This window comes from Rhodanobacter terrae (assembly GCF_042657005.1).
Lineage (GTDB): Bacteria > Pseudomonadota > Gammaproteobacteria > Xanthomonadales > Rhodanobacteraceae > Rhodanobacter > Rhodanobacter terrae.
The window spans coordinates 57,672-171,262 of the sequence record NZ_JBHSNG010000001.1 but is presented as its reverse complement, the minus strand read 5'-3'; the positions used below and the strand labels follow the sequence as shown (position 1 = coordinate 171,262).

Here is a 113,591-nt window from a genome sequence, read left to right as displayed (position 1 = left end):
GGCGCGATCGTCGGACTGTGGCTGAAGCTCAGCGTGGCGCGCGAGCGCGCGGTGCAGGAGGCGCGGCGGCAATGCCAGCAGCACGGCCTGCAACTGCTGGACGAGACCGTCGGGCTGCGCGGCGTGCGCCTGCGCCGGGTGAACGGCCTGCGCATGATCGAGCGCTGCTACGGTTTCGAGGTGAGCATCGACGGCCATGACCGCGAGCCGGGGCGGCTATGGATGATCGGCAATGCGCTCACCAGCCTGAGCCTGCCCACGATCCAGCTGCTGCCGCACGAGGAAGCGGTCCCCGGCAAGGCATTGCCCGCACCGGGCAGCAACGTCGTGCCACTGCGTCCGCGGACGGACCATCGGCTGCATTGATGGATCGCAAGGCGCTGCCTGAGCCCGGCGAGGCGTCGCAAGGCGCTACTTGACCACCCGCAAGTGCGGCGCCCCGCGCTTCGGCTTGTCGCCATCGTCGGCCGCTGGCGAGGGCCGCGAGTCGTCGGGCTCCGGTGCCGGCGGCGGTGGCATGTCGCCGCCCTCCTCGTCTGCCGGAAACATCATGCCCTGCCCGTTTTCCTGCGCATACAGCGCCAGCACCGCCTGTACCGGGATCTGGATGCTGTGGCTGACTCCGGAGAAGCGCGCCTGGAAGCTGATCCACTCGTTGCCCAGATCCAGGTTCGCCACCGCGCGCATCGCCAGGTTGAGCACCACCTGGCCGTTCTTGATCACCTGCGGCGGCACCCGCACCCCGGCGAAGCCGGCGTCGACCAGCACGTACGGCGTCAGGTTGTTGTCGCTGATCCAGTCGTAGATCGCCCGCAGCAGGTACGGGCGATTGGAACTCATGGTCGCTGTTTCATTCGTGCTCATGGACTGGCCGCATTGCCTTTTCCTGATCGGTCATGCTGCGCGCAAAACCCTGACTGTGAAACAAACGCTCGCCGTAATCGACGATAGCCTTGCCTTCGCGCCCCAGATCCACGCCCAGCCACGGCAGTCGCCAGATCACCGGCGCCACCAGGCAGTCGGCCAGGCTCATTTCCGGGTTGAGAAAGAATTTCGAGGCCTTGAACAGCGGCAGCGCGGACAGCAGCTGCTCGCGCAACCGCTTGCGAGCCGCCTCGGCCGGCCGGCCGCCGGCGCGGATCGTCTCCACCTCGGGCAGCCAGTCTTTCTCGATTCGCACCGCCGCCACCCTCAGCCGCGCGCGCGACTGGGGATCGATCGGCATCAGCGGCGGATGCGGATAACGCTCGTCGAGGTATTCGCAGACCACCGTGGTATCGAACAAGGTCAGGTCGCGGTCGATCAGGGTCGGCGTGCTGGCGTACGGGTTGAGGTCGATCAGGTCCTCGGGAGGCTTGGCCGGATCCACCAGCACCCGTTCGTAGCTGACTCCCTTGGCGGCCAGCACCAGCCGTGCACGGTGACACTGGATGTCATCGGCCGTGGTGTAGAGCGTCAATACGGTACGCGAGCGAGCGCTTTGGACCATGCGCGATTCCCCATCGGTGAGGCGATTGCGGCGGCTCGTGGCCGCCGCATCGGGCTGACGACATCCGGCTCAGTGGACGTCCTTCCAGTATTCTTTCTTGAGCGTGGCGGCCAGCAAGGTGAAGAACGCCAGGAACAACAACACCCAGATGCCGTAGTGATGGCGCTCGAGGGCGACCGGTTCGGAAACGTATTCCAGGAAGCTGGTCAGATCGCGGGTAGCCTGCTGGTACTGCGCCGGAGTCAGCTTGCCCGGCTGCGACAACACCAGCTTCTCCACGGCCGGATCCTCGCCGGGCTTGGCCGGCTTCATCTCCGCCGTCTGCAGGCCTTGCAGCTCCCACAGCGGGAACGGCATCGCGGCATTCGGCAGCGTGGTGTTGTTCCAGCCGATCGGGCTGTGCGGATCCAGATAGAACGTGTTGAGGTAGGTATAGACCCAGTCCGCCGTCTTCGCGCTGACTTCCAGCGACAGATCCGGCGGAGCCTTGCCGAACCACTTGGCGGCCGAATCGGCCGGCATGTGCGAGATCACCGGATCGTCGAAGCGTGCGCCGGTGAAGTTGAGATTCTCCATGACCTCCTGTTCGGACAGGCCAAGATCGCTGGCGATGCGCGAATAGCGCATGTACTTCAGCGAGTGGCAGCCGACGCAGTAGTTGAAGAACAGCTTGGCGCCGCGTTGCAGCGAAGCCTGGTCCTGCACGTTGGTGCCGGCGGGCAGCAGCCCGCCCTCCTCCGCAGCCTGCGCCGACGTGCTGCCGACGATCAGACCGAACGCCAACGCCACCGGGAAGATGTATCGCTTCATTAGCAGCTGCCGCTTAGTCATGCGTCGTCACCCGTTCCGGAACCGGCTTGGTCTGTTCCCAGCCGAAGTGTGTATAGGCCCAAAGGAATGCAAAGAAACCGAAGTAGATCAGCGTCATCGAGCGACCGAACGCGTTTTCATAAGTCGTGAGGTCGACGTTGCCGAACCATTTCGGGATCACCTCGGCGGTGATGCCCGCACCGACCGCGCCGAGACCGAAGAACGACAGCACGAACAGGCCCAGCGCCACCTTGTAGCCGGTACCGCGGTAGCGGATCGACTTGACCTTGCCGCGATCGAACCAGGGCAGCAGGAACAGCACGGCGATCGCGCCGAACATCGCCAGCACGCCCCACACGGCCGTGCCCGCGAACGACGGAATCATTCGCACGATCGCGTAGAACGGGGTGAAGTACCACACCGGCTTGATCTCGGCCGGGGTGACCAGGTTGTTGGCCATGATCGAGTTGTCGTGCTCGAGGAACCAGCCGCCGAAGGTCGGTGCGAAGAAGATGATGAAGGCGGCGATCAGCAGGAAGAAGCCCACGCCGACCAGATCCTTCACCGTGTAGTACGGATGGAACGGAATGCCGTCGGCCGGCTTCAGCGCGTCCCAGCGATTGCCCTTGGGCCCCTTCTTGATCTCCACGCCGTCCGGGTTGTTCGAACCCACTTCATGCAGCGCGGCGATGTGCAGCACCACCAGCAGCAGCAAGACCAGCGGCAGCGCGATCACGTGCAGCGCGAAGAAGCGGTTCAGCGTGGCATCGGCCGGCAGGAAGTCGCCCATGATCCATTCCACCAGCGTGCTGCCGATGACCGGAATCGTGCCGAACAGCGACACGATCACCTTGGCGCCCCAGAACGACATGTTGCCCCACGGCAGCACGTAGCCCATGAACGCTTCGGCCATCAGCACCAGGAAGATCAGCATGCCGAGCAGCCACACCAGCTCGCGCGGCTTCTTGTACGAGCCGTACATCATGCCGCGGAACATGTGCAGGAACACCACCACGAAGAACAGCGAGGCGCCGGTGGAGTGCATGTAGCGGATCAGCCAGCCCCACTCCACGTCACGCATGATGTACTGCACCGAATCGAACGCGCCCGCCGCGCTCGGGTTGTAGTTCATGGTGAGGAAGATGCCGGTGACGATCTGGTTGACCAGCACCAGGATGGCCAGCGAACCGAAGTAGTACCAGAGATTGAAATTCTTCGGCGCGTAGTACTCGGTCATGTGCTTGCGGTATGCCGGCATCATGTTCGGCGCGCGCTCGGTGACCCAGTCACCGATGTTCGTGAATACGTTGGCCATCAGCCAGCCTCCTTCGGATCCACGCCAATCTGGATGGTGTTGTCGTCGATGAAATGATACGGCGGCACTTCCAGGTTCTTCGGTGCCGGCACGCCGCTGAATACGCGGCCGGCCAGGTCATAGCGCGAATGATGGCAGGGGCAGTAGAAGCCGCCCTTCCAGTTCGGATCGAACGGCTCGGGCCTGATCTCCGGCACGAAATTGGGGACGCAACCCAGGTGCGTGCAGATGCCGACGATCACCAGCCATTCCGGCTTGATCGAGCGCGTCTCGTTCTGTGCGTACTTCGGCTGCTGCGAGGCGGAAGCACCGTCGGACTTCGGATCGACCAGGCGCGAATCGACCTCCGGCAACGTGGCCAGCTGCGCCGCGGTGCGGTTGACCACGAACACAGGAAGGCTGCGCCACGACACGGCCAGCATCTGACCCGGCTCGATCTTGGCCAGCGACTGGGTAACCGGAGCGCCAGCGGCCTTGGCGCGCGCGCTGGGTTCCCACGACTTAATGAAGGGCACAGCTGCCGACACGATTCCTATGCCACCAACCACCGCGGTGGTTGCTGTCAGGAAACGGCGGCGGCCGTGATCGACGACTTCGTTCGCCATCAGGCTCTCCGGTACTTGCAATGTCATATCTGGGGTGGGGTTTGGGGCCCCGCAAAAATCGCGTTAGTGTAGCGTCAGGCCCCGCCCCGTACAATAAACGCCATCGCGGCGGACTCCGTCCACCGCGATCTTCGCCACGACCCGCCGGGACCTACTTCCTTATCGACATGAAACATGCCGCCGGCACGCTCCTCTTCATTGCGCGCTTCGCCATCCTCGGGTTGGCGATAGCTTTCGTCGTCGGCTTGTTCTGGCCCGGCAGCGGCGAGCATCTGCGCGCACGCTTCGGCCTGGCCGCGCCGCCCGCCCCGCCCGCCAGCCAGAGCCATCTCGGCAACGGCCCCGTCTCGTACGCCGACGCGGTGGCCGCCGCCGCGCCCTCGGTGGTCAACATCTACGCCAACAAGATCGTCACCGAGCAAGCCGTGCGCATGTACGAGAACCCGGTACTGCAGCAGCTGTTCGGCGGCCAGCCCACCACTTACCAGCATCGCGAGCAGACGCTCGGCTCCGGCGTCATCGTCAGCGCGCAAGGCCAGGGCTACGTGCTGACCAACAACCATGTGATCGCCCACGCCGCAGACATCCAGGTGCTGTTGTACGATGGCCGCATCGCCAAGGCCACCCTGGTCGGCGCGGACCAGGAGTCCGACCTGGCGGTATTGAAGATCGATGCCAGCAACCTGCCGGTGATCCAGATGGCCGACCGGCAAACGCTGCGGCCGGGCGACGTGGTGCTGGCCATCGGCAATCCGCTGGGCCTCAACCAGACCGTGACGATGGGCATCGTCAGCGCGATCGGGCGCCAGTTGAACAGCTCCAGTGCCGAGGATTTCATCCAGACCGACGCGGCCATCAACCTGGGTAACTCCGGTGGCGCGCTGATCAATACCGAGGGTCGGCTGGTCGGCATCAACACCTTGCTGATCGGCAAGGCGGCCGGCGCCGAAGGCATCGGCTTTGCGATTCCGGCCGCCACCGCCAGGAAAGTGCTGGATCAGATCATCAGCACGGGCCACGTAGTGCGTGGCTGGATCGGTGCCGACTACACGTTCGTGCCGGTGGCTGCCGACAGCGGGCTGCCGTCGGCAGCGCGCGGTGCGCAGGTCACCGCCGTGTACGTCGGCGGTCCCGCCGCGCAGGCCGGCATCCGGCCCCGCGACATCCTGTTGCGCATCGGCGACGACGACATTCGCGATCCGACCGACCTGCGCCGGCGCGAGGCCGCGTTGAAGCCCGGCAGCAAGGTGGAGATCTCCGGCCTGCGCAACGGCAGCCCGTTCCATCTCGAGGTCACCCTGGCACAACGGCCGCTGATGAGCGCCGGCCCCATGCCGGACCAGTGATTTAAGGCAACACTGATCAAGTATCGCCGTCGTCATGATGGCTGGAAGGCCCGCAGGTTGTGGTGCGCGGCGCCGGGAAGACTGGCCGTCTTGCCAAGCTGCGCGGCGCAGCCTGCGGGCCTTCCAGCCATCACCCCATCATTTGAAATTCAACAGGTGGGGCCCGTCCTGTCTGTCCGCATACCTTCGGTCCGCCGTCTCGTCAGACCGCCAGTCTGCCTTCGCCAACGGCCCTGTGGTCTGCGAACAGACAGGACGGGTGACGACGGCGATACTTGATCAGTGTTGCCTTAGCCCGGTCCGCGCGACGCCAGCGGCGGATGGATCGCCGCGCCATAGCGTTTGCGCAAGGTGTCCACGCGCTCCACATACACCTGCGTTTCGGCGTAAGGCGGCACGCCCTTGTAGCGCTGCACCGCGGCGGGCCCCGCGTTGTAGGCCGCGGCGGCCAGCCGCTCGTTGCCGTCGAAATCATGCAACAGCAGACCCAGGTAGCGCGCGCCGCCGCGGATGTTCTGGTCGGAGTCGAACGCATCCAGCACGCCCATGTCGCTGGCCGTGCCCGGCATCAGCTGCATCAGCCCTTGCGCACCCTTCAGCGACAATGCGCGCGGATTGAACGCGCTCTCGGCATGGATGACCGCGCGCAGGAATGCCTCGTCGACGCCGTACTCGATGCCGGCGGCGCGAATCGTGTCCGCATACGCGGTGAGGTTCAGCGCCACGCTGCCCCAGCGAATCGTCGAGTGCAGATCACAGGCGACGCAACTGGCGATATAGGTGAACAGCATCGTCACGGTATGGCCTTTCTGGCCGGCCGGCTGCAGGTTGGTGTATTCCACGCTGCCGTCCGCGCGCACGATGCGGTACACCGCCCCGCGCAGGACGCGCGTGTCCGGCGCATCCGCGACCGCCGCCAGCGGCGCTTCGGCACCGCGCGATTCGTGATAGCTCCATCGGCCCGGAGTGCCTGCGATGGCCGCCGCCAGCGGTGGTTTCGCGGTGGTCTCGACCGATCCCAGCACTGCCGCCAGCGAGGCTCGCTGCACCTTGGGCTCGCCGAGTGCGCGCGCGCCGGTTTCAGCCGAGCCCTGCACATTGACCAGCGAAGCCGGCTCCGCTCCATCCGCGGCGAGACTGTGTGCCGAGGTCGTCACCGAACCGCGGACTCCCGTCAAGGCGATCCGTGGCGAGGGCGGTGGCGGGGCCTGACGGCGGGGCGCGGGCGCCGTATAGCTGCTGATCGCCTCGCAGCCGCGATAACCGGCCTTGCTGCTGCTGAACGCCGTTTCGCCGCTGGAACCGGTGCAGCGATAAAGCGTGCCGGCCCGGGCCGCCGGCCCCCACAGCAGCGCGCAACCCAGCACGACCCCCAACAGGATCGAGCGTAATGGGAAGCCCCCGGCTAGCCGATCGACGCTTCCCCCTTGCCGTGCGACGTCGAACATGGGCCGCAGTGTGCCGCCATGCGCCGTCAACGCCAAGTGCGCGCCCGCGATTTCGTGCGCCACGACCGCTCTCCGTTTGTCGCAGGGAGTCTTCGAGGTCGAATGCATCCTGTCCCGAACGCCGCAAGTGCTTGATCCGTCATGCCGATCAGCTGGCGAGACCGTGGTCGTGCGGGTAAGCTATGCGGTTCGGCGAAATCGCACTTCCTGCTTCGCGAACCACGGTGTCCATGCCATGAGCGGCAAGCTTTTCATCAAGACCCACGGCTGCCAGATGAACGAGTACGACTCGGCCAAGATGGCCGACGTGCTCAAGGCGTCGCACGGCATGGAGCTGACCCAGTACGAAGCAGAGGCCGACGTGATCCTGATCAACACCTGCTCGATCCGCGAGAAGGCCCAGGAAAAAGTGTTCAGCCAGCTCGGCCGCTGGAAGCAGCACAAGAAGGACGGCAAGCCGGTGCTGATCGGCGTGGGCGGCTGCGTGGCCTCGCAGGAGGGCGCGGCGATCGTCAAGCGCGCGCCGTATGTCGACCTGGTATTCGGCCCGCAGACCCTGCATCGCCTGCCCCAGCTGATCGAGCAGCAGCGCGCCAGCGGCTTGCCGCAGGTCGACATCAGCTTCCCCGAGATCGAGAAGTTCGACCGGCTGCCCGAACCGCGCGCCGAGGGCCCGACCGCGTTCGTCTCGATCATGGAAGGCTGCTCGAAGTACTGCAGCTATTGCGTGGTGCCGTACACCCGCGGCGAGGAACTCAGTCGCCCGTTCGACGACGTGCTGGTCGAAGTCGCCAAGCTCGCCGCCCAGGGCGTACGCGAAGTCAACCTGCTCGGCCAGAACGTCAACGCCTACCGCGGCCCCACCCACGACGGCGGTATCGCGGATCTCGCCGTGCTGATCCACGCGATCGCGCAGATCGACGGCATCGGCCGCATCCGCTTCACCACCTCGCACCCGCTGGAGTTCTCCGACTCGCTGATCGAGGCCTACGCGAACGTGCCGCAGCTGGCCAACTACCTGCACCTGCCGGTGCAGGCCGGCTCCGACCGCATCCTCAGCGCGATGAAGCGCGGCTACACCGCGCTGGAATTCAAGCAGAAGATCCGCAAGCTGCGCGCGGTGCGCCCGGACATCTGCGTATCGTCCGATTTCATCGTGGGCTTTCCCGGCGAGACGGAGGAGGATTTCGGGAAGACCATGAAGCTGATCGACGACATCGGCTTCGACCAGAGCTTCTCCTTCATCTTCTCCTCGCGGCCCGGCACGCCGGCGGCGAATCTCGCCGACGACACCCCGGCGAGTGAGAAGCATGCCCGATTGACGCGGCTGCAGGCGGCCATCAACGCGAACGCGAAGAAGATCAGCCAGGCGATGATCGGCAGCGTGCAGCGCGTGCTGGTGGAAAAGCCCAGCACGCGCGATCCGAGCGAACTGACCGGCCGCACGGAGAACATGCGCTTCGTCAATTTCCCCGGCCACCCGCGCCTGATCGGCCAGTTCGTCGACGTGGAAATCACCGAGGCGATGAGCAACTCGCTGCGCGGCCGCATCCAGTTCGCGTAGGAGCGCACCCTGTGCGCGAAAGCTCCTGGCATCCTTTGCAAACTGGCCGAGAGCATTCGCGCACAGGGTGCGCTCCTACAGGTACGCGGCAGCACAAACGACGCTAGTCCAGCCGCTTGCGGAAGCGCAGGATGGCCAGGGTCATCATCACCAGCGTGAACACCGCCAGCACCAGCACGTCGGTCCACATCTCCCACAGGCCTGCGCCGCGCAACATCACGCCGCGGATCAGGCGCAGGAAATGCGTCAGCGGCAACACCTCGGCCATCCACTGCACCACCTTGGGCATGCCCGCGAACGGGAACATGAAACCCGACAGCAGGATCGACGGCAGGAACACGAAGAACGTCATCTGCATCGCCTGAAACTGCGACTGCGCCTGCGTCGATATCAGCAGGCCTAGCGAGAGGTTGCCCAGGATCAGCAGGCCTGCCGCCAGATACACGTCGAACACGTGGCCGCGGATCGGCACGTCGAACAGCCACATGCCCAGCGCCAGGATCACGCTGGTCTGCACCAGTCCGATCGCGATATAGGGCAGCACCTTGCCGACCATCAGTTCAGTGCTGGTCAGCGGTGTGGCGATCAGCAGCTCCATGTTGCCGCGCTCGCGTTCGCGCACGATCGCGATCGCGGTGAACAGCACCATGGTCATGGTCAGGATCACGCCGATCAGGCCAGGCACGATGTTGATCGCCGACTGCCGCTGCGGGTTGTAGAAGCTGACCACGCTGATGCGCCCGCCCGGGGGCGTGCTGGTCATCGGCGCGCGCGTGTCGGGAACCGCGCTGTCGATCGGCACCTGCGCGAGTTGCGCGGCCGCGCCCTGCACCGTCGTGTCGCTGCCGTCGACCAGCACCTGCGCCAGCTCGCGGCCGTCGATGCGGCGGCGCTCGAAGTCCGGCGGCACCGCGATGCCGATGCTGATCCGGCCGCGCCGTATCATCGCCATCAGTTGCTGCGGCGTGTCCGCCCTGGCCACCGGCGCGACCACGCCGGTCGCCAGCATGTCCATCACCAGCGCGCGCGAACCGGCGGTATTGGCCTGGTCCGCGATGCCGGCATCGAGTCCGCGCAGATTCAGATTGATCGCATAACCGAACAGCACCAGCTGGATCACCGGTATGCCGACGATCATCGCCAGCGTGATGCGGTCGCGGCGCATCTGGCGCAGCTCCTTGATCACGATCGCCCAGAGCCGGCGCCAGTTCATGCGGCGCGCTCCCTGCCGCCGTCTTTTGCATCGCCGTTGCGCGTCGCGGCGACGAACACGTCCTCGAGATTCGGCGGCGCCGGCGTGACGTCGCCCTTCTGGCCGGCGCCGGCGAGCGCCTTGTCCATGCGCCGGGTCGCCTCGCCGGAATCGTCGGCGGTGAGCACGCGCAAGGTGTTGCCGACCTGGGCCACGCCGAGCACTCCGGGCACGTCGACCAGCACGTGTTGCGCGCGGCGGGGATCGGCGGTGTCGACCAGGAACGTGCGTCCCTGCAACTTTGCCATCAGCTCGTCCGGCGTGCCGTCGGCGACCAGCGTGCCGCGATCGAGGATCGCCAGCCGATGGCATCGCTCCGCTTCGTCCATCAAATGGGTGGACACCAGCAACGTGGTGCCGATGTCGGCCAGCTCGAAAAGCTTTTCCCAGAAGTCGCGACGCGATTCCGGATCGACCGCGCTGGTCGGCTCGTCGAGAAACAGCAGTTCCGGCTCGTGGATCACCGCGCAGGCCAACCCCAGCCGCTGCTTCTGGCCGCCGCTCATGGTTCCGGCAAGCTGCGTCTGCAGGTCGCCGAAATGGTATTGCTCGACCAGCTCGTCGATGCGGCCTTTCGTCTTCGCCCTCGGCACGCCCTGGATCGCGGCGAGGAACTCCAGGTTCTCGCGCACCGTGAGGTCCTCGAACAACGAGAACTTCTGCGTCATGTAGCCGATGTGCGAACGCAACGCATCGGCTTGCGCGGGGATGCGCAGGCCGAGCACCTCGATCTCGCCTTCGGTCGGGGTCAGCAGGCCGCACAGCATGCGGATGGTGGTCGACTTGCCCGAACCGTTCGGGCCGAGGAAGCCGTAGACGTGCCGGGCCGGCACTTCGAGATCGACATGATTCACCGCGACCAGCTTGCCGAAATGTTTGGTCAGCCCGCTCGCGCGTATCGCGACGCCGTCGCCATCGGTCGTGGCGCCGGTGTGGGGCTGGTTGGTCACTTGGCGGATCCGGCGAACTCGACGCGCACCGGCAATCCGGCAGGCAGCTCCGCCGCCTGCGGGCCCAGCGCGATTTCCGCCAGATAGCTCAGCCGCGCCGCGTCGTCGCCGATCAAGGCGTAATACGGAGTGAACGTGGGTTCGCTGCGCAGCATGCGCACCTTGCCCGCATACGGTGTGTCGCGGCCGGCCACGAACACCTGCATCGCATCCCCCACATGCACGCCGGCACGCTGCTGCTCGGGCAGGTAGATGCGCGCATACGGCGCCGCGCCGGCCAGCATGATCACCACCGGCGCGCCGACCGGTGCCTGATCGCCGAGCTTGTACGGGATGTTGTCGATCCGCCCGGCGAGCGGCGCCACGATGCTCAGCTTGCCCAGCAAGACCTGCTGTGCGCTCGCTTGTGCCGTCGCCGCCGCCAGGGCCGCCTGTGCCTGCGCGATCTGCTCCGGACGCGTGCCGTGCAGCAGCTCGTCGAGCGCGGCCTGCGCCGCGGCCACCTGGCCATCGGCGTCGCCCGCCGCGGCGCGGGCGCGATCGAGATCGGCGGCGGCGACATAATCTTTTCCCTGCAGCGGAAGCAGGCGGTTGTAGTAGGCACGCGCGTCGCGCGCCTGAGCCTGGGCCGCCCGCAAGCTCGCCCGTGCCTTGTCGATGTCCTCGGCGCGCGGTCCGTTCCGGAGCTCGGCCAGCACCTCGCGTTGCTGCCGTGCCTGCGCCTCGGCGGCGGCCAGTTCGGACTGGGTATGCGTGGGATCCAGCTGCATCAGGGCCTGCCCCGCCCTGACCTGTTCGCCCTCGCGCACGTCGATCGCGACGATGCGTTCGGCCGCCGGCGCCGGCAAGGTGATCCGATCGTATTCGAGGGTACCCAGGGCCTGCGGCGGCTTCTTCGCACAGCCGCTCAGGCCGGCCAGCGTGAACAGAATCGTGGCCGACAAGTGGCGACCCTTGCGTGCAGTGCTCATGCGCCTTCTCCCGATCCTGCTGCCGACCCTGCTGCGCCCACGCCGCGGCCGAGCAGCGCGAGAGTGTGTTTGAGCATGACCTCGGCACCCAGACCCTCGGCCCCGAACGCGCGCTGCCAGATGGGTGCGCCGGCGGCGGGAAACAGGGTCAGTCCGACCAGCGAGACGACCAGCAGGCGCGGGTCCAGATCCGCATTCAGGCGTCCATCCGCCTGTGCCACGCTGAAGCGCTTGGCCAGCAACTGCGGCAGGTTCGGAATGCCCTGATTGAACAGCACTTCGCGCAACGCACCGCCTTCGCAGAGCACCTCGCGCACCCACAGCGGTGGCAGCCAGGGATGATTCGCCACGACCGCGCCGATCCCGCGCACGAAACTCTCGATCAGCAGCGCTGGATCGTCGCCGATGCGCTCCAGGTGCGCACGCATCGGCGTCACCGCCGGCAACAACCGCTCATCGATCAAGGCCTGCACAAGCCGGGCCTTGTCGCCAAAGTAGTAATGCAGCATGGCCGGGGTCACGTTGGCCTCGACCGCGATCGCCCGCAACGAGGTTGCCGCAATACCCACGCGCGAAAACTGCGCTATCGCGACATCCAGCAGGTGCGCGCGCAAGTCCTGGTCGTCGCCGCTCGGACGTCCGGCGCGACGCTTGCGCCTGGGTGCTGCACGTTTGGCGGGAGCGATCATGCGCACAAATTAATGCATAAATTAATTATGTGCAAATGCGTTGTGCATTGTTGTAGGAGCGCACCCTGTGCGCGAACCCCGTCACCTCATCGCACCATGCTTTCGCGCACAGGGTGCGCTCCTACAGTCACACACAACCGCGAGGGATTTTTTGGTGGCATCCATAAACTGAAAACACCTCGTCATGGCTCTTCCGCCAGCACCGCGCTACTCTGGCGCGTCTATGAGCAAACTCAACCAGCGCGACTTCACCCTGGACCCCGAAGACAACGCCCGCCTCGCCAACCTGTGCGGGGCGTTCGACGAGCACCTGCGCCAGATCGAACTGCGCCTCGGCGTGGAGATCAACCACCGCGGCGGCATTTTTCAGGTCATCGGCGAAGACGCGCCGGCGAGGGCCACCGAGAAAGTGCTGCGCTCGCTGTACGCCACCACCGAGGACGAGTCGCTGACCGGCGCGCGTATCAACCTGCACCTGGCCAAATCCGGCATCGACGCGATCACCGAGCCGTCGACCGAAGGCACCCAGGAGGTGGCGATCCGGGTCAAGCGCGGCGTGATCAAGGGCCGCGGCGCGAACCAGGCCCGCTACCTGCACGCGATCGCCAGCCACGACATCAATTTCGGTGTGGGCCCGGCCGGCACCGGCAAGACCTACCTGGCCGTGGCCAGCGCGGTCGAGGCGCTGGAAGCGAACCGCGTGCAACGCCTGCTGCTGGTGCGCCCGGCGGTGGAGGCCGGCGAAAAACTCGGCTTCCTGCCCGGCGACCTGTCGCAGAAAGTCGATCCCTATCTGCGCCCGCTGTACGATGCGCTGTACGAAATGCTGGGCTTCGAGAAAGTGGCCAAGCTGATCGAGCGCAACGTGATCGAGATAGCGCCGCTGGCCTATATGCGCGGCCGCACCCTCAACGACTCCTACGTGATCCTCGACGAAGCGCAGAACACCACGGTCGAGCAGATGAAGATGTTCCTGACCCGGATCGGCTTCGGCACGGTCGCGGTGATCACCGGCGACGTCACCCAGGTCGACCTCCCGCGCAACACCCGTTCCGGCCTGCGTCAGGCGGTGGAAGTGCTGCGCGACGTCAGCGGCATCAGCTTCACGTTTTTCACCTCGCGCGACGTGGTGCGCCACCCGCTGGTGGCGAAGATCGTGCGCGCCTACGAGGCATTCGAACAGAAGGAAGAAGGCGCTCCATGAGCCGGCACCACACCGTCCCTGTCCGCAAGGATCTTCCAGCGACTGTAGGAGCGGCTTCAGCCGCGATAGCTCTCCCAGATAAAGCCAGGGCATCGCGGCTGAAGCCGCTCCTACAGAAAAATGTGGCCCTTCACGTCGGTTACGCCGTTGCCAGAACCGGCCTGCCCTCGGCGGCCAGCTTCCGCCGCTGGGTCGAAGCGGCGCTGCATGGCGCCAGACGGCGCAAGCCCGCGGAGCTGGCGATCCGCATCGTCGACACCGACGAAGGCCGCGCGCTCAACCGCGACTATCGCGGCAAGGACTACGCCACCAACGTGCTGTCATTCCCCACCGAATGGCCGCCCGGCGTAACGCTGCCGCTGATCGGCGACCTGGCGATCTGCGCGCCGGTGGTGCTGCGCGAAGCCGCCGAGCAACACAAACTGCCCCGCGATCACTGGGCCCACCTGACCATTCACGGCGTACTGCACCTGCTCGGCTACGACCATACCGAAGACACCGAAGCCGAAGCGATGGAAGCCCTGGAAACCCGCATCCTCGCCAAACTCGGCATCGCCGACCCGTACGCCTGACGGCGCACCCTCTCCCAACGACACACCCCCTGGGTAGGAGCCCGCGCGCGGGCGATGCTCCTGCTCTGATTTCCCCTAACCGACCATCGAAACAAGAGCATCGCCCGCACGCGGGCTCCTACAGAGTCGTGCGGGGGAATCGGGCTTGTGCCCTGAACCGTCACAACTTTTCGGCTAGAATCGGCCTTCCGCCCGGTCATGGGCTGCATTCAAACGAGTGATGAACGACGACCCTGGCAGTACCAGCGGCCCGGCACACCGCACCTGGTGGGATCGGCTGGGCCACATGTTTTCCGGCGAGCCGCGCAACCGCAGCGAACTGATCGAGGAGCTGCGCTCCGCCCAGACCAACGGACTGCTGTCCGTCGACACCCTCACCATGGTCGAGGGTGCGATCAAGGTCACCGAACTGAGCGTGGACGACGTGATGGTGCCGCGCGCGCAGATCGTGATGATCGCGGCGGAGTCGCCGCTGCCCGACATTCTCGCCGCGACCGTCGAGTCGGGCCACTCGCGCTTTCCCGTCCATGGCGACGACAAGGACGAGATCCTCGGCATCCTGCTGGCCAAGGATCTGCTGAAGTTCTTCGGCGCCGCGGAGCATTTCGACATCCATGCGATCCTGCGCCCGGCCGTGCTGATTCCCGAATCGATGCGCCTGAACGTGCTGCTGGAGGAATTCCGGCGGTCGCGCAATCACATGGCGCTGGTGGTCAACGAATACGGCGGCGTCGCCGGCCTGATCACGATCGAGGACGTGCTCGAACAGATCGTCGGCGAGATCGACGACGAGCACGACGACGAAGAAGAGCCCAAGCTGATGCACGAACAGCCCGGCGGCGACTGGCTGGTCAGCGCGCTGACCCCGATCGAGGATTTCAACGAACAGGCCGGCGCCGCGTTCTCCGACGAGGAATACGACACCGTCGGCGGCATGGTCACTTCCGAATTCGGCCACCTGCCCGAGGTCGGCGAAGAGGTCGGCATCGGCGGCTATCTGTTCCATGTCACCGAAGCCGACGACCGCCGCGTGCAGCAGTTCCGCGTCGAAAGACGGTAGGAGCGCACCCTGTGCGCGATGCTCTTCATTCATCTCGCGAAAATCAATCGCGCACAGGGTGCGCTCCTACATATCTTGTCTACCGATGGGTCGCATGAACCTGATCAGCCGTAACCTCCTGCTACTCGCGCTGTTGATGCTGACCACGCTCTCGCCCGCCCATGCCAGCGTGGCCAACGCGCCAGGCGCCAACCTCGAGGTATCACTGATCACCTACGGCCCCGGCGAAACCTACTGGGAGCGCTTCGGCCACGACGCCATCGAACTGCGCGACAGCGCGTCGGGCGAGGCGATCAATTTCAACTACGGCGTGTTCGATTTCAACGAAGCGAATTTCTTTCTCAACTTCGCCCGCGGCCGCATGCACTATCTGATGGACGCGGGGCCCAGCGACCTCGACCAGAGCTATTACGTCGAAGCCGGCCGCTCGGTCACCCGCCAGCGATTGGCGATGACGGCCGAGCAGGCCGGCGCGCTGCGCGATTTCCTGCTGTGGAACCTGCGCCCGGAAAACGCCGGCTACAACTACGACTACTACGTCGACAACTGCACCACCCGCGTACGCGACGCGCTGGACAAGGCGCTGGGCGGCGTGCTGAAAACCCAGCTCGGCGCGCGTGCCGGCGGGATGACCTTCCGCCAGCAGACCGATCGCCTGATGAGCGCGCAGCCATGGTTGATGCTGGTGCTCGATCTGGGCCTTGGCCCGTACGCCGACCAGCCGCTCAACGCATGGCAGGAAAGTTTCCTGCCCGAAGTACTGCAGATGCAGTTGCGCGAGGTGCGCATCGACGACGGCCACGGCGGCCTGCAGCCGCTGCTGCGGAGCGAACAGCTCGTCTCGCCCAATCGGCTGGACGTGCCGCCCGCCGCCGCGCCGGACCTGCGCCTGCCGCTGGGGTTGGCCGGCCTGTCGCTTGGCGCACTGATCGTGCTGGCGCGGCGCTGGTGGCCCATCGGTCATGTGCTGCTTGGCACGCTGTACCTGCTCAGCGCCGGCATCGTCGGCCTGATCTTGCTGACGCTGTGGACGCTGACCACGCATCATTCGGCATGGAGCAACGCCAACCTGCTGCTGTTCAATCCGCTGGCGTTCCTGCTGCTGCCGACGTTGTGGCGATCGCGCCGCGGCCTCGCCGCCTCGCGCTTCATGGACGGCGTGATCGCGCTGCAGCTGCTGGCCGGCATGATCGCCGTACTGCTGCACCTGCTGCCGGGCACCGTGCAGCAGAACCAGCCGTGGCTGTTGTTCGCGCTGCCATGCTGGCTGGCGCTGGCCTGGAGCTTGCGCCGGCACCGGTAATCGCGCGGCGATGTGTAATTGCCCCGTCTTCCGCGCCGGGGCATGATGTGTGCATGAAGCTGATCACACCGCCGCCCCCGGTCGCACCGTCGCCCATCGAACAGCCGATGGTGGTCAACTGCATTGCCTATGGGCAGGACGGCCTGCGGATCGGCGACGTCACACTCGATGCGATCAGCGACGTGCTGGCCGAGCCTGGCACCTTCGTCTGGGTCGGCCTGCACGAACCGGACGAAGAGCTGCTGCTGAAGCTGCAGGAAGAGTTCGGCCTGCACGACCTGGCGATCGAGGATGCGCACGCCGCGCACCAGCGCACCAAGCTGGAGACTTATGGCGACTCGCTGTTCCTGGTGGTGCAGACCGCGCAGCTGATCGACGGTCACCTGGCCTTCGGCGAGACCCATATCTTTCTCGGCCCGCGCTACCTGGTCAGCATCCGCCACGGCGCTTCGCTGTCCTATGCGCCGGCACGGCGTACCTGCGAACACACCCCGGCGCTGCTGGCGCTCGGCCCCAGCTACGCGCTGTACGGCGTGCTCGACTTCATCGTCGACAACCTGCTGCCGATCGTGCGCGAATTCCGCGAGGAACTGCAGCAGCTGGAGCACGACATCTTCGCCGAAACGTTCAAGCGCAGCACGGTGCATCGCCTGTATGACATGCAGCGCGACCTGATGACGCTGCGCCTGGCGGTGGCGCCGCTGCAAGACATCATCAGCCAGCTGGTGCGCCTGCATCCGCAGCTGATCGCCGACGAACTGCGGCCGTATTTCCGCGACGTCTACGACCACGTGTTCCGCGTCAACGAATCCATCGGCGCCATGCGCGAAATGCTCGCCGCCGCCATCAACGTCAACCTCTCGCTGGTCACCTTCGGCCAGAACGAAGTGATGAAGAAACTCGCCGGCTGGGCCGCCATGCTCGCCGCACCCACCTTGCTCACCAGCTGGTACGGCATGAACTTCCAGCACATGCCGGAGCTCAGCCAGCCGTGGGCGTATCCGGTGATGATCACGGTGATGATTCTCGTGGTTGGCGGCATTTATCTGGGGCTGAAGCGGGCCAAGTGGTTTTGAGCTGGAGGCTCTGGGTGATCGGTCCCGCGTTGAAATAGCCGGGAGCGTCACGACTGAAGTCGCTCCCACAAATGCTGCGCGCTGCTGTCCATGTGGTTGTGGGAGCGACTTCAGTCGCGACGCTCCTACACACATGCCCGATGCCAACTACAAGCCAGCGAGCCACCAACCGCATGCCAGCCTAGCTCCGGCCACGCAAACTGCCCCCATGTCACACCTTCCCATCCTCGGCTATCGACGGCTACGCGCCGGCAGATGCTCCCTGCCGGGCCAGCTCTACCTGATCACCTGGACCACCTGGCAGCGCAGACCCCATTTCCTCGATCCGGAACTGGCAAGGGCAACCGCCCGCACCATCTCCTCCGCGGAACTCTGGTTTCCCAGTCGCTGCCTGTGCTGGGTATTAATGCCCGACCATTGGCATGGCCTGATCGAACTTGGCGAAGGTGCGAACCTCTCCACCGTGATTCAGCGCATCAAGGGCGTGACGGCTCGTCATGTGAACCAATATCGCTCATCTAACAAACCGCTCTGGGCCAAGGGATTTCATGACCATGCGCTGCGCCAAGACGAAGCGATCGAGCAGACCTCCCACTACATCATTGCCAACCCGGTGCGCGCGGGATTGGTGCAACATCCGTTGGACTATCCGTATTGGGATGCGTACTTCATCCATGATGGTTTGCGGCTTGATTGATCGCGACTGAAGTCGCTCCTACAAAAAATGCACGGCCCTTGTCCACGAGGAGCTCCCTCGGCAATTGTGGGAGCGGCTTCAGCCGCGATAGCTCCGGTGTCGAACCAGCAAGAGCATCGCGACTGAAGTCGCTCCTACAGAAAATGCACGGCCCTTGTCCACGAGGAGCTCCCTCGGCAATTGTGGGAGCGGCTTCAGCCGCGATAGCTCCGGTGTCGAACCAGCAAGAGCATCGCGACTGAAGTCGCTCCTACAGAAAATGCACGGCCCTTGTCCACGAGAAACTCCCCAGGCAATTGTGGGAGCGGCTTCAGCCGCGATAGCTCCGATGTCGAAACAGCAAGAGCATCGCGACTGAAGTCGCTCCCACAACGCTTTTATCGCAGGTGTGGCTCAATGCGACGCCGCCTTCGGCGCGTCCTTGGCCGTCCATTTCTTCAGCCAGGCGTTGACCGTGTCGTGCCATTGCACGCTGTTGTGCGGCTTCAGAACAAAGTGAGTCTCGTCCGGAAAGGTCAGGAACTCGCTGGGGATGCCGCGCCGCTGCAGCGCCGTGAACGCGCCCATGCCCTGCGTGATCGGAATGCGGAAATCGTCGGCGCTGTGCACCACCAGCATCGGCACGCGCCAGTCCTTGACGTGATTGACCGGATTGAATTTCTCGTAGTTCGCCGGATGCTCCCACGGCGTGCCGCCGTTCTCGTGCTCCTCGAACCACAGCTCCTCGGTGTCGTAGTACATCGCGCGCGTATCGAACACGCCGTCGTGATCGATCAGGCACTTCCACGGCTGGTTCCACACGCCGGCGATCCAGTAGGTCATGTAGCCGCCGTAGCTGGCGCCCAGCGCGCAGGCGCGGTCGCCGTCAAGGAAGCGGTACTTGTCCAGCGCCGCCTTCCAGCCGAGCTTCAGATCCTCCAGCGGCTTGCCGCCCCAGTCGCCTGAAATCGCGTCGGTGAAGGCCTGGCCATAACCGGTGGAGCCGTGGAAATTCACCGTCACCACGGCAAAGCCCTGACCGGCATAGGTCTGCGGATTCCAGCGATAGCTCCAGCCATTGCTCATCGCGCCCTGCGGACCGCCGTGGATGATGAACGCGACCGGGTAGGTCTTGCCCGGCTGGTAGTCGACCGGCTTGACCACATAACCTTGCGCGGTCTCGTTGTTCCAGCCCTTGAAGTTGAAGAACTCGAAATCGCCGACCTTCGCGTTCTTCAGACTCGCCGCGTTGAAATGAGTGACCTGCTTCAGCGCGCTGCCATCGGTGCTGGCCTGGCGCAGATCGAGCGTGTAGACATCGGCCGGGCGCTTCAGGTCGTCGCGGGTCAGCAACAGCTTGCCGGCGGCCATCGAATAACCGTCCACCGTGCCCTCCCCGCTCAGCCGGCTGACCTCACCGTTGGCCACGTCGATCGCGAACAGCGGATGCTGGCCTTCGTCATCGGCGGTGGCATACAAGGTCTTGCCGTCGGCGGAAATCGACAGGCTGCCCGGCGAGCGATCCCATTTCGGAGCCACTTCGTGTTTCGTGCCACTGGCCAGATCCAGCGCCATGATCGCGAAACGATCCGCCTCGAAACCCGGCGTCTTCATCGCCAGGTAGTACAGCGTCTTGCCGTCCGGCGAGGCCACCGGAAACGCATCCCACGCCTTGTTGCCGGCAGTGAGATTCTTCGGCAGCGCCGAGCCGTCGGCCGGCACGCTGTACACGTCGAAGTTGGTCGACCACGGCTCGGTGGTGCCGGCGATGCGCACGTCGAAATACACGCGCTTGCCATCCGGCGCAAAGCCGAACTCGCTCTCATCGCCGAACGGCTTGCTCGGCACATCGCCGTCGATGCCCCGAGTCAGCAGCGTCGGCTCGGCCGCAAGCTGCCCCTTGCCATCGAAGCTGGCCACGAACAACTGGTTGCGCCGGCCATTGGCCCAGGTATCCCAGTGCCGCACGAACAGCTTGGTATAAAGCGTGCCGCTGGCCTTGTCCTTCTCGCGCGCCGCGACGCGCTGCCGGGTGCACGCCAAGCTGGCGCAGTCGGTGAACACTTCATACGACAGCAACACCTGCTTGCCATCCGGCGACAGCTTGTAGCCGCCCAGATCCAGCACGGAATGGCTCACCTGCACGGCGGGCGCATGTTTGGCCAGACTCAAACCGCCCTTGCCGCCCAGATCCACCCGCCACAACTGCGCCACGCCCTTGGCCGGCGCCACGAAATACAAGCTGCGCCCATCCGCCGACCAGCGCGCCGAACTTCCGTCCACCACCTTCACCGGCTGACCGTCCTTGCCCAGATCCAGCACATAGACCGCGTTGACACCCTTGTTCGCCGCGTAATCCGTGCTGCGCACGCCAAACGCCGCATAGCGCCCATCCGGCGACAGCTGCGGATCGCTGACCCGATCCATCATCACCAGGTCGCGCACATTGAATGCATGCGGCCCCTCGGTCTTGACGAAGCTGGTGTCCACGACATCGCCCGCCATCGCGGGTACGGCCACCAGCGCAAGCAGCAGTGCGGCAATCAGGGGTTTCATGGGAGGTCCTTGGGTGGTCAAAGCGGTGACGGTAAGCGCCAAACCGGTCTCAGGCAAGCTTTGGCGTCACCGCACGCCGTGTAGGAGCGCACCCTGTGCGCGAAAGCTCTTGTGTAGGAGCGACCTCGGTCGCGATGCTCTTCGCTTCAAGATGGAAAAAGCATCGCGACTGAAGTCGCTCCCACAAAACCGCGCACAGGGTGCGCTCCTACAGCGGCGGCCAGGCTAGCTCCAACCTGATTGCCACAGAAAATCTGAGCATGCTCGCCCGATACCCGGCGCCGGCCGCCGCTCTGTGCGACGATGCGAACAAGAACCGGCGGGCCGTGCCCGCCCTACCCAAGAGGACGGCCGTGTCCATCCAGCAAGTACGATCTGCACTGGCAAAGCATCCAGAGATTGAGCTGGCGATCGTGTTTGGCTCGGTAGCCCGTGGCGAAGCGCGTCGCGACAGCGACGTCGACGTCGCCGTGCAATTGCCAACATCACTCGGCACCGACGAAAAAATGCAACTGATCGCCGACATCGCCGCCATGACCGGTCGACCAGTCGACCTGATCGATCTTCGCGCCGTCGGCGAGCCCCTGCTGGGGCAGATCCTCAAACATGGCCAACAGGTTCGCGGGGAAGCTGCCGATCTGGCTCCGCTCATGCAACGGCACGTCTACGCCATGGCAGACTTCATGCCCTATGTAGAACGCATGCTCGAAGAAAGGAGACAGGCATGGATCGGCTGATCGTTGCACGCAAACTCGATTCGTTGCGGCGTTGCCTCGACCGGGTGCGCGAACGATGCCCCGCCGACGTTGCCACGCTGGCCCGCGACCCCGATCTGCAGGACATCGTGGTACTCAACCTGAGCCGGGCCGTGCAGATCAGCGTTGACCTTGCGCTCCACGCGCTTTCAGGTCTCGGGCAACCGGCGCCCGAGACCATGGGAGAGGCATTCGACCAACTGGCCGGTGCCGGACAGATCCCAGTCGATCTGGCGCTGCGACTGAGAAAGGCCGTCGGGTTCCGCAACATCGCCGTGCACAACTACAGCGGTATCGACTGGGCGATCGTGCACGCCATCGCCACCCGCCACCTGGGCGACTTCGAAGCCTTTGCCCGTGCCATCGGTCAACCGCGAGACTGAGAATACGTCACCGCCGGCGCGGCCTGTATCTCGATGCGCACCCCGCCGTAAGCGGGCTGCTTGCGGACCACCTCGCCACGGATCGTACAGGTATCGAAGCGCATGCCGTCGTCGCAGGCCACCGGGCAAACCTGACGGAATACCGCGACCACCGAGTCGACCACGGCTCGCTGGTGCCGGCAGTGCGCACGTCGAAATGCACGCGCTTGCCATCCGGCGGCAGCTTGTAGAAGTTGATGTCCAGCGGCGTGTGGCTCTCCTGCACCGGCGCGGCATGCGTCGCCAGATCCAGGCCCTTCGCCCCGCCAGATCCATCCGGCACAGCTGCGTTACGCCTCTGGCCGGCGCCAGGAAGTACAGGCTGCGCCCGTCGGCCGACCAGCGCGCCGTACCGCCGCGGTCCACCACCTTCACCGTCTGATCAGTCTTGCGCGACAAGTCCAGCACATCGACCGCGTTGACGCCCTTGTTCGCCGCGTAATCCGTGCTGCGCACGCCAAACGCCGCATAGCGCCCGTCCGGCGACAGCGGCGGATCGCTGACCCGATCCATCATCACCAGGTGCGCACGTTGAACGCATGCACCCCCTCGGTCTTGACGAAAGTGGTGTCCACGACATCGCCCGCCATCGCGGGTGCGGCTACCAGCGCGAGCAGCAGCGCGACAATAAGAGGTTTCATGGGAGGTTTCCTTGGCCGGTCGGAAGCGTGACGGTAAGCGCGAGGCGGACTTGACGCAAGCGGCCTCATCCGGGATCGGTCCGTGTAGCTACGACGACCAACTGCGGCAGTCACTATTGAGGATCTGCAAGCTGGATAGATGGATGTGTATCATCGGTGCTCTCACGCACTGATCCGCACGCAAGGGGAAAGGATTCATGGACACTCGCGGATACAGCCTCGGCTATCGGGGCGATATTGAAGGGCTGCGGGCCCTCGCCATTCTGCTGGTGGTAGCTGCACACGCCAAAGTTTCATGGCTTGCTGGCGGATTCGTGGGCGTCGATGTGTTCTTCGTTCTGTCCGGCTATTTGATCACCGGCCTGCTGTTGCAGGAAATCGAAAAGACAGGCCACCTGCAGTTCGCGAACTTTTACGCACGTCGACTTCGCAGGTTGTTGCCAGCGCTGCTCGCCATGCTGATATGCACCTGCCTGTTCGCTGTCGTTGTGCTTGCTCCGGGCGCACAAGGCGGCCAAGCGGTGGCCGCGGCTACGGCGTCGATATGGCTCAGCAATTTCCATTTTGCCTTCGCCAAACTCGACTACTTCAGCCCAGGTGCCGCCAGCAACCTGTTCCTGCATACCTGGTCACTGGGCGTCGAGGAACAGTTCTATCTGGTCTGGCCGGCGCTGATGCTCCTGGCCTTCGGTGTATGGCATGGCAAGGGCAATCACCTGCGGAGGTTGAAGGTGGCGATGTTCGCAATTGCCGCCATCAGCCTTGCATTTTGCATCACGCTGACCCGCACAGCGCCACAAATGGCCTTCTACATGATGCCGCTACGCGCTTGGCAGTTCGCAGCGGGCGCGCTGGTGTGGCTGCATTCCCATTCACCCATAGATCACGACACTGACAGCCTCAAGCAGCGAAAAACAACCATTATGGGCCGCTATGTCGGTTGGCTGGGATTGGGGCTGATCATGACAGCTGCACTTTGGTTCAACGCAAACATGGCTTACCCGGGATGGCGTTCGTTGCTGCCCACGATTGGGGCAGCCGCGATCGTCGCCGCCGGTGTGCGTGAATCCAACAAGGGCATCTCATGGGCACTGTCATGGCGTCCCCTGCAGGCTATAGGCCGCGTCTCGTACTCATGGTATCTGTGGCATTGGCCGGTCCTTTTACTGGGCGGCGCGCTCATCGCCACGGTTAGCCCAGCCTACCGCGCAGGATTAGTTGTCCTGTCTTTTTTGCTAGCCATCGCGTCTTACCGTTGGGTCGAGTCTCCCATTCGCCATCAGGCGCGATGGATTGTGCGGCCCCGCGTTGCAGTACTGGCTGCGATCACGCTCATGATGACCGCCAATATTCTGTGCATCGCCTGGTACAACGCCACATCGGCCTGGGCAAACAGCCCTGCTCAGCAACGCTACGCACAGGCACATTTCGATGCACCCATCATTTACTCCATGCCCTGCGACGACTGGTACCACAGTGACGAAGTGCGCTTCTGTGCATTCGGGCCAAGCGATGCGAAGCATACGGTGGTGCTGATGGGCGACAGCATCGGCGCGCAGTGGTTTCCCGCCGTTGCCGAGGTATTCAACCGGCCAGACTGGCGCCTCCTGGTTTTGACCAAGTCGTCATGCCCCATGGTGGATGAGCCGATCTTTTATCCAAGAATCGAACGGGACTACGTTGAATGCAGTACGTGGCGCAAGAACGCATCGCAGCAGGTTGCCGCATTGCGGCCGGACATCGTCATCCTGGGGTCTGTTCAAACAGCCAACTTCAATCGGACTCAGTGGGTCGAAGGCACGGCGCGGCTACTGAAAGTCATCAGTGGCTCCGCAGGCCATGTCTACATTTTGCGGGGAACCCCTCACCTGCCCTTTGACGGCCCCAACTGCCTCTCTTCAAAGAACTGGCTGCCGTGGTTGCACCTGAGTCATAGTACTTGCCAGGCGTCGGGATTCAGTAAGTCGGACAACAACGTTTACCATTGGCTGCAAGAAGCTAGCGGGCGCTTCGGCAATGTCTCTATGCTGGATCTGAATGGAGCGATTTGCCCAGATGGACTTTGTCGTGCGGAGCAGGACGGAATGGTCGTCTTCCGGGATTCGCAGCATATGACAGCAACCTTTGCCAAGTCCTTGGGCAAGGAACTTGGCCAGCAGCTCAAACTTGAGAATCCGCCAGACCGGTCCGCGCAAGTGCTGCGGTAAATCCCAAATGAGGATATAGCCAGTGCACCGCGCGCCGTCCCAAAAAAAAAGCCAGCTCGAGCTGCGTCCGGCGCATGACATCAACTTGTGACTTTGGTCCCACTACCAGCATCCGCTTGGCTCCTCTGCCGCCTTTCGATGACTGCCGACGAAATTTTACGTGCCATTGGTACAAAACGTGCGTGCCCTCGTCTATTCACAGGGGGGTCCTCTATGTTGCGCCAGCGTATTTCCGCCGGTTTTACCTTGATCGAACTGATGATCGTCGTGGCGATTATCGCGATCCTTGCCGCCATCGCCATTCCGGCCTACCAGGATTATCTGATCCGGGCGCAAGTATCCGAAGGCTTGGTTCTGGCCGGTGGCGCCAAGGCGGCAGACTGGGACTTTGTGTCCAACACCGGCCGCTTCCCGCCAAACAACCAGTCCGCCGGACTGTCCTCTAGCGCCTCGATTCGCGGCAACTATGTGTCTAGCGTCAATGTGAGCAACGGCCTGATCAAGGTCTTGTTCAATGGTCCCAAAGCCAACAACAACATCCGCCCGACCAGCAAATATGTGCTGCTATCACCCGTCACTCAGGCCGGCAGCATTGCCTGGACATGCACGCCGAGCACGATCGACTCCAAGTACCTGCCCACGTCCTGCCGTCTGTGACTGGACCCGTTTCAACAAGCCTCAACGCACACAAACTGACAAAAAGCGTCACTTATTTACCCTGTCACGCCAGCCACCAAATAGGTGGTTCAACAACAGACCAAGCCGGACGACATCCTTCATACCAATGCTTGCAGGCTTTCGTGACGAAAGGCACAATCCTTGGGTCCGCGGTATGCGGGAATACACCTGCGGCAGTTGTGGCATACAACCTGCTTGACTCTGCCGCGAGCTTCCTGGTCGTTCCTGACCATGAGTATGGGGTCCGATCCCGCCTAGGGGGATACGGGACTGGAGCTCAGGGGGCATCACACGGTTAGCTAACCAATACAGAGGAACCACCATGAAGAAGAGCATGCAGAAAGGCTTTACCCTGATCGAATTGATGATCGTGGTTGCGATCATTGCGATCCTCGCCGCCATCGCCATCCCGGCCTATCAGGACTATTTGGTTCGCACGCAGGTGTCGGAAGGCGCTGTACTCGCGGATGGCGCCAAGACCGCCGTAGCGGAGTTTTATAGCAACACAGGGCGGCTCTCTACCTCAGGCGGCAACGCGTCAGTGGGCCTGGCTTCAGCGCTCAGCATCAGCGGCAAGTATGTTTCTTCCGTAACTGTCGCTCCGACTACCGGCATCATCACCGCAGCTTACGGCGGCCCGAAAGCCAGCACTCAGATTCCTACTGCCGCAACCCTTGTGCTTTCGCCGGTCACCAGTGCTGGCAGCATCAGCTGGACCTGCAGGGCCGGCTCCAGTGCTTTGAAGTCGAAGTACCTGCCAACTTCCTGCCGTTAATCTCCGGCGCGGTGGGAAGTCTGAAGGGCCGCGTCTTGCGGCCCTTCTTTTTGCTTTCGGATTAGGCATGCTCAATCGCTCAATCATCCTACCGTTTTGCGCACTGCTCGCGCTCCTGCTAATAGCGATCACTGCCTATGCCTCCGGCCTGTACGGTAGTTTCCTGTTCGACGACTTCGGTAACCTGCCAATCCTGGGTGCCACCGGCCCGATCGACAACTGGCCCACCTTCTGGCGCTACATCACGTCCGGCACCGCCGACCCTACCGGTCGCCCGCTGACCCTGCTGACGTTCCTGATCGATGCCCGCAACTGGCCGGCCCATCCTTACCCGTTCAAGCGCACCAACCTGATTTTGCACCTGATCAACGGCGTGCTGCTCGCATTGCTGCTTCGTCGACTTGGCCGCGACACTTTCAAGGCAGTCGACCTTCGCCGCATCGACTTGGCGGCGGTGATGGGCGCCGGGTTCTGGCTGGTGCATCCACTCTTTGTTTCAACAACGTTGTACATCGTGCAACGCGAAGCGATGCTGCCTGCCAGCTTTACCCTGCTGGGCCTGCTGGCGTGGTTGCAGGGCCGCCGCGCGATGAAACGCGGCCATCGTCTAGGCGGCTCCTTGTGGATCGCCTTGGGCCTGGGCGGATGTACCTTGCTGGGCGTACTGAGCAAGGCCAACGGTATTCTGCTGCCGACGTTGGCGCTGGTAGTGGAATACGTGTTGCTACGGGTGGGTGCAATGAGGCGGACATTGACCCCGCCAACACGTCCCGATCGAGTCTATAAACGCGTAATGCTGCTGCTGGCATGGCTACCCACTGCCTTGGTGACAGCCTATCTATTGCAGCAAGGCTGGAGCGGACTGACTCGTGGCATCTCATCGGTGCGCCCGTGGACCCTGGGACAACGCCTACTGACCGAGCCACGCGTACTGCTCGATTATCTAGATCTGCTGTGGTTACCGCGACCGTTCACACCAGGCCTGTTCAACGATCACATCCAGGCATCGACATCGTTGTGGTCGCCGACAACAACACTGCCTTCCTTGCTGGCGATCATGACCATGATCGTGGCCGCCTGGCTGTTACGCCATCGCTGGCCGGCGGCGGCGCTGGCAACCCTGTTCTATTTCGTCGGCCAGTCGCTAGAGTCCAGCACCATCGCACTAGAGTTGTATTTCGAGCATCGCAACTACCTGCCGGCGATGCTGATGTTCTGGCCGCTGGCGCTATGGCTGTGCGATGTGCGCTTGCAACCAGCAGTGGGCCCGGCCGTTGCTTTGGTTGCGACTGAAACCATTCCCGTTGAGGCTTCTGCAACATCGGTGTCTGCTCGGTTTGTGAGGAACAAGGCCAAGCTCGCGTTGGCAATGTTGATCCTGTCGGGCTTGGCGCTGATGACCCACGCGCGCGCCAGCCTATGGGGCAACAGCCATGACCAGGCATTGCTGTGGGCCCGACTCAACCCCGACTCGCCACGCGCACAGGCCAATGCCGCCCAGACCGAATTGAACGATGGCCAGCCAGCACGTGCGGTAAGCCGGCTGCTCGCCCCCCTGACCAAAGCGCCCGATCAGGTGCAACTGGCCCTCAATTTGTTCGGCGCCCAGTGCCAGTTGGGCCGAATCGATCCATCCACCCTGAACGCGTCGCGTCTTGCGCTTAGCACCACCCGCGATCCAGGCACTCTGCTCGTCAGCTGGTTCGAGCGTGCGATGGAACAAGTGGCGAACCCACCGTGTCCGCAACTCAGCTTCGCCACGCTCTCCAGCCTGCTGGAGGCTGCGCTCGCCAATCCCTACCTGGCCAGCAACCCCGGTCGACAGCAGGATATCCACTATCTGCAAGGCCGCCTTGCGCTGATGCAAGGTGATGCGGATACCGCACTGGCGGAGTTCAATCGGGCGCTGGATTTGCAGGTACGTACCTCGATGGCGCTGAAGCAGGCCGCATTGCTAGGCTCGAGTGGTTTCCCGCAACAGGGGTTGTCTCATCTCGATCATCTTGAGGCGGAACCCCAGCAAGGATATAGCCCAGGATTCGGCATGCCACGCATCCATGACTGGGTGTTGCAACATCAACAATATTGGCCAAAAGAGCTGGCGCGGTTGCGCGCTACACTTCGCGATGACGCCACGCATCAGAAGCACACTGCCGAATGAATCCAAACCCAGAGCACCAACGCGCGACGCGCTTTAACCGCACCGGCTGGTGGCTGCTACTTACCGCATTCGCGCTGACCATCGCCGTGTACTGGCCCGGCCTGTCAGGTGGATTCCTGTTCGACGATTACCCCAACATCGTCGACAACCACGGAGTGCAACCGCAGGACGCCAGTTTCTCATCGCTGGTGGAAGCCGCGCTCTCATCCCCATCCAGCGAATTCAAGCGGCCCCTGGCCTCCTTGAGTTTCGCGGCCAACTACCTCACCACGGGTATCGACCCGTACTGGATGAAGCTCACTAACCTGACCATCCACCTGTTGAATGGGCTGCTCGTGTTCCTGCTTGCCCGCGCTTTGCTGAGTTCGGTCTCTATGGGTGCGCACCGTGCGCACGATGCGGCAACCAGATCGCGCACAGAGCACACTCCCACAAAGGTCCGAGCTGACATGGTTGCTGCCTTGATCGCCGCCGGCTGGATGCTGCTGCCGATCAACCTCACCGGCGTGCTGTATGTGGTGCAGCGTATGGAGAGCATGGCCAACCTGTTCGTACTGCTAGGCCTGCTCGGCTATGTAGAAGGTCGCCACCGCATGCTGGCCGCGACGCAATCTGGCGTCCCTGGTCCACACCAGATTGTATTGTCGTCGGAGATTCGCGGCTTCATCCTGTGCCTGGGCAGCATCGTTGCCTGTACCGGAGTGGGTGTGCTGGCCAAGGAAACCGCGGTCATGCTACCGCTGTATGCCGTACTGATCGAGTGGGCGGTATTCCAGTTCCATACACGCACCGGTGAACGGGACAATCGCCTGCTTGGCGTGTTCCTGGTGCTGCTGTTGCTGCCCATGGTTCTGGGCTTGGTTTGGCTGCTGCCCCAAGTCTTCGAACCGGCCTACTGGTCAACACGCGATTTCGGACTTCGTACGCGTCTGCTCAGCGAAGCGCGCGTCGTGGTCGACTACATCCGCTGGACGCTGCTGCCGACGCCGGATGCGTTGTCGTTCTACCATGACGATTTCCATATTTCCACCGGCTTGCTGACGCCTTGGACTACGTTCGCCTGTATCGTGTTACTTGGCACGCTGACCGTGCTGATGATCTGGCTGCGCGGGCGCAAACCGCTGACGGCACTTGGCCTCGCGCTTTTCCTCGGCTGCCAGTTGCTCACAGGCACGATCCTGCCGCTGGAGCTGATCTACGAACACCGCAACTATTTCGCCAGCTTTGGCCTGCTGTTGGTGATCGTACCTTTGCTTGCAGTTCCTCGAACATCGAATTTTGCATTGCCACGCCAGGTGCTGCTCGCCGGACTATTCCTGTGCTGGACCGCCCTAACTGCTTTTACCTCGTATGCCTGGGGCAACCCGCTGCGACTGGCCGAAGACCTCGCTTCCCGCGCGCCACAATCACCACGCGCGCAGTACGAGTTGGGCCGAACCTACATCATCTATTCGCACTACGAGCCCACTTCGCCGTTTACATCGCTTGCGTACGCGCCATTGGAGAAGGCCGCGTTACTGCCCAACTCATCCATCTTGCCGGAGCAGGCGCTGATCTTCATGAATGCGCGCATGCATCTGCCTCTGAAGGATGCCTGGTGGGACAGTCTGACTACAAAATTGAAAGAACGCAGACCCGGCGTACAAGACGAGAGCTCGTTGGGCGCGTTGACTCAATGTGCGCATGAGCAGCGTTGCAATCTTCCAACCGATCGCATGATGCAAGCTTTTATGGCAGCACTGTCGCATCCAGACCCAAGCGCCCGGCTGCTTGCCACTTATGGCGACTACGCCTGGAGTGAGCTGGGCGACCATGCTCTTGGCGAGCGCATGATTGCCGACGCGGTGCGGGCTGCGCCCACCGAACCGGCTTACCTGATCACCCAAGTCCGCATGCTGGCCGCACTAGGCCGCGACGCCGAAGCCAAGCAAGCACTGAAGCGACTGGAATCTCTCAATATCGGAGGACGGTTGAATAGTGGTCTGACGGAGTTGCGCGCTTTGCCAAGCCTGCACTAAGTGTTGACGCCGACCCTACGCCTAAACTCCAGCAGCGCTTAGACTGCCACTTAACAGCTACTTCGAGGCAACAGGTACCAAAGTGAAACGCGCACTCATTTCGGGAATCACCGGGCAAGATGGCGCCTACCTCGCAGAATTTCTTCTCGCGAAAGGCTACGAAGTGCACGGCATCAAGCGCCGTGCCTCGTCATTCAACACAGCACGCATCGACCATCTGTACCAGGATCCGCACGATCCTGAGCGTCGTCTTTTTCTGCACTACGGTGACCTGACCGACGCCACTAACCTGATCCGCATCATCCAGCAAGTGCAGCCAGATGAGATCTACAACCTCGGCGCGCAGAGTCATGTACAAGTATCGTTCGAAACACCCGAGTACACCGCCAACGCCGATGGTATGGGCACGCTGCGGATATTGGAGGCGATCCGCATTCTCGGTCTTGAAAACAAGACGCGGTTTTACCAAGCGTCAACGTCAGAGCTGTACGGTCAAGTGGCCGAAACTCCGCAAACCGAACGCACCCCGTTTCACCCGCGCTCGCCCTACGGCGTGGCCAAGCTGTACGCCTACTGGATCACGGTTAACTACCGCGAAGCGTACGGCCTTTACGCCTGCAACGGGATATTGTTCAACCACGAGTCTCCACTGCGCGGCGAAACCTTTGTCACACGCAAGATCACCCGCGCGCTAGCGCGCATCCACCTCGGGCTGCAGGACTGTCTCTATCTTGGCAATCTGGACGCGCGGCGCGACTGGGGTCATGCACGCGATTACGTCGAGATGCAGTGGCTAATGCTGCAACAACCCAACGCCGAAGACTATGTCATCGCCACTGGTGTGCAGCACTCGGTTCGCGAGTTCGTCGAGCACAGTGCGAGCGAACTCGGTATTACATTGGCATGGCAGGGGACCGGCGCGGACGAATATGCCTACATCGCGACCGCGCCGAATCACTCCGCAGTCAAACCCGGCCAACGTGTTGTAGGTATTGACTCGCGTTATTACCGCCCAGCCGAGGTGGACACCCTCCTCGGTGATCCGAGCAAGGCGCGCAAAAATCTCGGTTGGACTCCTCACACGAGCTTTGCCGAGCTGGTACGGGAGATGACGCAGCGCGATTTGGCGTTGGCGCAACGCGATGCATTGGTGATGAACGCCGGCTTCAACGCGCACTCGCCGCAGGAATGACGCGATGAATTCCGACTCCCGCATCTATGTTGCAGGTCATCGTGGCCTGGTCGGCAGCGCCATCGTCCGTCGCCTGCAAGCCGATGGCGCAGCCAATCTGATCCTGCGCACGCATCACGAACTGGACTTGGTCGACCAGGCGGCCGTCGAAGCATTCTTTGCTATCGAACAGCCCGAATACGTTTTCCTCGCGGCGGCCAAGGTCGGAGGTATCCATGCCAACAGCACCTACCCCGCCGAGTTCATCCATGACAACTTGGCCATCCAGACCAACGTCATCCACAGCGCATGGAAGCACGGCACGAAGAAGCTACTGTTCCTTGGCTCATCATGCATCTACCCGCGTGATTGCCCACAGCCAATCAAGGAGGAATATCTGTTGACGGGACCGCTGGAACAAACCAACGAATGGTACGCCGTCGCAAAAATAGCCGGGTTGAAAATGTGTCAGGCCTATCATCGGCAATATGGCTTCGACGCGATAGTAGCAATGCCAACCAATCTCTATGGCCCCGGCGACAACTATCATCCTGATAACTCGCATGTAGTGCCGGCGCTGATCCGCCGTATCCATGATGCGAAGATCACAGCCACACCGAGAGTCACGATATGGGGCAGCGGAACGCCGTTACGTGAATTCTTGCACGTCGAAGACCTAGCCGATGCAGCACTCTTCTTGATGCAATATTACAATGACGAACACCCAGTAAACGTCGGTTCCGGTCAAGAAGTATCTATTGCCGAACTCGCAGGCGCAATTGCGGACGCCGTCAACTATGAGGGCGAACTTGTCTTCGATACCAGCAGACCGGATGGTACTCCACGCAAACGACTAAACATCGACCGTTTGGACTCACTCGGCTGGCGAGCGCGAATTGCACTGAAGCCAGGGCTGGAGCAAACGATCAACGCTTTCGCTCTAACCACCTCATGAATACCGACGACCCGGTCACCCAGACCAAGTCGACCTCGCGCTGGGTGGGTCCGCGTGGACGACGAATCCTTCACACCGGCGCATGGTCGATGGTCTCAAAGGCATCATCCGCAGCCAACCTATTCCTGACAGTGCCATTTGTGTTGCATGCATTGGGGCCAAAACTATTCGGCGTATGGGCAACGTTGGTCTCGCTGGTCATATTCGCAGGCTTCTTAGATTTCGGACTCGGCAACGGTACTATGAATCTGGTCGCTGCTGCCCATGGACGGGGCGAATATGACGAGGTTGGCTATATCCTTCGCGAAGCACGTCGCACACTGCTCTGGCTTGCGCTGTGGTTGGCTATAGCCGCGTCGGTTGCACTGCCATTAGTCCCGTGGCATCGCCTACTTGGACTTCCCGAGGCAATGGCAGCCAATTGCCGCGCCGCCGCCGCAGCCATACTGTTCACTGTAGTCTTTGCAGTCCCACTAAACCTCGCCAACCGTGTGCAACTCGGCTTAGGACGTGGTGATCGCGCATTTCGGTGGCAGGCCCTGGGTCAACTGCTGACCATGGTGATGGTAATCGCGCTCGCAAAATCAGGAGCGCCACTCCCGTTACTCGTATTGGCGGCTGTAGCCACGCCACTGCTAGCCTCTGTCGTTAATACTTGGCTGCTGTGGCTCGATCCTCAGATGAGGTCACCAGCCAAAAAACGTTACCCAGCATACGCCTCACATATACGCCGTGAAGGATTGTTGTTCTTCGTCCTTCAGCTGGCTGCAGCGCTCGCGTATTCGACCGACCTGCCATTAATTTCCGCGTTGCGCGGGCCTACCGACGCCGGTACCTACGCAATCGTGCAGCGACTATTCTCGATCATCCCACTTTCACTTGGCCTGATTTGGACACCACTGTGGCCAATCTATCGACAGGCACTCGCAACCGGGGATCATAAATGGGTCATGCGCACACTGAAGCTCTCGGTGGTGTTGGCAGTATTCATTGCGCTGAGCACTGGTTGCATCCTGGCGTTGGGCTTTGGCCGCATTGCCTCGCTTTGGGTGCACCAGCCGTTAGCAGTCGCCGGGGCCCTACTTATCGGGTTCGTTGTATGGTGCACCGTTGACGCGGCGGGAACCGCCATCGCCGCGTTTCTTAATGCCGCGAGCATTATGCGCTATCAGGTAATCACTGCGGCCTTCTTCGCAGTCGTGTGCATTGGACTAAAGGTTTGGGCTATCGGTCATTTCAACATATGGATTGTGCCGTGGATAACGGCCGCCACGTTCCTGTTCCTAAATTTGGTCCCTACTCTTCTGTTGGGACCACGCATCATTGCACTTACTCACTCAAAGACCTATTAGCAGCTTCATGCCACCGAACCATCGCCACGGATTCCCCGGAAAAATGATCACAAATTCCAATTACGCGTTTCCTCTCGTGGACTCAAGCTACGATAACCAGGAAATATTGCGCTGCATGGAAACGCTGCTGAGCGGTCAACTCACCATGGGGCAGCGAGTGCATGATTTTGAGCTTGCATTTGCTAAACATATCGGGACCAATTACGCGGTCATGGTGAACTCCGGATCATCCGCCAACCTTCTGGCAACCTCCGCAATAATCAATCCGTTGCGATCGAAAAGATTGAACATGGGCGATTACGTAGCAGTACCGGCAGTTTGCTGGTCAACATCGATTTGGCCGATCGTACAGCTCGGCCTTAAGCCAGTACTAGTAGACGTAGATCCCGCCACGCTGAACCTATCCATAGACTCCTTGCTTGAGGCGATAGTCCGCTTCCCAATCAAAGCGGTTCTTATGGTGCATGTGCTTGGTAACAGCACTGACATGTCGAAACTGCTGGATATCGTTGAAAAAAATTCATTGCTTCTTATAGAAGATACTTGTGAGTCACTTGGCTCCACGTTTGAAGGGAAGTCTCTGGGAACTCTCAGCGACTTTGGAACATATAGTTTCTACTTTTCGCATCATATGACGACCATCGAAGGCGGAATGGTTGTTGCAAAAAACCTCGAAGATTATGACTTGCTTCGATGCCTGCGCGCACATGGTTGGAGTCGGGAGCAAAGTAACCGTACCGAATTGGAAGCCATGAATCCGGCTATCGATCCGCGCTTCCTATTCGTCAACGTCGGCTACAACGTTCGACCAATGGAAATCCAGGCTGCATTTGGGCTTGAGCAATTGCGACGCTTGGACGAAATGAATGCCTACAGGAAACAGAACGCCTTATTGATGCGCCAGTCTTTTGAGCACAATCCAAAATGGCACTCGCAACTCCAATTTCCAAGTTCGCCGCTGGGAGTGGATGCGTGCTGGTTTGGCTTCCCATTCCTCATTAATCCAAAAATTACAATGGATTACAAACGCTTTACGCAATTGCTCATGGACGCCCGCATTGATACGCGCCCGATTGTTTCAGGAAATATGGACCTCCAACCTGCGGTTCGTCTTTTTGATATCGAGCGGTCGCTTGCACCTTTCACGGGAGCCCAACAAGTGCATGACCGTGGAGTCTTCATAGGAGTTCACGCCAAGCCGATCGAACCCGGTCGTATGGCGTGGCTCGCCGAATCGGTTCTCGATGCCATTGCGGTCACAAGCCAGTGAAGCTTTCAGCACTCGTTCCGCGACCCAGATTCCTGCCGCACTTTCACGCATGGGAAACGTTGCGTGAGATACGGGTTGCCGTGACTGGACAACGCGGTGTTCTAGGCTCCCTCCTCACCCAGCGCTTGCGTGAAAATGGTATCCACGTCGACGTATTCCCAGGTGACGTCTCCGATATCGCCGATATCACGCAGTGGATACGCTTAAGCCGAGCAGAAGTCATGTTTCACCTTGCTGCAATTGTTCCATTAGCAAAAGTCGAAGCGGACCCTATTGCCGCGATGAGAGTAAACGCCACGGCGCTAGTCGCAATTCAGGAAGCAGTTGCCAAATTTGTTCCCCAAAGCTGGTTCTTTCTTGGATCTACGAGCCATGTGTACTCCGCGGTCACGCATGTACACAACGGCTATCGTCGCCTCTCCGAAGCATCTGCCACCGAACCGCTTAGCCTGTATGGCGCAACGAAATTAGCGGGCGAGCGCATTATGGTCCCGTTGGCACGACATTTTGGGACGCAACTTTGCGTTGGACGCATTTTTAGCTATTTCCACGAACAACAGTCGTCGTCTTTCCTTATCCCTGGGCTCATTTCGCGCATTAACTCCGCGCATGACGAATCCGTGATCGAGGTGCGTGATGCCGACTGCGTCCGAGACTTTCTGCACGCTGACATGGTCATCGACGCAATATTGTTTCTGTGTGCCCGCCGCGCAGTGATGACGGTTAATATCGGCTCGGGTCAGGCAACGAGTGTTGGAGCGATCGCTAACCGATTGCGCGCGTTATCTTCGAAGAACATTTCGCTGCGATATCTTCCAGCAGCAACTCCGAATGGTCTAGTCGCCGATACCAAGGCGTTACGTTGCATCATATCAGCAGGACTTGATAAATGACGCCCGCATCGGTTTCTATCGTAATACCCGTTTACAATCGTGCACATCTTGTCTCCCGCGCGATTGACAGCGCACTTGCGCAAACTGTTACGTGCGAAGTAGTTTTGGTCGATCATGGAAGTACCGATGATATTTCCGCAGTTGTAAAAAACTACGGGTCAAAAATTCGCTATATCCGTCGCGACAATGACCGTGGTCCAATCGAAGCCTGGCGAGATGGCGCCGAGTCGGCAACCGGTGAATATCTGCATTTCACGTACGACGATGACTGGCTGGAGCCAGAATTTGTCGAAAAATGTCTTGGAGGATTTGGCAACGAGGTCGCATTTGTATACACGCGCGCGACATTGCATGACCCCAGCGCTGGCGCGACCCGCGTATTGCTGCGTCATCCAAGTGGAATTAATCCAATCAAAGATATCGTGCAATATCTGCTTCTCTCACCGCTAACCATCAGTCCGGGTTGTGCGATGTTCCGGCGTAACGATGTATTAAAAAATCTATTGCGCGAAATCCCTGGCGCAGCGGGCCCCTACGGAAAGAATTCGGGCGTTGGCGAAGACCTTCTACTGTTCTTGCTCACATCATTGAGTTACGACAAGTATGCGCATGTGTCGAAACCGCTTGCAGACTTCCTCGCGCATCCGGGAAGCATTACTGTTAATGCGCAGCGCACCGGGAAAGGCTCAATCCTTGCCGAGTCTTATGGAGTGGCCAAGGCATTCTATTTGAGCCAACCCGGCGCAGATAAACCCCTGCAAGGCTTCCGAAAAACTCTATTCCGGCTCCTCTGGGCAGTCCGATCATTCTTATCGTAGGAAACGGAGCAACCCCACTCATCCGCTCATCTCATACTTCGATCATTGGCGCCACTTTGACTATGGGGCTGTGCTTGAAAGCTGTCTTCAGTCCATCATCACCCGAATCGTCCGTGATTGGAATTAATCACTACCTTACTAATAGGGCTATCTGAGTTAACCGCTCCGCCGCGTACGCCAGATGCGCCACGGATGGAGTAGCGCATTCACGACCAACACCGCAAGCTGATAGACAGGGCGCACGTGAAAGATGCCGAGCTTCCAATTGATATACACAGACTCGGACACCATGCGCAATCGGTTTCTCGGTTGCGAGCTGATGCCGGCGGCGTCGAAGCGCGCGACCATGACGTCTAGCTTCGCGCTACGCCCAGCCAGCAATTCACCCAGCAACGTTTCGCCATCAGCGCAGATACGGCAACGCTCGTCGAAACGGAAGTCACGGAACACTCGCGCACGCTGGAACACACCCTGATGGCATGGCATCCATGGCCGACCGCCGCCCCATGGCCCACGTAAGCCCTGCCATTCTGGATTGCGCGCGCGCATATCGATACCGGAAGCTGCGTCAAACAGGGTAGTACCGCCGTAGGCGGTAGTAGTTTCCAACGGCAACTTGTCAAGTTCGTCCAAAACCTTTGCTAGCGTATCGGCCCCATACAGAACATCACCAGCGCCTAAAAACAGCACCCATTCCCCGCGCAGATGAGGCAGCACCTTGTTCCAAGCGTTGTAGATGCCGGTGTCGGGCTCGGACACCATGGTGGTCACAAGATTGCCAAATCCCTTCACCACGGCCAAGGTATCGTCGGTCGATGCGCCATCGACAATGAGCCATTCGAAGCTGTGGCACGTCTGCTCCTGCAGTGAGCGAGCGGTGCTCGATAACGCATTGCACGCATTGAATGTAGCTGTGATGATGCTGAACCGTGGCGCCGCAGACGCGTCGTCTGTCACTCTGGCGTCAGCTTGGCAACCAGTAGCACCTCGAGTTTGCATAACAGGCCGTATGTGGAGGCTTTTCATCGCAAGGAATCGGGGATATGAAGCTAAATGATGACACCATTGACGGAGTAGATCCTAGCTGGTGGGCAACTTTCTAGGTCGGCAGACTCAACTATGAAGTGCGACGCTTGGTGGACATGAGGATAGGACCAGCCTTTTGTCGATGTCACCTCTCAACTTCGACAGTTCAAGCACCACCCAGCAAGCATGCAGAACTGTTTTTTCGTGGCGACCGGGTCAGAGGTACGCTGGCAAGGACCTTGGGGATGCGCTCAAGTGACGACACCGCCAACGGCTTCACCATAGTCTTGGCATGATTTATGGATTCACCAACCATGCATTCTTGCAGCACTAGCGATAGACCTTCCATCACAGTCATCATTGCGGCCTACAACCGAGCAGGCCTCCTACGTCGCTCTATATGTTCAGCGCTCGAGCAATCATTGCCTGCACTCGAGATTTTGGTAATCGATGATGGCTCGACCGATGGAACAGATGTAGTAGCTCGAAAGCTGGCTCTTGCGGACAAGCGCATACGACTCATAAAGCTCCCCCATAATCTTGGCCCATCATCAGCTCGCAATACGGGCTTGGATCAGGCGCGAGGCGACTGGATTGCCATCCTGGATGCTGATGACATCTGCATGCCGAATCGTTTTGCGCGACAGGTTCAGTTTCTGCAACAAAACAACCTGGATCTCTGCGGCAGCTGGTTTGTGGAGTTCGGGCAGGGACTTGCCCGCACAGCACGCTGGCCGTATACCGAAGCCGCCTTGCGTGCAGCCATGCTGTTTCAAAGCACCATATGCCACCCTACGGTGATGGCCCGTCGTGAAGTATTCGACCATTACCGTTACCGGGAGGAATACCGGTTGGCCGAGGACTACGATCTGTTCGCCCGAACGATGGCCGACTTCCGGATGGCTAACGTTCCAGAGGTACTCCTGCGCTATCGCCGCCATCCAGGTCAGGCAACGCAAACCCAACGAGAGGCAATGGAGGATGTGACAAGGAATATCCGACTTGAAATATTGGCCACTCAGGGCATTGATGCATCCGAAGACGAACAGCGGTTGCACAATCTGATCCGTGCCCCCAAGTCCATAAGCAACCACGAAGACTTGCTAGGCGTAGAAGCGTGGCTGCTGAAGCTGGCTTCACTGCATGAAAATCCTGAAGCAAAAAAGATAGTCGCTTCGCAATGGGTACGCGCATGTGTACGAGCAGCACCACTTGGCATACACATGCTGCGGACCTATCGTGCTTCACCATTGCTCAGACTAGCCGGCGCCGGAACGCGCACATTGGTTGACCTGTCCATATTGGCCGCCATGAAGCTGGACTATCGCTCCTCACCTTTTGCCGCGTTGCGTCGCCTCGGCCTCAGCGCTTGACCGGGTTGAATATGAAATCTGCAACCATTCTGATTGTTGGCGCCGGGTTTTCTGGGAGCGTGGTTGCGAGCGAATTGGCCAGCGCTGGTCGTCGAGTGCACATCATTGACAAGCGCTCACATGTCGCCGGCAACGCGTACGACGAGTACGACGAATACGGTGTGCTGGTGCATCGCTATGGGCCGCATATTTTTCACACCAATGCCGAACGCATTTTCGAATACCTGTCGCGCTTCACCGAGTGGCTACCTTACGAGCACCGCGTGCGTGGCGTGGTGGATGGCGTCCCGTATCCCTTTCCTATCAACCGCGTCACGTTAAACCAGCTGTACGGGCTGGACCTGGACGAGGTCGGCGCAGCTGAATTCTTCGAGCGCGTGCGGGAACCGCGCGAACCGGTGATAACCAGCGAAGATGTCGTGCTGAATTCGGTGGGCCGCGACCTGTACGAAAAATTCTTCCTCAATTACACGCGCAAGCAGTGGGGTCTGGATCCATCCGAACTGAAGGCTGGAGTGGCGGCGCGCATTCCCGTGCGAACCAATACCGATGATCGCTACTTCACCGACACCTTCCAGGCGATGCCGTTGCACGGCTATACGAAGATGTTCGAAGCCATGCTCGACCATCCGAACATCACCGTGGAGCTAGGTGTGGATTTCGCCAACGTGCGCGATCGCGCGGGTTACGGCCATGTCGTCTACACCGGCCCCATCGACGCGTATTTCGACTATTGCTACGGCCCCCTGCCTTATCGCTCGCTTCGCTTCGAGCACGAGCATCTGCCAGCTATCGAGCAATACCAGGAAGTGGGCACGGTGAACTACCCGAACGACCACGCATACACGCGGATCACCGAGTTCAAGCACCTGACCGGGCAACAGCATGCCGGCACGTCCATCGTGCGCGAGTATCCGCAGGCGGAGGGCGACCCTTACTACCCGGTGCCGCGGGCGGAAAATGAGGCGTTGTTCAAGCGCTATGAAGAGCTGGCGAAGAGGGAGGCAAACGTAACTTTTGTTGGCCGGCTTGCGCAGTACCGTTACTACAATATGGACCAGGTCGTCGGCGCCGCACTGGCCGCTGCGAAACGGCTGACAGGCTGAGCGTATGCGCATCGCTTTCCTGTGCAAAAGGCAATACATGGGCAAGGACGTCATTGCGGACCGCTATGCGCGCCTGTATGAGATGCCGTTCCAACTCGCCAGGCTCGGTCATACAGTTGGCGGGTTTTGTCTCAGCTATCAAGGGCATGACAAGGGGCGCTGGGAGCACGATGCACAACCCGGCTCCCTGACTTGGGAGTCGCGTTCGCTGGGGCGGATGAAAGTAACGGCACTCTTTGCCTATCCACATCGCATGCTCCATCGCCTGCGTGAATTCGCACCTGACCTGTTGATCGGCGCCTCGGATATCCCTCACGTCGCGCTGTCGGCATGGTTGGCGAAGCGGCTAGACATTCCCTACGCCGTGGATCTGTACGACAACTTCGAGGGCTTCGGCCAAGCGCGCATCCCCGGCATGATACCGGCGCTGCGGCATGCGGTGCGCAGGGCCGCCCTAGTAACGACCACCAGCCAGCCACTGAAGGATCTGGTCATCGGCAGTTACAGTGCGCACGGCGAAGTCATCGCAATGCCGAGCACCGTGGACAAATCGGTGTTCCGGCCGATGGATCGGATGAGCTGCCGCCAGTCATTGGGACTGCCGGTGGACGTGAAACTGATCGGCACGGCCGGTGGCCTGTACCGCGACAAGGGCGTAGGCACCCTATATGAAGCGTGGAATCTCATCGTGCGGCAGCGCAACGATGTGTACCTTGTGCTCGCCGGCCCCGTAGATCCAGGCTTCCCACCACCTATTGGCGAACGTATTCACCACCTCGGCATGCTGCCCCACGCACGCACGGCCGAGCTTTTCAACGCACTCGATGTGGGCGCCATCTGCATCCGCGACACACCATTCGGCCGCTATTGTTTCCCGCAGAAAGCCTACGAAATGCTGGCGTGCAGGCTTCCGGTCGCCGCTGCGCGCGTCGGCGCCATGACTCCGTTGCTTGCGGATGTGCCATCTGGCCAATACGATGCCGACGATGCCGAAGGCCTAGCGCACGCCCTGCTCGCTCAACTCGACCGCCCTGCCGTAGCCGATGTGCTCATTGAGGATTGGGCGCAGTTGATTGCTGCGCTGGAACCGCGCTTGCAAGCGATCGCCGACAATCAATCCGAACGCTTGACGCCGCAGGCCACATAACCATCGCCCAGGTCATAGCGATAGAACCATCGCTGCACGCTCCGAAACGGTAGGAAGAGGTTACCGCTGACCAGTGAGAGCACGCGATTGATGGTCTTTGGCTTGGCTTGGGCGCTACGGATACTGCGCTGCTCCGGGGTAAGCCCTTCATAGCTGTGATCGTCGCGGATCAGGCGGTTTGAAAACCTGCGTGTCAGTTCGGTGATCGGGAATCCGTAATTGACGATGCGGATGTCTCCAATGCCAGCATCGGACAGCAGCGCCTGCAGGGCCGCCTTTTCGTAGCGGCGCACATGCCCCACGATCTCGTCCGACCGGCCGAATTTGCGCTGGTGTGCCGGCACGGAGACAAGGACGCGGCCACCCGGCTTCAGATGACGCACCCAGCTGCGAAGCACTTCCGCGTCGTGCTCTATGTGCTCGAGCACTTCAAAGGCAAGCAGGTAATCAAACGAAGCATCCGGGAGTCCGTCCAATTCATCGACGACGGCCATGCGATCCCCCGCATAGGCCAGGTTATCTCGCAACATCTGGCGACTGTCTTCGCCCAGGTCGTGGCAAGCACCGGAAAACCCCCTGTCGAGGAATATCCTCGTCATATGGCCTGTGCCGGCTCCCATCTCTACAAAACGACCCACGGGCCAAGACTTGCTGATGTCGTGCACGCAGCTTTCGCGGAGAATGAGTTTGGGCTGCTTCTTCATCGACTGACGATTCTCAGTAGCGTGGATTACAGTGCCAGCGCCACGCACTTTCAATGATCGCCGGCATGCCTTCATACGATGGGCGCCAGCCGAGTACCTCAGCGGCACGCTTGCTGTCGGCCACCAACACTTGTGGGTCGCCCGCTCGGCGTGGTGCCAGAGAGAACGAAATCGGCTTACCCGTGACTTTGCGCGCAGCTTCGATGACTTCCATGACGGTGTAGCCGCTGCCACTGCCGAGATTGAAGCGATGCGCGCCGCCGTGATTGTTCAGATAGCTCATGGCCAACAGATGTGCAGCCACTAGATCGGTGACATGTACATAATCACGCACGCAGGTGCCATCCCGCGTGGAATAATCGTCACCAAATATCAGCAATCCATCGCCCAGGCCCAATGCATTGCGCAGCACATTGGGGATCAAGTGGGTTTCTGGTGCATGAGATTCACCGATTTCACCGTCCGGGTCGGCGCCCGCTGCGTTGAAGTAGCGCAATGCCGCAGAGCGCAGCCCGTAAGCACCAGCGGCGTCCTCCAGCATGCGTTCGACCATTAGCTTGCTGGCGCCGTACGGGTTGATCGGCAACGTCGGATGCGACTCGTCGACATGGTCTGCCATCGGCACACCATAGACTGCTGCGGTCGATGAAAACACCAGCCGATCGACACCAGCATGACGCATCGCCTCCAGCAGATTCAACGTGCCTGTGACGTTGTTGCGATAGTAGGCATACGGATCTCGCGCCGATTCGCTCACCTGTGACAGCGCACAGAAATGCATCACGGCGTCAAAGCGATGCGTCGCGAACAATTCGCCGAGGGCTATCCTGTCGAGCAGATCACCTTCGACAAATTCACCCCACAGCATAGCGGCGCGATGGCCCGTCGACAGATTGTCGAAAACCGTCACCTTGCAACCCGCATATGCCAACCCCTTCGCCATGTGCGCGCCGATATAACCCGCGCCGCCACATACCAGAACGTGTGTCATGCCTGACCATCCTTTATGGCCGCATGGTGGATGCAACTTTCGAGCAGGCCAGCGTAACCGTCTGAAATCACCCTCCAGTCGACTCGATCCGCGGCGATAAGACGGATCTTCTGTGCCCGTTCCTGTGCCTGCTGCGGATTGCCCAACGCCGCCAGGATCGCCGATGCGAGCACCTGGGCATTCCTGGCATCGACGCAAACCCCCTGAGCTACATCACCGAGCAGGTCGCGAACGCCCGCAACGTCGCCTACGATCACCGGGCAGCCGCAACCAATTGCCTCCATCAGCACTACGGGCAACCCTTCCTGGTTACCCGAGTCGTCGCGAATGAACGGCGCGACAAAGATGCTGGCTCGGCGATAGAGCCCCGGCAACACTTCTTGCGACATGGCGCCGAGAAAATTCACATGCTTCTCGATGCCCAATTGCCGTACCTGTATCCGCAATGATGATTCCTCCGGCCCGAAACCGGCAATCGTCAAAGTCACTTCCGGCCAACCTGCAAGTACCGCAGGCATGGCGTTCAGCAGGTGTGGAAGGCCCTTCTTGGGTACCAGCCTGCCCACGAAAAGCAGCTCATCACGAGACCGTTCCACTTGCGCATCGACAACAAAGCGCTCGCGCAGATCCACGCCCATCGGCAATACCACCAGCTCAGGCGGATGCAGATTGATGCGTAGAGCTTCATCGCGCATGGCGGTGCTCACGACTGTCATGGCCGACGAGGAGCCGGCGACGCGTCGCTTGAGCACTTCCAGCCAACGCCCACGCAGGCCGAACAAATCGCCACCGTGCGATGTCACCAGGTAAGGAACGGCGGTTCCAAGTTTCAAGCGACGAGCGATCAAGCCCTGCGGAATCAGCCAATGAGCGTGGACGATATCGACCTTTCGACGCCGCAATAGTCGACGCGCGGCAAGATACTGGCTCAACACGAATCCCGGCACGAGCAACCACTTCCACGGAAACCTGCGCAGATTGGTGACGATGCCGCCATCGTTGACCAGAGTCTGCCATCGCCGTGGTGCGTAACGAAAACGCACTACTTCGACGCCATCGAGCACCCCGTCGAGATCCGCTCCGGGAGCATCGGGCACCAAGGCAATCACGTGAAAACGATCGACCAGCCTTCGACACAGTTCATGGACGAAACCGGGCTCGGGATCGTTGCGCCAGCGCGGGTAAGTAGACGCCAGCACCAACAGGGTAGGCAGTATCGGCTCACTCATACCGTCGATACATCAACCCCGTGATCTGCTCCGAAATCAATCCGATCAGGAATACGATGACAGCCGCACTCCACAACAGCGTGCTCATGTTGGTGAGCCGATGGTACGCAAACAAGGTGTAAGCGTAGTTGGCGCAACCAAGCAAAAAGAACAACACACTCGCCGGCACGAACAACTTCAACGGCGAATACAGCGTCGCGATCTTGAAGATGATCAGCAGGAAACGCACGCCATCGCGCACGGGCTTGATGTGGCTCTTGCCGATGCGCTGGGCGGCCTTGATCGGCACGTAAGCGACCGGGTAGGCGCTGCGGAAGAACGCCATGGTGCTGGTGGTGGGGTAGCTGAAGCCGTTCGGCAGCAGGTGCAGGAATTCGCGGAATTTGTCTGCGCGCACGGCGCGGAAACCGGAGGTGAGGTCGAGCACCGGATGCCCGGTCATGCGGGTTGCCAGCCAGTTGTACAAGGTGTTGGCTAGGCCTCGCCCGACACCGGCCTGGCTGCCCCAGTCACGGGCGCCGACGATCATGTCGTAGCCCCGGTTCAGTTGATCGAGCAGGCGCGCGATGTCGGCCGGATCATGCTGGCCGTCGCCATCCATGAACACCAGGATGTCGCCGGTGGCGGCGCGCGCTCCACGCTTGATCGCGGCACCATTGCCCATCGAGTACGGTGAGGACAGGCATTCGACGCCGCAGCTTTTGCAGACGCTGCGGGTATCGTCGGTGGAGCCGTCGTCGACCACGATGATCTCGGCGTCGGGGTGCGCAGCGCGCAGGCGCGGCAGCAGCGCGGCCAGCGCGGGGGCCTCGTTTTTGGCGGGCAGGATGATGCTCAGGCGGTTCAACAGATGGCTCCCCCGGGGTGAATGGGGATCATAGCTTGAAGGCTGGGGGACGGTTGGGGATGGGTTGAGGTTTTGAGCTTTTTCTCGCTTCTCTGCTCGGGGGAGGCTGAGTTGGGGTTGTTCCTGGTTGCAGGATCAAGAGCTCTTCCACGTCCCAACCTCCCCCTGCTTGCAGGGGGAGGAACAAAACGCAAAGAGCCGGCTCCAGCTTCTGCGGTGATTGGGGTTTGCAGAGTGAACTCGGGCAACGCGGCCACGTGCGCGCCGTGCTGACAGCGAGAGCGGCGGGCAGTACACGCCCTTATATCTCGATGGTCGTTTCGGCGATCATCCCCGACTGATCATCGGGAGGAACAGGCGGGGTCGTGCCCGCCCTACGGGACTGCCTGCAGGGGATGGCCGGGGCGGAGCTGCTCTTTGGCTACTCTGCCCAATTCGCGAGCCTGAGCCCAGGCACTCGTTCGAATTCACCGATGTTGTTGGTCACCAGCGTCACGTTGGCGGCGCGCGCATGCGCGGCGATCCACAAGTCATTGCCGCCAATCGGGGTACCGCGCTTGGCGAGCAAGGCGCGAATGTCCCCATAGTGCTCGGCGGTCTCGAAGGGCAACGGTAACACGTTGACGATTTGCGTGAATGCGTCGAGACGCAGCTGTGCATCCTCGCGGCGAGCACTCTTGGCGATGCCGAATTGCAATTCACCGTAGACGATGACGGATGTTGCGATACGCCCCGGCACATGACGGTCGATGCGCTGCTGCACCCGCGGGTAGCGGCCCGACAAGGCGTAGATGCAGATGTTGGTATCGAGCAGGTAGCCCAGAGACATTACAGTCCCTTGCGTTCTTGCGGCGGCAGGTCGGGAATGTCATCTGGCATCACATCGTCCGGCCACGACGGCAGCGCATCCAGCAGGTCGGCCAGCTTGGGCCATTTTTCGCGCAAGACGATTTCGTCACCGCGGCGGAAAATATCGACCTCGGTGGCGCGGAAGCGGAACGCCTTGGGCAGCCGCACTGCCTGGCTGTTGCCGGACTGGAAAATCTTGGCGGTAGTCATGATGACGATCCTCATGTATATACGCTGAGGATATACGCTGAGGCGTATTTTGTCACGTCCGTCAAGGAGGCGCGGCTTGACGGCTGTTTGTGCCGCGGCGCTAGCCGGTCGTACCGACGAGAGCGTCGGGATTCAGGCGATCAGGCTCATGCCAGCGTGCTTCGCGGCAGCCCGATCGAATGTCATGATGCGGTCGCAACCGACTGATGCAGCACTGCACGCAATCAGGCAATCGGCAAAATCGACCTTCGAACCACTGCAACTGCGCACCGCTTTCCAGACGACTTCCGCGCGATCCACCCTCAGCTCCTTGGTGCGCAGCAGGGCCTCCAATGCATCGAAAAGTTGCGTTCGATCCAGGCCATAGCAGCCACCCAACACCCAGACCAGCTCAATAACCGACACGATCGAGATCCAGCCCGGTGCATCGACGGTCAGCGTATCGAGCAAAACGGAGGCCTTGGCCGATTGCGCTACATCGTCCTGCATGATGTAGCGCACCAGTACATTGGTATCCAAACCGATCATTTTGCGGCGGCACCCGCCGCGGCGATCATGGCGTTCATCTGCTCGATCGATACGGGCTTGGCGGCCTTTCCGAACATGCCCTTGAGTGCGGTTACAGGACGCGTGGCTGCGATGAATTCGTACCGGCCTGGCGCGATTTCCACAAATTCCACCCGATCGCCCGTGCGTACATGCATGGCATCGCGTACGGCAGCCGGTATCGTGATCTGGCCTTTGCTGGTGACGCTGGCGGTAGTCATGACGCTCTCCGTAGTCATCCTTACTTCATTGTAAGGATGTCTTGGCGCGCGATCAACACGCTGACTTGGATCGGGACACAACCTGTGGCTGAGATTTCATGCGCATGCCATCGCAGAGGGTGCGCGTCTTCGGCAAGAAGAAAACTGCCAAGAAGAAAACTGCATGGAAACCTTGTGCGCCGCACCACCCATGAGGGTTCCGGGTCGCAGGGAATGGATGACCTGAGCGCCAGACTGCGGTAGATTCAACCACATACAGGGGCAAGGTCGAGTAGGTTATGTCATCTCAGCTGCAACCATCGCTCGTAGGTCTGTCCGGCATGGCGCGTCGGTTGGTGTCCGAGGGGGTGTTGCCGGAGGCCGATGTACGCAAGGCGATGGCCGACAGCGGCCAGCAGAAGGCGTCGCTGGGCGCCTGGTTGCTCGATCACAACCTGGTCGACAGCGGCCGGTTGACCCAGATCGCCTCGGCCGAATTCGGCATGCCGATGATGGATGTGGCCACGCTGAATCCGGCGACCATGCCGCTGGACCTTATCAGCGAAGCGCTGATCACCAAGCATATGGCGTTGCCGCTGTTCCGTCGCGGCAAACGCCTGTTTGTCGGCATTGCCGATCCCATGCAGTCGCATGCGCTGGACGAGATCAAGTTCCACTCCAACTGCATGGTCGAACCGATTCTGGTCGAACGCGGCTCGCTGCAGCGGGTGATCGAGAGCCTGCTCAACAGCATGCGCGACACCATGCCCGACATGGGTGGCGGCGATCTGGACGGCCTCGAGCTCGAGGTCGGCGACGAGGAGGCCGAAACGACCGGCATCGACGCGAACGCCATGGACGACGCGCCGGTGGTGAAGTTCGTCAACAAGATCCTGGTCGACGCGATCCGCCGCGGTGCCTCGGACATCCATTTCGAGCCATTCGAAACCCAATACCGGGTGCGTCTGCGCATGGACGGCATGCTGAAGGCCGTGGCCAGCCCGCCGATGAAGATGGCCAACCGCATTGCCTCGCGCATCAAGGTGATGGCGCAGCTGGACATCGCCGAAAAGCGCGTGCCGCAGGACGGCCGCATCAAGCTCAATCTGTCCAAGACCCGTGCGATCGACTTTCGCGTGAGCTCGCTGCCGACCCTGTTCGGCGAAAAGATCGTGCTGCGTATCCTGGACGGCTCCTCGGCCAGGATCGGCATCGAGAAACTCGGTTATGAGCCGGAGCAGCAGAAGCTCTTCATCGACGCAATCCACAAGCCGTACGGCATGGTGCTGGTCACCGGCCCGACCGGCTCGGGCAAGACGGTGTCGCTGTATACCGGCCTGAACATGCTCAATACCGCCGAGCGCAACATCTCGACAGTGGAAGATCCGGTGGAAATCCGCGTCGAAGGCATCAACCAGGTGCAGCAGAACGTCAAGCGCGGCATGACGTTTGCCAGCGCGTTGCGCTCGTTCCTGCGCCAGGATCCGGACGTGATCATGGTCGGCGAGATCCGCGACCTGGAAACCGCCGAGATCGCAATCAAGGCGGCGCAGACCGGCCACATGGTGCTGTCCACCCTGCACACCAACGATGCCGCGCAGACCATCGCGCGACTGATGAACATGGGCATCGCACCGTACAACATCACTTCATCGGTCACCTTGATCATCGCCCAGCGCCTGGCGCGACGCCTGCACGATTGCAAGAAGCCCCAGAATCTGCCGCCGCAGGTGTTGCTGGCAGCGGGTTTCAGCCAGGCCGACATCGACGCCGGACTGACCATCTACGAGGCCGGCGGCTGCGACGGCTGCAATGAAGGCTACAAGGGCCGCGTGGGCATTTATCAGGTGATGCCGATGCTGGAGGACATCCAGAAAATCATCTTGCAAGGCGGCAATGCGCTGCAGATCAGCGAGGTGGCCAAGGCCGCCGGAGTGAATGACCTGCGCGCGTCGGCCCTGCTCAAGGTGAAGAACGGACTGACCAGCCTGACCGAGATCGACCGGGTAACCAAGGAATAAGCCGGGAATATGGGACATCCGTAGCATCGAACTTGCGTCCGGCGCCACGGTTTGGCGCGACGGAAATGACATAAGCTGTACAAATACCTTGCCAGCCGCCCCACTTGAGCGGCTCGGGGATCGAACAACAGGGGGAAGATGCGCATGGCCACGGCTACCGCAAAGCTAAACGCAGACAAGACGCGTGCGCTAGGCGCGCAACGCGCCGAAGTCAGCCAGCTGACCACCTACGAGTGGGTCGCGCTGGACAAGCGCGGCAAACGCATGAAGGGCGACATGCCGGCGAAGAACGCTTCGCTGGTCAAGGCCGAATTGCGCCGCCAGGGCATGAACCCGCAGACCGTGCGGGAGCGTTCCAAGCCGTTGTTCGGTGCTACCGGCAGCACGGTCAAACCGGGCGACGTCGCCATTTTCAGCCGCCAGATCGCCACCATGATGGCGTCGGGCGTGCCGATGGTGCAGTCGTTCGACATCATTGCCGACGGCCAGAAGAACATTCGCTTCAAGAACATCCTGCTCGACGTGAAGCAGAACATCGAGGGCGGTGCGGCGCTGCATGAGGCGCTGGGTCGCTATCCGGTGCAGTTCGATGAGCTCTACTGCAACCTGGTGCATGCCGGCGAGACGTCGGGCGTGCTGGATACCGTGCTGGACACCGTCGCCACCTACAAGGAGCGCACGGAAGGGATCAAGAAGAAGATCAAGAAGGCGCTGTTCTACCCGATGATGGTGCTGGCGGTGGTATTCATGGTCTGCCTGATCATGCTGCTGTTCGTGGTGCCGGTATTTGCGAAGACCTTCCAGGATGCGGGTGCGCAGCTGCCTGCCCCGACCCAGTTGCTGGTCAGCGCCTCGCAGTTCATGCAGAGCTACTGGTGGGTGGTGATCGGCGTGATCGTGGGCAGCATTGTCGCGCTGGTCACCGCCAAGAAGCGCTCGGTGAAGTTTGCGCACTTCCTGGACCGGATGGCATTGAAGATGCCGGTGATGGGCAATATCGTGCGCAATTCGGCGATCGCCCGCTTCGCCCGCACGCTGGGCGTGACGTTCCGCGCCGGCGTGCCGCTGGTCGAGGCGCTGGACGCGGTGGCCGGGGCCACCGGCAGCGTGGTCTACGGCGATGCCGTCAAGCAGATGCGCGACGACATCTCGGTGGGCCACCAGTTGCAGCTGGCGATGAAGCAGACCGGCCTGTTCCCCAACATGGTGGTGCAGATGACCGCGATCGGCGAAGAATCCGGCTCGCTGGACAACATGTTGTTCAAGGTCGCCGAGTTCTACGAGGACGAAGTCAGCAACGCGGTCGACACGCTGTCCACCTTGCTCGAACCGATCATCATGGTCGTGCTCGGCACCCTGGTCGGCGGCATGGTGGTCGCGTTGTACCTGCCCATCTTCAAGCTCGCCGGCACGTTCTAGACGTCAAAAAGCGCGACACGAAAACGGCGGGCACAGCTCGCCGTTTTGTTGTCGCTGTTGTTGTAGGAGCGCACTCGTTCGCGATGCTCCGATGTTGATTGCCGCCAAGGGCATCGCGCACGAGTGCGCTCCTACATGATGCACGTGCACCCGCGAACCGCCGTACCCTATGCCGTACCCGCTCGATCGCGGAACCCAAGACACAAGGCTGACGCATGCCCGATCTCCCCTTTGCCCTGTGGATCGCCCTGGCCGGCGTGCTCGGCCTGCTGGTGGGCAGTTTTCTCAACGTGGTGATCCTGCGCCTGCCCGAGCGCATGGCGGCGGACTGGCGGCGGGAGGCGCGTGACGTGTTGGAGCTCGAGGCCGATGTGACGCCGCTGCCGCCGGGCATCGTGCGCGAGCCATCGCATTGCCCGCATTGCAAGCATCCGTTATCCGCGATGGACAATATTCCGCTGTTCGGCTGGCTGCTGCTGAGTGGGCACTGCCGCTACTGCAAGGCGCCCATCTCGATCCAGTATCCGTTGGTGGAACTGCTCAGCGGCGTGTTGAGTGCCGTGATCGTATGGAAGTTCGGACCGTCTTGGGCCGCCTTGGCGGGACTGGCGCTGACCTGGACCCTGATTGCGCTGTCGGGCATCGACTTCCGCACTCACCTGCTGCCTGACCAGCTGACCTTTCCGCTGCTGTGGCTGGGCCTGCTGCTGGCGCTGCTACCCATGTTCGTCGACGCGCCCTCGGCGATCATCGGGGCTGCCGTTGGCTACCTGAGCCTGTGGAGCGTGTACTGGGTGTTCAAGCTGCTCACCGGCAAGGAAGGCATGGGCCACGGCGATTTCAAATTGCTCGCCGCGCTCGGCGCATGGATGGGACCGCTGTCGTTGTTGCCGACGATCCTGCTGTCGTCGCTGATCGGCGCGCTGGTCGGCGGCACGTTGATCGCATTGCGCAAGCATCAGCGGGAAATCCCGATGCCGTTCGGCCCGTTCATCGCCGCCGCCGGCTGGGTCTGGTTCGTGGCCGGCCATGGCTTGCTGCAAGGCTATATGCAGCTGACCGGCCTGCGATGAGCGAGCGGCCACATGCGCTGGTGATTGCGCTGACCGGCGGGGTCGCCGCCGGCAAGACGGCCGTGGCGCGGCGTTTCGAGGCGCTGGGCGTGGCCGTGCATGATGCCGACGTGGCCGCCCGTGAAGTGATCGAGCCAGGCACGGGCGGCCTGACCGCGGTGGTCGATGCATTCGGCGCCGGTGTGCTGGACGGCGCGGGTCGGCTGGACCGCCCGGCCATGCGCCGACGCGTGTTTGCCGACCCCGCCGCGCGCAAGATGCTGGAATCGATCATCCATCCGCGGGTGCGCCAGTGGCTGCGCGAGCGGGCGCTGGCCGAACGTGGGCCGTATTGCCTGCTGGCGATTCCGTTGCTGGCCGAGAACATCGCACACTATCGCTGGGTCGATCGCGTACTGCTGGTCGATGTGCCCGAACCGGTGCAGATCACGCGATTGATCGCCCGCGACGGCATCGACGAAACGCTGGCGCGGCGCATGCTGGCCCAGCAGGCCAGCCGTGCCGAGCGGCTGGCCCTGGCCGACGACGTGATCGAGAACAACGGCGACGAGCCCGCGCTGGACCGCGCCGTCGTCGAACTGCATCGGCGCTACCTGGCGCTGGCTAGCGCGCGCTGATCGTAGGAGCGCACCCTGTGCGCGATGCTCTTCGCTCCAACCATCGCGCACAGGGTGCGCTCCTACCGCTGGCGGAGTTCGCTTCTAACGCCAGAATTCGCGGATGCCGGCTGCGCCTTGCCCGCTGCACTGGCGGGCCTGTGCGATATGCGAGGGTGCCATGCCGCCAAGCGCGTAGACCGGCAACGGGGCGGCCTCGGCCAGTGCATGGAATCGGGACCAGCCCAGCGGCGGTATCTGCGGGTGACTGCGGGTGGCGGCTACCGGCGACAAGGTGGCGAAGTCTGCACCGATACCTGCTGCCTGAGCCAGCTCTCCCGCGCCGTGGCAACTGGCGCCGACCAGCTGCCACGGCGGCAGGGGGCGCTCCGACATCGCGGCCAGTTGCGTACTCTTGAGCTGCACGCCGGTGCCCAGTGCCAGCGCGCCGTCGACGTCGCCATTGAGCAGCAACTGGGCGCCACACCGGCGGGCCAGCGGCAGCAGAGCCGCGGCCAGTTCGTGCACGTGTTCGCGCGGCCACAGCGGCAGGCGCAGTTGCACCAGTTGCGCGCCGTGTTCGATGGCCCGGCCGATGCGCTCGAACCAGGCGTCGCGTTGATCCGGGCGCACTTCGGCCGGTGTGATCGGATAACGATGGGGCAGCCGCAGAGCCTGCAGGATCGCCCGATCGGCCGGAGCCAGCGTCGCCGGATCGATTTGCGCCGGCGGCAGCCATTGCAGGGCCTGCCCTTCCAGCGATTGCGGCGTACCTTCCCAACGCTCGGTCTGCCAGGTATCCAGCAGCAGTTCGCGCTCGAGGTCATGGCGCGGCACGCGGATCAGCGGCTCGGCATGCTGCAAGGTGACGCCCAGCTCTTCGCGGAGTTCACGCGCCAGCGCCGCCACCGGCGTTTCGCCGGGTTCGAGTTTGCCGCCGGGGAACTCCCACATGCCGGCCAGGTGCTTGCCGGCCGGTCGCTGCGCCAGCAGCACGCGTCCGTCGGCGTCATGCATCACCGCAGCCATCACGTGCAAGAACGGCTTCGGCGCAGCGGGAGTGGGCATCAGCCGTTGCGCAGGTATTCGACCATGTCGAAGTCGTAGGCGTGCTCGGCATCGGCCTTGTGGTGCACGCGCGAGACCTCGGTCCAGTCGCTGAAATGCACGCCGGGGAAGAACGTGTCGGCACCGTCGATCGCGGCGCTGACCCAGGTCAGATACATGCGGCGGGCGCGCGGCAACGCCTCGGCAAACACCATGCCGCCGCCGATCACCATCAGGCCGGTGCCACCGACGCGCGCCTGCGCCTCTTCGATCGAACGCACGGTGATCTGGTCGGGGAACGGCGCCTCGTGGCGACGCGACAGCACCAGGTTGACCCGGCCCGGCAATGCACGGCCGATCGACACGGCGGTGTTGTAGCCCATCAACACGTTCTTGCCCGTGGTCAGCTGCTTGAACCAGCGCAAGTCATCGGGCAGATGCCAGGGCAGCTGACCTTTACGGCCAATGGCAAAATTTTCGTCGAGAGCGGCAATCAGCGAGATAGCCATAACGAGTCCTTGAAAAGCTTGATCATGGGAGTGGCCTGCGCCTGCGGATGGCGCCGCCGATTGCATCGAATCTTAACAGGGTGCGGCCGCCGCGGCGCTCCGCAGGTAGTTGCGAAAGAGGCCGATGGAGGGCCGTTCCGCGCACGTCTGTGCGCTCCTATACGGCCACCTCGGCCTTGATCGCCGGGTGCGGCTGGTAATCCTCGATCGCGACGTCCTCGTAGCGGAAATCGAAGATCGAGCGCACCTCCGGGTTGAGCTTCAGCTGCGGCAGCGGCCGCACTTCGCGGCTCAGCTGCAGCCGAGCCTGCTCCACGTGGTTGTTGTACAGATGCGCATCGCCCAGGGTGTGCACGAAATCGCCCACACCCAGCCCGCAGACCTGCGCGACCATGTGGGTGAGCAGCGCGTAGCTGGCGATGTTGAACGGCACGCCGAGGAAGATGTCGCCGGAACGCTGGTACAGCTGGCAACTCAGTTTGCCGTCGGCAACATAGAACTGGAACAGACTGTGGCATGGCAGCAGCGCCATCTTCGACAGTTCGCCCACGTTCCATGCGCTGACGATCAACCGGCGCGAATCCGGGTTGCGCTTGATCTCGTCGATCACCCACGCGATCTGGTCGACCGTGCCGCCATCGGCGGTTCGCCACGCGCGCCATTGCTGTCCGTAGACCGGGCCGAGATCGCCGTTCGCATCGGCCCACTCGTCCCATATGCGTACGCCATGCTCTTTCAGGTAGGCGATATTGGTGTCGCCCCGCAGAAACCAGATCAGCTCGTGCACGATCGATTTCAGATGCAGCTTCTTGGTGGTGACCAGCGGGAAACCCTGGTTGAGGTCGAAGCGCAGCTGCCTGCCGAACACGCTGCGCGTGCCGGTGCCGGTGCGGTCGGTCTTTTCGGCGCCGTGATCGAGCACGTGGCGCAGCAGATCGAGATAGGCGCGCATATTTCAGGCCTTCGCGGCGACGGGCGCCAGCGGCAGTGTCGGCGCCCGCCGCGACAGCGCGATCAGCACCAGTCCGACCGCGATCAGCGGCAGCGACTGCATCTGCCCCATCGTCACCCACTGCGTGCCGAACAGGTAACCGAGCTGCACGTCGGGCACGCGCACGAATTCCACCGCGAAGCGGAAGCAGCCGTACAGCAGCGCGAACAGGCCGGAAACCAGGTAGCGCGGCCGCGGCTTCAGCGACACCAGCCACAGCACCACGAACATCACCAGACCTTCCAGCAGCATCTCGTACAACTGCGAGGGGTGCCGCGGCAACCGGTCCGGCGCATGCGGAAAGATCATCGCCCACGGCAGGTCGCTGGGCTTGCCCCACAGTTCGCCGTTGATGAAATTGCCGAGCCGGCCGAGACCGAGACCGATCGGCACCAGCGGCGCCACGAAGTCGACCGTGTCGAAAAAATGCAGCCGCTGCCTGCGCGACCACCACCAGCCGGCCGCCAGCACGCCGAGCAGGCCACCGTGGAAACTCATGCCGCCGTCCCACACCTTGAACAGCGTCTGCGGCGCGGTCCAGATCCAGTCGATGTCGGCATAGAACAGCATGTACCACACGCGTCCGCCCACGATCACGCCCAGCATGCCGTAGAACAGCAGGTCGCCCAGCGCGTCGCGGCTGACCGGCAGGCGCCCGCGCCGGCGCCGGTACTCGCCCAGCACGGCGACAAAGAAGAATCCGAGCAGGTACATCAGCCCGTACCAGTGCACCTGGATCGGGCCGAGGTGAAACGCGACCGGGTTGATATCGACGACGAAAGGCTGGGTCATGGGGACAGGGCTGGCTGGCAAAGTCCAAGTGTAGCGGGCCGGGAATGCCCGGCGTCAGCACCTCTTCCGATCGCGCCCGGATGGGAGGCTGAAATCGCCGGCGGACACGGCCCTATTTAAGAGCTCGCCCCCGCAAGGACGAATCAGAGCAGTACGGGCCGATCCGGCAACTCGTCCGGGTTGGCCCGGCCGTTGCCGGGGAAATGCCGGGCCAGCAACGCATTCGCGGCGCCGATGCCTGCGAGGCTGCCGTCACGCCAGTGCCCATGGGCGAAGCGCTCCTGCATGCGGGCGCAGATGTCGTTCCATTCGCTGGCTGACACTTTCGCCGCGATGCCGCGATCGGCGACGATCTCGATGCGATGCTCGGCCATCAACACGTAGAGCAACACGCCGTTGTTGCATTCGGTATCCCACACCCGCAACTGGGCGAACACCTGACGCGCGCGGGCCGGCGCATCGAGGCCGTCCAGCACGGCCAGCGGCGCCAGCCGCGATTCGATCGCGAAGCGGACTTCGCCGAGGTGGCCGCGCTCGCCGGCCTCGATGGCCGCAGCCATCTCGTCCAGCAGCGCCGCCGGGAAACGGCGATGCAGTTGAAACCAGCCGCCGAACAGATTGATCAGCATTCGCCGCATGCGTGCCATCACCAGCTCCCCGAAGCACCGCCGCCGCCGAAGCTGCCGCCACCGCCGCTGAAACCGCCGCCGAGGCCGCCACCACCGCCGCCACCACCCCAGCCGCCACCGCCGAATCCACCGAATCCGCCCCAGCCGCCGCCACCGATCGAACGTCCGGCGCCACCGGGCAGCAACATCAGCACGCCGCCGACCAGCGCGCCGATGATGCCGGCGCCCATGGAAATCAGCAGCCACAACAGCCCGCCGACCAGCAGCGCACCCAGCGGCGCCCGAATCCAGGTTGCGGCCCTGCCCAACACGCCGCGAAGAAACAGCGCCAGGAACACGCCGATCATCAGGCCGTTCTGCAGACCGGGGCCGGAGCGCTCGTTGTCGGACGAACCCTGCACCGGCGGCGGCAACGCCTCGCCGTCGATCAGCAGGGTCAGCGCACCGACTGCGTCGCTGATGCCGCCGAAATAGTCGTTGCTGCGGAACTTCGGCGCGATGTATTCGCGGATGATGCGCGCCGTGGCCGCGTCGGGAATCGCGCCTTCCAGGCCATAGCCCACTTCGATGCGCACGCGGCGGTCGTTCTTCGCGACCAGCAGCAGCACACCGTCATCGATGCCCTTGCGGCCGACCTTGTTCGCCTCGGCCACGGCCAGCGAATAGCCCTCGATGTCCTGCCCCGCCGTGCTGTCGACCATCAACACCGTCAGCTGCGCCCCCTTGGCCTTCTCCAGCGCGACCAGCTGGGCATCCAGCTGATCGACCTGCTGCGCCGTCAACGTGCCGGTGAGGTCGGTGACGTGACGGGCAAGCTTCGGCACCGCCGCATCGGCCGCATGCAGCAGGGCCGGCGACAGCAAGGCCATCGCCAGCATCAGCCACAGGCGCGGCAAGCGCCGAAGCATCGTCAATGTGCCGAGGCGGCGGGTGCCGGCGTGCCGGTGCCGAAGTCGACGGTCGGCGCGGTGGAGATCGCCTTTTCGTTGTCCACGCTGAAATTCGGCTTGACCTTGTAGCCGAACATCTTGGCGGTGAGGTTGTTCGGGAAGGTGCGGATCATCTGGTTGTACTGCTGCACCGCCTGCACATAGCGGTTGCGCGCCACGGTGACCCGGTTTTCGGTGCCTTCCAGTTGGGCCTGCAGATTCTGGAACAAGCCGTCGGCCTTGAGCTGCGGATAGTTTTCGCTGACCACCATCAGGCGCGACAACGCGCTGCCCAGCTGACCCTGCGCGGCCTGGAACTGCTGCAGCTTCTGCGGATCGTCGAGCGAATCGGCGTTGACCTGCAGGCTGCCGACCTTGGCGCGGGCCTCGGTCACCTCGACGAAGACTTTCTCCTCGTGCTGCGCATAGCCCTTGACCGTATTGACCAGGTTCGGCACCAGATCGGCGCGACGCTGGTACTGGTTGAGCACTTCGGACCAGGCGGCCTTGACCGCTTCATCCTGTCGCTGCATCGCGTTGTAACCGCAGCCGGTCAGGCTGACGGCGAGCAACAGCAGCACGAGATTGCGCAGAAGTTTCATGGGGTCGCTCCGCTCCGGTGGAAGATCATTCCATCATCCCATGCCATCCAGTGCAATCATGGCGGTCGGGGATGCTCTGAATTCGTCCAGACGCGAAAATCAGAAGCCTTTTATCTCGATGATTTGCGGCGACAAGCACTGGAAGATTCGGACTTGTTCAGACCACCCCAAGGAACGACGTCCGTGCGTTCCGGAGAAAGGTACAACCCGGCCGTGGTCCGCATCGTGGGAGCGACTTCAGTCGCGATGGCCGCGGCAGCGGCCTGCAGCATCCCGGCGTTGCAGCGGCTCGATGCTCAGTCAGGCGGCGCAGCGCGCTGCTACGCGATCGCGACTGAAGCCGCTCCCACAAGGATGAAGTCGCTCCCACAAGGGGCGCCCTTCTCCAGACCGCAGTGGACTTATTCAGACCATCCCTAAAGTCGCTCCCACAGGCAAACGGGCATTCTGGCGACCAGCGGAAGCTTGTTCGGGGCTTCTTAGGAGCGTCATGCTCAGCCGAGCAGGCGCGGCCCGAGAATCAGCGCCCAGCTCAATACCACCAATATCAACAGCACGAATACCGCCGCCGAGCCCATGTCCTTGGCGCGTCCGGCCAGCTCGTGGAATTCCGGACTGACTTTGTCGACCACCGCTTCGACCGCGGAATTGAGCAACTCGGCCGACAGAACCAGCAACGGCGCCAGGATCAGCGCGAATTTTTCCAGCCCGCCGTCGCCCAGCCACAGGCCGAGCGGCACCAGCACGATCACCAGGCAGGCTTCCAGCCGGAACGACGCCTCGTGGCGCCAGGCGGCCCTGAAACCCTTCATCGACCACTGGAACGCGTTCCAGAGCTGTTTCGGACCCCGAAAACCCTCGGCTGCCATAACGACGTACCCGTTCAGGCAGCCGCCGGCAGCGGCGACCCGGCAGGGGCCATGACGGCGGCAACAGACGGCGGCGCAACGATCGACATGGGCGACGACTTCCCTTCAGGCAGGCAGATGCAGGCGGTCATGATGCCACAGGCACTGTCCGCGAGCGGCAGGCGCAGGTCTTTGCCATGTCGCAGTGCAGCTACACCACGATGGCGAATAGGTTACGCTTGATCGGCTGTGATTCGTTCAGGATCGCATGTCATAGACGACGCCCTGGCGCCGTCACGATTTTGAATCACGTACGGAAAAGAGTATGGCCATCCAAAATCCGCCCGTCTCGCAGACGCGCTCCTTCACTGCCGTCTTCATGATCGAGATGTGGGAGCGCTTCGGCTTCTACGGCATGCAGGTACTGATGGTCACGTTCCTGATGAAGAAGCTTGGCTTCGTCGACACCCGGGCCAACCTGGTCTGGGGCGCGGCGGCGGCACTGATCTACGCGACCCCGGCCATCGGCGGCTGGGTCGGCGACAAGCTGCTGGGCACGCGGCGCACCATGCTGATCGGCGCGACGGTACTGGCGATCGGTTACGGCATCCTGTGGATCCCGCCGGAGACGCTGGGCCTGACCGACGGCGGCAGCGGCCTGATGGCGCTGCTGAATCCGGCCAACCTCACCTATTTCGCGCTGGGCGTGATCGTGGTCGGCAACGGCTTCTTCAAGCCCAACGCGGGCAACCTGGTGCGTAAGATCTACGAGGGCGACGACACCAAGATCGACAGCGCATTCACCATCTACTACATGGCGGTGAACATCGGCTCGATGATCTCGATGACGGCCACACCGTGGATTCGCGACGTCGTGGGCAAACGCTACGGCGATTCGGTGGGCTGGCATACCGCGTTCGGCGTCTGTGCGATCGGCCTGCTGCTGGGACTGGTCAATTACCTGTTCATGCGCCGCGCGCTGCGGCACATCGGTTCGCCGGCGGACGACCTGCCGATGAACATGCGCCGCGCGCTGCCGGTCTTCGGCGCGGCCTTCCTGCTGATTTTCGTCGTGGCATTCATTCTGCATAGCGAGGCCGTGGCGAAAGTCTGCGTCTACGCCGCCGGCCTGATCATTCTGGGCGTGTTCGCCCACCTGATCCGCAGCAGCCGGCCGAGCGAGCGCGCCGGCCTGATCGCGGCGCTGGTGCTGACGGTGCAGACGATCTTCTTCTTCATCTTCTACTCGCAGATGGCGACGTCGCTGAACCTGTTCGCGCAGCACAACGTTGACCTGTCGTTCAACGTCTTCGGGGCGCACCTGTTCAACTGGATCCCCGAGCAGTACCAGAACCTCAACGCGATCTGGATCGTGGTCCTGAGCCCGGTGCTGGTATTCGCCTACAACACGCTGGGCCGGCTCGGCAAGGATCCTTCGATCGCGCTGAAGTTCGCCCTGGGTTTTGCCGCGGTGGCCGTAGGTTTCTTCATGTATGGCGTGGGCGCAAGCGCGGCGGTGGCCGGCCAGGTGTCGTCGTGGACGATGGTCTGGGGCTACGGCTGGTATTCGCTGGGCGAGTTGCTGGTCAGCGGACTCGGCCTGGCCATGATCGCGCGCTACGTGCCTTCGCGCATGGGCGGCTTCATGATGGGTGCGTACTACGTGGCCGTGGGCCTGTCGCAATACCTCGGCAGCATCGTGGCCAACTATGCGCACATCCCCGACAACATCACCGATCCGGTGCAGTCGCTGACGATCTACGTGAGCCTGTTCAACAAGCTCGGTTTCGTGGGCATCGCCTGCGTGCTGATCGCGCTCGCGATGCTGCCGCTGATGAACAAGCTGTCGGCCAGCCATTCCGATGCAGCCAGCCACCCTACCCCGCTGCCGGCCGTGCGCAGCGAGGAATTCAACACGCCCTGACCTTGAACCCGTCGTGCCCGGCACGGCGGGTTTCGCGAACTTCAGCAAGTCCGGATGATCGACGACATGCCGCAGCGGCCCGTCCAACGCATCGGCCCGTTCGCACTGGCGCGCACACTGTCCTGGCTGCGGCTGTGTGCGATCGCCGGGCAAAGCGTGGCCGTGCTGGTCTGCGCGTGGTGGATGCAACTGGAAATTCCGTTGCTCCCGCTGCTGCTCGGCATCGGCCTGCTCGCGGTGTTTTCGGTGTTCGCCGCCTGGCGCCTGACCCAGCCATGGCCGGTGCGCGAATGGGAAACCATCGGCCACATCGCCGCCGATACGCTGGTGCTCGGCTATCTGCTGTATTTCACCGGCGGCGCCAGCAACCCGTTCATCACCTTGCTGCTGGTGCCGATCGCACTGAGTGCCGCCGCGCTGTCGGTGCGCGCCATTCTGGCAGTGGCCGCGCTGGCCGGCGTCGCCTATGTGATCCTGCTGTACCGGCATGTGCCGCTGCCGATGCCGATGCACGGCTCGCTGCACAGCGGCTTCTCGCTGCACGTGGCCGGCATGGGCGTGAATTTCGTGATCACCGCGCTGTTGCTGGGTTTCTTCATCAACCGGCTGGCGCATGCGTTGCGCATGCAGCAACTGGAAGTGCAGCGCGTGCGCGAGCGCGCGCTGCGCGACGAGGGCATCCTGGCGATCGCCACCCAGGCCGCGGGCGCCGCGCACGAGCTCAACACGCCGCTGTCGACGATGCGCACCCTGCTGCCGGAGCTGCGCCGCGAGCATGTCGGCGACACGTCGCTTGCCGAAGACCTGGAACTGCTGGAGGGCCAGGTGGACCGCTGTCGCACGATCCTGCGCGAGATGGTCGCGTTCGGCAAGGCGCAGCTGTCGCAGGAACCGGAGCGGCTCAGCGTGGCCGGGTTCATTCATGGCTGCCTGGAGCGCTTCCAGTTGCTGCGGCCCGAGGCCGAGCTGACCTTGGAGCTGGAAGACGCCACCGCGCAAACCATGCTGCGCACGCCGCCTGGCCTGCGCCATGCGCTGCTCAACCTGCTCAACAACGCCGTCGATGCCTCGGCCAGCCGCCATTCGCGCATGGTGGCGTTGCAGGTATCGCGCGACGGAGACTGGCTGCAGCTGAGCGTGCGCGACAACGGCCCCGGCTTCGGCGTCAGCGGCGAACCGACCGCGCTCGGTCACTCGCAAAAACAGAGCGGGCTCGGCATCGGCCTGGCCCTGGCCGAAGCCACCGCCGAACGCCTCAACGGCGAAATGATCGCGCGCAACACCGACTACGGCGCGGAAGTGTGTCTGCGCCTGCCTTTGGCCGTGATCGCCGAAAAATGAATCGCCGACGGACGTGCATGCAGCTGCGCTTCCGGCAAGAATGAGCCTTGCTCCCTTTCAGGAAACCTCGATATGACCGAGTTGCCCCACGCCGCCACGGCACGTCCATTGCTGCTGGTCGACGACGATGCCACCTTCCTGCGGGTGCTGGCGCGTGCGCTGGGTTCGCGGGGCTTCGAAGTCATCACGGCCACCAGCTTCGACGAAGCCCGCGCGCTGACCCGCCGGCATCAGCCGCGCTATTGCGTGCTCGACCTGAAGCTGGGCGAGGACAACGGCCTGCGCCTGATTCCCGAATTGCATACGCTGGTGCCGGATCTTCGCGTGCTGCTGCTGACCGGTTATGCGTCGATCGCCACCGCTGTGGAAGCGATCAAGCGCGGCGCCCATGATTACCTGGCCAAACCCGTCGACGCCGATGCCGTGGTGCGCGCCTTGCTCGATGGCGACAACGACAACGAAGACAGCGACCTTCCGGACGCCCCGGAACAGCCGCTGGCGCTGCGCCGGCTGGAATGGGAACACATCCAGCGCGTACTGACCGAATGCGACGGCAACATCTCCGAAACCGCGCGCCGGCTCGGCATGCACCGCCGCACCTTGCAGCGCAAATTGAGCAAGCACCCGGTACGCGAGCGGCCCGATCGCGACGAATGACCGACGCTATGTGCCTGTAGGAGCGCACCTTGTGCGCGATGCTCTTGCATCGATTGGAACAAAGAGCATCGCGCACAGGGTGCGCTCCTACTTGCACCCGGAGTCTGGCATCAGCGGTGCGTTGACTCCGCGCCTTTCTGTAGGAGTGGCTTCAGCCGCTATGCTCTTGCAGCGATGCCACTCGCATCAGTCAATACGGCCCGAAAAGCATCGCGGCTGAAGCCGCTCCTACAACAAGATTCGTCATCAAGGTTGTGCGGTAGGCCGTCGGCGACGGTCCAGCCTGCCGTCGGTGTTGAACGGAATCGAGGTCTGGTCGTCCGCACCCAGCGCGATGGCGCCGCCGTTGCCACCCATCGTGGGAATCTCCTGGTTGATCACCTTGGCTGGCGCAAGCTTTGGCGGCACACGCATCCGGGTGACCTTCATGCAGATCTCGTGCGCGGCTACGCGGCGCTTATAGCCTGCGACCTCGGTACAAGGCCGGCCGAGTCCAATCCATCGTATCCTTGGCAGCTGACTCTCCCTGCAGGAAGGCACAGCGATGAACAAGGTTTACCCGAGCGCGGCGAAAGCTCTTGATGGACTGCTGGTCGATGGCATGACGATCGCCGCAGGCGGCTTCGGCCTGTGCGGCATTCCCGAGAACCTGATCGGGGCGCTGCTGGAGGCCGGCACCAAGGGCCTGACCATCGTCGGCAACAACGCCGGCGTGGACGATTTCGGCATGGGCCCGTTGCTGAAGACGCATCAGGTGAAACGCGTATTCGCGTCCTATGTGGGTGAGAACAAGGAATTCGAGCGACAGGTGCTGGCCGGCGAACTGGAGCTGCACCTGACCCCGCAGGGCACGCTGGCCGAGAAGTTGCGTGCCGGCGGCGCCGGCATCCCCGGCTTCTACACGCGCACCGCGTTCGGTACCAAGCTGGCCGAGGGCAAGGAAACCAAGCGCTTCGGCGACAAGGAATATGTGCTGGAAGAAGCGATCCATGCCGACCTGTCGATCGTGAAGGCCTGGAAGGGCGACGCGCATGGCAACCTGGTGTTCCACGAGACTGCGCGCAACTTCAATCCGATGATCGCCACCTGCGGCAAGATCTGCGTGGCCGAGGTGGAGGAGCTGGTACCTGTCGGCTCGATCGATCCCGATGGCGTGCATGTGCCGGGCATCTACGTCGACCGCATAGTGCAGGGCGCGAAATACGAGAAGCGGATCGAGTTCCGCACCATCGCCGGCGTGGTCGGCGGCAAGGAGAGTCCGATCCGTGTGGCGATGGCCAAACGTGCCGCGCAGGAACTGCAGGACGGTTTCTACGTGAACCTCGGCATCGGCATTCCGACAATGGTGGCGAACTACATTCCCGACGGCGTCAATGTCACTTTGCAATCGGAGAACGGCCTGCTCGGCATCGGCCCGTTCCCGACCGAGGCGCAGATCGACCCCGACCTGATCAACGCCGGCAAGCAGACCATCACCACCTTGCCCGGCTCGAGTTTCTTTTCCAGCGCCGAGTCGTTCGCGATGATACGCGGCGGCCACATCGACCTGTCGATCCTGGGCGGCCTGGAAGTCTCCGCGCATGGCGATCTGGCGAACTGGATGGTGCCGGGCAAGATGGTCAAGGGACCCGGCGGCGCGATGGATCTGGTCAGCGGCGTCAAGCGCGTGGTGGTGCTGATGGAGCACAACGCGAAGGACGGCACGCCGAAGATCCGGACCGAATGCGAACTGCCGCTGACCGGCAAGCAGGTGGTCGACCTGATCATCACCGACTTGTGCGTGTTCAAGGTCAACAAGGGCGAGGGACTGGTGCTGATCGAACTCAACGACGGCGTCAGCGTCGCCGACGTGAAGGCCAAAACCGGCTGTGCGTTCACTGTGGATCCGGCCCTGGCCGGCTGAGATGCGTAGGAGCGCACCCTGTGCGCGATGCTCTATCGATATACGTTGAGCACGTTGAGAAGAGCATCGCGCACAAGGTGCGCTCCTACCATCCTATGGAGTCCCGGCTGGCGCGTTCGCCGGCAACGGAAGCGGAAAGCGGATGCGGGCGACGTTTTCCTCCCCCATGCGCGTCTGCAACTCCAGCGGCCAGCCGAAACGGTCGCTGATCCGCTGGGCGATCGCCAGTTCGAAGCCGTGCCGGTCGACGCCGTGCACGCGCACCGGGCGGGAGCTGTCGCCGGGGACGAGCGCATCCGCGTGATTGCTCACGCTCACCACCCCGTACATCACGCTGATCACCACGCTGCCCTGCTCGGTCTGTTGGCAGGCATTGCGGATCAGCTGCCAGCACAGCACCGAAAAAGCCTGTGCCGAGCCCTCCAGCGCGAACCGCGCCGACTCTTCCAGCACCAGCACGATCGGCCTGCCGGTCAGCAGCTCGCGGGCAGATTCCAGCTCCCGCAGCAGCACGTCATTGACGATGAAGCGTTCGTGATCCGTCGCAGTGTCGGTTTCGCGGGCGAGAATCAGCAGCGCCTCGACCAGCACCTCCATCTCGCGCGCGGCGCGCTTGATCCGGCGCACGGAACGGGCGCCGAAATCGCTCAAGCCCTCTTCTTCGGCCAGCATGTCGACCGACATCTTGATCACGGTGAGCGGGCTGCGCAGTTCGTGGCTGGCGTCGCGAGTGAAATTGCGCTCGCGCTGGTTGTAGTTGGCGATGCGCGTGGCGAACCCGTGCAGTCCGCGCGCCAGCGATGCCACGTCCGCATCGGTGTGGGTGGACATCTGCTCCAGATGGAGCGCGTCCGGATCGAGCTGCAGGCCATCCCAGCGGTTGACCAGCCGGGCCAGCGCACGCACAGGCCGCCACTCGCGCCGGGTGGCGAACCATGCGATCGCCGTGGTGATCACGATCGCCGCGATCACCACGGCGCTAGGCACGATGTTATAGATGCCCAGGATGCAAACGATCGCCACGATCAGGAACTGCAGGCCGAACACCCACGCTATACGCCGCCGGAACGCACCCACACGGAATGTGACTGCTGTGACCCTGCTATCCATTACATGTTTTCGCCCTGTCAATGCAATGTCAGGCCGTCTGGGTCGTCGACGCCACTTCCGATTCCAGGTCCGCGAGGCGATAACCAGCCGAATGGATGGTGTGTAGCAGGGGATGTGCGAAGGGTTTGTCTATGACACGGCGCAGGTTGTACAGATGCGAGCGCAAAGTATCCGAATCGGGCAGCGTATCGCCCCAGATTTCGCGCTCGATATCGCGCCGGCTGACCACCCGCGGCGATTCGCGCATCAGGATCGCCAGCAGCTTCAGCCCGATCGGCGATACGGTCAGTTCCTGGCCGTCGCGCGTCAGGCGCAGCGTGGCGGTATCCAGGGTCATGTCGCCCACGGTGAGCACCTCGGTGGACACCTGACGGCGATCTCGGCGGATCAATGCGCGCAGGCGTGCCTCGAGCTCGCGCACCTCGAACGGCTTCACAAGATAGTCGTCGGCACCCGCTTCCAGGCCCACCAGCTTGTCTTCCAGCGTGTCGCGTGCGGTCAGCATCAGCACCGGGGTGGATTTCTTCGCTTCGCGGCGCAGCTTGCGGCAGACTTCCAGACCGTCCAGCCCCGGCAGCATCAAGTCCAGCACGATCACGTCGTAGCTGTTGGACACCGCCAGATGCAGGCCGCTGACACCATCGGCCGCATAGTCGACCGAATAGCCACGCCGTTCGAGGAACTCGCCCACCATCTCGGCGATCTGGCGATTGTCTTCGACCAGAAGAATCAGTCCCGCTTGTTCGTCATGTACGGTCATATCGTCGTCCTCACAGGGGTCTTCACATATGTGAAGAGATAACCTTCTTGAGCGTGAGGCTAGCGTGAAAATCCGGAACGGACGATTCAGAACCCCTTGAATTTTAGGGTCATCGCAACAGCGGCTGCAGCTGTTTCCACACGATATCCAGCACCCGCGGCTCGGCGCTGGCCATCGGATGCAGCCCATCCTCCTGCATCAATGCGGGATCGAGTGCGATGCCCTCCAGCAGGAACGGCACCAGCGCGGTGCGCCGGGTCCGGGCCAGGTCCGCATAGATCGCGCGCAGGCCGTCGCGGTACTGCGGGCCGTAGTTCACCGGCAGCTCGATGCCGACCAGCAGCACCCGCACCTTCGCCTGCTGCGCCCGCTCGATCATGGCGGCGAGATTGTCGCGCAGGGCCGGCAGCGGCAGGCCGCGCAAACCGTCGTTGGCGCCCAGTTCCAGCACCAGAATCGCCGGGTGGTACTTCGCCAGCAGCGCCGGCAGGCGGTTGCGTCCGCTCAGCGAGGTTTCGCCGCTGATGCTGGCATTGATCGCGCTCCACTTCGGCACCATCTTGCCAAGACGCACATCCAGCAGATGCACCCAGCCGGACTCCACCGATATGTTGTGCGCGGCGGACAGCGAGTCACCCAGCACCAGCACGGTTTTCGGCGCCGCCGCCTGAGCGCTGCCGATGCCGCACAGAAAGACCAACAACCATAGGCATCGACGCATGAGTGATTCTTCCCGTCCTCTTCTTGAGGCCTGCGATGTTAGCAAGTCGGTCAGCGGTCCCGAGGGGAGACTGGAAATCCTCAGCCAGGTCAGCCTGCGGATTCCGGCGGGCAAGAGCTTCGCCATCGTCGGCGCCTCCGGCTCCGGCAAGACCACCTTGCTCGGCTTGCTGGCAGGCCTGGATACGCCGGATACCGGCCGCATCGCGCTGCACGGTCATGCGCTGGAACAGCTGGACGAAGAGGCGCGCGCCGACCTGCGCCGCCGGCTGGTCGGTTTCGTGTTCCAGTCGTTCCATCTGCTGCCCGCACTCACCGCCGAGGAAAACGTGATGCTGCCGCTGGAACTCGAAGGCAGCAGCGCGGCGCGGCAACGCGCGCGCGAAGCACTCGACGCCGTCGAGCTGACCTCGCGACGCCGGCATTATCCGGCCCAGCTTTCCGGCGGCGAGCAACAGCGCGTGGCGATCGCCCGCGCGTTCGTGCACGGTCCCCGCGTGCTGTTTGCCGACGAGCCCACCGGCAACCTCGATCAGCGCACCGGCCACCATGTCTGCGACCTGCTGTTTGCGCTGAACCGCGATCACCGCACCACGCTGGTACTGGTAACCCACGACGCCACGCTGGCGGCGCGCTGCGATAGCCGGATCGAGCTGGAAGAGGGCCGCGTCGTCACGCCTCGCGCGAGCGAACACGCATGAAGATGCTGCTGCTCGCCCTGCGCACCCTGCGCCGCGAATGGCACCTGCCGGAGTTGCGTACGCTGGCCGCATCGCTGGTGCTGGCGGTGGTCGCGCTGGGCGTGGTCGCCACGCTGTCGACCCGGATCGAGCGCGGCATGCTGGCCAGCGCCGCCGAGCTGATCGGTGGCGACATCGGCGTGTCGTCGCCGCAGGCCGTTCCGGAAACCTTCATCGCCGAGGCCGGGCAGCGCGGCCTGCGGATCGCGCAAACAGCCAGCTTCCCCAGCGTGGCATTCGCCCATCAGCAGACCCAACTGCTCGACGTGCAGGCGACCGACCCGCACTATCCATTGCGCGGCACACTGGAGCTGGGCGACGCGCATGGGTACTCCTACGACGGCCACGCGCCGGCCGCAGGCGAGGTCTATCTCGATCACCGCGCACTGGTGGCGCTGAATCTGAAAGTGGGCCAGACACTGCAACTGGGCGGGCGCGATCTGGTCATCGCCGCCGAACTGCTGCGCCAGCCCGACGGCGGCGAGTTGTTCGCGCTGGCGCCGCGCGCGCTGATGAATCTGGTCGACGCCGAAAAGGCCGGCCTGCTCGGTACCGGCAGCCGCGCCCGCCACCGCCTGCTGCTGGCGGGCGAACCCGCGGCCGTGCAGGGCTGGCGCGATTGGGCACAGTCGACGACGTTGCCGCAAGGCGCCGAGCTGATCACGCCGGAGCAGACCCAGGAACGCATGCGCACGTCATTCGACCGCGCCGGCGCGTTCCTGCGCCTGACCGCGTTGCTGTCGGCGCTGCTGGCCGGCATCGCCATCGCGCTGTCCGCGCAGCGCTATGCGCGACGCAAGGTGGCGGAAGTGGCGCTGCTGCGCGCGCTGGGCACGTCGCGCCGGCGTGTGCTGGGCCTGTTGCTGGGCACGCTCGGCGCGCTCGCGCTGCCGGCGGCGACGCTGGGCCTGCTGCTGGCGCTGGCGCTGGCACAGCTGGCGTGGCTGTTCGCCAGCCAGCTGTTCGGCAGCCTGCCGACCGTGCTGCCGCTGGCGCCCTCGTTCGCCGCGGCGGCGATGGGCATCGCCGTGCTGATCGGCTTTGCATTGCCGCCGCTGGCACGGCTGGCCGAGGTGTCGCCGGTGGCGGTCTTCCGCCAGAGCGTGACGCGGCGTGCGCGGCGCTTCGACTTGCTGTACCTGATTCCTGTCCTGGTCGCGCTGGGCCTGATCTGGAGCCAGAGCAGCTCGCTCCAGCTGGCCGGCATCCTGGCCGCCAGCCTGCTCGGCGTGGCGGCGGTCGCGGCGTTGCTGGCCGCCTTGCTGCTGTGGCTGGCCCGGCGCATCGCCCCCGGCGCCCATCCGGCGCTGCGGCTCGGCCTCGCCGCGCTGGCGCGGCGGCGCACGCTGAGCCTGATCCAGGCCACCGCGCTCAGTCTCGGCCTGTGCGCACTGCTGTTGCTGGCGATCGTCGCGCCGGCCCTGCTGCAAGGCTGGCGACAGGAACTGCCGGCGGATACGCCCAACTGGTTTGCACTGAATCTGCAGGACGATCAGCGCGCCGGCTTCGAGCGCAGCCTGGCCAGCATCGGCGGCGACCAGCTCAACATGCTGCCGCTGGCGGTGGGCAAGCTCACCGCGATCAACGGCCAGCCGATCGACCGGCTGCATTTCGGCGACGAACGCGCGAAGGACTGGGCGGACCGGCAGCTGCGACTGTCCTGGGCCGATGCCTTGCCGCCGTCGAATCAGGTGATCGCCGGCCAGTGGCCAGGCGCGCATCCGGCCCAGGCCGAAGTTTCGATCGATACCATGTGGCGCGACATGTTTGCGCTGAAAGTGGGCGATACGCTGAGTTTCAACGTCGGCGAAGGCAGCATCGACGCGAAGGTGAGCAGCGTGCGCAAGGTCGACTGGAGTTCGTTCCGGGTCAATTTCTTCCTGCTGCTCGATCCGGCTCACGCCGGCGGTCTGCCGCACACCTGGCTGGCCAGCTTCCACCTGGCTCGCGGCCATGCCACCCAGCTGGCGCAGTTGTCGCGTGATTACTCCAATCTCAGTCTGGTCGACGTCGATTCGCTGCTCGACCGCGTGCGCGAGATCGTCGACCGGGTCGGCAACGCCGTGCGCTGGATCCTCGGCTTCAGCCTGCTCGCCGGCGCGCTGGTGCTGGCCGCCGCGCTCGCCGCCAGCGCGGCCGAACGCCGACACGAGGCCGCGCTGCTGCGCACACTCGGCGCACGCCGCAACCAATTGCGCGTCGCCGCCGCCTGCGAATTCGCCCTGCTCGGCCTGGTCGCAGGCCTCACCGCCGCATTCGGTGCCGCCGGTGCCGGACTGTGGCTGGGCCACGCCGTCTTCCACATCAACGGCTTCGTGCCGCCCTTGTGGCCGCTCGCGCTCGCTGCGCTCGCTGCCGCCTTCGTGGTGATGCTGCTGGGGCTGGCCGGGACGCGGAAGGTGACGCGAACCTCGCCGATGCGTCTGTTGCGCGAAGGGTGAGACGCCGCCAAGATCGCGCGTGCCGAACACGCTGAGGACATCGCATGTACACGCTTTACTACTCCCCCGGTACCGCCAGCATGGTGGTGCATCTGGCACTGCTGGAGATCGGCGCGCCGCATGAATTGCGGCTGGTCGATTTCGACGCCAGGGCGCAGCGCGACCCCGCCTATCTGAAACTCAATCCGCGTGGCGTGGTGCCGACCCTGGTGATCGACGGACGGCCGCTGTCGGAATCGGCGGCACTGTTGATGATGCTGGCCGAGCGCCATCCGGAGGCGAAGCTGGCGCCCGCGCCGGGCACGCCCGAGCGCGAGGCGTGGCAGCAATGGATCGTCTATCTCAGCAATACGCTGATGGCGACGTACCGCTTCTGGTTCTATCCGCACGAGCTGGGCGCGGCCGAGCACACACCGGAAGTGCGGGCCGCCCTGCAGCACAAGATCGAAGGCGTGTGGGTTCTGCTGAATGCGCAACTCGCGGCGCATGGGCCGTACCTGCTCGGGCAGGAATTCTCCGGCGCCGACTTGCTGCTGACCATGCTGATGCGCTGGTCGCGCAACATGCCGCGTCCGGCGACCGAATGGCCCGCGCTGAGGCAGCTGGCCGACCTGGTGCGCGCACGCCCGAGCTGGCAGAAGCTTTACGAAGTCGAAGGGTTGAGCGAGTGGTGAGCGTGAGCGGCTCGTGTGGGAGCGGCTTCGGCCGCGATGAGGTTGCAGAGGTGCCAGCGGCTGTCGCGGCTGAAGCCGCTCCCACAACACCAGCACATCGCCCGTGGTGAACGGGCCCTCGCGCACGCGCACCGACTGGCGCGCCAAGCTGTGCACCGAATGGCTGTTGCTGCTGTTCACCGTATTGACGCTCACGCTGGCCTTGCTCGATCCGCAGCCGCTGGCGAACTACCGGCAATGGCTGCAATTGCCGACGCTGGCCGGCCTGATGGGCCTGCTGATCGCGATCCAGGGCATCCGCGACAGCGGGCTGGTGCAGCACGCGGCGGCGGCCGTGGTGGCGCGGACGCATTCGCTGCGCGGTCTCGGGTTGGTGCTGGTGGCGGCGACGGCATTGCTGTCGATGGTGCTCACCAACGACGTGAGCCTGTTCCTGATCGTGCCGTTGACGCTGGCGATCGGCCGCATCTCGAACCTGCCGGTGCTGCGCATGGTGGTGCTGGAGGCGCTGGCGGTGAATGCAGGCTCCACCTCGAGCCCGATCGGCAATCCGCAGAACCTGCTGCTGTGGCAGCACTCGCAGTTGCCGTTCCTGCATTTCGTACTGGCGATGCTGCCGGCGGCAGCGGTGATGTTCGCGCTGTTGGCGGCATTCACTTTACTGTGGCTGCCGCGCGACCGGGTCGCGTTGAGCCCGGACAGGATCGATGGCCAGCCGACCTCGATCCGGCTCGGCGCGTGGTCGGTGGCCGCGCTTGGCGGCATGGTGGTGCTGATGGAATACCACCAGGCACCGCTGGGCGCGGTATCGCTGCTGGCGCTGTTCGCGCTGCTGGCGCGTCCGAGCCTGGCACGGATCGACTGGCTGCTGCTGCTGACGTTCGCGGCGATCTTCCTGGGACTGGGCCATGGCGCCGAACTGCCGCTGGTGCGGCATGCGCTGGATCGGCTCGACTTCAACCAGCCGTTGACCTTGTACGCCAGCGGCATCGTCGCCTCGCAACTGATCAGCAATGTGCCGGCGACGGTGCTGCTGCTCGATCGCACGCCGGATGCCATCGCTCTGGCGGTCGCGGTGAACGTGGGCGGTTTCGGCCTGGCGATCGGCTCGCTGGCCAACCTGATCGCGCTACGTCTGGCCAAACAGCCGCATGGCCTGCGGCTGCTGCACCTGGTATCGATCCCGTTCCTGCTGGTGTGCGCACCCCTGGTGTATCTGGCCTGCCACTGGCTCCACCTGTAGCTGTAGGAGCCCGCGCGCGGGCGATGCCGTTGCTCTGATGGCTGGTTAGGAAGAATTAGAGCAAAAGCATCGCCCGCACGCGGGCTCCTACCCCCCCTCTTCGGTAAGAGGGACCTTGGGCCGCGGTGAGGATTGGTGGTTTCGGCCTGGCGATTGGCTCGTGGGCCGTGCCGCCGCACGGCCTGCGGCGGCTGCACCTGGCATCGATCCCGGTCTGCTGGTGTGCGCACCCCTGATGTATCTGGCCTGCCACGGGTTCCACCTGTAGCTGTAGGAGCCCGCGCGCGGGCGATGCCGTTGCTCTGATGGCGGTCAGGAAGAATTGAAGCAAAAGCATCGCCCGCTAGCGGGCTCCTACCCCACCGCGGAGAAACAGCCGTCAATCGTCGTCGTTGTCGTGCGGCATGCTGACCTTGCCTTTCACGCCGGAATGATTGACGTCGCCGCTGCCCTTGGCGCCCAGGCTGAAATCGCCCCCCACGTTGCTCACGGTGAGATCGCCCGAGCCCAGTGTCTCGGCATGCACGCCACCGCCGACCTGGCGCAACCCCACATCGCCCGAGCCGATGCTGCCGACCCTGGCATCGCCCTTGATGCCATCGGCCTTGAAGTCGCCGGAACCGACCGAGCCCAGCTCCAGGCTGCCGACATCGGTGGCGTTGACATCGCCGGAGCCCACGCTGGTGCTGAACTTCCCGGACACCTGGCGCACGTGCAGATCGCCCGAGCCGACGTTGCTCTGCAATTGCTGCAGGCCGCTGACGTCGGCATCGCCGGAGCCCACGCTCACGTTCACCGGCAGATTCGCCGGCAGCTGCACGGTGACTTCGAGGTTCGCGTAGGAGTTGCCGAACAGGCTGATCGAGAAATGGTTGTCGCCGCCGATGTCCAGCAGCAACTGATCGCCCTGGCGGCGCTGGGTGACCTGCAGGCGTTCCAGCGCCGCCTTGTCCGAGGCGCAGGCGCGGCCCGTGAGGGTGAGGCCCCGGGCGCTGTCGCTGCCGGTCAGGTGCAGATCCTGGTTGTGCACCTCGATCTGCACGGCTCGCACGCCGGCCAGATCGAGCTGGAGGTTGCGCGGCGCCTCGTACTTGCACGGGGTGGCGGCGAAGGCGGCGATCGGCGCAAGCAGCAGGGCTGCGGTGAAAAGACGGCGCATGGTGAGTCTCCTTGGGTTGTCGACAGGCTTGAGATGCCGCCGGCAGCCAAAGGGTTGCAAGCTCAGGGTTTGCGCTCGGACGTCTTGGCGCGCTGCCATAGCTGCTGCTGCTCGGCGAGCGTACGGTCGCCGAACGCACCGCCATCGGCGGCGGCCAGCTGTTCCATGTAGCGGAAACGCCGTTCGAACTTGGCATTGGCGTGCCGCAGCGCCTGCGAGAAATCGACGCCGGCATGGCGCGCCAGATTCACCATCACGAACAGCACGTCGCCGATCTCGTCCTCCAGTCGCGCCGGATCGGCGCCGTTGGCGAACTCGGCACGCACCTCGTCCACTTCCTCGGCCAGCTTGGCCAGCACCGGTTGCGGGTCGGTCCACTCGAAACCGGTATCGGCCGCACGCTGCTGAAGTTTCAGCGCACGCTTCCATTCCGGCAGTCCCGCGGAAATGCCCGCCAGCGCACTGTCATCGGCAGACTCTCCCTTGCCTGCGCGTTCGGCCGTCTTGATATCTTCCCACGCGCGCATCTGCTCGCCGAGATCCGCGTAACGCACGTCGCCGAACACATGCGGATGGCGACGCCGCATCTTCGCGCTGATGGCATGGGCGACGTCGGCGAAATCGAACAGCCCCTGCTCCCGTGCCATCTGGGCATGGAACACCACCTGCAGCAGCAGGTCGCCCAGCTCGTCGCGCAGATCGGACCAGTCGCGGCGGTCGATCGCGTCGGCCACTTCATAGGCTTCCTCGATCGTGTAGGCGGCGATGGATGCGAAATCCTGCTGCACGTCCCACGGGCAACCTCGCTCGGGATCGCGCAGGCGCGCCATGATGGCCAGCAAATCGTCGATGGTGTGTCGGGTCATGAGGGCGAGTGGAGAGTGGAGAGGAGTGAGAAAAAAGAGGAGGCGGCCTGCCACTCACTCCGCGCTCGCCGCCTGCAGCCGCGCGGCCCAATCCACCGCCGTGTCGCCGACGGCGATGAATTCGGGGTTCAACAGCGACTCGCCCCGGTTGTAGCGGAACGGCTGGCCGGACAGATCCAGCACGGCGCCGCCGGCCTCGTCCAGCACGCATTGCGCGGCGGCGGTGTCCCATTCGCTGGTGAGGCCAAGACGCAGATAGACGTCCGCCGCACCGCGTGCGATCAGGCAGAATTTCAACGACGAGCCCAGCGGCACGAGTTCGTAATCGGTACCTATCAACTGCTGCAGCAAGGTGCTCTGCGAGCCGCCATGCGAACGGCTGCCCGCCACCAGCGGCGACTGCCCCAGCGGGCGGGTGCGGATGCGCTGCCAGTCGCCTCCGGCCTGCGTCTGCAGCCAGGCCCCGTGCCCGTGCGCGGCGACATACAGCTCGCCGGTCACCGGCGCCAGCACCACGCCGAGTATGGACCGGCCTTGGTCGATCAGCGCGATATTGACGGTGAACTCGCCGTTGCGCTTGACGAACTCGCGGGTGCCGTCGAGCGGATCGACCAGCCAGTAACGCGACCAGTGCCGGCGTTCGGACCATGGCAGCGCCTTGGCCTCCTCCGACAATATCGGCAACGCCGGATCGAGGCTGCCCAGACCGGTCACGATCACCTTCTGGGCGGCCAGGTCGGCGGCGGTCAGCGGCGAGGCGTCCGCCTTGGTCTGCACCGCGAAGTCACTGTGGTAGATCGCCAGGATCGCAGCGCCGGCGGCACGTGCGATCTCGCCGACCTGCCGGGCAAAGTCGGGTACGGTACTCATGTGCGCTGGAAGCGCCCGGCGAGGTATTCGCGGGCCATGAACAGCGCGGCGATCGAGCGCCCCTCGGTCACGTCGTCGCGACCGAGCAAGGTATGCAGTTCGGACATCTTCCACGGCACCACCTCGAGCTCTTCCGGCTCGTCGCCCTCCAGCCGCTCCGGATACAGGTCCTGCGCCAGCACCACATGCGCCATGTGCGTCATGTACGACGGCGACAGCGACAGGTTGTGCAGAATCTTCAGCTTGTGGGCGCCGTAACCGATCTCTTCCTTGAGCTCGCGCTCGGCGCCTTGCTCGGCGGTCTCGTCCTGGTCTAGCCGACCCTTCGGCAGGCCCAGCTCGTAACGGCCCACGCCTCCGCCATATTCGCGCACCAGCAGCACGGTCTCGTCATCCAGCATCGGCACGATGATCACGGCGCCGAGGCCGCTGCCCTTCAGGCGTTCGTAGGTGCGCCGCACGCCGTTGGAGAACTCCAGGTCGATCTGTTCGACCTGAAGGAAGCGGCTGTCGTGGACGTCGCGCGTCGCATGGATGATCGGTAATTTTGGCATCCGGGCATTCTAGCGCGACGCTCAGCGCCGCAGGCGCTGCAATGCCAGCGCGTGGATCGCCGGCGTGCCGGCCAGCACGCTGCGCGTATCCAGCGTCAATGGCGCGCCGTCGAGATCGGTGAACACGCCGCCGGCTTCGCGCACGATCACCGCCAGCGCTGCGATGTCGAGGATGTTGACGTCCGACTCGATCACCAGATCCAGGCTGCCGCGTGCCAGCAGGTGGTAATGGCAGAAATCGCCGTAACCGCGGATGCGGTTGCTGTCGCGGATCAATGCACCCAGTGCGTCCCAGCGTGCGTCGGCGGTGAGCGTCTTGACGTTGCCGATGGAGACCGATGTCTCGCCTATCGTGCCGGTGGCGGCCACTTGCACACGCTCGCCGTCGAGCCATGCTCCATGGCCGGCGCTGGCCCACATCGTCTCGCCGTAGATCGGCGCGCTGGACACGCCGAGCACCAGTTCGTCGCCATCCATCAGCGCGATCTGGGTCGAGAAGAAGGGCGTGCGCCGCACGAAACTCTTGGTGCCGTCCAGCGGATCGACCAGCCACAACAGGCTGCCGCGTTCGCCGTCCAGGCCGAACTCCTCGCCGTAGATGGATGCCTGCGGCACCGCTGCCTGCAGGATTTTCCGGATCGCCTGCTCGGCCTCGCGGTCGGCCACGGTCACCGGCGTCGCATCGGGCTTCAGCTCCACTTCGACGCCGCGCCGCCAGTAGTGCCGGATCACCTCGGCGGCGGCCGCGGCGGCCTCGCGTGCGGCGGTCAGGGCCGATGCGGCGATATCTGGATTCATGTCTGTCTCGCGTCCTTTATTGGGTTGATGGCGCCGGCACGCTGCCGGCCAGCCCGCTGCTGCGCCGGATATGCACGCTGCCGTCGGCGGCCGGTTGCCCCAACCCGGCCAGCCATCGGCGCAATGCCGGATCAGTCTGTCGGGGACGCAGCACCGCGTCCAGTCGCCAGCCGAGCGGGCTCAGCTGCATTTGGCCGTCCGCATGCAGCGGCCCTTTCCCGTCATCGTGCACTTGCCCCCGAATCACGCCGTCCTGCGCTTGCGCCTGCCACTGCAGATCGCCTAGCGCCACGTCGCCGCCGCGTGTTTGCATGACGGCATGCCGCCATTGCGCCTGCGCCTGCAGTTGCAGCGGCCAGCCGCCTTGCAGCAGCGCATGGCCGATCGTCAGTTGCAGTTCGCCGCGGGGCTGGCCCAGCGGCGACTTGATGTAGGGATCCAGCGCAGCCAGCTCGGCACGAATGTTCACTTCGCGCGATGCGATCTGCCCTCCGGGCAGTCGTTGCACCCCACCGGAAAAGGCGAGTTGCGGCCCCTCGAAATCCAGTCGCAGCCGCAGCGTTCCCAACAGCGCAAGGCGGGACAATTGCCATTGCAGGCGCCCCAGTACATGGCCGTCGGCGGCCACGACCTGATCGGCCCGGCCATCCCACAGCAGTCCCTGCACCTGCTGCAGACGCAGCCCGTGCAGTCGCGGCGCCAGCCATGGCATCGCCCAACGTGCCGGCAGAAACCACAGCAGCAGTGCCGCGGCAAGCAGCACCAGGCCGAGAGCTGGCAGGTATTTTCGCAGGTACTTCAAACGTCGGTTCCCGGAACGGTTCATGCGCGAGCCTGGGCATCCAATTCCATGAATGGACTTGAGCGTCCACGGCGCAACGCCGATGATAGCCGGATGAGCAACTCCGCAAGCGGCAACGCCGCACTCGCCGCCCGCGACCTGAAACACCTGTGGCATCCCTGCACGCAGATGCACGATCACGACATCGCCGGCAAAGACCGCGTGCCGATGGTGCCGATCGTGCGCGGCGAAGGTGCCTGGCTGGTCGACGCCGACGGCCGCCGCTACCTGGACGGCATCAGTTCGTGGTGGACCAACCTGTTCGGCCACGCCAATCCGCGCATCGCTGCCGCGCTGGCCGAACAGGCGCGCACGCTGGAGCACGTGATCTTCGCCGGGTTCACTCACGAGCCGGCGATCGAGCTGGCCGAGGAACTGGTGCGCGTCACCCCACCCGGACTCGATCGCGTGTTCTACGCCGACAACGGCTCGGCGGCGATCGAAGTGGCGCTGAAGATGAGCTTTCATTACTGGCTCAACCAAGGTCATGGCGAGAAGACCCGCTTCATCGCCCTCACCGGCAGCTATCACGGCGAGACGCTGGGTGCGCTGTCGGTCAGCGACGTGGCGCTGTACCGCAAGACCTATGCGCCTTTGCTGCTGACGCCGTTCCTCGCGCCCTCGCCGGATGCGTACGAAGGCCAGCCCGGCGAATCGCCGGAACAGACGGCCGCGCGCCGGCTGGGCGAGATGCGCACGCTGCTGGAACGGCACTCACTCGAAACCTGCGCGGTGATCGTCGAACCGCTGGTGCAATGCGCCGGCGGCATGCGCATGTATCACCCCGGTTACCTGACCGGCTTGCGCGCGCTGTGCGACGAATTCTCGGTGCATTTCATCGCCGACGAGATCGCGGTCGGCTTCGGCCGTACCGGTACGCTGTTCGCCTGCGAACAGGCTGGCGTGTCGCCGGATTTCATGTGTTTGTCGAAAGGCCTCACCGGCGGCTTCCTGCCGTTGTCGGCCGTGCTCACCACCGCAGGCATCTACGAGGCGTTCTACGCCGAATACAACGCCGGCAAGGCGTTCCTGCATTCGCACAGCTATACCGGCAACCCGCTGGCATGCCGGGTGGCGCTGGAGACGCTGGCGATCTTCCGCGACGAGCCGGTGCTTGAACGCAATCGCCAGCTCGCCGCGCATCTGACGCGCCGGCTGGAACCCTTGCGCGAGCATCCGCACGTCGCCGACGTGCGCCAGACCGGCATGATCGCGGCGGTCGAACTGGTTGCCGACAAGACCACCCGGCGGCCGTTTCCGGTTACGGAACGGCGCGGCCTGCAGGTGTACCTGCACGGCCTGCGGCACGGCGCGCTGCTGCGTCCGCTGGGCAACGTGGTGTATTTCATGCCGCCTTACGTGGTAACCGAGACGGAGCTGGACCAGCTGGTGGACACCGCCATCGCCGGCATCGTACACGCCGTGGCGGGCCGGTCAGGCCCATAGGTCGAGCCGAAGACCGACCTGCTCGGAGCTGCCGGGATCAGTGCCCGACGCTGATGCTCGGGTCCAGCATCTGCAAGGCGCGAGCGGTGTCGGGATGGCCGGTACGCCGCAATTCTTCGCTGCTGTAGCTGCGACCGATCACGGGCAGGCACTCGCCCTTCTTGGCCGGGATCAGGCTGCCGGTTTCGCGCAGGCAGTTGCGATCGCCGGGCTTGATGATCTGGTGATCCGCCGACGCCGATTTCGGTCCGCGCTGGCTGGCCTGGGCGCTGCCCGCGGCAGGGATGCTCTGAGCGAACGTCATCGCGCTGATGCCAAGGCCGGTCATCAGGGCGAACGTAATGATGGATAGCTTGGACATGGCGGGAACCTCGGATGCAACCGTGGACTGGGGTATCCATGTTGCGCGCTTGCGTCGCCGTAGACAAATGCATCGCCGTCGTTCATCTCGCTGGAATTCAGCTTTGCGTCGCGCGGGTGGCATCCCGGGCCATGCCCGCGCATGCTCGGTTATGCTGGGCTTTTCGCCGAACGACAGCTCCATGCGCAACATCCGTATCCATGTCGACCTGCCGCTGGCCGCCGGCACCGAATGGTGCCTGCCGGCGCAGGCCGGGGAACACGTCGCCCGCGTGCTGCGCCTGGTCGCCGGCGACCCGCTGACGCTGTTCAACGGCGACGGCAGCGACTACGCGGCCGTCATCCAGAGTGTCGGCAAGCGTGAGGTCGCCGTGCGGGTGGACTCCCGGCAGGAGCTCGCCAACGAGTCGCCACTGAAGCTGACCCTGGCGCAGGGCGTCGCGCGTGGCGAGAAGATGGATCTGATCGTGCAGAAAGCGACCGAGCTGGGTGTCGTCCGCATCGTGCCGCTGCTGACCGAGCGCTCGGAAGTGAAGCTGGACGGCGCACGCGCGGAAAAGCGGCTGGCGCACTGGCTTGCGGTGGCGGCCAGCGCGTGCGAGCAGAGTGGCCGCGCACGCTTGCCCGAAATCGCCCCGGCGTTGCCTCTGTCGGGGTGGCTGCACGGGCTCGCGAATGATGGCGCCTTGCGGTTGGCGTTGTTGCCGGAAGCCACGCGGGCATCCCGCGAATTGCGCTTTACCGCAGCCGGCGGCGTGCTGGTGGTGGGTCCTGAAGGCGGACTGGGCGAACGCGATATCCGTGTCCTGACCGCCGCCGGATTCGCCGGGCTGCGGCTGGGACCGCGCATCCTGCGCACGGAAACGGCGGGGCTGGCGGCACTGGCGGCGCTACAGGCCTTGCACGGCGACGGCTGAGCCGCCGCCGCGCAAGGTTCGTCTCAGTCTTCGGCGCCGGACGGTTCGGGCAACTCGACGGACTCCGGCGACCCGGCTGGCTCGTCGGTGTCGAGCAGGTCCAGCAATTCGGTTTCGATCCATTCCAGATCGGGAATCATCGCCACGTCGTCGCGCACCAGCACATGGGCGCGCACGCCCGGCGGCAACGCACTGCCGTCATGGGTGGGAATGATCAGCTCGGCATTCAACGTGGTCAGTCGTGGAAAGCCCTGGGTCAGCACGGCGATGAACGGCAGTTTGGGATTGCCGCCGAGCGCCTTGAGCACTGCGACGCGCACGCTCAACTCGGCATCGCCTTCCTCGGTACCGGCCAGTTTCGTGAACGACACCAGCGGCACGCGCCAGCCGCGCCAGGCGATACGGCCGAGCAGCCAGTCAGGCGCGCCGGCCACCGGCTCGGGCTTGCTCTGGGTGATCACCTCGGCGATGGTGGCGTTGGGCAACAGCAGGCGCAGGTTGCCTACCGGCACCAGGACGCAGCGGATTTCACGCGGCAGCGGATCACTCATGAAAACACCTCGATCAGGTGCGCCGCCAGCTCGGGCGGCGTACCGGAAAAACTGACCAGTCGTTCGGCGAATATTCCGCTGACCATGTCGGCAAAATGATCGCCGGACGACGACTCTACCCAGACCTGACCGCCGCGGTCATGGATCGCCTGCGCGCCGGCGACGGCATCGTTGCCGCGCCCGGCGAAGACGATCGCCAGGGCATCGCTGCCGAACGCGTTCGCGGCCATGGTCAGGCTGGCGTCGATCGACGGCTCCTGCACGGCATCCGCGGCACCGTTCGGCAGCAGCTCGACACTGCCGTCGCGACGCAGCCGCACTTCCTGGCCGGCCGGTACCACGAGCACCTCGCCTGCCGCAACGCGAACGCCCCGAACAGCCAGCCGTACCGGCAGCGCGCAATGCGCGGCCAGCTTATCCACCAGCGCCGCGTCCGACTGGCCGCCGTGATGCTGGGTATGCAAAAAGGTCAGGCGCGTGCTCGCCGGCAACGCGGCCAGGAACGCGCAGACCGACTCGGTGGCGCTGACTGCCGCGCCCAGCAAGACGACCCGGCTCAACACCGAACCGAGCACGTCCAGCACCATCTCGTGATCTTGCACATAGGCTTGTGGCGCGATCGCCTCTTCCATCGACACCAGCTCGAGGCTCATCACCGCCTCCATGTCGTGCGCCACCGGCTCGACATCCGGCGCGAGGAAATCGGCAGCGCTCAATTTCTCGATGCCGAACGCGGCGGCATCGGGTTTTTCGGCGATCGCCGATGCGGCCGGTGCCGCGTCGTCGTCCACCAGCGCCCAGGCGGAGGGCGCACGCACCGGCGGGGCGGTGTCCGTCAGGACCGGCTCGGCCGCCGGGGCCGTGGCGACGGACGGATCGGTCAGCGACGACAGTTGCAGATGGTCGGTGCGAAATGCCGCCGGTGTCACGCCGGACAAGGTTTCGCCGATTTCGGCTTGATGGGTTCCGGCTTCATGGGTTCCGGCTTCATGGGCTCCGGCGTGCGGCGGCTCGACCGCAGCAGCAGCCGGCCCGCCGAAATTGCCGTCGTGCAGCGGCGGCGGCTCTTCGCCATCGGCATAGCGCAGACCCGGGCCAGCCCCGTCCTCGTCGTCCGGCGACAGCTCGCCGAAGGCCAGCAACGCCTCCAGTTCCGCCGCCAGGCTTTCCGACTCCACGGCGGCGGCCTGTTCGTTCTGGCCCGGATCATGATGAACCTGGAAATCGGCTTCCAGCTGCGCATTCGGCGCGGGATCCATGTCCAGGCCCAGGGATTCGTCGCCAGGTTCCACCGGCGTTACATCCGGCACCGCAGCCTGCGCGGCTGTCGCCGGCGCCTCAACCGGTGCAGCCTCGATCGCGGCTTCCGGCGGCGTTTCGACGCCGCGCGCATCATCGGGCCGCGGCGGGTCGATATCGCCCTCGGCCAGTACCTTCACTGCCAGATGGCGCGCCCAGCGGGCACGGTCCCAGCCGATCAGCGCGCGACTGGCCTGCGCATCGTTGAACACCACCCGCGGCCGGTCGCCATCGATCACTTCGTACAGCTGATCGAGCGCGTCGTCCGCACTGTCGTCCAGGTTGACCACCAGCACATCGGCGCCCACCTGCTGCAACAACTCGCGGCTGAGGCTGGATACGCCGCCTTCGTGCACGATCCGCGCGCCGCGCTCATGCAGCGCCGCACGCAGCTGGCCGCCCAGCTCGGTGTCGTCGAACAGCAGGGCAACCGCCGGAACCGTCTCAGTCATGAACCGGCTCCACCGCATGCTGCTCCAGCACCTCGCCGATCTGCACCAGCAGGTCGGCTTCCTGATACGGCTTGCCGAGATAGCGGTCCACGCCGATGTCGAATGCCCGCTGGCGGTGTTTGTCGCCGCTGCGCGAGGTGATCATGATGATGGGAACGTCACGCAGGCGCGGATCGGCCTTCATGTGGGTGGCCAGCTCATAGCCGTCCATGCGCGGCATCTCGATGTCGAGCAGCATCAGATCCGGCACGCGCTCGTGCAGTTTCTCGAGCGCGTCGACGCCGTCCTTCGCCGTGCTGACCTCGTATTCATGGCGCTCCAGCACGCGGCTGGTGACCTTGCGCATGGTGATCGAGTCATCCACCACCATCACCAGCGGCCGCACCAGCACTTCTTCGATGATCGGCGCCTGCACCGCGCTGAGACCTTCGGACAGGCGCTGGTCGCGGCGGATGATGCCGTGACGGACCAGCGGCGCCAGATCCAGAATGATCAGCACCGAACCGTCGCCCATGATCGTCGCACCGAGCAGGCCCGGCACCGAGCTGATCTGCGGACCCACCGACTTGACCACGATCTCGCGCGAACCGAGCACCGCATCGATGCGGATCGCCGCTCGCAGGTCGCCTGCGCGGGTCAGCAGCAACGGCTGCTGCTCGCCCTCGGCCGGGAGGCCCGGCGGCAGACCGAGCAGCTCGGCCAGGTCGTGGATGCCGTATTCCTCGTTGCCGTACTGGAACGACGGCTCGTTCTCCGCCAGCAACGCGGCCAGGTCGTCCGGATTGACGCGCGCCACGCCCTGCACCGAGGTCATCGGAATCGCGAATGTCGCTTCGCCGATGCGGACCAGGATCGCCTGGGTCACCGCGAGGGTGAACGGCAGGCGCAGCACGAAGGTGGTGCCCTTGCCCTCTTCCGATTCGATCGACAGCGAGCCGCCGAGCTGCTTGATCTCGTTGGCCACCACGTCCATGCCGACGCCGCGGCCGGACAGCTGGGTGATCGTGCTGGCGGTGGAGAAGCCCGTCTGGGTAATCAGCGAGAGCAGCTGGTTGTCGGTGGGCCTGGTTTCGGGACGCAGCAGGCCACGCTCGATGCCGCGCCTGCGGATCGCCGCACGATCCAGTCCGCGGCCATCGTCGCTGACCCTGATCACCACCTCGGTGGCTTCGCGCGCCACCTGGATGTGCACCGAACCTTCGGCCGGCTTGCCGGCCTTGCGGCGTTCGGCCGGAGTTTCGATACCGTGCGCGATCGCGTTGCGCAGCATGTGCTCGAACGGCGCCTTGATGCGGTCGAGCAGGTTGCGATCCATTTCGCCGTGCGCACCGTCCACGTAGAGCTGGGCGTTCTTGTTCTGCTCCTGCGCCGCCTGGCGCAGGGTGCGGCGCAGGTTCGGCACCATCGTGTCGAACGGCAGCATGCGCGTGCGCAGCAAACCGTCCTGCAGCTCGGTACTGACCCGCGACTGCTGGATCAACAAGGTCTCGGCCTGACGCGTCAGCTCGTCCAGCATGTTCTGGATGGACACCAGATCGGATACCGACTCGGCCAGCGCACGCGAGTACTGCTGCAGCTGCGAGTAACGATCGAGCTCGAGGGGATCGAACGTGGTCAGGCCCGCTTCGCGATGCTCGCGCTGGAAGCGCGCGATGATCTGCGCCTCGGTCTCGATTTCCAGCATGCGCAGCTGGCTGCGCAGGCGCGCCACGGTCTGCTCCAGCTCGACCAGGTTGAAACGGTAGCCGGCAACCTGCTGTTCCAGTCGCGAACGGTAGATCGCCACCTCGCCGGCATGGTTGACCAGACTGTCCAGCAGATCGGCGCGAACGCGGATCTGCTCCTGCGAGGAGCGCACTTCCTCGTCTACCTCCGGCAACAGCTCGGGCAGATCGAGTGTGCCGATCGGAGCGCGTGTCGTCGGCTGCTGCGCGGTCTGTACCGGGACGGCAGGCGCAGGCGGGGCGGGCATGGCCACCGCGGCCAGCATGTCGTCGTCGGCCAGGGTCGTTTCGCCGGCCAGCGCCAGCAGATAATCGATGGTCGTCTGCGGGTAGTCCGGCGTCTGGCCCTGCGAAACCTGCTGCACCAGCGAGTGCAGCTGGTCGAAGCTCGCCTCCAGCGCAGTGATCAGCGCGCTGCTTCTTGCCGTATCGCGGATCGGCTTTTCGAGCAAGGTCTCGATGGCATGGGACAGATCGCCCACCGGCACCAACCCGGCAATCCGCGCGCCGCCCTTGAGGGTGTGCAGATCGCGCTGCAACTCCGCCACGTAGGCCAGCTCAGCCGGCTCGGCGTGCCATTGCGCCAACACACCGTCGGTGTGATCGAGGATTTCGCGCGCCTCGTCGATGAATACTTCCAGCAAGTCGGCGTCGATGTGGCCGGAACCGGCCAAGGCATAGGCGGGCTCTGGCTCTTGCGCCGCCTCGGCGCCGACTTCGTCCGCTTCCTCGTCGACAGCGGCATGTTCGGCGGCAGCCCGATCCATGGCGGCCCGCCCGGCCGCCAGCTTCTCGGCGGCTGCCTGTTCCGCCGCGACCCGCTCGGCAGCCAGCTTCTCCGCTGCCGCCTGTTCCGCCGCGGCTTGCTCGACCGCCAGCTTCTCCGCTGCCGCCTGTTCCGCCGCGGCCCGCTCGGCCGCCAGCTTCTCCGCTGCCGCCTGTTCCGCTGCCGCCCGCTCGGCGACCAGCTTCTCGGCGGCTGCCTGTTCCGCCGCGGCCTGCTCGGCGGCCAGCTTTTCCGCCGCTGCCTGCTCCGCTGCGGCCCGCTCGGCGGCCGCTCGCGCAGTGCTGGCTTCTGCGTGTTCAAACGCGCCCAATGCAGCCACCAGTTCGGCTGCTACCGCGGCGTGATGTGCGTCCTCCGGGTGGACCTCCTCCGCTTCTTCCGCTTCGGACGATGCCGCGACGGATGCCTCGCCTGCCCGCGCACCGGTGGCCTTCAGCATGCTGGCATCCAGCGAAGCCGCCATGTCCCTTTCATCGGCGTCGGCATCCGTCGCGGCTGCGCTTTCCGTCGACTCTGTCTCGTCGGCATGGGGCTCGTACACCACATGCGCCACTTGCGACTCGGGGTAGTGATCGCGCATGGCGATGATCTGGGCGGTGAGCGCGTCCACGCTGGGCAGTTGCGGCTCGGCGACGTCGAACTGGCCCATCACCTGATCGACCACGTCGATCGACTGCCCGAGCAGCATCACTCCCTCGGGCGACAACGGCAGGTTGGCCGCGCGCAGGCGCTTGAACAATCCTTCCAGCGGCGACAGCAGTTGGGTCAGCAACGGGATGTCGACCATCGCGATCGCACCGTGCAGCGTATGTACCGCGCGCAGCAACTCTTCGCCTATCGGCAATTCGTTCCTGGTGCGCTGGATGGCTGCACGAATGGTCTGCAGGTACTGCGCCACTTCGCTGCGCAGTATTTCCAGCAATACCGGATCCACCGGCGGCAGCACCGGCATCGGAATGAGGTGTTCGGGTTCGGGCTCGACCTCGGCCGGTTCGCTACTGGCAGCGGCGGTACCCGCATCGGTCAAGCCGGCTTCCGGAACGCTCTCCGCTGCCGCGTCGACACGCGGCACGCGGCGGCGCACGACGCGACGGACCGTTTCCATGGCTGCCGGCGAGCGATCCTCCAGACGTACCTGGTTGCCGGCAGCCAGCTGCTCGGCGGTATGCATGATGGCGCTGAGCGGCGCATCCGGCACACCCTCGCCCTTCAGCGCGGCCAGCAGTTGCGGCAACGCATCGATCGCGTGCCGCACCAGCGCCTGCACGTTCTCGCTCGGCTCGATCGTGCCGTCGAGCACGCGGTTGAGCATGTCCTCCACTTTCCACGCGAACTCGCCCAGCACGCCGGCGCCGACCAGCCGTCCCGAACCCTTCAAGGTGTGGAACGAGCGACGGATGCCGATCAGCGACGAGGTCTGGGCAGGATCGGCCAGCCATGCCTTCTCGGCACTGCGCAGGTTGTCGATCTCTTCCTGCATTTCTTCCAGGAAGATCTCGCGGATGTCGTCGTCGATGCCTTCCGCATTGACGTTGAAGCTGGTATTCGCCGCCAGCGCATCGCGTACCGGCATCTGCTCGAAGACCTCTTCCTCGATCTCGATCCAGTCGTCGTCCGCCTGGTCCGAAGCGCCTTCCAGCATCGCCGGCGCGGTCGTTTCGGTCTGCGCCAGCCGCAGCCCATCCAGGTCGTGAACGGACTCGGCCTGCGGCTCGATGCTCCCCACAAACAGGTGTCCCAGATCATCGCCCGGCAACAGGCTGACGGACTCGGATAGTTCCGGATGCTGCTCGTGCTCGAGCCCGTGACCGACGGGCGCCTCCGCTTCGACTACGTCCGCCGCCCTGGATTCCGCACGCGCGGATGGCATCGGCCAGTAGCCGAGCAGGCCGAGGCTGTGTTCGGCGACGTCGAGGATGTGTTCCAGGCCGCCGCGATGTTCGCGCGCGGCTTCGAGATAGTACTCGAGCGCGGCCAGCGCATCGGCCAGATGGTCCATCTGCGCACCGCTGGGCACGCGTCGGTCGTCCAGCAGCTCATAACCGATGAAACGGCCCACGCCCTGGGCCAGGTCGGCCGGGCGTGGCGACGACAACATGCGCATCGCGCCGGCAACTTCGTCCATCAGAGCCGGTGCGCCGACCAGGCGGTCGTGCTCCCAGCCGGATTCGACGAACGCGACGATCGCGTCCTTCACTCTGCCGGTGTTGCCGATCGCTTCCTGCATCAAGGTAGTGACGACGCCCAGCGCCTCGCTGCGCGGCAGACCTTGCATGGTATTGTCGGCGCCCGGCGATTCGTCCTCGGACCCCAGGCTCTCGATATGGTCGTCCAGCGACGCTTCGACGTATAGCAGCGCACCGGCCACGTCGAGCAAGGTGTCTTCGTCCGCCGCGCGCATGCGATTGGCGATCTCGTCGAGCACGCGCCGCTGTTCGTTGACCACCCGGCGCGGCACGGCCAGCGCCAGCATGCCCAGCGTATCGCCGACACGCTCGAGCACTTCGCCCTGCGCCGCCAGTTGCGCCGGATCACCATCCTGCTGACGCAGGAACAGATCCAGGGCTTCCTTGACGCGCAGCAAGTCGTCCTTCAGCGCGCGCGATACCGAATCGAGCAGCGCCCGGTTGTGTCCGGCCATCGAACCTCGCGCATGTTCCAGCTCGCCGGCATCGGGCAGCAAGCTGTCCAGGGCGTACGTGGTGCGCAGCAGCTCCATTTGCGGACTGTGCTGCTTGGCCTGGGCCACGATGTACAGCAACTTGCACGCGACTTCGTCCGCCTCGCCGCCGCGCAGGCTGCCCTCGCCCTGTTCGATCAGCTGGCGGATGTTGCGGTCGACCTTGCCGACCAGCTGGCGTATTTCGCCGGCATGAGCCTTGAGCGAACCCTGCTCGAGACCTTCCAGCACTCCGGCGGCGATCCACCAGAGGCGCCGGCCATGCACGTGATGGCAGCGTGCGGTGATCGCCAGCAAGGTCTTGCGCATGCCGATGAGCTGCTGTGCCGCGTTCTGCCCGCGGAACCAGCCCAGCAATTGCTGCTGGAATCGCAGCCGCAGATCCACCAGCTCGCCGCGATGCGCTTCGGCATATGCCTCGCTCATGGCCGCCGGCGCCTGTTCCGGCAGGAACGCGTCGAGATTGGGATGGAACATCGCCGACTCGGCCAGCGGCTCCTGCTCGCGACTGGCACGCAGGTCGTTGAGCAGCGGCAGCAGCACGATCGGCACGTCGCGATGGCCGCTGGACAATCGCTCGAGGTAATCCGGCAGCTGCATCAGGCCGCGCATCAGCGCGGCATAGGCTTCCTCGCGATAGGTGACGCGGTCTTCGAGCAGCGCGATGGCAAGCGCCTCCATCTCCGCGGTGACCATCGCCGCGCCATACAGTTCGACCATCTTCAAGGTGCCATGCACCTGATGCAGATGATCCGCGCAAGTGCGCATGAAATCGCGCTTGCCCGGATTGTCGACATAGGACTCCAGCGCCTCGCGGGCGATCGACAAGGTGTCGTCGAGCTCCGGCTTGACCCACTGCAGAGTGGTGAAATCGATGTGGTCTTGAAGTCTCATGCGCCTCTCTCAGTGGTTGCACAACGCAAGCATCTTGCAACCAGCGAGACTGCCCCCCGTCAAATGCTTTTCTCAATCGGGCTGACCTCAGCCCGGCCGATGTCAACCCGGTAACTTGAAATGCGCCACCGAGCGTCGCAGATCACTCGCCAGCTGCGCCAGCGTACCGATCGAGTCGGCCGTCTGGCTCGCGCCCTGCGAAGTTTGCGAGGTGATTTCCTGAATCGCGTTCATCGAATGTGAAATGTCGGTGGCCGCCGCGGACTGCTGACGCGCCGCGGTGGAGATGTTTTGAATCAGCGACGACAGATCGTGCGAAACGCGCTCGATGTCGCCCAGCGCGCTGCCGGCGTCCTCCGCCTTGCGCGCACCGGCCACCACCTCCGCGGTGGTCTGTTCCATCGAGTTCACCGCTTCGTTGGTATCGGACTGAATCGTCTGTACCAGCGTCTCGATACGCTTGGTCGCGCTGGTCGAACGTTCGGCCAGTCTCTGCACTTCGTCCGCCACCACCGCGAAACCGCGGCCCGCCTCACCTGCCGAAGCCGCCTGGATCGCCGCGTTCAAGGCGAGGATGTTGGTCTGTTCGGCGATGTCGTTGATCAGTTCCACGATCGAGCCGATCTCCTGGGACGATTCGCCCAGGCGCTTGATGCGCTTGGAGGTTTCCTGGATCTGGTCGCGGATCGAGTCCATGCCCGAGATCGTCTCGCGCACCACTTCCGCACCGTGCGAGGCGATCTTCACCGAGCGCTCGGCCACGTCGGCCGATTCGGCGGAGTCCTTGGACACGATGTCCATCGAGCTCACGATCTGGTTGATCGCCGAGGTCGCCGAACTGATCTGCTGCGCCTGCTGTTCGGCCGCATCCGCCAGGTGGCGGGCAGTGGTCTGGGTTTCCTGCGCCGACGACGACACCTGCTCGGAGGTCTCGTTGATGGTGGTCACCAGGGAGCGCAACTCGTCGATGGCGTAGTTCACCGAGTCGGCGATCGCGCCGGTGATGTCCTCCGACACCGTGGTCTTCACGGTCAGGTCGCCTTCGGCGAGCGAACCCATTTCGTCCAGCAGGCGCATGATCGCCTCCTGGTTGCGCTGGTTCAGCTCGGTACTGCTGGCGAAACGGCGGCGCTGTTCAGTGACCAGGGTGACGACCAGCATCAGTGCGAAAGCCACCGCGGCGATTGCGCCCAGCAGGCCCCACCAGACGTTCGGGAACAGCCGGCGCAACGGCAGCTTGCCGATCTGCTCGGACAGGTCGTTCGCGCGCAACAGCACGGTCTGCGAGTCCAGCGAAGCCTGGTTGCCTGCATGTTTCACGTCGGCGATGTTGCCGGCGGCGGCGACCAGCTTGGCGACCGGATCGACCAGCTTGCCCCAGCCGGCGTCCATGTCGGTGAGGATCTTGCGCGCATTCGCGTCGGCAATCGGCTTGACGCCGCTGTCGGGGCTGCCCTCGATCAAACCCTTCAGCACGCTGCCATACAGCTGCGCATCGCGGGACAGACCATCGGCCGCAGACTGCGCGGAATCGCCGCCCTGCAGCACTTCCTGCACGCGGCGGATGATTCGGTCGGCGGACAGCATCTGGCGCGATGTGCCCAGCATCTGGTCGGCGCTGGCACCACGCTGCTGCAGAATGTTGACCACCTGCTCCATGCTCGAGTTGAGCAGCGGCATCTGCTGAGACAAGCTGTCGGCACGCTGGCCGGAATCGAGCACCACGGCCTTGTTGGAGAGGATCTTGCCGATATCCCCGTCCAGCTGTTTCCACGAGTCGTTCAATGCGGTCACCGCACGGCCCGCAAGAGACGTATTGCCGTCGGCATAGGCTTGCATGCCGGTAGCCGGGTCGCCCTTGTTCAGTCGCTGCACCGCCGAATCGATGGAGTTGCGGGTGGATTCGAGCTCCTTGAACGAGTCGAGGTTGCCGCCGGCCGATTCCAGGGCGAACTTTGCCGTCTGCTGCGACAGCACCTGGATCTGCGTGGTCAGCGCAATGGCCTGGCGATCCTCATCGTTCTTGATGTTGAGCCGCCAGAAATCGAACGCCGCCAGCGCGATCGCGATCAGCAGCAGGACAATGAGTGCGGTGGTGAAACCGCGTTCCTTGCTGACGCCCCCTGTAGTGCTCATGTTCACCTCATCAATCTAACGTATACATTGCCGGCTCCGCAGAGCGGGTACTGGCCAGGAAATGGTTGCCCCAAATTTCCGGCTCCCGCGGGCGCCGGCCCTTCACATAGCTGCAGCCCGACGCGAGGTCAGGCCGCGGCCTGCCGGAAATCCGGTGCCCGCACCAGCCGGTTCATGCTGAAAACTGCCAATTGCTGTTCACCCACCCGGCTCTCGGCGAAACGGGCAAGCCGGGGATCGTCCTCGCGTCCGGCCTCGCGACGCTGCTCCTCATCCACGGTACGCTGGCCGAACACCTCGTCCACCAGCAACGCCACGCTGCCGCCGCCCTGGCGCACCACCAGCAGGCGGGTGCGGTCGGACTGCTGGGTGCGCTCGCCAAACAGGAAGCGGGCAAAGTCGACCACCGGCACCAGATTGCCGCGCACGTTGGCCACGCCGAGCAGCCAGGGCTGGGTTCCGGGCACCGGGGTAAGCACCGGCACCGCCAGCAATTCGTTGATTTCGTCGATGCCGCTGACCAGCAGGCGCGAGCCCACGCGAAAGCCGATCCCGCGCCATAGCCCGGGTGCCTCCAGCTTGTCCTGCGTATCGGAAGCGTGCGCCAGCGACAGTCGCTCGTAGCGGGCCAGAATCTCGAAAGGAGTGCGATTGACGGACTGGCTCATGTCTCGCTCGACAACAGATCGTTGATGCAACCCAGCAATTCTTTTTCGTTCACGGGCTTGGTAATGAACGCCCGGGCACCTTGCCGCAGACCCCAGACGCGGTCGGTTTCCATCGATTTGGTGGTGATCATCACGATCGGCACCACGGCGGTGACGGGGTCGCGGGTCAGCGTGCGGGTCGCCTGGAAGCCGTTCATGCCGGGCATGATCACGTCCATGATGATCAGATCAGGCAATTCGGCGCGAACGCGCTCGATGCCCTCTTCGGCACTGTTGACGGCGACGACCTGATGGCCGGCCCGTTCGAGCAGCGTGGTGAATACGCGCACGTCGGTCGGCGAATCGTCGATGATGAGAATAGTGGCCACAGCTCCCCCTCAGAATCTGCAGTCAGTGGCTCGATACCGTGCTGACATGGCGATGAATGGCACCAAGCAGCTCGTCCCGCGTGAACGGCTTGGTCAGATACTGCTCGGCACCCACGATGCGACCTCTTGCCTTGTCGAAAAGGCCATCCTTCGAACTCAGCATGATCACCGGTGTGGCGCGGAACTGCGGATTGTTCTTGATCAGTGCGCAGGTCTGATAACCGTCCAGCCGCGGCATCATGATGTCGACAAAGATGATGGCAGGCTTCTGGTCGGAGATCTTGGCCAGCGCCTCGAACCCGTCGACCGCGGTCAGCACCTCGCAACCCTCTTTTTTCAGCAGAGTTTCCGCTGTGCGGCGGATGGTCTTGGAGTCATCGATGACCATGACCTTCAGACCAGCCAAGTCGTTAGCACTCACGTTCAAATTCACTACTCCCCCTGCGGCCCGCCCGAGCTCAGGTATAGACATCAAGGCATGCAACAGTCATGCCGTATGGTGCGCGTGTAAAAAATACGAAAAACGAACCGCCCGATACCCGCTCGGCGGCGACCTTCCGAGGCTTTGTTGTTTACTGCCTGCCCGCCGAGACTGTCAAGCAATAATCGCCAGCTCCGTCCGCCGACTGCGCAACGTGACCCATATTGGCACCATCCGGTCACAGATGGACAGCCGCGTGTCACGCTTGTCGCCGCGGATCGCCTTGGCCACCATCCGTTTAAGATAGCCACCTGACGATCGACACCTGCCCGCATTGAATCCGCCTGCATCGAGACACCCGCACCAGGCCACCAACGGAGAACCACATGCCCCTTTCGGTCGGCGTGCTGATGGACCCCATCGGCGCGATCAAGATAGCGAAGGACACCACTTTTGCGATGTTGCTGGAGGCCCAGCGCCGCGGCCACTCGCTGCATTACTTCGAGCAGGGCGACCTGGCGCTGCGCGACAGCGCGCCATGGGCCCGGATCGCGCCGCTCGCCGTGCGCGAGGATCCGCAGCAGTGGTTCACGCTGGGAGCGGCCCAATGGCGCGACTTGCGCGAGCTCGATGTGGTGCTGATGCGCAAGGACCCGCCGGTCGACGCGCAGTTCATCTACGACACCATGGTGCTGGAAGCGGCCCAGCGCGGCGGGGTGGCCGTGATCAACGATCCGCAGTCGCTGCGCGATTGCAACGAGAAGCTGTTTTCGCTGGCCTTTCCGCAGTGCATCGCGCCGGCCCTGGTCGCGCGCGATGTGGGAGAACTGCGCAGGTTTACTGCCGAACATGGCGAGGTGGTGCTGAAACCGCTCGATGGCATGGGCGGACGCGGCATCTTCCGGGTCAAGGCCGGCGACAGCAACCTCAACTCGATGCTGGAGACCCTGCTCGGCGGCAATGGCCACCGCGAGGGGCGACAATTGGTGGTCGCGCAGAAATACATCCCGGAGATCAGCGCCGGCGACAAGCGCATCCTGGTGATCGACGGCGAACCGGTGCCGTACGCCCTGGCGCGCATCCCGCAAGGCGACGATTTCCGCGGCAATCTGGCGGCCGGCGGCCGCGGCGTGGGCGTGCCGCTGTCCGACCGCGACCGCTGGATCGTGGCCCAGGTGGCGCCCGAACTGCGCCGACGCGGGCTGCTGTTTGTCGGCCTGGACGTGATCGGCGACTACCTGACCGAGATCAACGTCACATCCCCGACCTGCGTACGTGAACTGGATGCGCAGTTCGGGCTTAGCATTGCGGGTCAGCTGTTCGACGTCATCGAGCAGTCCGTCATCGGAAAGCGTATCGCGTGAGCACCACCGCAACTGCCTCCCCCGCACCGAACCCGATCGGTGCCACCATGCTGTTCTCGCTGCTGCTGCACGGCGTGTTGCTGCTGGGCATCACCTTCCATTTCGTGAAACCAAGCCCCAGCCTGCCGACGCTGGACGTGACCCTGGTCAACGTGGCCAATCAGCAGGCGCCGGACAAGGCCGATTTCCTGGCCCAGGCCAACAACAGCGGCGGCGGGCAGAGCGATCGCGCCGCGCGGCCATCGCAGATGTTTTCCGGCGCGCTGCCCAGGCCTGATCCGGGCATCGCGGCGCATCCGGTCGAAGCCGCCACGCCGCTGCCGCGGGAGGCCACGCCGACGCGCATGGTCACCACCACCGGCGCGACCGACTTCAGCGTGTCCAGCGATACCGCGCAGACCCGGGTCGATCCGCAGGTTCAAACCCCGACCGCGGCCGAGCTGAAGCGCCAGCAGGCGATCGCCCAGCTGGCCGCCGAACTGCGCCAGCAGACCGAGGCGCTGGCGAAGCGGCCGAAGAAGAAGTTCATCTCGGCCAACACGAAGGAATATGTCTACGCCAGCTACATGCGCGGCTGGTCGGACCGGGTGCAGCGGATCGGCAACCTCAATTACCCGGACGAAGCGCGCCGGCGCAAGCTCTACGGCGATTTGCTGCTCACCGTCGGGCTCAACCGCGACGGCGGGATCAAGAACATCACGATCATCAAGAGTTCGGGCCATCCGCTGCTGGACGCGGCCGCCGAGCGTATCGTGCGCCTGTCCGCACCGTTTCCGCCGCTGCCGAAAGACGTCAACGTGGACGAGCTCTACATCACCCGAACCTGGCAATTCCTGCCCGGCGACGTACTGCGCAACAAATAGCGCCGTCCTCACCCGCCTTTTGCACGACTGGGCGCCGACCGGGCTTACAATAGCCGCATGAGCACCACCGCGCCGAACACCCTCACCGGGCATTTCCTGATCGCCATGCCGAACCTGGCCGATCCGCCGTTCTCGCGCAGCGTGGCGCTGCTGTGCCAGCACGACGAGGATGGCGCGGTCGGCCTGCTGGTGAACCAGCTGTCCGAATACCGGCTTGGCGACGTGCTGGCGCAGATGAAGCTCGAATGCACGGACAGCGAACTGGCCGACGCACCGGTGCTGATCGGCGGCCCGGTGCAGCAGGAACGCGGTTTCGTCCTGCACCGCGAACCCGGCGACTGGGAATCCAGCTATCGCATCAACACCGACTGGTCGGTCACCACCTCGCGCGACATCCTGGTCGCGATGGCTGCCGGCGAAGGCCCGCGCCAGGCCATCATGGTGCTCGGTTACGCCGGCTGGGACGCCGGCCAGCTGGAGCAGGAACTGATGGCGAACGCCTGGCTCACCGCCGAGGCCTGCGGCCGGGTGGTATTCGACACACCGCTGGAGGAGCGCTGGAGCGCCGCCGCCGGACTGGTCGGGGTCGACCCGCGCCAGTTGTCCGGCTACGCGGGTCACGCATGAGCTGTGTGTTCGGTTTCGACGTCGGCAGCCGGCTGACCGGCGTGGCGATCGGCAACACCTTCACCGCCAGCGCGCGGGGCTTGACCATCGTCCCGGTAAAAGATGACGGCCCGGACTGGAGCCGGCTCGATGGCCTATGCAAGGAATGGCTGCCGGACACCTTGGTGGTCGGCCTGCCGCTGACCCTGGATGGCGCCGAGCAGCCCGCCAGTCGCCGCGCGCGCCAATTCGCCGCGCAGCTGCAGCAGCGCTACAGCCTGCCGGTCGTCTTCGTCGATGAGCGCCACAGTTCGCAGGAAGCCGCGCAGCGGTTCGCTGCCGCCCGTGCCGCCGGACTCCGACGCCGCCGCGATGCGGCCAGCATCGACGCCGAAGCCGCGGCGGTCATTCTCGAACGCTGGCTGAGCGGTGCGGGATCGTCGGCAGCCGACGAAGCCACCGGTCACTGAACGCACACCGTCCCTCCCACCTCCCGAGTCGCCGCCATGAGCCCTCGCCTGCGCCACCTGACTTCCCTGGAAAACCTTCCGCGCGAAACGATCGAGCGCCTGCTCGACCGCGCCGAGGCCTTGCGCGATGCATGCGCTCACGGCACCCGCAAGCTCGACGTGCTGGCGGGGCGCACCGTCCTGAACCTGTTCTTCGAACCGTCCACGCGCACCCGCACTTCGTTCGAGCTGGCGGCGCGGCGGCTCGGTGCGGACGTGATCAATTTCGATCTCGGCCTGTCCTCCACCAGCAAGGGCGAGGAGCTGTTCGATACCTTGCACACACTGGAAGCGATGCACATGGACGCGATCATCGTGCGCCACAAGCGCTCGGGCACGCCGGACGAACTGGTTCGCCACGCGATGAGCGGGGTATCGGTAATCAACGCCGGCGACGGCAATAACGCGCACCCCACCCAGGGCCTGCTGGACGCGCTGACGATCCGCCAGCACCGGCCGGATTTCGAAAACCTCAGCGTGCTGATCTGCGGCGACATCAAACATTCGCGGGTGGCCCGTTCGGACATCCACGCACTCAGCGTGCTGGGCGTGAAGGACATCCGCCTGTGCGGACCGGCCGAGCTGATGCCGGCACCGGACGAAGTTCCGCAGGGACGCCGCCACACCGATTTCGACGAGGCCATCCAAGGCGTCGACGCGGTCATCATGCTGCGCCTGCAGAAAGAGCGCATGGCGTCCATCGACCTGCCCGACGAAGCGGCGTACTTCGCGCGCTACGGGTTGGACCGGCGCCGGCTGGCGCTTGCCTCCAAGGGCTGCCTGGTGATGCACCCGGGCCCGATCAACCGCGGTATCGAGATCGCGTCGGACGTGGCTGACGGCGCGCAGTCGCGGATTCTCGAGCAGGTCGGCAACGGTGTGTTCGTACGCATGGCGGTGCTCAACGAGGTACTGGCTCGCTGAGCCGCTGCAGCCGGCGAGCCAGGCTGCCACGCCCCACGGTTGCGCCTGACTGCATCTGGCAGGCGTCCGCCACGGCGCGACGCTGCGCAAGCGGGCATAATGTGCACCGCACCATTCCACCATCTCTGGGGATCAACATGCGATCGACGATGCGATATGCCGCGCTGGGTCTGGCCGGCGTCATGCTGGCGGCCTGCGGGCACAAGAACAAGGATGCTCCGCTGGCTTTCGTACCGGCGGACACGCCGTATGTGGTGGCCAACCTGGAAATCATGGACGACAGCGCCCGCCAGGCGTTGCTCCCCCAGGCCGATGCGCAGCTGCCGTCCAATCTGGCGCAGCTCGATGCCGCCGCCGATCGCCTGGCCGCGAAGGATCCCGATGGCGCGCGCTTGTTGCGCGCATTGCGGGCCGAATTCAACGGCAAGACCGTCGAAACTTTTGCGCAGAGTGCCGGACTGGACCTCAAGGGCCACTTGGCTCTGTACGGCCTCGGCCTGGCACCGGTGCTGCGATTCGAGCTGAGCGATCCGCGGGCGTTCGAGGGTTTCATCAGCCGGCTGGAAACCGCCTATGGCAAGAAACTCGATCTCGCCGATGTGGACAAGCAGAGCTATCGCAAATACGCGTTCGCCAGCTCGGGCACCGAGCTGATCCTGGCGATGGTCGGCAAGCAGGCCGTGGCCGCGCTGTTGCCGGCCGATGCCTCGCCGGCGCTGTTGCGCCAGGCGCTGGGCCTGGATCGACCTCAGAAGAACCTGCAGGACGACGGCCGCCTGGCCACGCTGGCCAAGGCCAAGGGCTACCAGCCCTGGCTGGTCGGCGAGCTGGATCTGACCCGGGCGTTGCCGTTGGCGCTCGGCGGCAAGGATCCGCTGATCGGCGCGATCCTCAAGGCGCGCGCCGAAGCCGAGTCGGCCAAGACCGGCGAGCCGGTAGCCAACCAGCTGCAGACGTCACCGAGCTGCGTGACCGATGCCGCTCGCATCGCCGCCCGCGTGCCGACGCTGAGCTTCGGCTACACCCAGCTCGATCCCAAACACCAGAACGTGCGGTTCGACGTGGCGCTTGCCGATGACATCGGCAAGGCTTTCAGCGGCCTCAAGGTGGAACTGCCAGGGCTGGGCGGCGCCGGTACCGCACCGTTCGACCTCAGCCTGGCGCTGCCAGTCGCGCAGATGCGCACATTCTGGTCCAGCCAGGCCGATGCGGTGGTAGCCAAGCCGTTCGCCTGTCCTTCGCTGATCGATCTCAACGACAGCTTTGCCAAGCTCGGGCCGGCCATGCAGAAGGCCGCGATCCCGCCGTTCGGCGACATGCTCGGACTGCGAATTGCGCTGGACTCGCTGGCGCCCGGTCAGAATGCCGGCGCCCCGACGTTCAGCGGGCGCATCGTGCTGGGCACCAACAATCCCGCCGGCCTGTTTGCGATGGGCCAGATGATGGTGCCCGCGCTGGCCCGGCTGAAGCTCGCCGGCGACGGCAAGCCGCTGCCGCTGCCCAAGGACATGACGAGCATGCTGGGCCAGCCGGGCTGGCTGGCCATGAGCGACAAGGCGCTTGCGCTCGGCGTGGGTGCCGGCGAAGACGGCAAGCTCGGCGACACCTTGAAGAATCCGGTCGGCGACGCCGGCCGGATGGCCCGCATGCATCTGACCGGTGCGATGTACCTGAGCTGGCTGCAACTGATGGAACAGAAGATCGACAGTCTGGCCGCCGCCACCGCCGCGCTCGGCAAGAGCGACGAGCCGTCGATCAACGGCAGCGTCGACAACGACAGCACCACCCAGGCTGCCGCCAACGCGGCGCGCTCGAAGGCGCAATTTGCCGCGATGAAATCCCAGGCCGAAAGAGTCGACAGCATCGATGCGGAAATGCATGTCGTCGACAGCGGCATGGTGATCACCAGCCAGACCGTCCTGAAGTAGCGTTCATCGCTCGATGAAAAAAAACGGAGCGCCGCGGCGCTCCGTTTTTTTTGGCCTGACGACGCCATCGAACGTCCAGCCAACATCGTGGCGACACCTTCTTCGCATCCGTAATCGTCCGCTGAATCGGCATGCCCCGAAGCCACGCGACATTCACGCCGTTGCTGGTGCCATGCAACGCACGGAAGTCGGCTGCCGCATCTCGCCGACAAACTTTCATACCAGCCAAGGAGATTGCCATGCGCATACCAACGATGCTTCGCAACAGCATGTTCGCCACCGGACTGATCCTCGCCTTCGCCGCCGTACCCTGCGGTCAGGCCATGGCGCAGACGCCCCCTCCGACGCAGATGCCGTCGAACGCCACCCCGATGCAGACACCGGACACCGCGATGCAGGAGAAAATGTCCGAAAACCGGACCGTGCCCGACAAGGCAGCCGACGCCTGGATCACCACCAAGGTGAAATCCGAGTTCGGCACCACCAAGGGCATCAAGGCCACGAACATCTCGGTGTCGACCAATGACGGCGTGGTCACGCTGACCGGCAAGGTTGCCTCGGAAGCCGAAAAAAATCATGCCGAACGCGTGGCCCGGCACGTGAAAGGAGTGAAGAGCGTCGACGGCAGCGGCCTGACCGTCGGCAGCACACCATCTTCGGAGAAATAAACGCACGCAGCTTGCGACGCTCCACGGAAAAGGGGGTATGGAAGGGCCAGCTCGACGCTGGCCCTTCTCGCACCACGATCATCTCGGCGTGACTGATCTCAGAACCGCCACGACAGACCGGCGTTGAAGAAGTCGTCATGCAGGCGACCCGTCAGCGCACCTTGATAGCTCACCTCGAGCTTCATCGACTTGCCGAACGCCATGTGCACCCCGGCCTGCCCATTCAGCCAGGAGCGGGGCACGCTGTTGCCGCGGACCTGGAAGCTGGTACCCGGCGCGCCGATGAAACCCACCTGCGCTTCCGGCCGGCGATCGCCCCATGCAGCCGTTTCCGCCAGAGCCACATAAGGCTGGAAAGTGGACGTTCCCTTTTCGAACGAGGCGCCCAGCTTCAGGCCAAGATCGCCCTGGTAACGGGTCTGGTCGATCTTGCCGTACTGCAGCGACAGCGCTCCCGCACCGTACTCGTTGTAAGCGTCCTGTGAGGACTTTGCCGCCATGGCATCGGCATAAGGCCGCACGAACCAGCGGCGCGCAAACCGGAAGTCGAGTCCCGAGGTCAGCTGCAACGCCGTGGACGACGCACCGGGCTTGCCTTTGGCCGTCTGCATGCCGGACACACCGAGATTGATGGTGCCATCGGCATAACTCCAACCATCGGCATGGCTCAGCAGGCCGCCGATGAACCAGCGTCCGCGTTGATAGTCGCCATAGGCGGCCAGCATGTTGTATTGCGACCGCACGTTCGGCGACAAGCCCGGGGTACTGGTCGTGATGTTGCTGTGGCCCAGCGCGACACCGGCCCTGGCCCGAGTCCCCAGCGCGACCTCGCCACCGATCGCGATGCCGCCCCCGTCGAAGCGATTGCTCTGGAACTCGCCGTTCAGACGCGTGCTGATGCTCGAGATCTGCGCCCAGAAGCGGTGGTCACCCACGTCCTGGCCAAGGCCGGGATGATCGCCCTGGCCGTCACCGCGGCCCGGCGCATCCAGCATCTGGCTGCCGATCGTGGCGAGGAAGCGATCGCCGACCACGTTGATCGCGCGCGCCGACGCCACGCTGCTCTCGCCGGAGATGACTTCGAGATTCGACGGCAGGTTGCCGCTGGCCACCTTGCCGAGCGCAGAGAGCAAGCTGCCCGATGCGGTGTACTGCAGGCTGTTCAGCGCCTGGCCGACCGCACGCTGGTTGGCGTTGCCCGAGCCGGCCGTCCAGTCGAGCGGATGGAGAATTTCCAGCGCCACGTTGTTGAAGTAATTCAGGCGCGCCAGCTGACTGGGCTGCATGGACGCCGGGACGGGTTTGGAGCTGCCGGATGGCGGTTGCAGCGAAGCGAGATTGATCCAGGCCGTCCTGCCCGACGCGTTCGCGGCGTTGGCGAACTGGCCGCTCAGGCTGCCTGCGCTCAGCAGGTTGTAGTTGCCGTAGAACGGCACCGTCGAGGACAGCGGCGCCAGCATCAACTTCATGCCGCCGATGTCGGCGTGGCCTTGCACCGTCAGGTGCGTGTTCTGGCCGCTGGCAGGGCCATAGGCAAACAGCAGGCTGCCGCCCTGGTTGCTCAGGCTGCCCACTGTCAGCGCGTTGCCGCTGGCGCTGCCCGGCGCCACCAGGCCGCCCTGCACATCGAGCCGGCCGGAGGCCGAGCCGCTGCCGCGCAGCATCGCGGCGGAGGCCAGCTTGACGTCGTTGAGCACTGCGCCATTCAGCACCACGGTGCCGTCGTCGAGGCTGCTGCCGCCGGTGTAGGTGGCATGGCCGGCGATGGTCAGCGTACCGGTGCCGTACTTGATCAGCGGGCGGTTGCCGGTGAGCAGCGACACATCCGGGTTGGAATCGTTGTTGGCCAGGCCGAACTGCAGCACCGTGGCATCGGCGAAGTTGCTGGTGACGTCGTACAGCATCCAGGCGCCCCGGCCGTAGGTGCCGATGGCCATCGCATCGAGACCGGGCTGGTAGTCGATCACGGTGACCTGCACATTGGGCAGGCCGTTGCCCAGTCGGCGCCAGTTGCTGAGGACGCCGCCGGCGTCGCTGTCGGCCGAGACCAGCGGGTTGCCGGCATTGGCCGCCGAGTTCATGCCGCCGACCAGCAAGGCGTTGACGCCGTTGCTGCTGATGAAACCGAGCGCGTCCGGGCGGATAAAGTTGGCCGGCAGGTTCGAGGTCAGGTCCGTGCCGGTGGCGCCGCCGTCGACCGAGCTCCACAGGAAGCCATTGCCGCTGGTTCCGGGCGCGGCGGCGAAGAAGCGGTTTTCGCTGCGTGGGTCGAACAGCACCGCATTGGGTGCATGCATCGCCACCGGATAGGAAAACACCGGCTGCAGGTTGATGCCGCCTAGCGAGGTGCCCGTGCTGACGAACAGGCGCGCGTAGTTGCCGCTCTGCGGGTCCTGGTACAGGTAGGTGCCGGCCAGCAGGGCGTACGTGTTGTCGCGGGTGCCGAAGTCGAGTGCGGAAACGAAGCCCGTGGCACCGGCGAAGTACGACGGCAGGATCTGGTAGCAGCCCTGCGCGCAGGCGATGTCGCCGGAAACGTACGGTGTCGCCCCAATCCCGAAGTTGTCCTGCGACACCAGCACGCCTGGCGTCACGCCGGTCGCCATCAAGCTCCTGTCCACGTTATTGAGGACGAACGGATTGACGAAGTTGATCGTGTTGTTGTCGAGCTCGACGATGTTGCCGCCGCCCGGGCCGGTTACGGTGGCGAACTGGCCCGCGCTGTCCGGCGCGAAGTACAGGTCGGTGCTGACCGGGTAGTTCTCGATCAGGTTTCCGCTGCCGTCCGTCCACGGCACGGTGTTAACGTAGTTGCCTTGCGCGTCGGTCTTGTAGCGGGTCAAGCCGCCCAGATACTGGCTGGCCACATAGGTGTAGCTGAAGCCCGGAGTGCCTTGGCCGTTGATCAGGGCCAACGTGCCGTCGCCGCCGCCGATCTGCTGGTAGATGGAACGGTTCGTCGGCATCTGCCGCGCCGCGCCGTTGTCCTGCGCCGCCACCGCGATCTGTCCCGTGTTGGGGTCCAGCCCCAGACTGTAGATCTCCAGTGCCTGGCGGCCGTTGTTCAATCCGCGCCAGTCGCCATTGTTGCTGGAGGGATTGGTGCGGCAGTACAGGCCACCGTCCGTGCCCATCAGCAGATTGCCCTGCCCGTCGAAGGCGAACACGCGCGCATCCGGATGCACGGTGGAGTGGTCGCTGGTGTCATTGTCGGTCAGCGGTGCGTAGGTGACCGAACCGTCGGCATTCACCTCTGCGCGGATCGCCGAGACGCCCTCGAAGGTGCTGCCGGTGACGTTGTCGTAGCGGCCATCGCCGGCGATGTAGACCACGTTGGGATGGTTGGGATCGATCGCCACCAGCGAGTTGGTCGCCGCCTGCCCGCCCTGGTTGATCGCCAGGCCGGGAATCACCTCGCCGTACCGCTTGAGCTGGTAGGCGGCGGCGCGGGCGGTGCTGCCGGCCGTTTCGTTGGACACCGTGTTGGCGGCCAGCGAAGGACTCAGGTCGACCCAGCTCTGGCCGCCGTTCTGCGACAGGAAGGCGTTGTTGAGCTGGCCCAGCGCCGCATTGACGACGCCGACCACCACCGAACCGTGCGGACCGGCGGCCACGCGCAGCATGGTGGACGTATTGGCGTTGATCGAGCCGTTGGCGTTGGCGGCGCTGAAGATCTTGTTCCAGGTCTTGCCGCCGTCGTCGCTGGCGTAGACCGCCGTGTTGCCGGTGCCAGTGACGCCGACGTAGAAACGGTTCGGATCGGCGGGATCGCCGACCAGCGCCGAGGTCGGACCGGGGGGTAAACCGGACCCGGCAAGCTGGTCCACCCGAGTGAAGGTCTTGCCGCCATCGGTGCTGCGATAAAGCCCCGTGTTGGCGCCATTGGGCTTCTCGCCTTCTTCCTCGAAGCCGGCTGCCATGATGGTCCGGCCACGCGCCACCACGTTGAGCATGCTCACGTCCGGCAACGCGTTCTGGCCGATCGTGTTCCAGGTCATGCCGCCGTCGGTGGAATACAGCATGCCCTGGTTGGTCAGGCCGCCGCGGTCGAAGTGGGTGCCGGTCGCGCCGTTGGTCGTGCTTCCGATGCTGGCCACGACGGTCATGCCGGTAGGATCGGTCGGGTCGAAGCTGATATCGGACACCGCCAGCGAACCCTGGCTGGCGGTCACGGCGCTCCAGCTCTGTCCACCATCCGTGCTGCGGAAAATACCGCCGCTGGGAGAACTGGCCAGCATCAGCTTGGAGTCGAATGGATTGACCGCGATCGACTGGATCGCGCCGGACTGCGTCGCGAAATACGGCGCCGTGTTCGTGGGCTGTCCCGCTTGCGGATTGTCGGCACCGTTCAACAGGAAGTACGGTCCCGACTCGGTGCCCGGCCCGGCGGGCACGAAGCTTTGCGCATGGCTCAGGCCAGGAGCGGCAAGGGCCAAGGCGATCATCGCCGTCAACAATTTCGGTGCGCCCCGACGACTGGCGAATGGCTGCGTACTGCGTTGTTTCATGATTTCCCCTGATGGACTAGAGCATGTTGTTGGCCGCCGCGCGGCTCGGGATCCGACGGACTCCCTGGACCCCGCGTCGTGCGCGGCTCTCGATTTTTGTTGGTTACCCGACACCCCCCGTGACAGCAGCCCTGCCGTCTACCTCCCCTTCCACGACGGCAGCCCAGGTGCCAACCCGACATGTCGGCATCCGCCACATGCGGCCAGTCGCTCCGGTTCGGACCCCGCGGTTTCCTGCCGTCACCCCCAAGACGTTTGAGCCGGCGGAAATTGAAATGGGGCAACGCTTCCCGCTTTAAGCCGCCATCGACTTCAAACATTCATCGCGCGGCGGCCATCGGATGACCCGGGGCGGGTGTTCCTAAGATTTCATCGGCCATTTCATTTTTCGAATCCGCAAACGTCTTGGAGAGGTCGCAGCAACCACGCGGATCGAGCGCCTTGAACACTCTGAACAACCAGGCCGGGGCCATCGAGGCCCGCGGCACTTTTGCGGCAGGCGGATACCCGAATGCCGTGCCGCACGCGCTCGAAGGAGGTCCGTGGGCGGTCGTCGGCAAGTTCCGCGCCTTGGTCACCAAGTCGCTCGCCCTCTTGTGCGGTCCGGATCGCTTCCACGCACTGGCGGACTTCCTGCGTTCGTTGCGCGACCGTTCGGATTGGCGCGGCAGTCCGGCCAGCCGCGGCAAGATGGCCGCCAAATACATCGTCCGTGCGCTGTGCATGCCGCGGCAGCATGGCCGCTATCTGGCGCTGATGTACGGCCAACCACACCTGTGTGCTTACCAGCGTCGGGATCCCCGGGTGCTGGAGCGTCATTTCCACCGCTATATCCACTTGAGGTGGGATCGACGTTTACGCCTGCGAAGCATCCGGCAGCACTACCAATTCGCGATCGCCCGGTTGCCCGGCGCGTTGCTGCAGAGGATCTACACCGATGGGAACGCGACGCTGGGCCGTTTGATCTTGAAAGACGGTACCCAGCTGGAACTCTGCCTGCGGCCGCCGATCTTCATGGGCTGCGAAGGCGAGTTGTGCATACAGCTAAGCGACCTCGACAATCATCCGGTCTATCGCCTCATCCTGAGCGTGATCGACGATCGGCCGACGATCGCGATCGGCTGCATCCAGGGACCCGACGGCCCGAACGGCAAGAACAGAGTCCGTGACCTGACGCGGAACATGCATGGCATGCGGCCGAAGCAGCTGATGCTTTCCCTGGCCTATGCGTTCGCCCGGCACCTGGGCATCGAGCGCATCCTGGCCGTCAGCAATGCAGCGCACCCCTTGCGTCGGGCCCGCGACGAATTCCAGGCTGATTACGACGCATTCTGGGTGGAGCAGAAGGGCCGGGAGGAAGAAGATGGCTGGTTCCTGCTTCCCGAAATGCTGAGCCGGAAGTCCGAGGCCGAGGTTTCCAGCCATCATCGCTCCGCGTTCCGGCGCCGCGAGACCCTGCGCATCGAAGCCGAGCGATTGATCGTCGATGCGCTTGGAACCTCCCCGTCGAAACCAAACACGGCCCTCGCGAAGGAGGAGCTAGAATCCGTCGAACCTTTTCAACATGCCGGCCTGGGAACATCGTGGATACGTTAGGCAAGCCCGGCGATGTCGGTACCGATGTTGCGGGGCCGTCTGCACATGCCGCGCAGGTCGCCGAACTGTTCCGCGAGCACAATCGCGCATTGATCGCTTTCCTGCACTGCCGGCTCGGGTCCCAGTCCGATGCGCAAGAGCTCGCGCAGGAAGCCTACCTGCGCATGCTCATGCTGGAACATCCCGAACGGGTAAGCTCCTTGCGCGCCTTCCTGTTCCGGATCGCGGCGAACCTCGCCGTCGACCGGTTGCGCATGCGCAAGGTGCGCGGTGACAAGATGCGAAACGACATGCTGATCGAACAACCACCCGAAGGCTTGCATCTCGTACCGATTCCCGAGCGGCACGTATCGGCGATCGAGCAATGGCGCGAGTTGCGCAGGGCATTGCGCGAGTTGCCCGCGAAGACCAGCCAGGCCTTCGTGATGCACGTGATCGAGGGGCGGGACTTCAGCGTCGTCGCGCAAGCCATGAAACTGAGTGAGCGCATGGTGCGCTACCACGTCGCCAACGCGCTGGCGCATTGCCGCGCGCGGGTCGACGAACCGGAGATGCCGTGATGGACAAGAGCGTGGATGAGAAGATTTTGCGCGCCGCCGCCGATTGGTGGACGCGCCTGCGCGATCCCGACGGCGCAGGCGCGACGATGGAGCAGTGGCTGGAATGGACCGGTGAGGACGAGCGCCACCTCGAGGCTTTCGAGCGTGTGACCGAACTCGGCAACCGGCTTGGAACACTCGATGAGGCCACGCGGCGGCAGTTCGCACGCGACTTTGCGCGGCCGGCTGACGTCCCGCGGCGCTGGCTGCCGCTGGCGGCCGCGGCTTCCGCCGTACTGGCGCTGGCCGGGGGCTATCTTGCGTGGAGCGGGCTGGGGGTCGATACGGCGCCGCAGACCTATGTCAGCGCAGTGGCGCAGAACCGGAACATCACGCTGCCGGACGGTTCGACGGTCGCGCTGGGCGGCGCCTCCACACTGGCCATGCGCTTCAGCCATGGCGAACGCCGTGTCGAGCTGGCCGGTGGCGAGGCGTTTTTCCAGGTCGTGCACAACCCGCAGCGCCCGTTCGTCGTCGCGGCGGGCAACGTGTCCATCCGTGATGTCGGCACGGCTTTCGACGTGCGTCGCACGGGGCAACGGGTGACCATTGCGGTGACCCAGGGCCGTGTGCAGATCGCCGACCACGATGCTGCGCCGGGTTCGCATGCAGCGGGCAAGGGGAGTCTCGAAGCCGTCGCCGGTCAGCTGGTGTCGTACGATCCGTCCACGTCAGCCATGAGCATCGGCAGCATTACGCCCGAGCAGGCCACCGCCTGGCGCAGTGATCGGCTGGAATTCATCGACGAACCGCTCGGCGTGGTGATCGCCAACGTCAATCGCTACAGTACGCGCCCGGTGCGTATCGCGGATGCCGGTCTGGAAACGCTCACCTACACTGGCACCATCAAGACAGGCGCTATCGACAGCTGGCTGGGCGCCTTGCCGCAGGTCTTTCCGTTGCGTGTCAGCGAGGATGCCCATCAGGTGACTCTCGCCAAGCCGGAGCACAAGTAGAAGCCACCATCCCCTGCGAGGTTCGCGCAGGCGTGGTCTCGACGTCCCCATGCAGGCGATAGGTGCGCCGTGTGCCATTTGGCCTGGACGCATGTCAGACTTGTTACTTTCGCTGGGGGAAAGCGACTGTCATGGGCCGGGTTGCGTTGCTGTTCGCCTGCGGCTGCCTGTGGGCACCTTCTGTCGTACTTGCCGCTGCGGCAACACCGCACATCCATTTCGCGATCCCGCCGCAAGCACTCTCCACCGCGTTGATCGCATTCGGCAAACAGACCGACGTACAGGTGTTGACTGCCGGCGGCACCACTGCGGCCTTTCGCTCGGTCGGCGTGAGCGGCACATTCACTCCGGATGCAGCGCTCGTCAGGCTGCTGCAAGGTACCGGGTTGAGCTACGCATTCATCGATGCCGGAACCGTGGTGGTGAAGCCGCGCGCACCCGAGTCGACGGGCTCGCTCTCTGCCGGAGCGGCGTCTACCCAGGCCAGCGTCGCCGATGCCAAGCTGCTGGCGCCGATACACGCCGACGGCATAGTCGAGCAAGACACGGGCTACCTGACCGACATCACCCGCAGTGCCACCCGCACCGATTCCGATCTGATCGATGTGCCGCAGGCGATCAGTGTCGTCACGCGTGACCTGATGGATTCGCAGCAGATCCGTACGGTGGCCGATGCGGTTCGCAATGTGGCAGGCGTGCAATACATCGATAGCGCCGATAGCTTGCCGAATTTCCAGATACGCGGCTTCAACCCCGGTAACGGCATGACCGACGGCATGCCCAACAGCATCGCGGCCGTCGGTGATTTTCCGCCCCTGATCGGCGTGGAACGGGTCGAGGTGCTGAAGGGACCGGAGACCATCCTGGGCGATTCGGTCGGTAACGCCGATTTTGGCGGCCTGATCAATGTGGTCATGAAAAAACCACAGCGCGAACCCGTGCGCGAACTCAGTTACAGCGTGGGCGAGTACGGCGATACGCAGGCAGGCATCGATCTGGCCGGCCCGTGGGGCGACGGCAAGCAGCTGACCTACCGACTGGTGCTCTCCGGCGAATATGCCGATCGCACCGCTCAGGGCTACCACGGCCAGCGCAGCAGCTATTTCGCGCCGTCGATTGGCTGGCACGACGCCACGACGAAACTCACCGTCGGCGTCGAACGCATCCTCAATCGGCTGCCCATTCCCGATCACACCATCCTTCTGAACGACTCCGTTTCCTCTGCCTCGCCACCCGGCACGCTGGCCGGCAACCCGAGTGACCATTCCACGTACCGGACGAGCCGGTTTTACTACGTGCTCGAACACCAGCTGGGCGATGTCTGGATGTTCCGCAGCCGCGGTCAATACGTACGGCAGTCAACCGACCAGCAAGACTGGATCCTGATCAACCCCTCGTCGACCGGCAATGTGGATGCGGTGGGGGAGGTCTATCGGTATGCCGATGCGTACTACACCTTGCAGAACGACATCACCGCCACGTTCGGACAGAGGCTGACGCACACGGTCGTCGTCGGATTCGACTATTCGCGTTCACTGATCGGCCACAGCGACGGTGTTTTCGGCTACTTCGGCAGCGTGCCGTACAACATCTTCACCGGGACTCCGCTGCCACCGGCCAGCTCGGTGGTTCAGGCAGCCAACGACATCTATGTGCCTGGAAGTCCGTGGTCGACCGGCAGCGGCTTGTTTCTGCAGGACCAGATCGCGGTGGGCGAGCATTGGGATGTCCTGCTGGCGTGGCGACGCACGGCTTACGAACTTTCGACCTATGACATCCATGGCAATGCGTGGAATCTGCACAAGACGCAATGGGTCCCCAGCCTTGGCCTGGTCTACAAGATCACGCCCGATATCGCGTTTTACGGCAGTACCGCGAAGGGTTTCCAGCCCGATACCTTGTTGGGGAAGAATGGGCGCCCACTGGTACCGGCGCTGTCGCGCCAGATCGAGGCTGGAGCCAAGTTCGATCTGTTTCAGGACCATGCGCGCCTGACCGTCTCGTGGTATCGCATCATGCTCGATCGCAGCTACGACCTGCAGTCGGTGCAACCTCCGTATTTCTACACCCCCGGCTCGGGCCAGACGAACAACGGCGTGGAGATCGAGTTCACCGGCCGGCTCGCGCCCGGCCTGGACATCACGACCAGCTATACCAATGCGCGCATCGGCAATCACGATGGGACGCCGCCGACGGGTGCCCCCCGTCAGCATTTCAACCTGTGGGCCAGTTATGGATTCCGGAGCACTGCGCTGCGAGGCTGGGGAGTGGCCGGTGGCGTGCGTGCGCGTAGCCGCAGCCTCGGACAGACCACGGACGGCAACACATATTTCGATATTCCCGGTCAGGCCAGCGTAGACGCCAATGTGTGGTACCGAGCGAAGAACTGGAGCGCGGCGCTGGGGGTGAAGAACCTGCTCGGCCGGAATTTGCTCAGCGACAATTTCGACGAGACGTTTGTACCACTGCACAACCGGCGCACATTCCTGCTGACCGGCACCTGCGATTTCTGAGCAGGTTCGGCAGCGGCGCGTGCCACGGAAGCGAGGATGGCGGCGGGCTTGTTGTGTCGGCGGGTTTCGCCGGCAGGAAGCAAGGAAGGCGCCCATGGGCGCCTTCCTTGCTTCCATTCGAGTCGGAAACGCTTCAGCGATTCAGCAGGTTGCTGCCGCCGAAGTTCTGCGAGTCGCGCGTCTCTTCCAGTTCCACCCCGTCCAGGCCCTGCGACAAGGTATGCGCGTCGCCGCCCTGCGCCAGCTTGATGCGCAGGCGCACCTCGTTGGAACTGTCGGCGTAACGCAGGGCGTCCTCGTAGGAGATCTCGCCGGCGTGATACAGCTCGACCAGACTCTGGTCGAACGTCTTCATGCCGAGCAAGGTGGACTCCTTCATCAGCTCCTTGAGCTTGTGGATCTCGCCCTGGCGGATGTAGTCCTGCGCCAGCGGCGTACCCAGCAGCACTTCCACCGCGACCCGGCGCGCCTTGCCGTCGGGCGTGGGGATCAGCATCTGCGCCACGATGCCTTTCAGGTTCAGTGACAGATCCATCAGCAGCTGCTGGCGGCGGTCCTCCGGGAAGAAATGCAGGATGCGATCCATCGCCTGGTTCGCATTGTTCGCATGCAGCGTGCACAGCACCAGATGGCCGGTTTCGGCGAAAGCGATCGCGTGATCCATGCCTTCGCGCGTGCGCACCTCGCCGATCATGATCACGTCCGGCGCCTGGCGCAGCGTGTTCTTCAGCGCATTGTCCCAGCTGTCGGTGTCGATGCCGACTTCGCGCTGGGTGATGATGCAGCCCTCGTGCTTGTGCACGTATTCGATCGGGTCCTCGATCGTGATGATGTGACCGGTCGAGTTCAGGTTGCGGTAGCCGACCATCGCCGCCAGCGAGGTCGACTTGCCCGAGCCGGTGGCGCCGACGAAAACGATGATGCCGCGCTTGGTCATCGCCAGCTGCTTGATCACCGGCGGCAGGTTCAGCTCTTCGGGAGTCGGTATCTTCGATTCGATCCGGCGCAGCACCATGCCCACGCAGTTGCGCTGGTAGAAGCACGACACGCGGAAGCGGCCGACGCCTTGCGCCGAGATCGCGAACTGGCACTCGTGGGTCTTCTCGAACTCCTCGCGCTGTCCGGGCGTCATCACGTTGAGCACCATGTCGCGCGCCTGCTGCACGCTGAGCGGACTCTGCGTGATCGGCACGATCCGGCCCTGCACCTTCATCGAAGGCGCCACGCCGGCCGTGATGAACAGGTCCGACGCCTTCTTGTGCACCATCAGTTTCAGGAATGAGGTGAAATCGAAATCGCTCATGGCTCTACCCCGGGAATCGGGAATGGGGAATGGGGAATCGGAAAATCGACGCCTGCCGCAAACCGGTCGCAGGAAGCCGGGACGTCCGAGCCGAAGGCACGCGCTGCTCTCCGCTTTTCAACGATTCCCGATGCCCCTTTCCCGATTCCCGGCTTCACTTGAAGCTGTCCTTGTTCTTGGCGTAGCTGGATGCCTGCTGGCGCGTCACCAGACCGCGCTTGACCAGGTCCTGCAGGCACTGATCCAGCGTCTGCATGCCGAACTGCGTGCCGGTCTGGATCGACGAATACATCTGCGCCACCTTGTCCTCGCGGATCAGGTTGCGGATCGCCGGGATGCCGACCATGATCTCGTGCGCCGCGATGCGGCCCCCGCCGACTTTCTTCAGCAGCGACTGCGACACCACCGCGCGCAGCGACTCGGACAGCATCGAGCGCACCATCGGCTTTTCGCCGGCGGGGAACACGTCGATGATGCGATCGATCGTCTTGGCCGCCGAGCTGGTATGCACGGTGGCGAACACCAGATGGCCGGTTTCCGCCGCGGTCAGCGCGAGGCGAATGGTCTCCAGATCGCGCAGCTCGCCGACCAGGATGTAGTCGGGATCCTCGCGCAGCGCCGAACGCAGCGCCTCGTTGAAGCCCAGCGTGTCGCGATGGATCTCGCGCTGGTTGACCAGGCACTTCTGCGAGGTGTGCACGAATTCGATCGGATCCTCGATCGTGAGCATGTGCCCGTATTCGTTCTTGTTGATGTGGTCGACCATCGCCGCCAGCGTGGTCGACTTGCCCGAGCCGGTCGGGCCAGTCACCAGGATCAGGCCCTGCGGCTGTTCGATCAGCTCCTTGAAGATGCGCGGTGCGCCCAGATCCTCCAGCGTCAGCACCTCGGACGGAATGGTACGGAACACCGCGCCGGCGCCGCGGTTCTGGTTGAACGCATTGACGCGGAAGCGCGCCAGCCCGGGAATCTCGAACGAGAAGTCGGTTTCGTAGAATTCTTCGTAATCGCGCCGCTGCTTGTCCGACATGATGTCGTAGATCAGCGAATGCACCTGCTTGTGCTCGAGCGCGGGAATGTTGATGCGGCGCACGTCGCCATCGACGCGGATCATCGGCGGCAGCCCGGCGGACAGATGCAAGTCCGAGGCTTTGTTCTTCACCGAGAAAGCAAGCAGTTCCGCAATGTCCATCTGTCGTTCCCCTCAACCGATCGTCTGGCGATCGTCTGGATCGCATGAGTTCGTGTGCCACCTCAGGGGACGGATGATATTCGCAGGCGTGGCGTGCCGCAGCCCATGGTGCGCCATGGAACCGCCTCAACGAACCGCCCGGATCCCCCTGCAGCGGCGTCGATACTACTCGCGCAACCGGCTGTGCGGCCAGTCTTTCCGGGCCCAGGCGTGCAAACTGTCGACCCGGTTTGAGCACCCCGTCGAAAAATCATCGTCCGGCCGTGGCACACCCGTCGAACCGGTTCCGTTCACGTCCGTCCCTACCCATAAAACCGCCGCGCGGCGGCGCCGCTCCGGTAAGGTACGCGGTCTGGACAAGCGAGGAACCCTGCATGACACGACTTGCCTTCATCGGCGGCGGCAACATGGCGCGCAGCCTGATCGGCGGCCTGCTGAGAACCGGCGTGGCCCCGGCCACCATCAGCGTCGCCGAGCCCCTGGCCGAAGCCCGGCACGCGCTGGGCCGCGAATTCGGCATCGCCTGCTATGCCGAGAACCGGCTTGCCGCGGCCGATGCCGAAGTCATCCTGCTGGCGGTCAAGCCGCAGATCATGCCCGCGATCCATACCGAGCTGCGCGACACCTTGCAGCGCAACCGGCCGTTGCTGATCTCGATCGCCGCCGGCGTGCGGCTGGATCAGCTGGAGCGCTGGTTCGGCGCGGGACTGCCGATCGTGCGCTGCATGCCGAACACGCCGGCACTGATCGGCGCTGGCGCTACAGGCCTGTGCGCCAACAGCCGGGTCAGTCCGCCGCAGAAGGCGCAGGCCCAGCACATCCTCGACGCGGCCGGGATCACCCGCTGGATCGACGACGAGGCGCTGATGGATACCGTTACTGCGCTGTCGGGCTCCGGCCCCGCGTATTTCTTCGCCCTGGTCGAGGCACTGGAAGCCGCCGCGGTGGCGCAGGGCCTGCCCCGCGATACCGCCCGCGCGCTGGCTGCGCAAACCTGCCTCGGTGCCGGCCGCATGCTGGTCGAGGGCGGCGAAGACCCCGCCGTCCTGCGCCAGCGGGTCACCTCGCCGAACGGCACCACCCAGGCCGCGCTGGAGAGCTTCAGCGCCGATGGCCTGGCCCGCATCACCGCCCGGGCCGTCGCCGCCGCCACCCGGCGCGGCATGGAGCTGGCCGCACAATTGGACAAGTTGTCATGAGTTATCTGCTGAACGCGCTGTCCATGCTGATCGAGCTGGCGTTCGAGGCCGTCGTCACGCTGTTGTTGCTGCGGGTCGCCGCCGAGGCCTGCCGCGCGGATTTCAACAATCCGCTGAGCCAGTTCGTCTACCGCTATACCAACCCGGTACTGGCGCCGATCCGGCGCGTGCTGCCGAACTGGCGCCGGATCAACCTGGCGGCGCTGCTGCTGGCATGGTTGCTGATGCTGCTGAAACGCCTGCTGCTGTTCGCCTTGATCGGTGTGATGCCGCGGCCGGTCGGGCTGATCGTGCTGGCCTTGGCCGAATTGCTGGACTTCGTGCTGCTGTTCTACCTGGTGCTGATCTTCGGCTGGTCGCTGCTGAGCATGTTCGCGGTCGATCGCCGACAGCCGTTGCTGCGGCTGGTCGGCAGCATCGTCGCTCCGCTGCTGCGTCCGCTGAACGGCAAGCTGATCGCAGGCAACATCGACTTCGCCCCGATGGCGGTGATGATCGTGCTGCTGCTTGCCCGCTTGCTGGTCGCCGCACCGCTGCTCGATCTGGGCACCCGACTGGCGCTGGGAGGCTGAGTTTTCTCTCGTGAGATGTGGAATGCGGGAGCGACTTCAGTCGCGATGTTTGGCGCTTGGTGGTCGGTTTGCAGCGAAGGGCTTTTCGTCTGTCTTCGACCACCAAGCTATTTGGTTTCCTGGATCCTTGTAGGAGCCCGCTGGCGGGCGATGCCTTTGCTCTTGTTCTTTGCTTCGAATCCATCAACCCAAAGCAAGAGCATCGCCCGCCAGCGGGCTCCTACAAGAAATCCGCTAGGTGAGTGATTCGGGCGCCAACCGCGCACGAAAGCTCTTCGCTCTAGCCGATCGGAAGAGCCAG

Annotated in this window: 103 protein-coding genes (1 of these 103 only partly in view); 52 read left to right on the top strand and 51 right to left on the bottom strand. The window is 63.9% G+C overall.

Annotated elements, in window-relative coordinates; all coding sequences use genetic code 11:
- Positions 1–366 carry the 3' portion of a DUF3301 domain-containing protein gene (locus ACFPPB_RS00755; RefSeq protein WP_377323411.1) on the top strand. The gene continues 39 nt to the left of window position 1, outside the view, so only the last 366 of its 405 coding nucleotides appear in the window; its start codon lies off the left edge, out of view; it ends in the stop codon at positions 364–366.
- A 45-nt stretch (positions 367–411) separates the two neighbouring features.
- Here ACFPPB_RS00755 and ACFPPB_RS00750 read toward each other — a convergent pair whose 3' ends face one another.
- From ACFPPB_RS00750 to petA, 5 genes are all read right to left on the bottom strand, one after another.
- Positions 412–840 carry a ClpXP protease specificity-enhancing factor gene (locus tag ACFPPB_RS00750; protein ID WP_377323409.1) on the bottom strand — a complete coding sequence of 143 codons (429 nt, stop codon included), beginning with the start codon at positions 838–840 and terminating at the stop codon, positions 412–414.
- A gap of 10 nt (positions 841–850) precedes the next feature.
- Positions 851–1,489, bottom strand: coding sequence for a glutathione S-transferase N-terminal domain-containing protein (locus tag ACFPPB_RS00745; protein WP_377323407.1), 639 nt, complete (start codon positions 1,487–1,489; stop codon positions 851–853).
- A gap of 69 nt (positions 1,490–1,558) precedes the next feature.
- Positions 1,559–2,299 carry a cytochrome c1 gene (locus ACFPPB_RS00740; RefSeq protein ID WP_377323827.1) on the bottom strand — a complete coding sequence of 247 codons (741 nt, stop codon included), beginning with the start codon at positions 2,297–2,299 and terminating at the stop codon, positions 1,559–1,561.
- Positions 2,300–2,312: 13 nt separating this feature from the next.
- The gene (locus ACFPPB_RS00735) at positions 2,313–3,614 is read right to left on the bottom strand and encodes a cytochrome b (protein ID WP_377323405.1); all 1,302 of its coding nucleotides are present in this window, start codon (positions 3,612–3,614) and stop codon (positions 2,313–2,315) included.
- A complete protein-coding gene (petA, locus tag ACFPPB_RS00730; protein ID WP_377323403.1) occupies positions 3,614–4,219 on the bottom strand; it encodes a ubiquinol-cytochrome c reductase iron-sulfur subunit in 606 nt (201 codons plus the stop codon). Before petA ends, ACFPPB_RS00735 begins: the two co-directional genes overlap by 1 nt.
- Positions 4,220–4,386: 167 nt before the next feature.
- Here petA and ACFPPB_RS00725 point away from each other — a divergent pair, with 167 nt between their 5' ends.
- Entirely contained in the window at positions 4,387–5,565 is a 1,179-nt protein-coding gene (locus ACFPPB_RS00725) for a S1C family serine protease (RefSeq protein ID WP_377323401.1), read from the top strand.
- A 290-nt stretch (positions 5,566–5,855) separates the two neighbouring features.
- Here the strand turns inward: ACFPPB_RS00725 and ACFPPB_RS00720 are convergent, their stop codons facing one another.
- A complete protein-coding gene (locus ACFPPB_RS00720) occupies positions 5,856–7,013 on the bottom strand; it encodes a lytic transglycosylase domain-containing protein (RefSeq protein WP_377323825.1) in 1,158 nt (385 codons plus the stop codon).
- A 235-nt stretch (positions 7,014–7,248) separates the two neighbouring features.
- Here ACFPPB_RS00720 and miaB point away from each other — a divergent pair, with 235 nt between their 5' ends.
- On the top strand, positions 7,249–8,577 hold the full coding sequence (miaB, locus tag ACFPPB_RS00715) for a tRNA (N6-isopentenyl adenosine(37)-C2)-methylthiotransferase MiaB (protein WP_377323399.1): 1,329 nt from the start codon (positions 7,249–7,251) through the stop codon (positions 8,575–8,577).
- A gap of 103 nt (positions 8,578–8,680) precedes the next feature.
- On the opposite strand, the gene ACFPPB_RS00710 is transcribed toward miaB, so the two are convergent.
- From ACFPPB_RS00710 to ACFPPB_RS00695, 4 genes are read right to left on the bottom strand one after another with little or no spacing between them, the layout of a single operon-like run.
- Entirely contained in the window at positions 8,681–9,790 is a 1,110-nt protein-coding gene (locus tag ACFPPB_RS00710) for an ABC transporter permease (protein WP_377323397.1), read from the bottom strand.
- Positions 9,787–10,728, bottom strand: a complete 942-nt coding sequence (locus ACFPPB_RS00705) for an ABC transporter ATP-binding protein (protein ID WP_377323823.1) — start codon at positions 10,726–10,728, stop codon at positions 9,787–9,789. Before ACFPPB_RS00705 ends, ACFPPB_RS00710 begins: the two co-directional genes overlap by 4 nt.
- A 47-nt stretch (positions 10,729–10,775) precedes the next feature.
- Complete coding sequence (locus tag ACFPPB_RS00700) at positions 10,776–11,750, bottom strand: HlyD family secretion protein (protein ID WP_377323395.1); 975 nt, start codon at positions 11,748–11,750, stop codon at positions 10,776–10,778.
- Positions 11,747–12,439, bottom strand: coding sequence for a TetR/AcrR family transcriptional regulator (locus ACFPPB_RS00695; RefSeq protein ID WP_377323394.1), 693 nt, complete (start codon positions 12,437–12,439; stop codon positions 11,747–11,749). Before ACFPPB_RS00695 ends, ACFPPB_RS00700 begins: the two co-directional genes overlap by 4 nt.
- Positions 12,440–12,662: 223 nt before the next feature.
- Between ACFPPB_RS00695 and ACFPPB_RS00690 the strand changes: the two genes are divergently transcribed.
- The 6 genes from ACFPPB_RS00690 to ACFPPB_RS00665 all read left to right on the top strand — a co-directional run bounded on the left by ACFPPB_RS00690 (position 12,663) and on the right by ACFPPB_RS00665 (position 18,351).
- Positions 12,663–13,643, top strand: coding sequence for a PhoH family protein (locus ACFPPB_RS00690; RefSeq protein WP_377323392.1), 981 nt, complete (start codon positions 12,663–12,665; stop codon positions 13,641–13,643).
- 122 nt (positions 13,644–13,765) lie between these two features.
- Positions 13,766–14,215: an rRNA maturation RNase YbeY gene (gene ybeY / locus ACFPPB_RS00685; RefSeq protein WP_377323390.1), complete on the top strand. Its 450-nt coding sequence runs from the start codon at positions 13,766–13,768 to the stop codon at positions 14,213–14,215.
- 220 nt (positions 14,216–14,435) lie between these two features.
- On the top strand, positions 14,436–15,275 hold the full coding sequence (locus ACFPPB_RS00680) for an HlyC/CorC family transporter (protein ID WP_377323388.1): 840 nt from the start codon (positions 14,436–14,438) through the stop codon (positions 15,273–15,275).
- Between the two features lie 94 nt (positions 15,276–15,369).
- Complete coding sequence (locus tag ACFPPB_RS00675; protein WP_377323386.1) at positions 15,370–16,578, top strand: lipoprotein N-acyltransferase Lnb domain-containing protein; 1,209 nt, start codon at positions 15,370–15,372, stop codon at positions 16,576–16,578.
- 53 nt (positions 16,579–16,631) lie between these two features.
- Complete coding sequence (locus ACFPPB_RS00670) at positions 16,632–17,654, top strand: magnesium and cobalt transport protein CorA (RefSeq protein ID WP_377323384.1); 1,023 nt, start codon at positions 16,632–16,634, stop codon at positions 17,652–17,654.
- A gap of 208 nt (positions 17,655–17,862) precedes the next feature.
- Positions 17,863–18,351, top strand: coding sequence for an REP-associated tyrosine transposase (locus ACFPPB_RS00665; RefSeq protein WP_377323382.1), 489 nt, complete (start codon positions 17,863–17,865; stop codon positions 18,349–18,351).
- Between the two features lie 393 nt (positions 18,352–18,744).
- Here the strand turns inward: ACFPPB_RS00665 and ACFPPB_RS00660 are convergent, their stop codons facing one another.
- On the bottom strand, positions 18,745–20,886 hold the full coding sequence (locus ACFPPB_RS00660; RefSeq protein WP_377323380.1) for a dipeptidyl-peptidase 5: 2,142 nt from the start codon (positions 20,884–20,886) through the stop codon (positions 18,745–18,747).
- Positions 20,887–21,146: 260 nt separating this feature from the next.
- On the opposite strand from ACFPPB_RS00660, the gene mntA reads away from it, so the two are divergent.
- Positions 21,147–21,623: a type VII toxin-antitoxin system MntA family adenylyltransferase antitoxin gene (gene mntA, locus ACFPPB_RS00655; protein ID WP_377323378.1), complete on the top strand. Its 477-nt coding sequence runs from the start codon at positions 21,147–21,149 to the stop codon at positions 21,621–21,623.
- Positions 21,611–22,024, top strand: coding sequence for a type VII toxin-antitoxin system HepT family RNase toxin (hepT, locus tag ACFPPB_RS00650; protein ID WP_377323376.1), 414 nt, complete (start codon positions 21,611–21,613; stop codon positions 22,022–22,024). The genes mntA and hepT overlap by 13 nt, the downstream gene beginning before the upstream one ends.
- On the opposite strand, the gene ACFPPB_RS00645 is transcribed toward hepT, so the two are convergent.
- Both ACFPPB_RS00645 and ACFPPB_RS00640 read right to left on the bottom strand, forming a co-directional pair.
- On the bottom strand, positions 22,009–22,188 hold the full coding sequence (locus ACFPPB_RS00645) for a hypothetical protein (RefSeq protein ID WP_377323374.1): 180 nt from the start codon (positions 22,186–22,188) through the stop codon (positions 22,009–22,011). The two genes, hepT and ACFPPB_RS00645, sit on opposite strands and share 16 nt — an antisense overlap.
- Positions 22,189–22,578: 390 nt before the next feature.
- Positions 22,579–22,704, bottom strand: a complete 126-nt coding sequence (locus tag ACFPPB_RS00640; protein WP_377323372.1) for a hypothetical protein — start codon at positions 22,702–22,704, stop codon at positions 22,579–22,581.
- 197 nt (positions 22,705–22,901) lie between these two features.
- Between ACFPPB_RS00640 and ACFPPB_RS00635 the strand changes: the two genes are divergently transcribed.
- The 11 genes from ACFPPB_RS00635 (at position 22,902) to ACFPPB_RS00585 (ending at position 37,002) form a co-directional block, all read left to right on the top strand.
- The gene (locus tag ACFPPB_RS00635; RefSeq protein WP_377323370.1) at positions 22,902–24,911 is read left to right on the top strand and encodes an acyltransferase family protein; all 2,010 of its coding nucleotides are present in this window, start codon (positions 22,902–22,904) and stop codon (positions 24,909–24,911) included.
- Positions 24,912–25,124: 213 nt separating this feature from the next.
- Complete coding sequence (locus ACFPPB_RS00630; protein WP_377323368.1) at positions 25,125–25,568, top strand: pilin; 444 nt, start codon at positions 25,125–25,127, stop codon at positions 25,566–25,568.
- Positions 25,569–25,911: 343 nt separating this feature from the next.
- Positions 25,912–26,364: a pilin gene (locus ACFPPB_RS00625; RefSeq protein WP_377323366.1), complete on the top strand. Its 453-nt coding sequence runs from the start codon at positions 25,912–25,914 to the stop codon at positions 26,362–26,364.
- A gap of 67 nt (positions 26,365–26,431) precedes the next feature.
- Complete coding sequence (locus ACFPPB_RS00620) at positions 26,432–28,525, top strand: tetratricopeptide repeat protein (protein ID WP_377323364.1); 2,094 nt, start codon at positions 26,432–26,434, stop codon at positions 28,523–28,525.
- Complete coding sequence (locus ACFPPB_RS00615) at positions 28,522–30,543, top strand: hypothetical protein (RefSeq protein ID WP_377323362.1); 2,022 nt, start codon at positions 28,522–28,524, stop codon at positions 30,541–30,543. Before ACFPPB_RS00620 ends, ACFPPB_RS00615 begins: the two co-directional genes overlap by 4 nt.
- Before the next feature lie 82 nt (positions 30,544–30,625).
- Positions 30,626–31,735 carry a GDP-mannose 4,6-dehydratase gene (gene gmd / locus ACFPPB_RS00610; RefSeq protein WP_377323360.1) on the top strand — a complete coding sequence of 370 codons (1,110 nt, stop codon included), beginning with the start codon at positions 30,626–30,628 and terminating at the stop codon, positions 31,733–31,735.
- A gap of 4 nt (positions 31,736–31,739) precedes the next feature.
- The gene (locus ACFPPB_RS00605) at positions 31,740–32,669 is read left to right on the top strand and encodes a GDP-L-fucose synthase family protein (RefSeq protein WP_377323358.1); all 930 of its coding nucleotides are present in this window, start codon (positions 31,740–31,742) and stop codon (positions 32,667–32,669) included.
- Positions 32,666–34,021 carry a lipopolysaccharide biosynthesis protein gene (locus ACFPPB_RS00600; protein ID WP_377323356.1) on the top strand — a complete coding sequence of 452 codons (1,356 nt, stop codon included), beginning with the start codon at positions 32,666–32,668 and terminating at the stop codon, positions 34,019–34,021. Before ACFPPB_RS00605 ends, ACFPPB_RS00600 begins: the two co-directional genes overlap by 4 nt.
- 7 nt (positions 34,022–34,028) lie before the next feature.
- Positions 34,029–35,291 carry a DegT/DnrJ/EryC1/StrS family aminotransferase gene (locus ACFPPB_RS00595; protein WP_377323354.1) on the top strand — a complete coding sequence of 421 codons (1,263 nt, stop codon included), beginning with the start codon at positions 34,029–34,031 and terminating at the stop codon, positions 35,289–35,291.
- Positions 35,243–36,184 carry an NAD-dependent epimerase/dehydratase family protein gene (locus tag ACFPPB_RS00590; protein WP_377323352.1) on the top strand — a complete coding sequence of 314 codons (942 nt, stop codon included), beginning with the start codon at positions 35,243–35,245 and terminating at the stop codon, positions 36,182–36,184. The genes ACFPPB_RS00595 and ACFPPB_RS00590 overlap by 49 nt, the downstream gene beginning before the upstream one ends.
- Positions 36,181–37,002 (top strand): glycosyltransferase family 2 protein, encoded by an 822-nt coding sequence (locus ACFPPB_RS00585; protein ID WP_377323350.1) that lies wholly within the window; start codon positions 36,181–36,183, stop codon positions 37,000–37,002. Before ACFPPB_RS00590 ends, ACFPPB_RS00585 begins: the two co-directional genes overlap by 4 nt.
- Before the next feature lie 156 nt (positions 37,003–37,158).
- Here the strand turns inward: ACFPPB_RS00585 and ACFPPB_RS00580 are convergent, their stop codons facing one another.
- Positions 37,159–37,959, bottom strand: a complete 801-nt coding sequence (locus ACFPPB_RS00580) for a glycosyltransferase (RefSeq protein ID WP_377323348.1) — start codon at positions 37,957–37,959, stop codon at positions 37,159–37,161.
- A 368-nt stretch (positions 37,960–38,327) separates the two neighbouring features.
- On the opposite strand from ACFPPB_RS00580, the gene ACFPPB_RS00575 reads away from it, so the two are divergent.
- From ACFPPB_RS00575 to ACFPPB_RS00565, 3 genes are read left to right on the top strand one after another with little or no spacing between them, the layout of a single operon-like run.
- Positions 38,328–39,401 (top strand): glycosyltransferase family 2 protein, encoded by a 1,074-nt coding sequence (locus ACFPPB_RS00575; protein ID WP_377323346.1) that lies wholly within the window; start codon positions 38,328–38,330, stop codon positions 39,399–39,401.
- Between the two features lie 11 nt (positions 39,402–39,412).
- Positions 39,413–40,507, top strand: a complete 1,095-nt coding sequence (glf, locus tag ACFPPB_RS00570) for a UDP-galactopyranose mutase (RefSeq protein ID WP_377323821.1) — start codon at positions 39,413–39,415, stop codon at positions 40,505–40,507.
- Positions 40,508–40,511: 4 nt separating this feature from the next.
- Entirely contained in the window at positions 40,512–41,654 is a 1,143-nt protein-coding gene (locus ACFPPB_RS00565; protein ID WP_377323344.1) for a glycosyltransferase family 4 protein, read from the top strand.
- On the opposite strand, the gene ACFPPB_RS00560 is transcribed toward ACFPPB_RS00565, so the two are convergent.
- The 8 genes from ACFPPB_RS00560 to ACFPPB_RS00525 form a co-directional block, all read right to left on the bottom strand.
- Entirely contained in the window at positions 41,621–42,358 is a 738-nt protein-coding gene (locus ACFPPB_RS00560; protein WP_377323342.1) for a class I SAM-dependent methyltransferase, read from the bottom strand. The two genes, ACFPPB_RS00565 and ACFPPB_RS00560, sit on opposite strands and share 34 nt — an antisense overlap.
- 13 nt (positions 42,359–42,371) lie before the next feature.
- Complete coding sequence (gene galE, locus ACFPPB_RS00555) at positions 42,372–43,349, bottom strand: UDP-glucose 4-epimerase GalE (RefSeq protein ID WP_377323340.1); 978 nt, start codon at positions 43,347–43,349, stop codon at positions 42,372–42,374.
- Entirely contained in the window at positions 43,346–44,578 is a 1,233-nt protein-coding gene (locus tag ACFPPB_RS00550; RefSeq protein ID WP_377323338.1) for a glycosyltransferase, read from the bottom strand. The genes galE and ACFPPB_RS00550 overlap by 4 nt, the downstream gene beginning before the upstream one ends.
- Entirely contained in the window at positions 44,571–45,425 is an 855-nt protein-coding gene (locus ACFPPB_RS00545) for a glycosyltransferase family 2 protein (protein ID WP_377323336.1), read from the bottom strand. Before ACFPPB_RS00545 ends, ACFPPB_RS00550 begins: the two co-directional genes overlap by 8 nt.
- Positions 45,426–45,846: 421 nt before the next feature.
- Complete coding sequence (vapC, locus tag ACFPPB_RS00540) at positions 45,847–46,254, bottom strand: type II toxin-antitoxin system tRNA(fMet)-specific endonuclease VapC (RefSeq protein WP_377323334.1); 408 nt, start codon at positions 46,252–46,254, stop codon at positions 45,847–45,849.
- The gene (locus ACFPPB_RS00535) at positions 46,254–46,484 is read right to left on the bottom strand and encodes an antitoxin (RefSeq protein ID WP_377323332.1); all 231 of its coding nucleotides are present in this window, start codon (positions 46,482–46,484) and stop codon (positions 46,254–46,256) included. The genes vapC and ACFPPB_RS00535 overlap by 1 nt, the downstream gene beginning before the upstream one ends.
- Positions 46,485–46,616: 132 nt before the next feature.
- Entirely contained in the window at positions 46,617–47,012 is a 396-nt protein-coding gene (locus tag ACFPPB_RS00530) for a PIN domain-containing protein (protein ID WP_377323330.1), read from the bottom strand.
- Complete coding sequence (locus tag ACFPPB_RS00525; RefSeq protein ID WP_377323328.1) at positions 47,009–47,251, bottom strand: AbrB/MazE/SpoVT family DNA-binding domain-containing protein; 243 nt, start codon at positions 47,249–47,251, stop codon at positions 47,009–47,011. The genes ACFPPB_RS00530 and ACFPPB_RS00525 overlap by 4 nt, the downstream gene beginning before the upstream one ends.
- A 278-nt stretch (positions 47,252–47,529) precedes the next feature.
- On the opposite strand from ACFPPB_RS00525, the gene pilB reads away from it, so the two are divergent.
- The 4 genes from pilB (at position 47,530) to coaE (ending at position 52,360) form a co-directional block, all read left to right on the top strand.
- A complete protein-coding gene (pilB, locus tag ACFPPB_RS00520) occupies positions 47,530–49,251 on the top strand; it encodes a type IV-A pilus assembly ATPase PilB (RefSeq protein ID WP_377323326.1) in 1,722 nt (573 codons plus the stop codon).
- 144 nt (positions 49,252–49,395) lie between these two features.
- Complete coding sequence (locus ACFPPB_RS00515; protein ID WP_377323324.1) at positions 49,396–50,670, top strand: type II secretion system F family protein; 1,275 nt, start codon at positions 49,396–49,398, stop codon at positions 50,668–50,670.
- A gap of 215 nt (positions 50,671–50,885) precedes the next feature.
- Positions 50,886–51,743: a prepilin peptidase gene (locus ACFPPB_RS00510; RefSeq protein ID WP_377323322.1), complete on the top strand. Its 858-nt coding sequence runs from the start codon at positions 50,886–50,888 to the stop codon at positions 51,741–51,743.
- A complete protein-coding gene (coaE, locus tag ACFPPB_RS00505) occupies positions 51,740–52,360 on the top strand; it encodes a dephospho-CoA kinase (RefSeq protein ID WP_377323320.1) in 621 nt (206 codons plus the stop codon). The genes ACFPPB_RS00510 and coaE overlap by 4 nt, the downstream gene beginning before the upstream one ends.
- An 84-nt stretch (positions 52,361–52,444) precedes the next feature.
- Here coaE and ACFPPB_RS00500 read toward each other — a convergent pair whose 3' ends face one another.
- The 8 genes from ACFPPB_RS00500 to ACFPPB_RS00465 form a co-directional block, all read right to left on the bottom strand.
- Positions 52,445–53,407 (bottom strand): Nudix family hydrolase, encoded by a 963-nt coding sequence (locus tag ACFPPB_RS00500; RefSeq protein ID WP_377323318.1) that lies wholly within the window; start codon positions 53,405–53,407, stop codon positions 52,445–52,447.
- Positions 53,407–53,895, bottom strand: coding sequence for a dihydrofolate reductase (locus ACFPPB_RS00495; protein ID WP_377323316.1), 489 nt, complete (start codon positions 53,893–53,895; stop codon positions 53,407–53,409). The genes ACFPPB_RS00500 and ACFPPB_RS00495 overlap by 1 nt, the downstream gene beginning before the upstream one ends.
- Positions 53,896–54,052: 157 nt before the next feature.
- Complete coding sequence (locus ACFPPB_RS00490; protein WP_377323314.1) at positions 54,053–54,847, bottom strand: thymidylate synthase; 795 nt, start codon at positions 54,845–54,847, stop codon at positions 54,053–54,055.
- Between the two features lie 3 nt (positions 54,848–54,850).
- A complete protein-coding gene (gene lgt, locus ACFPPB_RS00485) occupies positions 54,851–55,678 on the bottom strand; it encodes a prolipoprotein diacylglyceryl transferase (protein ID WP_377323312.1) in 828 nt (275 codons plus the stop codon).
- Positions 55,679–55,821: 143 nt separating this feature from the next.
- The gene (locus ACFPPB_RS00480) at positions 55,822–56,325 is read right to left on the bottom strand and encodes a TPM domain-containing protein (RefSeq protein ID WP_377323310.1); all 504 of its coding nucleotides are present in this window, start codon (positions 56,323–56,325) and stop codon (positions 55,822–55,824) included.
- Entirely contained in the window at positions 56,325–57,215 is an 891-nt protein-coding gene (locus ACFPPB_RS00475; protein ID WP_377323308.1) for a TPM domain-containing protein, read from the bottom strand. The genes ACFPPB_RS00480 and ACFPPB_RS00475 overlap by 1 nt, the downstream gene beginning before the upstream one ends.
- A gap of 2 nt (positions 57,216–57,217) precedes the next feature.
- Entirely contained in the window at positions 57,218–57,838 is a 621-nt protein-coding gene (locus ACFPPB_RS00470) for a LemA family protein (protein WP_377323306.1), read from the bottom strand.
- A gap of 494 nt (positions 57,839–58,332) precedes the next feature.
- Complete coding sequence (locus tag ACFPPB_RS00465) at positions 58,333–58,707, bottom strand: diacylglycerol kinase (protein WP_377323304.1); 375 nt, start codon at positions 58,705–58,707, stop codon at positions 58,333–58,335.
- 304 nt (positions 58,708–59,011) lie between these two features.
- On the opposite strand from ACFPPB_RS00465, the gene ACFPPB_RS00460 reads away from it, so the two are divergent.
- From ACFPPB_RS00460 to ACFPPB_RS00450, 3 genes are all read left to right on the top strand, one after another.
- A complete protein-coding gene (locus tag ACFPPB_RS00460) occupies positions 59,012–60,610 on the top strand; it encodes a peptide MFS transporter (RefSeq protein WP_377323302.1) in 1,599 nt (532 codons plus the stop codon).
- Between the two features lie 66 nt (positions 60,611–60,676).
- Complete coding sequence (locus tag ACFPPB_RS00455; RefSeq protein WP_377323819.1) at positions 60,677–61,951, top strand: ATP-binding protein; 1,275 nt, start codon at positions 60,677–60,679, stop codon at positions 61,949–61,951.
- Positions 61,952–62,023: 72 nt separating this feature from the next.
- Positions 62,024–62,608 carry a response regulator transcription factor gene (locus tag ACFPPB_RS00450; protein WP_377323300.1) on the top strand — a complete coding sequence of 195 codons (585 nt, stop codon included), beginning with the start codon at positions 62,024–62,026 and terminating at the stop codon, positions 62,606–62,608.
- 246 nt (positions 62,609–62,854) lie between these two features.
- Here ACFPPB_RS00450 and ACFPPB_RS00445 read toward each other — a convergent pair whose 3' ends face one another.
- Positions 62,855–63,037: a hypothetical protein gene (locus tag ACFPPB_RS00445; RefSeq protein WP_377323298.1), complete on the bottom strand. Its 183-nt coding sequence runs from the start codon at positions 63,035–63,037 to the stop codon at positions 62,855–62,857.
- A gap of 115 nt (positions 63,038–63,152) precedes the next feature.
- Here ACFPPB_RS00445 and ACFPPB_RS00440 point away from each other — a divergent pair, with 115 nt between their 5' ends.
- Positions 63,153–64,511 (top strand): 3-oxoacid CoA-transferase, encoded by a 1,359-nt coding sequence (locus tag ACFPPB_RS00440; protein WP_377323296.1) that lies wholly within the window; start codon positions 63,153–63,155, stop codon positions 64,509–64,511.
- A gap of 93 nt (positions 64,512–64,604) precedes the next feature.
- On the opposite strand, the gene ACFPPB_RS00435 is transcribed toward ACFPPB_RS00440, so the two are convergent.
- The 3 genes from ACFPPB_RS00435 to ACFPPB_RS00425 all read right to left on the bottom strand — a co-directional run bounded on the left by ACFPPB_RS00435 (position 64,605) and on the right by ACFPPB_RS00425 (position 67,102).
- Positions 64,605–65,621, bottom strand: a complete 1,017-nt coding sequence (locus ACFPPB_RS00435; RefSeq protein WP_377323294.1) for a sensor histidine kinase — start codon at positions 65,619–65,621, stop codon at positions 64,605–64,607.
- A 28-nt stretch (positions 65,622–65,649) separates the two neighbouring features.
- Complete coding sequence (locus ACFPPB_RS00430; protein WP_072761749.1) at positions 65,650–66,381, bottom strand: response regulator transcription factor; 732 nt, start codon at positions 66,379–66,381, stop codon at positions 65,650–65,652.
- A 109-nt stretch (positions 66,382–66,490) separates the two neighbouring features.
- A complete protein-coding gene (locus ACFPPB_RS00425; RefSeq protein ID WP_377323292.1) occupies positions 66,491–67,102 on the bottom strand; it encodes an arylesterase in 612 nt (203 codons plus the stop codon).
- Between ACFPPB_RS00425 and ACFPPB_RS00420 the strand changes: the two genes are divergently transcribed.
- The 4 genes from ACFPPB_RS00420 (at position 67,101) to ACFPPB_RS00405 (ending at position 72,199) form a co-directional block, all read left to right on the top strand.
- Positions 67,101–67,802: an ABC transporter ATP-binding protein gene (locus tag ACFPPB_RS00420; protein ID WP_377323290.1), complete on the top strand. Its 702-nt coding sequence runs from the start codon at positions 67,101–67,103 to the stop codon at positions 67,800–67,802. The genes ACFPPB_RS00425 and ACFPPB_RS00420 overlap by 2 nt on opposite strands.
- The gene (locus ACFPPB_RS00415; protein ID WP_377323288.1) at positions 67,799–70,282 is read left to right on the top strand and encodes an ABC transporter permease; all 2,484 of its coding nucleotides are present in this window, start codon (positions 67,799–67,801) and stop codon (positions 70,280–70,282) included. Before ACFPPB_RS00420 ends, ACFPPB_RS00415 begins: the two co-directional genes overlap by 4 nt.
- 44 nt (positions 70,283–70,326) lie before the next feature.
- On the top strand, positions 70,327–70,956 hold the full coding sequence (locus ACFPPB_RS00410) for a glutathione S-transferase family protein (RefSeq protein WP_377323286.1): 630 nt from the start codon (positions 70,327–70,329) through the stop codon (positions 70,954–70,956).
- A 103-nt stretch (positions 70,957–71,059) separates the two neighbouring features.
- Positions 71,060–72,199 carry an SLC13 family permease gene (locus ACFPPB_RS00405; RefSeq protein WP_377323284.1) on the top strand — a complete coding sequence of 380 codons (1,140 nt, stop codon included), beginning with the start codon at positions 71,060–71,062 and terminating at the stop codon, positions 72,197–72,199.
- 379 nt (positions 72,200–72,578) lie between these two features.
- Here the strand turns inward: ACFPPB_RS00405 and ACFPPB_RS00400 are convergent, their stop codons facing one another.
- The 6 genes from ACFPPB_RS00400 to ACFPPB_RS00375 form a co-directional block, all read right to left on the bottom strand.
- Positions 72,579–73,358 (bottom strand): DUF4097 family beta strand repeat-containing protein, encoded by a 780-nt coding sequence (locus ACFPPB_RS00400; protein ID WP_377323282.1) that lies wholly within the window; start codon positions 73,356–73,358, stop codon positions 72,579–72,581.
- 62 nt (positions 73,359–73,420) lie between these two features.
- Positions 73,421–74,224 carry a nucleoside triphosphate pyrophosphohydrolase gene (mazG, locus tag ACFPPB_RS00395; RefSeq protein ID WP_377323280.1) on the bottom strand — a complete coding sequence of 268 codons (804 nt, stop codon included), beginning with the start codon at positions 74,222–74,224 and terminating at the stop codon, positions 73,421–73,423.
- A 54-nt stretch (positions 74,225–74,278) separates the two neighbouring features.
- The gene (gene cysQ, locus ACFPPB_RS00390) at positions 74,279–75,094 is read right to left on the bottom strand and encodes a 3'(2'),5'-bisphosphate nucleotidase CysQ (protein ID WP_377323278.1); all 816 of its coding nucleotides are present in this window, start codon (positions 75,092–75,094) and stop codon (positions 74,279–74,281) included.
- Entirely contained in the window at positions 75,091–75,648 is a 558-nt protein-coding gene (gene nudE, locus ACFPPB_RS00385; RefSeq protein ID WP_377323276.1) for an ADP compounds hydrolase NudE, read from the bottom strand. Before nudE ends, cysQ begins: the two co-directional genes overlap by 4 nt.
- 21 nt (positions 75,649–75,669) lie before the next feature.
- Complete coding sequence (locus ACFPPB_RS00380; protein ID WP_377323274.1) at positions 75,670–76,446, bottom strand: inositol monophosphatase family protein; 777 nt, start codon at positions 76,444–76,446, stop codon at positions 75,670–75,672.
- 16 nt (positions 76,447–76,462) lie between these two features.
- The gene (locus ACFPPB_RS00375; RefSeq protein WP_377323272.1) at positions 76,463–77,272 is read right to left on the bottom strand and encodes a type II secretion system protein N; all 810 of its coding nucleotides are present in this window, start codon (positions 77,270–77,272) and stop codon (positions 76,463–76,465) included.
- Between the two features lie 69 nt (positions 77,273–77,341).
- Here ACFPPB_RS00375 and ACFPPB_RS00370 point away from each other — a divergent pair, with 69 nt between their 5' ends.
- Complete coding sequence (locus ACFPPB_RS00370; RefSeq protein WP_377323270.1) at positions 77,342–78,733, top strand: adenosylmethionine--8-amino-7-oxononanoate transaminase; 1,392 nt, start codon at positions 77,342–77,344, stop codon at positions 78,731–78,733.
- A 37-nt stretch (positions 78,734–78,770) separates the two neighbouring features.
- On the opposite strand, the gene ACFPPB_RS00365 is transcribed toward ACFPPB_RS00370, so the two are convergent.
- A complete protein-coding gene (locus tag ACFPPB_RS00365) occupies positions 78,771–79,094 on the bottom strand; it encodes a hypothetical protein (RefSeq protein WP_377323268.1) in 324 nt (107 codons plus the stop codon).
- 181 nt (positions 79,095–79,275) lie between these two features.
- Between ACFPPB_RS00365 and ACFPPB_RS00360 the strand changes: the two genes are divergently transcribed.
- Positions 79,276–80,010, top strand: a complete 735-nt coding sequence (locus ACFPPB_RS00360; protein ID WP_377323266.1) for a 16S rRNA (uracil(1498)-N(3))-methyltransferase — start codon at positions 79,276–79,278, stop codon at positions 80,008–80,010.
- Between the two features lie 23 nt (positions 80,011–80,033).
- On the opposite strand, the gene ACFPPB_RS00355 is transcribed toward ACFPPB_RS00360, so the two are convergent.
- From ACFPPB_RS00355 to ACFPPB_RS00325, 7 genes are all read right to left on the bottom strand, one after another.
- Positions 80,034–80,561, bottom strand: coding sequence for a chemotaxis protein CheW (locus tag ACFPPB_RS00355; protein WP_377323264.1), 528 nt, complete (start codon positions 80,559–80,561; stop codon positions 80,034–80,036).
- The gene (locus ACFPPB_RS00350; RefSeq protein ID WP_377323262.1) at positions 80,558–82,312 is read right to left on the bottom strand and encodes a chemotaxis protein CheB; all 1,755 of its coding nucleotides are present in this window, start codon (positions 82,310–82,312) and stop codon (positions 80,558–80,560) included. Before ACFPPB_RS00350 ends, ACFPPB_RS00355 begins: the two co-directional genes overlap by 4 nt.
- Positions 82,305–88,397: a FimL-related protein gene (locus ACFPPB_RS00345; RefSeq protein ID WP_377323260.1), complete on the bottom strand. Its 6,093-nt coding sequence runs from the start codon at positions 88,395–88,397 to the stop codon at positions 82,305–82,307. The genes ACFPPB_RS00350 and ACFPPB_RS00345 overlap by 8 nt, the downstream gene beginning before the upstream one ends.
- 102 nt (positions 88,398–88,499) lie before the next feature.
- A complete protein-coding gene (locus ACFPPB_RS00340; protein ID WP_377323258.1) occupies positions 88,500–90,533 on the bottom strand; it encodes a methyl-accepting chemotaxis protein in 2,034 nt (677 codons plus the stop codon).
- A gap of 128 nt (positions 90,534–90,661) precedes the next feature.
- Complete coding sequence (locus ACFPPB_RS00335) at positions 90,662–91,201, bottom strand: chemotaxis protein CheW (RefSeq protein ID WP_377323256.1); 540 nt, start codon at positions 91,199–91,201, stop codon at positions 90,662–90,664.
- Positions 91,198–91,569: a response regulator gene (locus tag ACFPPB_RS00330; protein ID WP_377323254.1), complete on the bottom strand. Its 372-nt coding sequence runs from the start codon at positions 91,567–91,569 to the stop codon at positions 91,198–91,200. Before ACFPPB_RS00330 ends, ACFPPB_RS00335 begins: the two co-directional genes overlap by 4 nt.
- Positions 91,570–91,591: 22 nt before the next feature.
- Entirely contained in the window at positions 91,592–92,041 is a 450-nt protein-coding gene (locus ACFPPB_RS00325) for a response regulator (RefSeq protein ID WP_377323817.1), read from the bottom strand.
- A 335-nt stretch (positions 92,042–92,376) separates the two neighbouring features.
- Between ACFPPB_RS00325 and gshB the strand changes: the two genes are divergently transcribed.
- The 7 genes from gshB (at position 92,377) to ACFPPB_RS00290 (ending at position 98,852) form a co-directional block, all read left to right on the top strand.
- Entirely contained in the window at positions 92,377–93,354 is a 978-nt protein-coding gene (gene gshB, locus ACFPPB_RS00320) for a glutathione synthase (RefSeq protein WP_377323252.1), read from the top strand.
- Positions 93,351–94,217 (top strand): energy transducer TonB, encoded by an 867-nt coding sequence (locus ACFPPB_RS00315; protein WP_377323250.1) that lies wholly within the window; start codon positions 93,351–93,353, stop codon positions 94,215–94,217. Before gshB ends, ACFPPB_RS00315 begins: the two co-directional genes overlap by 4 nt.
- A gap of 57 nt (positions 94,218–94,274) precedes the next feature.
- The gene (locus ACFPPB_RS00310) at positions 94,275–94,844 is read left to right on the top strand and encodes a YqgE/AlgH family protein (protein ID WP_377323248.1); all 570 of its coding nucleotides are present in this window, start codon (positions 94,275–94,277) and stop codon (positions 94,842–94,844) included.
- Positions 94,841–95,293, top strand: a complete 453-nt coding sequence (gene ruvX, locus ACFPPB_RS00305) for a Holliday junction resolvase RuvX (RefSeq protein ID WP_377323246.1) — start codon at positions 94,841–94,843, stop codon at positions 95,291–95,293. Before ACFPPB_RS00310 ends, ruvX begins: the two co-directional genes overlap by 4 nt.
- Before the next feature lie 36 nt (positions 95,294–95,329).
- Positions 95,330–96,256, top strand: coding sequence for an aspartate carbamoyltransferase catalytic subunit (locus tag ACFPPB_RS00300; protein WP_377323244.1), 927 nt, complete (start codon positions 95,330–95,332; stop codon positions 96,254–96,256).
- A gap of 137 nt (positions 96,257–96,393) precedes the next feature.
- Positions 96,394–98,184 carry a hypothetical protein gene (locus tag ACFPPB_RS00295; protein WP_377323242.1) on the top strand — a complete coding sequence of 597 codons (1,791 nt, stop codon included), beginning with the start codon at positions 96,394–96,396 and terminating at the stop codon, positions 98,182–98,184.
- Positions 98,185–98,423: 239 nt separating this feature from the next.
- On the top strand, positions 98,424–98,852 hold the full coding sequence (locus tag ACFPPB_RS00290; protein ID WP_377323240.1) for a BON domain-containing protein: 429 nt from the start codon (positions 98,424–98,426) through the stop codon (positions 98,850–98,852).
- Positions 98,853–98,950: 98 nt separating this feature from the next.
- On the opposite strand, the gene ACFPPB_RS00285 is transcribed toward ACFPPB_RS00290, so the two are convergent.
- The gene (locus tag ACFPPB_RS00285; RefSeq protein WP_377323238.1) at positions 98,951–103,360 is read right to left on the bottom strand and encodes an autotransporter domain-containing protein; all 4,410 of its coding nucleotides are present in this window, start codon (positions 103,358–103,360) and stop codon (positions 98,951–98,953) included.
- A 516-nt stretch (positions 103,361–103,876) separates the two neighbouring features.
- Here ACFPPB_RS00285 and ACFPPB_RS00280 point away from each other — a divergent pair.
- From ACFPPB_RS00280 to ACFPPB_RS00265, 4 genes are all read left to right on the top strand, one after another.
- On the top strand, positions 103,877–104,956 hold the full coding sequence (locus ACFPPB_RS00280) for a VirK/YbjX family protein (protein WP_377323236.1): 1,080 nt from the start codon (positions 103,877–103,879) through the stop codon (positions 104,954–104,956).
- Positions 104,944–105,516 carry an RNA polymerase sigma factor gene (locus tag ACFPPB_RS00275; protein WP_377323234.1) on the top strand — a complete coding sequence of 191 codons (573 nt, stop codon included), beginning with the start codon at positions 104,944–104,946 and terminating at the stop codon, positions 105,514–105,516. The genes ACFPPB_RS00280 and ACFPPB_RS00275 overlap by 13 nt, the downstream gene beginning before the upstream one ends.
- Before the next feature lie 11 nt (positions 105,517–105,527).
- Positions 105,528–106,511 carry a FecR family protein gene (locus tag ACFPPB_RS00270; protein ID WP_377323232.1) on the top strand — a complete coding sequence of 328 codons (984 nt, stop codon included), beginning with the start codon at positions 105,528–105,530 and terminating at the stop codon, positions 106,509–106,511.
- A 131-nt stretch (positions 106,512–106,642) separates the two neighbouring features.
- On the top strand, positions 106,643–109,024 hold the full coding sequence (locus ACFPPB_RS00265) for a TonB-dependent siderophore receptor (protein WP_377323230.1): 2,382 nt from the start codon (positions 106,643–106,645) through the stop codon (positions 109,022–109,024).
- A gap of 133 nt (positions 109,025–109,157) precedes the next feature.
- On the opposite strand, the gene ACFPPB_RS00260 is transcribed toward ACFPPB_RS00265, so the two are convergent.
- Together ACFPPB_RS00260 and ACFPPB_RS00255 are read right to left on the bottom strand one after the other, a co-directional pair.
- A complete protein-coding gene (locus ACFPPB_RS00260) occupies positions 109,158–110,327 on the bottom strand; it encodes a PilT/PilU family type 4a pilus ATPase (RefSeq protein WP_377323228.1) in 1,170 nt (389 codons plus the stop codon).
- A gap of 154 nt (positions 110,328–110,481) precedes the next feature.
- Entirely contained in the window at positions 110,482–111,519 is a 1,038-nt protein-coding gene (locus ACFPPB_RS00255) for a type IV pilus twitching motility protein PilT (protein WP_072761722.1), read from the bottom strand.
- A 374-nt stretch (positions 111,520–111,893) separates the two neighbouring features.
- On the opposite strand from ACFPPB_RS00255, the gene proC reads away from it, so the two are divergent.
- A complete protein-coding gene (gene proC, locus ACFPPB_RS00250) occupies positions 111,894–112,718 on the top strand; it encodes a pyrroline-5-carboxylate reductase (protein ID WP_377323226.1) in 825 nt (274 codons plus the stop codon).
- Entirely contained in the window at positions 112,715–113,290 is a 576-nt protein-coding gene (locus ACFPPB_RS00245) for a YggT family protein (RefSeq protein ID WP_377323224.1), read from the top strand. The genes proC and ACFPPB_RS00245 overlap by 4 nt, the downstream gene beginning before the upstream one ends.
- The last annotated feature ends 301 nt before the right edge of the window (positions 113,291–113,591 follow it).

Bases quoted from the DNA above. Each gene is read 5' to 3' on its own strand.
- ACFPPB_RS00360 (WP_377323266.1), top strand. From the start codon at position 79,276: ATGCGCAACATCCGTATCCATGTCGACCTGCCGCTGGCCGCCGGCACC.
- ACFPPB_RS00615 (WP_377323362.1), top strand. From the start codon at position 28,522: ATGAATCCAAACCCAGAGCACCAACGCGCGACGCGCTTTAACCGCACC.
- ACFPPB_RS00325 (WP_377323817.1), bottom strand. From the start codon at position 92,041: ATGTCTATACCTGAGCTCGGGCGGGCCGCAGGGGGAGTAGTGAATTTG.
- ruvX (WP_377323246.1), top strand. From the start codon at position 94,841: ATGAGCTGTGTGTTCGGTTTCGACGTCGGCAGCCGGCTGACCGGCGTG.
- ACFPPB_RS00605 (WP_377323358.1), top strand. From the start codon at position 31,740: ATGAATTCCGACTCCCGCATCTATGTTGCAGGTCATCGTGGCCTGGTC.
- ACFPPB_RS00740 (WP_377323827.1), bottom strand. From the start codon at position 2,299: ATGAAGCGATACATCTTCCCGGTGGCGTTGGCGTTCGGTCTGATCGTC.
- ACFPPB_RS00365 (WP_377323268.1), bottom strand. From the start codon at position 79,094: ATGTCCAAGCTATCCATCATTACGTTCGCCCTGATGACCGGCCTTGGC.
- ACFPPB_RS00465 (WP_377323304.1), bottom strand. From the start codon at position 58,707: ATGGCAGCCGAGGGTTTTCGGGGTCCGAAACAGCTCTGGAACGCGTTC.
- ACFPPB_RS00595 (WP_377323354.1), top strand. From the start codon at position 34,029: ATGCCACCGAACCATCGCCACGGATTCCCCGGAAAAATGATCACAAAT.
- ACFPPB_RS00670 (WP_377323384.1), top strand. From the start codon at position 16,632: ATGAAGCTGATCACACCGCCGCCCCCGGTCGCACCGTCGCCCATCGAA.
- proC (WP_377323226.1), top strand. From the start codon at position 111,894: ATGACACGACTTGCCTTCATCGGCGGCGGCAACATGGCGCGCAGCCTG.
- ACFPPB_RS00675 (WP_377323386.1), top strand. From the start codon at position 15,370: ATGAACCTGATCAGCCGTAACCTCCTGCTACTCGCGCTGTTGATGCTG.
- ACFPPB_RS00575 (WP_377323346.1), top strand. From the start codon at position 38,328: ATGGATTCACCAACCATGCATTCTTGCAGCACTAGCGATAGACCTTCC.
- ACFPPB_RS00290 (WP_377323240.1), top strand. From the start codon at position 98,424: ATGCGCATACCAACGATGCTTCGCAACAGCATGTTCGCCACCGGACTG.
- ACFPPB_RS00355 (WP_377323264.1), bottom strand. From the start codon at position 80,561: ATGAGTGATCCGCTGCCGCGTGAAATCCGCTGCGTCCTGGTGCCGGTA.
- ACFPPB_RS00370 (WP_377323270.1), top strand. From the start codon at position 77,342: ATGAGCAACTCCGCAAGCGGCAACGCCGCACTCGCCGCCCGCGACCTG.
- ACFPPB_RS00625 (WP_377323366.1), top strand. From the start codon at position 25,912: ATGAAGAAGAGCATGCAGAAAGGCTTTACCCTGATCGAATTGATGATC.
- ACFPPB_RS00440 (WP_377323296.1), top strand. From the start codon at position 63,153: ATGAACAAGGTTTACCCGAGCGCGGCGAAAGCTCTTGATGGACTGCTG.
- ACFPPB_RS00630 (WP_377323368.1), top strand. From the start codon at position 25,125: ATGTTGCGCCAGCGTATTTCCGCCGGTTTTACCTTGATCGAACTGATG.
- ACFPPB_RS00375 (WP_377323272.1), bottom strand. From the start codon at position 77,272: ATGAACCGTTCCGGGAACCGACGTTTGAAGTACCTGCGAAAATACCTG.
- ACFPPB_RS00295 (WP_377323242.1), top strand. From the start codon at position 96,394: ATGCGATCGACGATGCGATATGCCGCGCTGGGTCTGGCCGGCGTCATG.
- ACFPPB_RS00635 (WP_377323370.1), top strand. From the start codon at position 22,902: ATGGACACTCGCGGATACAGCCTCGGCTATCGGGGCGATATTGAAGGG.
- ACFPPB_RS00750 (WP_377323409.1), bottom strand. From the start codon at position 840: ATGAGTTCCAATCGCCCGTACCTGCTGCGGGCGATCTACGACTGGATC.
- ACFPPB_RS00435 (WP_377323294.1), bottom strand. From the start codon at position 65,621: ATGGATAGCAGGGTCACAGCAGTCACATTCCGTGTGGGTGCGTTCCGG.
- pilB (WP_377323326.1), top strand. From the start codon at position 47,530: ATGTCATCTCAGCTGCAACCATCGCTCGTAGGTCTGTCCGGCATGGCG.
- ACFPPB_RS00490 (WP_377323314.1), bottom strand. From the start codon at position 54,847: ATGCGCGCCTATCTCGATCTGCTGCGCCACGTGCTCGATCACGGCGCC.
- ACFPPB_RS00585 (WP_377323350.1), top strand. From the start codon at position 36,181: ATGACGCCCGCATCGGTTTCTATCGTAATACCCGTTTACAATCGTGCA.
- ACFPPB_RS00400 (WP_377323282.1), bottom strand. From the start codon at position 73,358: ATGCGCCGTCTTTTCACCGCAGCCCTGCTGCTTGCGCCGATCGCCGCC.
- ACFPPB_RS00620 (WP_377323364.1), top strand. From the start codon at position 26,432: ATGCTCAATCGCTCAATCATCCTACCGTTTTGCGCACTGCTCGCGCTC.
- ACFPPB_RS00425 (WP_377323292.1), bottom strand. From the start codon at position 67,102: ATGCGTCGATGCCTATGGTTGTTGGTCTTTCTGTGCGGCATCGGCAGC.
- ACFPPB_RS00445 (WP_377323298.1), bottom strand. From the start codon at position 63,037: ATGAAGGTCACCCGGATGCGTGTGCCGCCAAAGCTTGCGCCAGCCAAG.
- ACFPPB_RS00260 (WP_377323228.1), bottom strand. From the start codon at position 110,327: ATGAGCGATTTCGATTTCACCTCATTCCTGAAACTGATGGTGCACAAG.
- ACFPPB_RS00735 (WP_377323405.1), bottom strand. From the start codon at position 3,614: ATGGCCAACGTATTCACGAACATCGGTGACTGGGTCACCGAGCGCGCG.
- cysQ (WP_377323278.1), bottom strand. From the start codon at position 75,094: ATGAGTACCGTACCCGACTTTGCCCGGCAGGTCGGCGAGATCGCACGT.
- hepT (WP_377323376.1), top strand. From the start codon at position 21,611: ATGGATCGGCTGATCGTTGCACGCAAACTCGATTCGTTGCGGCGTTGC.
- ACFPPB_RS00515 (WP_377323324.1), top strand. From the start codon at position 49,396: ATGGCCACGGCTACCGCAAAGCTAAACGCAGACAAGACGCGTGCGCTA.
- ACFPPB_RS00725 (WP_377323401.1), top strand. From the start codon at position 4,387: ATGAAACATGCCGCCGGCACGCTCCTCTTCATTGCGCGCTTCGCCATC.
- ACFPPB_RS00720 (WP_377323825.1), bottom strand. From the start codon at position 7,013: ATGTTCGACGTCGCACGGCAAGGGGGAAGCGTCGATCGGCTAGCCGGG.
- nudE (WP_377323276.1), bottom strand. From the start codon at position 75,648: ATGCCAAAATTACCGATCATCCATGCGACGCGCGACGTCCACGACAGC.
- ACFPPB_RS00455 (WP_377323819.1), top strand. From the start codon at position 60,677: ATGCCGCAGCGGCCCGTCCAACGCATCGGCCCGTTCGCACTGGCGCGC.
- galE (WP_377323340.1), bottom strand. From the start codon at position 43,349: ATGACACACGTTCTGGTATGTGGCGGCGCGGGTTATATCGGCGCGCAC.
- lgt (WP_377323312.1), bottom strand. From the start codon at position 55,678: ATGACCCAGCCTTTCGTCGTCGATATCAACCCGGTCGCGTTTCACCTC.
- ACFPPB_RS00460 (WP_377323302.1), top strand. From the start codon at position 59,012: ATGGCCATCCAAAATCCGCCCGTCTCGCAGACGCGCTCCTTCACTGCC.
- ACFPPB_RS00690 (WP_377323392.1), top strand. From the start codon at position 12,663: ATGAGCAAACTCAACCAGCGCGACTTCACCCTGGACCCCGAAGACAAC.
- ACFPPB_RS00285 (WP_377323238.1), bottom strand. From the start codon at position 103,360: ATGAAACAACGCAGTACGCAGCCATTCGCCAGTCGTCGGGGCGCACCG.
- vapC (WP_377323334.1), bottom strand. From the start codon at position 46,254: ATGTCTCTGGGCTACCTGCTCGATACCAACATCTGCATCTACGCCTTG.
- ACFPPB_RS00310 (WP_377323248.1), top strand. From the start codon at position 94,275: ATGAGCACCACCGCGCCGAACACCCTCACCGGGCATTTCCTGATCGCC.
- ACFPPB_RS00415 (WP_377323288.1), top strand. From the start codon at position 67,799: ATGAAGATGCTGCTGCTCGCCCTGCGCACCCTGCGCCGCGAATGGCAC.
- ACFPPB_RS00245 (WP_377323224.1), top strand. From the start codon at position 112,715: ATGAGTTATCTGCTGAACGCGCTGTCCATGCTGATCGAGCTGGCGTTC.
- ACFPPB_RS00665 (WP_377323382.1), top strand. From the start codon at position 17,863: ATGTCACACCTTCCCATCCTCGGCTATCGACGGCTACGCGCCGGCAGA.
- ACFPPB_RS00500 (WP_377323318.1), bottom strand. From the start codon at position 53,407: ATGCCCACTCCCGCTGCGCCGAAGCCGTTCTTGCACGTGATGGCTGCG.
- ACFPPB_RS00550 (WP_377323338.1), bottom strand. From the start codon at position 44,578: ATGAGTGAGCCGATACTGCCTACCCTGTTGGTGCTGGCGTCTACTTAC.
- coaE (WP_377323320.1), top strand. From the start codon at position 51,740: ATGAGCGAGCGGCCACATGCGCTGGTGATTGCGCTGACCGGCGGGGTC.
- ACFPPB_RS00495 (WP_377323316.1), bottom strand. From the start codon at position 53,895: ATGGCTATCTCGCTGATTGCCGCTCTCGACGAAAATTTTGCCATTGGC.
- ACFPPB_RS00600 (WP_377323356.1), top strand. From the start codon at position 32,666: ATGAATACCGACGACCCGGTCACCCAGACCAAGTCGACCTCGCGCTGG.
- ACFPPB_RS00680 (WP_377323388.1), top strand. From the start codon at position 14,436: ATGAACGACGACCCTGGCAGTACCAGCGGCCCGGCACACCGCACCTGG.
- ACFPPB_RS00480 (WP_377323310.1), bottom strand. From the start codon at position 56,325: ATGGCACGCATGCGGCGAATGCTGATCAATCTGTTCGGCGGCTGGTTT.
- mntA (WP_377323378.1), top strand. From the start codon at position 21,147: ATGCTCGCCCGATACCCGGCGCCGGCCGCCGCTCTGTGCGACGATGCG.
- ACFPPB_RS00335 (WP_377323256.1), bottom strand. From the start codon at position 91,201: ATGAGCCAGTCCGTCAATCGCACTCCTTTCGAGATTCTGGCCCGCTAC.
- ACFPPB_RS00450 (WP_377323300.1), top strand. From the start codon at position 62,024: ATGACCGAGTTGCCCCACGCCGCCACGGCACGTCCATTGCTGCTGGTC.
- ACFPPB_RS00745 (WP_377323407.1), bottom strand. From the start codon at position 1,489: ATGGTCCAAAGCGCTCGCTCGCGTACCGTATTGACGCTCTACACCACG.
- ACFPPB_RS00640 (WP_377323372.1), bottom strand. From the start codon at position 22,704: ATGAAACCTCTTATTGTCGCGCTGCTGCTCGCGCTGGTAGCCGCACCC.
- ACFPPB_RS00530 (WP_377323330.1), bottom strand. From the start codon at position 47,012: ATGATCGGTTTGGATACCAATGTACTGGTGCGCTACATCATGCAGGAC.
- mazG (WP_377323280.1), bottom strand. From the start codon at position 74,224: ATGACCCGACACACCATCGACGATTTGCTGGCCATCATGGCGCGCCTG.
- ACFPPB_RS00710 (WP_377323397.1), bottom strand. From the start codon at position 9,790: ATGAACTGGCGCCGGCTCTGGGCGATCGTGATCAAGGAGCTGCGCCAG.
- gshB (WP_377323252.1), top strand. From the start codon at position 92,377: ATGCCCCTTTCGGTCGGCGTGCTGATGGACCCCATCGGCGCGATCAAG.
- ACFPPB_RS00475 (WP_377323308.1), bottom strand. From the start codon at position 57,215: ATGCTTCGGCGCTTGCCGCGCCTGTGGCTGATGCTGGCGATGGCCTTG.
- ACFPPB_RS00380 (WP_377323274.1), bottom strand. From the start codon at position 76,446: ATGAATCCAGATATCGCCGCATCGGCCCTGACCGCCGCACGCGAGGCC.
- ACFPPB_RS00350 (WP_377323262.1), bottom strand. From the start codon at position 82,312: ATGACTGAGACGGTTCCGGCGGTTGCCCTGCTGTTCGACGACACCGAG.
- ACFPPB_RS00525 (WP_377323328.1), bottom strand. From the start codon at position 47,251: ATGACTACCGCCAGCGTCACCAGCAAAGGCCAGATCACGATACCGGCT.
- ACFPPB_RS00430 (WP_072761749.1), bottom strand. From the start codon at position 66,381: ATGACCGTACATGACGAACAAGCGGGACTGATTCTTCTGGTCGAAGAC.
- ACFPPB_RS00510 (WP_377323322.1), top strand. From the start codon at position 50,886: ATGCCCGATCTCCCCTTTGCCCTGTGGATCGCCCTGGCCGGCGTGCTC.
- ACFPPB_RS00265 (WP_377323230.1), top strand. From the start codon at position 106,643: ATGGGCCGGGTTGCGTTGCTGTTCGCCTGCGGCTGCCTGTGGGCACCT.
- ACFPPB_RS00255 (WP_072761722.1), bottom strand. From the start codon at position 111,519: ATGGACATTGCGGAACTGCTTGCTTTCTCGGTGAAGAACAAAGCCTCG.
- ACFPPB_RS00410 (WP_377323286.1), top strand. From the start codon at position 70,327: ATGTACACGCTTTACTACTCCCCCGGTACCGCCAGCATGGTGGTGCAT.
- ACFPPB_RS00300 (WP_377323244.1), top strand. From the start codon at position 95,330: ATGAGCCCTCGCCTGCGCCACCTGACTTCCCTGGAAAACCTTCCGCGC.
- ACFPPB_RS00565 (WP_377323344.1), top strand. From the start codon at position 40,512: ATGCGCATCGCTTTCCTGTGCAAAAGGCAATACATGGGCAAGGACGTC.
- glf (WP_377323821.1), top strand. From the start codon at position 39,413: ATGAAATCTGCAACCATTCTGATTGTTGGCGCCGGGTTTTCTGGGAGC.
- ACFPPB_RS00560 (WP_377323342.1), bottom strand. From the start codon at position 42,358: ATGAAGAAGCAGCCCAAACTCATTCTCCGCGAAAGCTGCGTGCACGAC.
- ACFPPB_RS00535 (WP_377323332.1), bottom strand. From the start codon at position 46,484: ATGACTACCGCCAAGATTTTCCAGTCCGGCAACAGCCAGGCAGTGCGG.
- ACFPPB_RS00340 (WP_377323258.1), bottom strand. From the start codon at position 90,533: ATGAGCACTACAGGGGGCGTCAGCAAGGAACGCGGTTTCACCACCGCA.
- ACFPPB_RS00345 (WP_377323260.1), bottom strand. From the start codon at position 88,397: ATGAGACTTCAAGACCACATCGATTTCACCACTCTGCAGTGGGTCAAG.
- ACFPPB_RS00470 (WP_377323306.1), bottom strand. From the start codon at position 57,838: ATGAAACTTCTGCGCAATCTCGTGCTGCTGTTGCTCGCCGTCAGCCTG.
- ACFPPB_RS00700 (WP_377323395.1), bottom strand. From the start codon at position 11,750: ATGAGCACTGCACGCAAGGGTCGCCACTTGTCGGCCACGATTCTGTTC.
- ACFPPB_RS00660 (WP_377323380.1), bottom strand. From the start codon at position 20,886: ATGAAACCCCTGATTGCCGCACTGCTGCTTGCGCTGGTGGCCGTACCC.
- ACFPPB_RS00695 (WP_377323394.1), bottom strand. From the start codon at position 12,439: ATGATCGCTCCCGCCAAACGTGCAGCACCCAGGCGCAAGCGTCGCGCC.
- petA (WP_377323403.1), bottom strand. From the start codon at position 4,219: ATGGCGAACGAAGTCGTCGATCACGGCCGCCGCCGTTTCCTGACAGCA.
- miaB (WP_377323399.1), top strand. From the start codon at position 7,249: ATGAGCGGCAAGCTTTTCATCAAGACCCACGGCTGCCAGATGAACGAG.
- ACFPPB_RS00420 (WP_377323290.1), top strand. From the start codon at position 67,101: ATGAGTGATTCTTCCCGTCCTCTTCTTGAGGCCTGCGATGTTAGCAAG.